The organism is Streptomyces sp. NPDC002817 (assembly GCF_053592055.1).
Map to the genome: position 1 here is coordinate 135249 of NZ_JBSFUY010000003.1, position 114392 is coordinate 249640.

Consider the following 114392-nt stretch of genomic DNA (forward strand, 5'->3'; position numbering starts at 1 on the left):
GGACCAGGCCGCCTCGGAGCGGTGGGCCCGCCCCTGCGGACCAGGCCGCCTCGGAGCGGTGGGCCCGCCCCTGCGGACCAGGCCGCCTCGGAGCGGTGGGCCCGCCCCTGCGGACCAGGCCGCCTCGGAGCGATGGGACCCGCCCCTGCCGTCGAGTTCGGCTCGGAGCGGTCGAAGCCCGCTTGCCGTGGCCAGGACCTCCCTGCCGCGGCCAAGACCCGAACCGTGCGAAGCGGCCGCCCGCTCCAGCGGGCGCGCGCCCGCGACGGAACAACCGCTCCTAGCGGACCAGCCCCAGCTCCGGGTCCTCCCGCAGCTTGCCCAGCGCCCGGGACACCGCGGACTTCACCGTGCCCACCGACACCCCGAGCACCTCGGCCGTCTGGACCTCGCTCAGATCCTCGTAGTACCTGAGGACGACCATCGCCCGCTGCCGGGCCGGCAGTTTCATGATCGCCCGCCACATCGCGTCGTGCAGCGCCTGCTGCTCGGCCGGGTCGTCCCCGCCGGGCGTCAGCTCGGGCTCCGGGATCTCGTCGGTCGCGAACTCGTCCACCTTGCGCTTGCGCCACTGCGATGTGCGCGTGTTCAGCAGCGCACGACGCACATAGCCGTCCAGCGCCCGGTGGTCCTCGATCCGCTCCCAGGCGACATACGTCTTGGTGAGCGCGGTCTGCAGCAGGTCCTCCGCGTCGCACGGGTTCGCGGTCAGCGACCGGGCGGTACGCAGCAGCACCGGCTGGCGGGCCTTCACGTACGACGAGAAGGAGGGGTACGTCGCGTACGGGCGGGTCTGCCTCGCCGGTACCGCGACGTCCGAAGCGCTGGTGCAGACGGGTGTGGTCATGGCTCCACGCTAGGAGCGAGGAGGCCATCCGCTCATCGGCCGCAGGTCCCGAAGACGAGTCCGCCTCAGGTTGTAGGGGTGGGGGTGGCTCCACCTCCTGAGGGTGGACGAGGGGGTGGGGACTACTGCGGGACGACCCCTGAGGGGTACACCCGTCCTCGCAGACGGGCCCGCCTTGCGAGGGCTCAGCCTTCCCCCGAGAGCACCAGCCCCGAGGTGGGCACCCCCGTCCCCGCCGTCACCAGGACCCGGCCCGCGCCGGATATCCGGTTCACCGCCGTCCCCCGGATCTGACGCACTCCCTCCGCGATCCCGTTCATCCCGTGCAGATACGCCTCCCCCAGCTGTCCTCCGTGAGTGTTCAGCGGCAATCGCTCCCCGGCCACGAAGTCCGCAGCCTCCCCCTTCCCGCAGAACCCGAACTCCTCCAACTGCATCAGCACGAACGGCGTGAAGTGGTCGTACAGGATCCCCACGTCGATGTCGGCCGGCGTGAGCCCCGAGGTGCGCCACAACTGCCGGGCCACGACCCCCATCTCCGGCAGGCCCGTCAGGTCGTCGCGGTAGAAGCTGGTCATCTGCTCCTGGGCCCGGCCCGCTCCCTGGGCTGCCGCGGCCACGACCGCCGGCGCGTTCGGCAGATCACGTGCCCGCTCCAGGGACGTGACGACGAGGGCCTGGGCGCCGTCCGTCTCCTGGCAGCAGTCGAGGAGGCGGAGCGGCTCGACGATCCAGCGTGAGGCGGCATGGTCGGCGAGGGTGATCGGACGGTCGTGGAAGTACGCCGCCGGGTTGGTCGCCGCGTGTCTGCGGGCGGTGACGGCCACCTGCCCGAACGCCTCCGGGGTCAGACCGTAGGTGTGCAGATAGCGCTGGGCCGCCATCGCCACCCAGGACGCCGGGGTGAGCAGCCCGAACGGCAGGGACCAGCCGAGCGCGACCCCCTCCGCGGAGGGCTCGCGGTGCTGCACGCCCGAGCCGAAGCGACGCCCCGACCGTTCGTTGAAGGCGCGGTAGCAGACCACCACCTCGGCCACGCCCGTCGCCACCGCCAGCGCCGCCTGCTGGACCGTCGCACAGGCCGCTCCGCCGCCGTAGTGGACGCGGGAGAAGAAGGACAGCTCGCCCATCCCGCACGCCTGGGCCACGGTGATCTCCGGGTTGGTGTCCATCGTGAACGTCACCATCCCGTCCACGTCGGCCGGCGTCAGCCCGGCGTCGTCCAGCGCGGCCCGCACCGCCTCCACGGCGAGCTTCAGCTCGCTGCGGCCCGAGTCCTTGGAGAACTCGGTGGCGCCGATACCGACGATCGCCGACCGTCCGCCGAGGGTGTCCCGGGTACGGACGCTCATCGGGCACCTCCTGAGGCCGTCCCCGACGGCATCTCCGGCGGCGCAACCGGCGGCGCATCCGGCGGGACGGTGACGGTCACCGTCCCGGTGACATGTCTGCCGACGCTGTTCTCGCCGACCACGCGGACGGTCGCGGTGTCGCCTTCGACCTCCTCGACCGTGCCCGTCAACACCATGGTGTCTCCCGGGTAGTTGGGGGCGCCCAGACGGATGGCGACACGGCGGAGCTCGGCCGTAGGACCGAAGTGGTCCGTGATGTAGCGGCCGACCAGGCCGTTGGTCGTCAGGATGTTCATGAAGATGTCGGGGGAGCCCTTCTGCCGGGCCAACTCCGCGTCGTGGTGGACGTCCTGGTAGTCGCGGGAGGCGACGGCGCCTGCGACGATCAGCGTGCGGGTGACCGGGATCTCCAGCGCGGGGAGCTGCTCACCGACGTACATGGGACCCCTCCTCGTGCGACCCCTTCCCGTACAAGCCTTCCTCGGCCCGGAAGACCGGGAGCACCAACTCCTCGTCGCACTCCCTGAATTCGAGCCGCACGGGCATGCCGATCCGCACCTTGTCGTACGGCACCCCGGTCACGTTGCTGATCATTCGCACGCCTTCCGTGAGCTCTATCAGGCCGACCGCGTACGGAGGGTCGAAGGCCGGGAAGGGCGGGTGGTGCATGACGACGTACGAATGGACCGTGCCGCTACCGCTCGCCTCGACGGTGTCCCACTCCGGGTGGCCGCAGGTGTTGCAGCCGGGCAGCCAGGGGTGGCGCAGGGTGCCGCAGGCGGTGCAGCGCTGGATGAGGAGGCGGTGTTCTCGGACGCCTTCCCAGAAGCCGACGTTGTCGCGGTTGATGACGGGGCGGGGGCGGTGGGGTGCCTTGTCCGGCTGCCGCTGTCGCGCGGACGCGGGGGCGTATTTGAGGATGCGGAAGCGGTGGGTGCCGGCGAGGTCGGGGCCGACGCGGATGTCCATACGGGTCGTGACGAAGTGACCCGTGCCGAGCTTCGTCGTCTTGCGGGACGACACCGACTCGATCACCGCGTCGAAGGTGATCTCGTCGCCGGGGCGCAGGGGGCGGATGTACTCCTGCTCGCAATCGGTGGCGACGACCGAGGTGCAGCCCGCCTCGTCGAGGAGGGTCAGCAGTTCGTCGTAGGCCGACGCGCGGCCCGTATGGCCGGAGAGGCCGCCCATCGTCCACGCCTGGAGCATGGTGGGCGGGGCGATGGCGTCCGGGCCGCAGTAGGCCGGGTTGGTGTCGCCCATGGCCTCGCACCAGTGCCTGATCATGGGCGCGTTGACGGGGTCCTTGCCGGTGCCGGAGACTGCGGCGGGCCGGCCCTCGTACGCCTTCAGTCGCTGCTCCAGTTCGTCGGCCATGGCCTCCCCCTCGTCCTCGTGGTCCCGTTCGTCCCGCCCGTTTCGTATCGACACTTCTGGTACACCGCTGCCGCCGCCGGGGTTCCCACGACCTCGCCGAAGATTTCTGACTGTCCGTCAGATGGCGTGCACTGTCAAGGCGGATGGTCATCGGCCCGGCCGGAGCCGACAGGACCGGCCGGAGCCGACAGGACCGGCCGGAGCCGACAGGACCGGCCGGAGTCGACGGACCCGCCCCCGACGCCCGTGGCCGTGCGCACAAACACCTGCGCGGCGATGCCGAAGCACCGCCGCGCAGACGTGTCGCACCCCACGAAGCACACCCGGTCGGAGACCGGGGCCGCCGCCGGAGCGGCGGCCCCTCAGCTCACCACCACAGCGGGGTGAAGTTGATGGACGTGTTGTCGTTCCCCTGATTGATGGCCGTGAACGCGGAGCCGTTGACCTGCGCGGTGTTGCTCTGGTTCGAGGCACCGGAGCCCACCGCGTTCTGCTGCGTGGTGGACGAGTTGCCGTTGTTGGTGCCACCGACACCGCTGCCGACGATGCTCGCGACACCCGCGTTCGATCCGTCGTCCGCGAAGCCACCGTTGTCCGCCGTCGCGACGCCGGTGAAGAGCGCGGCGGCGAGCGGAAGGGCGGAGACGGCGGCGATGACGCGGGCGGTACGGATGCTTGCCATGTTCTTCCTCCAGAATCCGGCTTCATAGCCGGAAGTACGTCAAGTAAGGCTGTTTCCCGGGCAGTTGGCCGACCGCCTCGGAGTCGATCACGACGTCGCGAGATCAGAGTTGCCCACCGAATCCCCGGCGAACCAGCCCGGAAGCGACCATTCCCCCTGAAGCGTGAGGACAAGTCGATAAACCCTTTTCGCGACCTTGAGCATCAGGTCAGGGTGATGCGGGCAGACCATCCCCAAGCGCCGCAAGAGGTGAAGCGTTCCGGCGCTTTTCCGGCCAACCCGCCCCGCTCGGCGAGTCGCCCTGGAATACGCTTCCCTTTCTCGAACAGGTGTACGAAAATAGAGTCATGGCCACCACAGACCGGCAGGCCACGACGCTGGCCCTCGCCCACGCCCTGTCAGCCGCCGAACGCGGCCTGGCCGTCATCCCCCTGTCCCGCACGAAGCTCCCGGCCCTGCGCTCCCCGCACCGCGACGACCCCGAGGCCCCGCCCTGCCACGGCGAGTGCGGCCGCTTCGGCCACGGGGTCTACGACGCCGCCACCGACCCGAACCGCATCCGCGAACTGTTCGCCGCGGCCCCCTGGGCGACGGGCTACGGCATCGCCTGCGGCCTCCCGCCCCACCACCTGATCGGCATCGACCTCGACACGAAATCGGACACGGACTCCTCGGCGGCCCTGCGCGAGCTGGCCCTGCGCCACCTGTTCACGATCCCCGCCACGGTCGTCGTCCTGACCCCCAGCGGCGGTCGCCACCTCTGGCTGAGCGGCCCAGCGGACGTCGTCGTCCCCAACTCGGCCGGCCGCCTGGCCCCCGGCATCGACATCCGTGGCGCCGGCGGCTATCTCGTCGGCCCCGGCTCCCGCACCGACCACGGCGTCTACGCGACGGCCCCCGGTACGGCCCATCTGGCCCCCGCCGCCTGTCCGCCCGCCCTGCTCCGCCTCCTGCTGCCCCCGCCCCGCACCCACCACCCCACACCCCCGTCGGCCGGCGACCACGGTCAGGGCCTGGTCCAGTTCGTCCTCGCCGCGCACGAGGGACAGCGCAACACCCGCCTGTTCTGGGCGGCCTGCCGCGCCTACGAGAACGGCATCGGCCCCGCCCTCGTCGACCCCCTGGTCGACGCGGCCCTCAACACCGGCCTGACCGAGCGCGAGGCCCGCGCGACGATCGCGTCGGCGGCACGGATGACGGGGCACCGGCCTTAAGGCATGTACGCACCGGCGTCGGCCATGAAATTCACGGGAGCTCGATGCACCACCGCCCTAGAGTGCCGACCATGACACTGGCCCGCCTCGTCCTGACCTCCGGCCGCAGCGTCGACCTCTCCGAGCTGTGGCTCTCCTCGACGTACGGCGGAATGCTGGAGGGCTATCCCTGCAAGCCGGTCAACGAGATGAAGATCAAAGGCCTGTTGCGATCGGCGGAGCGGGAGTCCCCGCGGACGCCGGTCCATCTGGTCCCGCCCTCGCGGGAGTACCCGGACCAGTACGCGGGCGCGTTCGGCCCGGTGGAGGTGCTCCCCTCGGTGGCGTGCGTGGGCCGCTTCCGCTCCGACGCCATGGATCCGGCCCACGATCCGGTCCTGTACCGGTCAGGCCTTACGGTCATCTGGTTCCAGCCCACGACCCGGGTGCCGTCGGGCTGCGACGCGGAGGCGGGGCTGCGGGACGTGGCGTGGGACGAACTGGCCCGGGACCACGAGCTGTAGCCGAACCCGCGCGGGACTATGCGCCGGCGGGGACGACCCGGAAGCGCTCGGCGACGACCAGAGTGTCGTCATCGACGACGAACTCCGGGTCCTTGAGGAGCTCCCGCAGCTGATCGCCGTTCCAGAACTTCTCATGCCCGGCCCGCCATTGGGCGACGGACTCGTCCCCCTCACCCTCGTCCAGCACATGCTGCAGATCCACCTCGCCGAGCGGCAGCACCCGTACGTCCGTGATCTCCACGACGGCGATCCGCCGCTCCGCGGAATCGAGCAACGCAAACCGCTCCCCGACCTGCGGCAGCGCCTCGCCCTCGGCCTCGTACTCCCTCAAGAGCCCCGTCGTCGACGTCTTCGCACCGGAGAGGACGGCCGCCACGAGCCTGTCGCGCAGGGGGCCGGGGAAGGCGAGTTCGAACGGCGGCAGGTCGTCCATGGCAACGGGCATGGGGCGAGCGTATGTGACAGCCCTCGCGACCGGAGCAGGATGAAGCCGGTCCGGGAGGCGCGACTGCGGAAGGGGTGCAGCCGACTCGGCTGCACCCCTTCTGGCTCGGCTCTACGCCGTCCCTGGCGGAAGCGGTGGGATTTGAACCCACGGTGACATCGCTGCCACGACGGTTTTCAAGACCGTTCCCTTAGGCCGCTCGGGCACGCTTCCCCGCGCCGCAGGTGAGCGGCGGCGCGGGGACCAGAGTAACCGGTGGGCACGCGCGCGCGTGGGTCAGCTGTCGCCCTCCCGGGAACCCAAGGTGAGATCCACGGTGTTGGTCTTGCCGTCGCGTTCGTAGGTGATCTTGACCTTGTCGCCCGGCTGGTGGGTCCAGATCTCGCCGATGAGGGTGGGGCCGGAGTCGATGACCCGGTCGTCGAGCTTGGTGATGACGTCACCGGGCTTGAGGCCCGCCTTGGCCGCCGGGCCGCCGGCCTCGACCGCGTCGGAGCCGCTGGCGCCCTGCTCGGTGATCTTCGCGCCGCCCGTGGAGTCCTCCAGGGAGACCGAGGCGCCGATCTTGGCGTACACCGGCTTGCCGGTCTTGATCAGCTGCTGGGCGACGTACTTGGCCTGGTTGATCGGGATGGCGAAGCCGAGACCGATCGAGCCGGACTGGCTGGTGCCGCCCAGGCCGCCGTTGCTGCTGGACTGGATCGCGGAATTGATGCCGATCACATTGCCCTGGGCGTCCAGGAGGGGGCCGCCCGAGTTGCCCGGGTTGATCGAGGCGTCCGTCTGCAGGGCGCTCATGTAGGACGCGTTCGAACCGCTGCCGTCGCTCGACGCGACCGGGCGGTTCTTCGCGCTGATGATGCCCGTCGTGACCGTGTTGGAGAGGCCGAAGGGGGCGCCGATGGCGATCGTCGAATCGCCCACCGCCACCTTGTCCGAGTCGCCCAGCGTCAACGGCTTCAAGTCGCTCGGCGCGTTCTTGAGCTTGATCACCGCCACGTCGTAGCCCTGTGCGTGACCCACCACCTCGGCGTCGTACTTCTTGCCGCTCGGGAAGGTCGCGGTCAGCTTGCCGCCGTCCACCGCATCCGCCACCACGTGGTTGTTGGTGACGATGTGGCCTTCGGTGTCGAAGACGAAACCGGTGCCGGTGCCGCCCTCGCCGCTGCTGGACTCGGCCTGGATGGTGACCGTGCTCGGCAGCGCCGTGGCGGCCACACCCGCGACCGTGCCGGCGTCGCGCTTGACGGAGCCGCCGCTGTCGGAGGCCGAGACGGTGGTCGACGAGGTGTTGTCGTCGTTCTTGGCCAGGGTGTAGCCGAGGCCGCCGCCCAGGCCGCCCGCGACCAGCGCGGCGATCAGGACCGCCGCCATCAGGCCGCCGCGGCCGCGGCCGGACTTCGGCGCGGGCTGCTGGTAGGTGGCGCCCCAGCCATCGGCCCCGGCACCGCCAGAGCCGCTGTCGGCGTACGTCGGGATGGCCGGGGGCGGGGGCGGCCAGGAGCCGTCCGGTGCCTGGCCCGGGGCAGTGCCGCCCTGCGGACCGCCCGCGCTCACCGAGGCGTACGCCGGTGCCTGGCCCGCGTGGACCAGTTCCTGCTCCGGTGCGCCGGGGGCGTGCGGGGGCGTCGTGGGGAGCGGGGTCGTCGGGGCGCCGCTGTCGGGCGCGGTCGCCTGCGGGGAGGCTGCGGGGGAATCCACCGGCACGGGAGGTGCGGACGGGGCCGGGGGTACCGCAGTGCCCTCGTTCTCGGTGCTCACAGCTTTTCTCCTCGATCCACGGCTGTTGTCCTAAGGTCGCACTCGGTCACGCTCGTTCACGCTTGCCGACGGTCCGGCGCGATGCAGCTGTGCATGTGCTTTTGTATGCCGTCAGCTTTTCCCACAGGCCGTCAGAGCACCATAAGCGGTGGCTGTGGGTCCGCGACTTTTCTTTATATGGGACCTGTCCGGCGAACCGGACGCATCTCGGCGCCCTCCTCGTGCGACGCGTACCCCGGTGCGATGGCACCATGACGCGGTGACCCACGCACGGCAGCAAAGCATTCAGGTCGTCGCCCACCGTGGAGCCTCCGAAGAGGCCCCGGAGCACACTCTGGCCGCGTACAAGAAGGCGATCGAGGACGGTGCCGACGCCCTCGAGTGCGATGTGCGCCTGACCGCCGACGGCCATCTCGTCTGCGTCCACGACCGACGCGTCAACCGTACGTCCAACGGGCGCGGGGCGGTCTCCGCCCTGGAGCTGGCCGACCTGGCCGCCCTGGACTTCGGCTCCTGGCGGAACCGGGACGAGGAGCCCGACTGGGAGCACCGCCCGGAGGACCGTGAGGACACCTCCGTACTGACGCTGGAGCGGCTCCTCGAGCTGGTCGCGGACTCGGGGCGGCGGGTCGAGCTGGCCATCGAGACCAAGCACCCCACCCGCTGGGCCGGGCAGGTGGAGGAGCGGCTTCTCGTCCTGCTGAAACGGTTCGGGCTGGACGCGCCCGCCTCGGCGGCCGACTCCCCGGTGCGGATCATGAGCTTCTCGGCCCGCTCGCTGCATCGCGTGCGTGCCGCCTCGGCGGCGCTGCCCACGGTCTATCTGATGCAGTTCGTCTCGCCCCGGCTGAGGGACGGTCGGCTTCCGGCGGGCGTCCGCGTCGCGGGGCCCTCGATCCGGATCGTGCGCAATCACCCGGCGTACATCGAGCGGCTGAAACGAGCCGGTCACCAGGTGCACGTGTGGACGGTGAACGAGCCCGAGGACGTCGATCTCTGCGTCGAGCTCGGCATCGACGCGATCATCACCAACCGACCGCGCGCAGTCCTGCGCCAGCTGGGCAGATAACCAAAACGCCGACAACTGGTAAAGACCTGTGACGACATCTTGACCCGGCACCCCTGACACCCGCATTCTCCCAACCCGGCCATAGCGTCGAAATCCGGCCAAGCGATTACAGGGTGTGCTCCGGCGCGTTCGGACCGTATTCGATCGTTACGAATGCGTCAGCAGACCTTGATTGGCCGGTTTCCGGTACAGGCCAATGGGGCATCCACACCGTGGCGTGGGGCAAAGGAGGTCTCGGGGGTGGCGTTGGTGGTGGCACAGGAGGTGCCCGCGTCGTCGAGCATGGCCGTACCCCATGGCCCTGCGGGCGTGGGGAAAGCAAGACACCGGATGCGTTCTCAGCTACGCACGGGTGGCGTGTCGGAAGCGGTCATCGACGACGCCGTACTGATTCTTTCCGAACTCTTGAGCAATGCGTGCAAGCACGGCCGGCCACTGGGCGACGCCCTGGCCGGGGACGGCGATGTCCGCGCTGCCTGGCGGGTGGACACCGGTGGCAGACTCACGGTCGAGGTGACGGACGGCGGCGGGCCCACCCGCCCTGCTCCGGCCACGCCCTCGGTCACCGCACACGGCGGCCGCGGGCTGAACATCATCACCGCACTGTCCGACGACTGGGGCGTCAGGGACGACGCCCGCGGCGAGGTCACGGTCTGGGTCGTCGTCCACGACGACGTGCACGATCCGGACGCCTGTCACCGCCGCGACGACTTCGCCGCGCGCATCACGGCCCCCTCGGTGTCGACGATCGCCGATCTGGACTTCGCGGACGCGTTCACCGACCTGGACTAGACGCTCCGCCGGGGGGCCGCGGTGGTCCGTCCTCGGCCGCGGCTCCGTCGTGGCCGGTCGCGCAGTTCACCGCACCCCTACAGGGCGCTGCCGAACCGCCGGGGTTGTCCACAGGCTCCCGTCGGTCACCCCATGAACGGCTAGGCTCCCGCCGTACGAGACCAGCCGTAACCGGGAGACCTCACGATGGCCAAGAAGCGACCCCAGACGAAGGCCAAGCGCCCGCAGATCGCCGACGGGGAGGTCCCGGTCGTCGGTGCCCGCGAGCCCTGCCCCTGCGCCAGCGGCCGCCGCTACAAGGCCTGTCACGGCCGGGCCGCCGCACACGCGGTGACCGAGCTGGTGCAGCGCCCGTTCGAAGGGCTGCCGGGCGAGGGCGACTGGGTGGCACTGCGCGAGCTGGTGCCGGCCGCCACGGTCGAGCTGACGCTGAAGGGCGGCCTCCCCGAGGGCGTCCCGTCGGTCTCGCTGGCCACGGTGCTGCCGATGGCCTGGCCGGCACTGCGCCGCGAAGACGGCTCGGTGCTGCTGGGCCTGCAGAACGACACGGCGTCCGGCGACATCAGCCGCGACCTCGCCGACACCCTCCAGCGCGCCCTCACCGCCGACCCGGGCACCCCGGTCCAGGGCCGCCGCGCCCCCGCCGACGGCCCGCGACTGCAGGATCTGCTCGACCCCGAAGGCACGTTCGAGCCAGTCGTGCACACGGGCTTCGAGTTCTGGGTGCCGGACGCGGAGAACTCCACCCCGGAGGTGGCCGCCTCCCTGGAGCGGGCCAACGCCGCGGCCATCCCGACCGCCAAGCTCCAGGGCGTGGACGCCGCCTACTGGTGCGAGACGCCGGACAAGAACCACCTGCGCTGGGTCATGCCGTATCCCGAGGAGCAGCTTCTGGACGCGCTCGCGCGGCTGCACGCGGCGGGCCGGGCCGGCCTCGGCGAGGGCACCCGGCTCGTGGGTTCCTTCCGCGCGCACGGGCTCACCGTGCCGGTCTGGGACCTGCCGAGCGGGGTCACCGCGGAGGACGTGGAGAAGCCGGCGGCCGAGTTCGCCGAGCGGCTCACCGGCGCGCTGGCCTCGGACGCTCCGCTCACCGCGGACGAGCGTCGCGCGCGTGGCGGGCTGACCAACCGACAGGTCACGCTCAGCTGACACACAGGTTCGAAACCCGGGAGCTGCTGACTGGTCGGTCAGCGGCTCCCGGGGCTTGCGGGGTGCCGGGACCCACTCACAACTCCCGTCGGGAGCAAGTGAGTCGGTGTCCGGAAAGCCGATGAATAAGCGAGATCGAATTTGCGAACAGCCGATCTCTTGTTACCGTTCCAGTAGCCCGGTTGCTGGTGCATCCCCCGTCGCCAGCAACCGGGTCTTTCTTTGCGCCGTTCCGTTTACGCAACGCTGCCGGGCGTCAACTGCCCGTGTACGCCCCGGAGTTGCTTCCGGAACGCAGCAGGAGCGGCCCCCGACCGCCGCGCCCCGCGAACTCCGCGACCGCCGTGTACGCGGCCGGTTCGCCCTGGGTACGCTCCCTGGGCGTCTCGCAGGTCCCCGGCTCGTCGCCCGCACCCACGGCGCAGTGCATCTGCACGGTGCGGCCAGCGGGGCCCATGAGGCTGAGGACGGATTCCAGCGCGCCCCCGGTGACGTTGCGGTAGTAGGTGCGCGCCCAGGTCTCCTCGCCCTGCGTCAGGACACAGGTCTGCGCCTCGATGCCCTCGGGGGAGGTGAGTTCGGGTCCGCAGCGGGCGGCGGTGGCCAGGCCCAGGCCGAGCAGCCACGGCGAGCTGGTGGGGGCGGCGACCTTGTGATCCTCGTGCGCGCCATCAGGTGCGGCGCCCTCTTCGCGTACGGCCGCCTTCTCACGTACGGCGGCCTCATCGCGTACAGCCGCCTCATCGCGTACGGCGGCGTGGCGCTCCTCGCCCACCTGTCCCGCGGACGCCACGGCCAGCGGCAGCGCGACCGCGCACACCACGACGCCCGTCAGGGCAAGCAGACGAAGGTTCATGAAAGGGACGATAACGAGCGCGCGCGGGCGGCTGGTTCCGCGCGCGCCCGACACCCTTACAACTCGGGCGCGCTCACACCCGTACGAGTGAGGGCGTCCACCACCGCGTCCACCACGGCCTCGACATCGGGCACCCACGGGGAGGCCGAGCCGGGCAGCGGAGCACGCTCCCAGTGGATGGCGCCCCGGCCCGTCTCGGACGGGGGCAGCGCGACATAGCCGCCCTCGCCGTGGAAGCGCAGGGAGCCGGGGACGAAGTCCTTGGCGTACAGCAGTTCGCCCAACTGCTCCATGGAGTACGGCTTGACAAGAATCGCCCAGCGGGTGGGCGAGGCGACCACCGGTCCGAGGCGCATGCCCTGGCGGTCGAGGGCGGCCAGCGCACGGGAGCCCGCGAGGGCCGGCAGGGACACCGCGCAGGGTGCCGTGCCGCCGGTGGCGAGGACGATCGGCGCCGCGGGCCTGTTGGTCCACCACCAGCGCACCATGCGCTCGTCGGTGGTGGCCGCGAGGAGCCCGGGGTCGAAGGGATGCGCGCCGGGGACCGTGCACTCGGGGTCGGGGCAGCTGCAGCGGGCCCGACCCTGCGGGTCCGGTGCCGCGCCCGGGAGTACGGGCCACTGCCATTCCGTCGCGAAGGTCAGGGCCGCGCTGATCAACTCAGGCCCCCCGTCGTTCCGCTTGGACAGGAGCCTGCGTGCCTTTCCGAGGATCTCGCGCATGAGCGCTCGTTCCTTTCCGTTGCACCGCTGGCAACACCGTGGGCCACATCACACCATGTGTCGATCACTGCACTGTGCGTACCTGTTGGCGCATCACACCCCTGTCCGAGACAAGGGGAACCCCTATGGGTCGAGCGTTGGCTGCGTCCGCGGCAGCCTGACCCACACTGCGTCTATCAAAAGCATGGGCGTGGCGTGGGGGTGGCGAAGTCTGGCGTTTTGCCGTCCCGCGTGTTTCTCCTCGCCTCCGCCACGGAGGATGGGGCACGGTCGTCGGTGGTTAAGACGCCCGGGTCCGTCACCAGGTTCCGGGTGGATGTCAACCACCCCTGGCTTTCTCCGAGTACGTACCCATCACGACCGCTGTGACGCTCAGTGGAGCAAGGCCAGTCGACCGCAATAGCCCGTTACCCGAGTCAGTTTTAAGCCAACTTCGCTTTTCCGCAAGAGGTACACCGGTGACCCATGGACACCAGGAATCCCGGCAGGACAATGCTGGACATCCCCTCACGAGTGCGTGTACATGTGGAGACACTGCTAGCGGCGCAGAATGACATGGGGGTTTGCGATGCTTTTGAGCAATACGCACCGGTCGGAAAGCCGGACACCATGAACGCCCCTCACCCTCCGAAAGTGGCCGGAATCGATTCAACGGTTCCCTCGCCCGCACACACTGTCGCGCCCGCGTCCGCCGTCCCGGGCACCTCTCCGGTCCCGCCACCGACCGCTCCGAACGCTCCGAGCGCCCTGCTCCAGGACCGGCTCGCGGGCTGGGTCTCCGACCTCACGACCCTGCACGAACTCACGGAACGTCTGGCCCGCACGGACACACTGCAGGAAGCCCTGACGGAACTCCTGCGCGCCGGAGCCGCCCTCGTGGGCGCCCGGCGCGGCCTCGTCGTACTGGAACCGGGCGACGGACTCGGCCCCGACACCACGATCGGCCTGGGCCTGGCCCGGGCCGATCTCGGTCACATCGAGACCGTGCCGCGCAGCGCGATGTCGTACGGCAGGATCCTCGACGGACTGCCGGGCGCCGACGGCGAGATCGCCGAGCCGGACCTCTTCGCCGAGGACGGCCTCGATCCCCGGCACCGCGAGGTGGCCGCCCGCCTCGGCTACGCGGCGTGCTACGCGCTGCCGCTCTCCTCCGACGCCGCGGGCCGCCTCGGCGCCGCCGTGTGGCTGTACGACGAACCCGCTGAACCGGACGAGCGCCGGCGCCACCTCGTCGGCCTGTACGCGCGCCACGCGACCGAGTACCTGGCACGCCTCCTCGAAGTCGAGCGCACGCGCGCGTGCATGGCGACGATGGCGGAGGAGCTGCTGCCGTCCCGGCTCCCCCGCGTCGCCGGTGTGCGCCTCGCCGTCCGGCACCGCAGCGGCCCGCGCGGCGGCGGCGACTGGTACGACGCCCTGCCGCTGCCCGACGCCGCGCTCGGTCTGGCGGTGGGCTCGGTCACCGGATCCGGTCCGAGCGCGATCGCCGCGATGGGCCGGCTGAGAGCCAGCCTGAGGGCGTACGCCGTGATGGAGGGCGAGGATCCCGTCGCCGTCCTGTCCGACCTGGAGCTGCTGCTGCGGCTCACCGAACCGGCCCGCTCCGCGACCGCCCTGTTCGCCTACTGCGAGCCCGCGCTGCGCAAGATCACGCTGGCCGGTGCCGGGCACTGCCCGCCGCTGCTGGTCGGGGAGCGGCGCACGGAGTTCGTGGAGACGTCCGTGTCGGCGCCGCTCGGGATGCTGGCCTGCTGGGAGGCGCCCAGCGTGGAGCTGGAGGCCGAGCCTGGAGAGACGGTTCTGCTGTACACCGACGGGCTGCTGCACCGGACCGGCGACCCCACCGACCGCGCCTTCGCGCGGCTGCACTCGGCGGCGGCCGGGGTGCCGAAGGCGCTGCGGCACGACCCGGACGCGATCGCCGACCACGTCCTGCGCACCGTCCTGCCGGACGGGCTCGACGCGGCGGACTCCGAGGAGGACGTCGTCCTGCTCGCCGCGCACTTCGAGTAGTGCCGCGGGTAGCTCTCGGTAACAGGTCCAACGGCCCTGGGCCCCCTTCCGCACGACCGTACGATGGACGGGGTCCAGTGCCGTATCTAGGAGGATGACCGTGGCCGACGAGCTCAACCCGGAGACCCCGGAAGAGACCGAAGAGCCGATCAAGCAGCGGAAGAACGGGCTGTACCCGGGCGTGTCCGACGAGCTGGCCGACAGCATGAAGTCCGGCTGGGCCGACACCGAGCTGCACGACCTGCGGCCGATCCCCCAGGCCGCCGAGACCGCGGCCCGCCGTGCCGCGCTGTCCGCGCGTTTCCCGGGCGAGCGTCTGGTGATCCCGGCGGGCAACCTGAAGACCCGCTCGAACGACACGGAGTACCCCTTCCGGGCCTCCGTCGAGTACGCGTACCTCACCGGCAATCAGACCGAGGACGGCGTGCTCGTCCTGGAGCCTGTGGCCGACGGGCACAAGGCCACCATCTACCTGCTGCCGCGTTCCGACCGCGAGAACGGCGAGTTCTGGCTGTCCGGACAGGGCGAGCTGTGGGTCGGCCGGCGGCACTCCCTGGCGGAGTCCGAGGCGCTGTACGGCATCGCCGCATCCGATGTGCGCGAGCTGGCGGACGCGCTGCGCGAGGCGACCGGTCCGGTGCGGGTCGTACGCGGGTTCGACGTCGGCATCGAAGCCGCGCTGACCGACAAGGTCACCGCCGAGCGCGACGAGGAGCTGCGGGTCTTCCTCTCCGAGGCACGGCTGGTCAAGGACGGGTTCGAGATCGGCGAGCTGCAGAAGGCGGTCGATTCGACCGTGCGCGGCTTCGAGGATGTCGTCCGTGTGCTCGACAAGGCCGAGGCGACCTCCGAGCGGTACATCGAGGGCACGTTCTTCCTCCGCGCGCGGGTCGAGGGCAACGACGTCGGCTACGGCTCCATCTGCGCCGCCGGTCCGCACGCCTGCACGCTGCACTGGGTGCGCAACGACGGGCCCGTGCGCTCGGGGGACCTGCTCCTCCTGGACGCCGGTGTCGAGACGCACACGCTGTACACCGCCGACGTCACGCGCACGCTGCCGATCAACGGCACGTACACCGAGATCCAGAAGCAGGTCTACGACGCCGTCTACGAGGCCCAGGAGGCCGGTATCGCGGCGGTGCAGCCCGGTGGCAAGTACCGCGACTTCCACGACGCCGCGCAGCACGTGCTGGCCGAGAAGCTCGTCGAGTGGGGTCTGGTCGAGGGCCCCGTCGAGCGGGTGCTGGAGCTCGGGCTGCAGCGGCGGTGGACACTGCACGGGACCGGGCACATGCTCGGCATGGACGTCCATGACTGTGCCGCGGCGCGGACCGAGACGTATGTCGAGGGCACGCTGGAGCCGGGGATGGTGCTGACGGTCGAGCCCGGTCTGTACTTCCAGGCGGACGATCTGACGGTGCCGGAGGAATACCGGGGCATCGGCGTCCGGATCGAGGACGACATCCTCGTGACGGAGGACGGGAACCGGAATCTGTCGGCGGGGCTTCCTCGACGGTCGGACGAGGTCGAGTCCTGGATGGCTTCGCTCAAGGGCTGACGTCTGGATTGATGGCCGGGTACCAGTGGGGTGCCCGGCCTTTCGTTGCGGTCTGCGGGGTGGTGGGGGCTTGTCTCGCCCACGCGGCGGTAGCCGCAAATCGATACGGCCCCGCGCCTCTTTGGGGGGTTGGTGTGGACCTGCATATTGAGCTGGGCTCTGCCGAGGGGCGGCGGGCTGGGCTTGAACGGGCTCTGCGGGATGCCGTGCGGGACGGGCGGCTGGCTCCCGGGGCTCGGCTGCCTGCCACGCGGCGGCTGGCCGCCGAACTCGGTGTCTCGCGCGGGACCGTGAAATCGGCATACGACCAGCTCGTCGCCGAGGGGTATCTCACTGCCCGGCAGGGTTCGGGCACCCAGGTCGCCTCCTTGCCGTCCGTGGACGAGGAGACCCCGGAAGCCGCCTCACGCACGCGTGCACCCCGTTTCGATCTGCGGCCCGGCAGTCCGGACGTCGGGGCGTTCCCGGCGGCGGCCTGGCTGCGGGCGCTGCGGCGGGCGATCGCGACGGCGCCCTCGCTGGCGTACGACTATGGCGATCCGCGCGGGCGCATCGAGCTGCGGACCGCGCTGTCCGGGTACCTGGGACGTGCGCGAGGGGTCATCGCGCCCCCTGAGCGGATCGTGATCACGTCCGGGTATGTGCAGGGGCTCGCGCTCCTCACGCGCGTGCTCGACGGCGGCGAGATCGCCATGGAGGATCCGGGGCTGCCCTTCCACCGGGAGGTCGTACGGCGGGGCGGCGGGAGCGTGGTGCCCGTGCCGGTCGACGAAAGGGGCGCCTGTGCCGACGGGTTGGGGGACTCCAGAGCCGTGGTGCTCACTCCCGCGCATCAGTATCCGACCGGGGTGACGTTGCATCCCGCGCGGCGGCGGGCGTTCAGCGACTGGGCACGCGTGCGTGGCGGGCTGCTCGTCGAGGACGACTACGACGGGGAGTTCCGCTACGACCGACAGCCCGTCGGTGCGCTGCAGGGGATGGCGCCGGGGCATGTCGTGTATCTCGGCACCGCCTCCAAGACGCTGGGGCCCGCGCTGCGGCTCGGGTGGATGGTGCTGCCGCCGCACCTGGTCGACGCGATCGCCGACGCCAAGCTGCACAGCGATCACCACACCGAGTCCATCGGGCAGTTGGCGCTCGCCGAGCTCATCGGGAGTCATGCGTACGACCGTCATGTGCGCGCCTGCCGGCTGCGGTACCGGCGGCGCCGGGACCAGCTGCTGCACCGGCTCGGGGACCGGCGGCCGGTGCGGGGGATCGCTGCCGGGCTGCACGCGCTGGTGGAGGTCGCCGACGAGAAGGAGGCCCTGGCGCGGGCGGAGGCGGCGGGTCTCGCCGTCGGGCGCCTGGGGGACCACTGGCACGCGCCGGACGCCGAGGGGCGGCCTCAGGGGCTCGTGGTGGGGTACGGGACGCCGCGGGAGCGTGTGTATCCGGAGGCGCTGGAGGCACTGGGGAAGGTGCTGGACGGATTGGGCCAGTAAAAGGGGCGACTATTGGGTCTGTAGTGGGGTCCAGTTCCCTTCTACCGTCGTAGACATGACGAACTCCCTCGTCCCGCCCGCGGGGCCGCAACGCGTCCTGGCCCTGGCCCAGTTGACCAATGCCGTCGGTGACGGCGCCTACCTCGTGACCTCCGCGTTCTACTTCACCCACGTCGTCGGGCTCTCTCCCGCGCGCGTGGGGCTCGGGCTGACCGTCGGTTGGGCGGTCGGGTCGGTGGCGGGCGTGCCGCTGGGGCGGCTCGCGGACCGGCGCGGGGCGCGCGGTACGGCGGTGCTGCTGGCGCTGGCGGCGGGGCTCGCGGTGGCGTCGTTCCTGTTCGTCGGGGGGTTCCTGCCGTTCGTCGCGATCGCGTGCGCGTACGCCGCCGCGCAGTCGGGGCTGGCCGCGGCCCGGCAGACGCTGCTGGCGGGGCTGGTGCCCGCCGGGGAGCGGACCGGGGCGCTGGCGTATCTCCAGTCGGCGTTCAACGCCGGGCTCGCGGTGGGTGCGGGGCTGGGCGGGCTGGCGATCCAGGCCGGGACGCGGGAGGCGTATCTCGCGGTGTTCGCGATGGACGCGGTGACGTTCGTGGCGTGTGCGGGGGTGCTGCTGCGGCTGCCGTCGGTGGCGCCGGTGGCTGTGCGGAAACGTCACGGCCTCGGTGTCGTACGGGATCGCCGCTATGTCGCCGTCACGGCCCTCAACACCGTCCTGTTGCTGCGGATGCCGCTGCTCAGCCTCGGGCTTCCGCTGTGGATCGCCGAGCGGACGCAGGCGCCGACATGGCTGGTGTCCGCGCTGTTCGTGCTCAACACCGGGGCCGTGATGCTCTTCCAGGTGCGGATGGCGCGCGGTGTCACGGGGATCGGGTCGGCGGTCGGCGCGGTGCGGCGGTCGGGGTGGGTCATGCTCGCGGCGTGCGCGGTGTTCGCGCTGTCGGCCGGTGCGTCGCCGTGGGTCGCCGCCGGGGTGCTGGTGGCCGGAGCGGTCCTCCAGGTCGTCGCGGAGATGGGGCAGTCGGCCGGCTCGTGGCAGCTGTCCTTCGATCTGGCCCCGGCCGACCGGGTGGGTGAGTACCAGGGGTTCTTCGGAACGGGCGTGACCGTGGCACGGACGCTGGGGCCGCTCGTGGTGACCACGCTGCTGATCGGGTGGGGGACGGCGGGCTGGCTGCTGCTGGGAGGGGTGACGCTGCTGGCGTCGTACGCCATGGGGCCGGTGGCGCGCCGGGTCACCGCCTCCCAGCCGGAGGTCAGGCGGCGACCCGTGCTCGTGAACTGACCGTCGCCGGGAGCGAGTCCAGGAACAGGGCCCCCGCGAGCAGCCCCGCGCTGCCACGGGGGCTCCACGCGCGCGCGTGGAGATCCTCGTCGAAGGCGACCAGGGCCGCGGCACCGGCCTCGGTGGACGTGCCGCCGGCCTCCAGGACGCCGCGGGCGCCGGCCTGGACGTGGCGCAGGCCGAGCGGGCCCGCGGCGTACAGGAGTTCGGTGTCCTGGAGGGTGGACATCACGGTGAGCAGGGCGTCGAGCCGGGCCTCGCCCTCCGTGGCGCCGGCCGCGCGCGCGGCGGCCAGGGCGTCCAACGCCCGCCGTACGTGCGGGAATCCGGCCCGGGCCTCGCCCCGCGCCCCGGCGGCGCCGTACTTCGCCGACACCGACGAGCCGTGTGAGGGCTTGCGCGGGGCACGCTTGTCGGTGTGCCGGGCGATGCCCTTGGCGGTCGCGGCGATGTCCGTGGCCACGGCTCGGGGGTTCAGGGCGGCCGCGGCGACCAGCAGGCCGAGGGCCCACGTGGCGCCGCGGTGGCCGCCGCCCGCGAGGCCCACCGAGTGCTCGGTGCAGCGGCCGATCGCGCCGAGTTCCGTACGGAGTCCGGGCGTGGGTTCGCCGGTGCGGCGGGCGGCGGCGGCCATCGCCGCGAGGCCGGGCACGAGTGCCTTGGCCGACCAGCGCAGGGAGCAGTGGTCCCGGCGGGTGACGCGGGCGTCGAGGTCACGCGGATCGGGCAGGCCCGGCTTGGGAGCCAGGGCCAGCTGCCTGGTCAGCGCGGTCACGGCGGCCTGCGCCAGCGCTTCGTCCTCGCGGCTGCTCATGGCCGTACCTTACGAGGAGGCCGAGGCCGACGGGGAGGCACTGTCGGTCGGGGCGTCGCTCGGCGGGGTGCCCGTCGGCGCGCCGCTCGGCGGGGTGCCGCCGCCACCGCCGCTGCCCGCGCCGGTGCTCTCGGCGTCGGGGTCGACACCAAGGGTCAGGAAGCCCTTGTAGCCCTTGGAGGGGTCCTTCTTGTGGACGGCCTTGAGGGTGAGCAGGCCGCTGGAGGCGCCGCCGCCGTCGTACACCATGTCGTTGTCGAGGGTGGTGTAGCTGCCGGAGTGCTGGGAGTAGGGCTCCAGCGTGAAGATCTCCTCGGCGACGGTGTCGTCGAAGAAGAACTGGCCGGTGTAGTTGACCTTGCCGCCCTCGTAGGTGCCGTCCTCCTTCTCACCGCCGGTGTGGACCTTGACGTGGATGTGGCAGGTGCGCGGGGTGTACCAACCGGGGAAGATCGTCTCGAACTTGACGACCCCGTTGCCGTTGGCGATCTGGTAACCGCGCAGGTAGGTCTGGTCGTTGGCGGTCGAGCCGTCCTCGCTCTCGGCAGGGGCCGAGCCGCCGGGGTTGGCGGTGGTGTAGCCGGAGTAGTAGCCCCAGGCGTCGCAGTGCCAGATCTCCACGGCCGCGCCGGGGACCGGGGTGCAGCCGTCGGTGGCGTCGACGACGGTGAGGCGCAGGGTCAGCGGGACGCCGCTCTTGCCCTCGGTGATGTCTTTTCTGACCAGGGCGCCGTCGAGGTAGTACGGCCCCTCGGTGACGCTCGTCATGAGCGTCATGCACTCGCTGCCGGTGCTGGTGGCGGACGCCGAGGCCGTCGCGTCGGCGGTGGTGGCGTCGTCGGCGAAGGCCGACTGGTAACCGGCGATGGCCAGGCCGCCCGCGGCGACCGTGCCGCCCGTCACGGCGATGGCGCGACGCCTGGTGATCGTCTTGTCCTTGTGGTTTCCCGTCATGATCAGGAAGTTATGGACGGTGTCCGTCAGGGAGGTTGGGAGACGCTGAGAGCCGCCTGTGAATGCTGAGGAAGCTGAAATTCCGCGTCTTCGCGCGTGAGGAAGTCCTCGGGACGCGGCGCTACACCGCCATGAGCGGGGCGTCCTTCTTCCACTTGAGGATCTTGTCGAAGCTGACCACCGCACCGCCGCGGCCCGGCTTGTTGCCGATGTGGACGTGGTCGGCGAGCTCCTTGATCAGGCACAGCCCGCGGCCGTTCTCGGCCTCACCGGGGGCACGCCGGACCACCGGGGCGGGGCGACCGAAGCCCGGGCCCGAGTCCGCGACCTCGATACGACACTTCTCGCCGTCCAGATAGGCGGTGACCCGGTACGCCTCCGAGGTACCGCCCTGCCCGGCGTCCCCGCCGTGCTCGACGGCGTTCGCGCAGGCCTCACTGAGGGCCACGGAGAGGTCGTAGGAGATATCGGGGTCCACGCCCGCGGTCTCCATCGTGCCGAGCAGCAGCCGTCGCGCGAGCGGAACGCTCGCGGCTTCGCGGCGCAGATGGAGTGACCACCAGATGCTCATGCTCCAGCCTCCCGGCCGCGGCTCGACATACCGTTACCTATTGCCGCCGGTGGCCGTGTGTAAGCACACAGTTGACGTGACGCCGCCCATATGGGCGATGCGTACCGGGCGGTGCATGGGGTATGTGGGGGTGGTTCGCATCAGAGGGTGATCTTCCGGTCGTACCACCCGTACGTCATCTTGTGGACCTGCCGTATGGCCGCCGTAAGGCCAGTGCGATGATGAGCCCGCCATGTCTGCCCCCCACCAGCGCACCGGAGACGGTCTCCGGGTCCCGCGGGCCGCGGTGTTCGCCGCGGTCTGCGTCGTGCTGGCCGCCGCCGGGCACACGATGGCCGCCTGCGCCGCCGTTCCGCTGTGGACGCTGGGCGCGGGATTCCTCGGGGTCCTCGCGGTCGCGGCACCGCTCGCCGGGCGGGTGCGCTCGATGGCGGGGATCGCGGCGCTGCTGGCGCTCGGACAGACCGTGCTGCACACGCTGTTCGGGCTGGGACAGCACGGTACGGCGGCCCAGTCGATGTCCTCGATGTCGTCGGACGCCACTTTGGTGGAGCAGGCCGCGCGGCTGGTCTGCGGGACCACCGCGGCGGCGATCAGCCCCACCCAGGCCGTCCGGATCCTCACCGAGGCGCGCCTCTACCAGGGCACGCACGCGCACGGCTCGGTGGACACCATGTCCACCACCAGCGCCTCCACCTCACTGATGCCCTCCCTGCCGATGCTGCTCGGACACGTCCTCGCGGCCCTCGCCGCCGGCTGGCTGCTGCGCCACGGCGACCTGGCCCTGCTGCGGCTGTCCGAACTGTCGGCGCACGGGGTCGCTCAGGGCGCCCTCGTACGCTCCCTGCGCGGTGCCCTCGCTCTGGTGCGCGCCCTGCGGGCCGGGCTGCCGGGTGCGCCGGAGGCCGGTGCGCGGCTGCCGCGCACCGATCTGCTCGCGCCCCCCGCGCCTCGTACGACCGCACTCCGGCACGCGGTGATCAGGCGCGGTCCGCCCGCCGCCGACGATCTCGTCCTCGCCGCCTGACACGACGCGAGCACCCCTTCCTGGGTTGGGGGCCGCCGTCGTGCGGCCACACGCGCGTGTACCTGTTCCGAGTGATCGGGCACCTCTGCGCGCGCGTATCCCTCTTCAACTCCGGAATCACACGCGAAGTGGAGTGCTCTCTTTCATGAAGGTTTCTCGTCTCGCCGCCGTCGGCGCCATCGCCGCCTCTGCCGTCGTCGTCCTGTCCTCCCCCGCGTTCGCGCACGTCAGCGTGCAGCCCGAGGGCACCGCCGCCAAGGGCGGTTACGCGGTCATCGACTTCAAGGTGCCCAACGAGCGCGACAACGCCTCGACGACCAAGCTCGAGGTCACCTTCCCGACCGACCACCCGCTGGCCTCCGCCATGCCCGAGCCGGTGAACGGCTGGGACATCAAGGTCACCAAGTCCAAGCTGTCCAAGCCCATCGAGCTGCACGGCAAGAAGATCTCCGAGGCCGTCTCCAAGATCACCTGGACCGCCGACGGCAAGGGCATTGAGCCGGGCTTCTTCGAAAAGTTCCCGGTCTCCGTGGGCACACTGCCCGAGGACGCCGACGAACTCGTCTTCAAGGCGATCCAGACGTACTCCAACAAGGAGGTCGTCCGCTGGATCGAGATCGAGCAGGAGGGCCAGGAGGAGCCCGAGAACCCGGCCCCGGTGCTGGCACTCACGGCCGCCTCCGAGGACGGCCACCACGGCGCGTCGGCGACCGAGAAGGCCTCCGACTCCGACGACACCGAGAACGCCGCCGCCGAGACGGCCGCCCCCGCCGACAGCAGTGACACCACCGCGCGCGTGCTCGGCGTGGTCGGCATCGCCGTCGGCGTGGTCGGGGTCGGGTACGGCGTGCTCGCCGGCCGTCGGCGCACCACCGACGCCTGAGGTCCACCCTTCCGCGCGGTGCACCGGGGTCGTACGACCTCTCCGCACGATCCCGGTGCACCCCGGGCCCTTCACATCTGGGACATTTTGATATGCGCAAGAAGACGTTCGCCGCGGCCGCCCTGCTCGCCGCCGCATCCTTGACACTGACCGCCTGCGGCAGCGGTGACGACAGCGACTCGCCCGTCTCGGTGGTCTCCGAGGAGGCGGGTTCCGACAAGGCCGCCACCGTCCTCGACAAGCCGTTCGAGAAGCCGGACCTCGTCCTCACCGACACCAGCGGCGAGAAGTACGACCTCCGCGAGCAGACCAAGGGCCGGCCGACGCTGATCTACTTCGGCTACACCCACTGCCCCGACGTCTGCCCGCTGACGATGAACAACATCGCCGTCGCCAAGAAGCAGCTGACCAAGGCGCAGCAGGACGAGCTGCGGATCGTGTTCGTCACCACCGACCCCGACCGGGACACCCCGAAGGCGCTGGGCAAGTGGCTCAAGGGCATCGACTCCCAGGTCGTCGGCCTGACCGGCGACTTCGACACCATCCAGGCCGGCGCCCGTACCCTCGGCATCTCCATCGAGCCGCCGCACAAGGACAAGAACGGCAAGATCGTCTCGACGCACGGCACGCAGGTCGTCGCGTTCTCGCCGAAGACCGACGGCGGGTACGTCCTCTACGGCGAGGACGCCACCGTCGACGACTACACCAAGGACCTCCCCAAGCTCATCAAGGGAGAGAACCCGTGAGCCGGTTCCCGCTCTTCGCGGCTGCCGCGGTCGGCACCCTGGTGCTGACCGGCTGCTCGGACTCCGGCTCCTCCGACGACGCACAGGCCGAACTGTCCGTCAGCGCCGCCTACATGCCCCAGCCGGTCTCCGACTCCATGGCGGCGGGCTTCCTCACGGTCACCAACCAGGGCGGCGCGAAGGACGACCTGACCTCGGTCACCAGCGATGTCGGCCAGGTCACCGTGCACGAGACCGTCGACTCCTCCATGGCGGAGGTCAAGAGCCTCGATGTGCCCGCACACGGACAACTCGTGTTCAAGAGCGGCGGCAACCATCTGATGTTCGAGAACCTGAAGCGGAAGCCGAAGCAGGGCGAGACGGTCTCCGTGGAACTGCACTTCGCGAAGTCCGGCCCGGTCACCGTCGAGATGCCGGTGAAGTCCGCGACGTACAGCCCCAAGACCGGGCACTGAGGGAGGGACCACCTTGACGCAGACCATCGCCCCCCGCGTCCGGATCCTGGTGCTGCTGCTTCTCGCGGCCACCGGACTGCTTCTCGCCGGTGCCGGACCGGCCTCCGCGCACGCCGCGCTGACCGGCAGCGACCCCCAGCAGGGGGTGGTGGTCGACAAGGCCCCGACCCAGGTCTCGCTCACCTTCTCCGAGAAGGTCGCGATGTCCGACGACTCCCTGCGGGTCCTCGACCCCAAGGGCAAGCGCGTCGACACCGGCAAGCCGTCCGACGTCAGCGGCACGACCTACGCCGTCCAGCTGCACAGCGGACTGCCCGACGGCACCTACACCGTCACCTACCAGGTCGTCTCCGAGGACAGCCACCCCGTCGCCGGGGCCTACACCTTCTCCGTCGGCGCCCCCTCGAAGACCACCGTCTCGGCCTCCGGCCCGACCGCCGGCGGCGGAGTCGTCGGCTGGCTCTACGGCTTCGGGCGCTACGTCTCCTACGCCGGGTTCATCGTCATGGTCGGCGGCGCCGCCTTCGTGCTGGCCTGCTGGCAGCGCGGCGCCGGCGTACGGGCCCTGCAGCGGCTCGTCGTCTCCGGGTGGCTCGCGCTCACCTCGGCCACCCTCCTGCTGCTGCTCCTGCGCGGCTCGTACACCGGCAGCGGCAAGCTCGGCGACGTCTTCGACCTGAGCCTGCTCGGACAGGTCCTGCAGACCAAGACCGGCGCGTCGATGGTCTCCCGGCTGCTGCTGCTCGCCGCGGCGGCACTGTTCATCGCCGTGCTCTTCGGGGCGTACGACAAACGCGAGGACCAGGAGAAGCGGGACCTCACCTTCGGGCTCTCCATCGGCGGCACCGTCGTGGCCGCCGGGCTCGCGGCGAGCTGGGCGATGGCCGAGCACGCCTCGACCGGGCTCCAGACCGGCATCGCGATGCCCGTCGACGTGGTGCATCTGCTGGCGGTCGCGGCCTGGCTGGGCGGGCTGACCGCGCTCCTGGTGACGCTGTACCGGGCGGACACCCCGATCGAGCGCTCCGCCGTTCGCCGCTTCTCCCGCCTCGCCTTCAGCAGCGTTGTGACCCTCGTCGCCACCGGCATCTACCAGTCGTGGCGCCAGCTCGGTTCCTGGTCGGCCTTCACCGACACGACGTACGGACAGCTGCTCCTCGTCAAGATCGGGCTCGTGACGCTGCTGGTGGGCATCGCGTGGATCTCCCGGCGGTGGACCGCGCGGCTGGGGGACAGCGCGGTGGCGCCCTCGGTGGAGGTTCCGGACCAGGAGGAGGCTCCGGAGCGGGAGAAGGAGCACGTCAGTGCCAATGCCAAGGGCGGCGGCTCCAAGCGGGCCGCCCAGCTCGCCCGGCAGCAGGCCGCCGTCGACGCGGCGCGGCAGCGGCGGCAGCGGGACGCCGACCCGGATCGGTTCGGGCTGCGCCGCTCGGTGCTCGCCGAGGCGAGCGTCGCCGTCGTCCTGCTCGCCATCACCACCGTGCTGACCCAGACCGAGCCAGGCCGCACCGAGGAGGAGGCCAAGGCGGCCACGTCGTCGTCCGCTTCCTCCTCCACCTCGTCCTCGGGCGCGCTGACGCTCGACATGCCGTTCGACACCGGCGGCGAGGACGGCAAGGGCCTCGTGCGGATCGATCTCGACCCCGCGCGCGTGGGCGCCAACGAGATGCACGTCTACGTGGAGCGGCCCAATGGGCGCGGCTTCGACGTACCCGAGGTGAAGGTCTCCTTCACCCTCGAGTCCAAGGGCATCGGACCACTGCCCGTCGTCCCCGACCACATCACCACCGGACACTGGTCGGCCAACGGCATCCAGCTCCCCATGGCGGGCGACTGGAAGATCGCGGTGACCGTGCGGACCTCCGACATCGACCAGACCACCGTCTCGAAGAACGCGCAGATCGGCTGAACCACCATGGCTGACCAGTCCATTCCGGAGGCCCGTACTCCCGACAGAGCACTTGATGACGGCACTCTTGACAACGCCGTCCTCAAGGAAGGCGTTTCGCGGCGCCGGCTGCTCGGGACCGCCGGTGCCACCGGGCTCGTGCTCGGCGCGGCCGGCGGGGCCGTCGGGTATGCCGCCCGGCCCTCCGAGGCCACGCCGCTCACCTCGGTCGGCGCCGACGAGGCGATGTTTCACGGGAAACATCAGCCCGGCATCCTCCAGGGCCTCCAGGCCCGCGGCCACCTCGTCGCCTTCGACCTGGCGGCGGGCGCCGGCCGCAAGGGCGCGGCCGCGCTGCTGCGCCGCTGGTCGGAGACGGCCCGGCGGCTGATGGCGGGCGAAGGGACGGCCTCGGACGACACGGATGTCGCGCGGGACGCCGGTCCGTCGGCGCTCACCATCACCTTCGGGTTCGGACACGGCTTCTTCGCCAGGACCGGCCTCGAGAAGCAGCGCCCGGTCGCGCTGGACCCGTTGCCCGACTTCTCCTCCGATCAGCTCGACAAGGCGCGCAGCGACGGCGACCTGTGGGTGCAGATCGGCGCCAATGACGCACTGGTCGCCTTCCATGCCCTGCGCGCGATCCAGAAGGACGCGGGGAGCGCGGCCCGCGTCCGGTGGCAGATGAACGGGTTCAACCGGTCGCCGGGTGCCACCGCCCACCCCATGACGGCCCGGAACCTCATGGGCCAGATCGACGGCACCCGCAATCCGAAGCCGAGCGAGTCCGACTTCGACCAGCGGATCTTCGTGCCGTCCTCCGGTTCGAACGACCCGTCCTGGATGGCGAACGGTTCCTACGCCGTCGTACGTCGTATCCGCATGCTCCTCGACGACTGGGAGAACCTCTCGGTCACCGAGCAGGAGAACGTCATCGGGCGCCGCAAGGCGAACGGGGCGGCGCTCTCCGGGGGCTCCGAGACGACCGAGATGGACCTGGAGAAGACGGACGCCAAGGGCGATCTGGTCGTCCCGATCAACGCCCACGCGCGCATTACCCGGCCCGACCAGAACGGCGGAGCGGCGTTGCTGCGGCGCCCGTTCTCGTACCACGACGGCATCGGCACGGACGGGGTGCCGGACGCGGGGCTGCTCTTCGTGTGCTGGCAGGCCGACCCGCTGCGCGGCTTCGTCACCGTGCAGCGCAAGCTCGATCGCGGTGACGCCTTGTCGAAGTTCATCCGGCACGAGTCGAGCGGGCTGTTCGCGGTGCCGGGCGGAGCCGCCGAAGGGGAGTACGTGGGGCAGAGGTTGCTGGAGGGGTGAGCGGGCGGGGCGGTCGTGCGGTCCGGGGAGGGTCACGCGAACGCCCGGGGTGGCTTCCGGTCACGCCGGTTCACTCAGCGGAGGGGCTGTCGTGAGACGTGTGCGCCAGGCTGCGCAAGGGCCATTAGGGTGAGGTCATGCCAGCGAGCTATGCGTATCTCGGTCCTGAAGGCACCTTCACCGAAGTCGCCCTGCGCACGCTTCCGGAGACGGCCACGCGGGAGCTGATCCCGTATGTGTCCGTGCAGTCCGCGCTGGACGCGGTGCGCGCGGGCGAGGCCGAGGCCGCGTTCGTGCCGATCGAGAACTCCGTCGAGGGCGGCATCACCACCACCCTCGACGAGCTGGTCGCCGGCGCCCCGCTGATGATCTACCGCGAGGTGTTGCTGTCGATCACCTTCGCGCTGCTGGTCAGGCCCGGCACCGAGCTTTCGGGGATCAAGACGGTCTCCGCGCACCCGGCCGCCCAGCCGCAGGTCCGCAACTGGCTGAAGAAGAACCTTCCGGACGCCCTCTGGGAGTCCGCCGCCTCCAACGCGGACGCCGCGCGCCTGGTCCAGGAGGGCCAGTACGACGCCGCCTTCGCGGGCGAGTTCGCGGCTGCCCGGTACGGCCTGGAGGCGCTGGAGACCAACATCCACGACGCGGAGAACGCCCAGACCCGGTTCGTGCTGGTCGGCAGGCCTGCCCGGCCCGCCGCGCCGACCGGTGCCGACAAGACGTCCGTGGTGCTGTGGCAGCGCGACGACCACCCCGGCGGTCTGCGCGATCTGCTGGGCGAGTTCGCCACCCGGGGCATCAACCTGACGGTGCTGCAGTCCCGGCCCACCGGTGCCGGAATCGGCAACTACTGCTTCTGCATCGACGCCGAGGGACACATCTCCGACCGCCGGGTCTCCGAGGCCCTGATGGGGCTCAAGCGGATCTGCCTCGATGTGCGGTACCTCGGCTCGTACCCCCGTGCGGACATGACCACGGCCGACGTACAGCCGCCGCTGCGCGGCACGTCGGACGAGGAGTTCGTGGCGGCGGCGGACTGGGTCGCTCGTTGCCAGGACGGGCGTTTCTAGCAAGCGTCCAGCAGGAGTACGCAGGGTTTCCAGCCGTTCCTACCTGCATATTTTCGTTATCCACAGGAGTTATCCACAGGCTGCCGTCTCGACCTGGGGACAAGTCGACACGGAAGCGCTGCCCAGTCGACAAATCGCCCTACAGCCCTCAACTTCGTCCACAGCTCCACAGGTCACCCTTCGTCCACCCGTTTCCATCGATCAATCCTTTGGGGTGACCCATTTCCACCCGAAAGTGGGCCTGAACAGGGTTTGGATCGGGAATTCTCAGCCCGTCGAGGTCGATTGGGAATGATCACTTCCGAAGTCCACAGATCTTTCGCACACCCTGTGGATAACTTTCCGGGGGTGTGGATTCCTGTGGACAGAGCAGCCTCCAAGTCCCGTCCCCCACAAGGAAATCGAGTCAACCGGCCGCCTCTCCCTTGCCTCGTTCCAGGGAGTGAGATGCCTTTTATTGACACAGTACGCAATTCCCCCATAACGGTACGTAAGACGTAGTTCGGAATAGCGAGTCGTGGGCTCTCACCAGGCACCGGTAGCCTTGGCCGCGTGATTGACCTTCGCCTGCTCCGTGAGGACCCCGACCGAGTGCGCGCGTCCCAGCGCGCCCGTGGAGAGGACGTCGCGCTCGTCGACGCCCTCCTGTCTGCCGACGAGCGGCGCAGGTCGTCCGGCGTCCGCTTCGACGAGCTGCGTTCCGAGCAGAAGAACCTCGGCAAGCTCATCCCCAAGGCCTCCGGCGACGAGAAGGCCGAGCTCCTGAAGAAGGCGGGCCAGCTGGCCGCCGACGTCAAGGCGGCCGACGCCGAGCAGCACGAGGCCGACGAGGAGACCAAGCGCCTCGCACTCCAGCTCGGCAACCTCGTCCACCCCGACGTCCCCGTCGGCGGCGAGGAGGACTTCGTCGTCCTCGAGACGCACGGCACCATCCGCGACTTCGGCGCCGAGGGCTTCGAGCCCAAGGACCACCTGGAACTCGGCGAGTCGCTGGGCGCCATCGACGTCGAGCGCGGCGCCAAGGTGTCCGGCTCGCGCTTCTACTACCTGACGGGTGTCGGCGCGCTCCTGGAGCTCGCCCTCGTCAACGCGGCGATCGCCCAGGCCACCGAGGCCGGCTTCATCCCGATGCTCACCCCCGCGCTGGTCCGCCCGCGCGCCATGGAGGGCACCGGCTTCCTCGGCCAGGCCGCGGAGAACGTGTACCACCTGGAGAAGGACGACTACTACCTGGTCGGCACCTCCGAGGTCCCGCTCGCCGCCTACCACATGGACGAGATCCTCGACGCCGACAAGCTGCCGCTGCGCTACGCCGGCTTCTCGCCGTGCTTCCGCCGCGAGGCCGGCACCTACGGCAAGGACACGCGTGGCATCTTCCGCGTGCACCAGTTCGACAAGGTCGAGATGTTCTCGTACGTCGCCCCCGAGGACGCCGAGAACGAGCACCAGCGGCTCCTGGACTGGGAGAAGCAGTGGCTGACCGGCCTCGAGCTGCCCTTCCAGGTCATCGACGTGGCCTCGGGCGACCTCGGCGCGTCGGCGTCCCGGAAGTTCGACTGCGAGGCGTGGATCCCGACCCAGGGCAAGTACCGCGAGCTGACCTCGGCCTCCAACTGCGACAGCTTCCAGGCCCGCCGGCTGTCGGTGCGCCAGCGCGACGGCAAGAAGGTGCAGCCGCTCGCGACGCTCAACGGCACGCTGTGCGCCGTACCGCGCACGATCGTGGCGCTCCTGGAGAACCACCAGCAGGCCGACGGCTCCGTGTACGTGCCGCCGGTGCTGCGTCCGTACCTGGGCGGGCGTGAGGTGCTGGAGCCCGTTGCCAAGTGAGTACGGCCGCTGAGTTTCCCTTCAAGCTGATCGCGACCGACCTCGACGGGACGCTCCTGCGCTCCGACGAGTCGGTCTCGCAGCGCACGCGTGCCGCTCTCGCGGCGGCGACCGAGGCCGGTGCGGCGCACATCGTCGTCACCGGCCGCGCGGTGCCATGGACACGGCACATCCTCGACGACCTCGGCTACGAGGGGCTCGCGGTCTGCGGGCAGGGTGGGCAGGTGTACCACGCCGGGGAGCATCGGCTGCTGACGTCGGTGACGCTCGATCGGCAGCTGGCGGGAGTCGCGCTGGCCAAGATCGAGGCGGAGGTCGGGCCGCTGTACCTCGCGGCGAGCCGGGACGGTCTCGACGGTGCGGTGCTGGTGGGGCAGGGATATGCGCTCACCGGGGACCTGCCTGCGACACCGTTCACGGATGCGGCCGATCTGTGGTCCGCGCCGCTGAACAAGATCTACATCCAGCATCCGGAGCTGTCGGACGACGAACTGGCGGAGGCGTCCCGGCGGGCCGCGGGTGGGTTCGTCAGCGTCGCGATGGCCGGTGCGGGGATCGTCGAGCTGCTGCCGTTGGGGTTGTCGAAGGCGACGGGGTTGTCACTGGCGGCCCGTCGGCTCGGTCTGAAGGCCGCGGACACGATCGCCTTCGGCGATATGCCGAATGATGTGCCGATGTTCGGGTGGGCTGCTCGGGGTGTGGCCATGGGCAACGCGCATGAGGAGCTCAAGGCGGTTGCCGACGAGGTGACCGCGTCCAACGAGGACGACGGGATCGCAGTGGTCCTGGAGCGTCTGCTGGGGTGAGGCTGCGGTGAACTGCGGGCCGTCCGTGGCTGGTCACGCAGTTCCCCGCGCCCCTGGGTGGGTCCAGTGCCGTGTGCTTCAACATGTTGCGGAGGATGCACGGATCGAACGTGCGCGGGGTTTCCCCCGACCGCGGCTTAGCAAGCCGGTGCCTTTCCACTCGGCCAATCCTCCGGGTGGGCGACCCACGCGAGAGCGACATCGCGTGCTCGAAGCGGCCGCCCCGGGCAGCTCCCGTGCGAGCGGGTTCGGCGGTGGCGTAACTACACCGGAACCCGCCGCGGACTGCCCTGACGGGAGCTGGACGTACTGTCGTGCATCGACATCGCCCAACTCCTCTCCCAGAACGTGGCGCCGGAGTCACTGTCCGGCGTGGACACAACCATCGTGCCTGTACGCCGAGTTGGACGCCACTGATTAAAACGGCCGGGTGTTCGCCTACCGCCGCCACCACTTGCGGCGCGCCTTGCTGAAGAACCAGCCCGCGGGCGGCTCGTCGGAACGCCACGGCTGCGGCTCGGGCTTCTCGCTGCGCCAGCGGGCGGCGAGCATACGGGCCCGGGCGGACGGCTCGGAGGACTCCGCCGAGCGTATGAAGTCCTCGTCCAGGACGAGCCTGTCCCAGGTGTCGTCCCCGGATCGTGCCCGCCCGTCGTAGTGCGCGTCCGCCATCCCCGTTCCTCCTCGCAGTGCATCCCCTGCTGCCCAGTCTGCCCGGGCAGGAGTGAAGTCCCCGTCAATAAGCCCGGCGTCTACTCCTCGCCCGCCAGCGTCAGCGTCCTCAGCTTCTGTCCCGCGTACCAGGTGGCGAGGACGGTCACCGCGACCAGCAGCACCGTGGCCGTCGTCAGCCCGACGTCCGAAGTCACCAGGTCCCCGCCGGCGACCTTGTGGGCCACGGCCAGCGACCACTGCTGGACGCTGAGCGTGCGCGCCCCGGCGACCAGGGAGCCGAACAGGGCCTCCCAGACAAGGGCGTAGACGAGGCCGAAGACCACCGCGTGCCGGGACACCGTGCCGAGCAGCAGGAACAGCGCGGCGTAGGCGATGGAGGAGACCAGCGCGGCCACCGTGTAGGCGACGGCGATCTGCTGGCCGTTGCCGTTGAGGATGAAGCCCGCGATCAGGGTCGGCAGCGCCGAGAACACCATGGTCACGGCGACCGCGACGATCAGCTTGGTGAAGATGATCGTCGGCCGTTTGATCGGCTTGGACAGCAGATACACCACCGAGCCGTCGTCGATCTCCGGGCCGATCGCGCCCGTGCCGGCGATGACGCCGATGATCGGCACCATCGTGGCCAGCGCGAGGCCGCCCAGGAGGTCGGCCGTGGTCTGGTCGTCGGCGCCCACCAGACCCCGCACAATCACGGAGATCAGGATCAGCAGCGCGGGCAGGGCGCCCAGGATGAGGGCCCGGCGACGGCCGAGCAGGGCCCGGTAGGTGAGTCGGGCGACTGTGGGGTCGTACATCTTGGGCCTCCTACGCCGCGACCAGATACGAGAACACGGACTCGAGGGACTCGTCGGACGGCGAGACCGTGAGCAGCCGGATGCCGTGGTCGCGGGCGACCTTGGGCAGCAGCGTGGTGAAACGGCCGAAGTCGACGGCCTGGATGCGCAACGCGCCCTCCGCCAGGTCGACTTCGATGCCGGACGTCGACGGGTCGGCGATCAGCGCGGCCGCGAGGGCGCGGTCGTCGCTGGAGCGCACCAGGTAGCGGTGCGGCCGGTCGGTCATCAGGCGGCGGATCTTGCGGAAGTCGCCGCTGGCCGCGTGGCGTCCGGCCACCACGACCTCGATGTGCCAGGCGAGTTGCTCGACCTCTTCGAGGATGTGGGAGGAGAACAGCACCGTGCGGCCCTCGTCGCCCATGCGTCGCAGCAGGTCCATGAGCTGCATGCGCTGACGCGGGTCCATGCCGTTGAAGGGCTCGTCAAGGAGGAGCAGCGACGGGTCGTGGACCAGGGCACTGGCCATCTTCACGCGCTGGCGCATGCCCTTGGAGTACGTCTGGATCTTGCGGTCCTGCGCGTACTCCATCTCGACCGTGGCCAGCGCCTTCTGGGCGGCCTTGGCTCCCAGACCGTGCAACTCGGCGTTGGCGACGACGAATTCGCGGCCGGTGAGGAAGTCGTACATCGCCTCGCGCTCGGGGACGATGCCGATGTGCTTGTAGATGTTCTCGTTGCGCCACACCTGCTGGCCGTCGAGGGTGACGGTGCCGGTGGAGGGGGCGAGGAAGCCGCCCATCATGTTGATCAGGGTGGACTTTCCTGCGCCGTTGGGGCCGAGGAGGCCGGTGACGCCGGGGCCGATCGTCATGGTGATGTCGTTGACGGCGACCACGTTGCCGAACCAGCGCGAGACGTGGTCGATGTTGAGCGTGGTCACAGTCCGACCTTTCGGTAGCGGCGCAGCAGAAGGCCGTAGCAGGCGGCGATGAGGCCGAGGACGGCCAGGACGTAGACCACGCCCTCACCGTTCGAAGGACCTGCCGCGCCGGGGAACGCCGAGCTCGCACCGAGGAACGCGGTCTGCAGTCCGTCGATGAGCGTGACCGGGGAGAACAGCCCGATCCACGGGACGGCGTCCGTGCTGCCCTGGGCGTCGGCGATGGCCTGGAGCGTGGAGACCGCGCCGTAGGAGATCGTCATGACGGCGATCACGGCCGCGATGCCGAAGCCGCGGCGCGGGGTGACCGAGGCGATGACCAGGCCGATGCCGGCGAACAGCAGCGAGAGCAGTGCCACCGAGACGAGTCCCTGCGCGAATCCCTTGGTCTGGTCGGCGAAGTCCAGCTTGGCCAGCAGCGCGCCCACGTAGAGCACGAGGAGGGGGGCGGCGGTGAGGATGAACATCGCCGAGGCCAGCGCCGCGTACTTCGCGCGGACGTAGTCGGCGGTCTCGATCGGCCGCGAGAAGTACAGCGGCACGGTCTTGAAGCGCAGGTCGCGCGAGACGGACTGGGGTGCCTGGGAGGCGATGTAGAGGCTGATGACGGCCTGCATGACGATCGCGTAGCGCGTGTAGTCGACGGGCAGGTCGTTGGCCTTGGTGGCGACCGCGACGGCGACCATGATGGCCGCGGGCACGCACATCACCACGAACAGCAGCATCGGCAGCACCTTGGACTTCACCGAACGGCCGAGGCCGTAGGAGCCGCGCAGGGACTGCGAGTAGAGGGATCGGGTGGCGTAGGAGCGGCCGAGACGGGGGCCGTCGTAGGTGCGGTAGCCGATGTTGTGGATGCGGGTCTGGTCACCCGGTGTCGACAGGGGCTGCTCAACTGCCATGGCCGACGGCCTCCTTCCGCTGCTCGCTGGTGTCCTGGTCGTCCGTGAAGACCTCGGAGATGTGATGCCGACGCTGCTCCATGCGGACCAGGCCGAGGCCGAGGTCGGCGACCGCGTCCCGGACGACGTCGTACGTCTCCTCGCCCTGTGCGGTCAGCAGCAGGATGTGGCCGGCGCCCGGCAGGGCGCTGCTCGCATCGAGGACTTCCACCCCGCGCGCGTGGAGCGCTTCTCGTACCGCGCGGGTTCCGTCGGGATGCGCGTCGGTGTCGGTGACCTCGATCGCCAGGGTGGTCGTGGTCTGGGTGAAGTCGGTGGTGGAGCTGGACCGCAGCAGCTTGCCGCCGTCCACGACGACGACGTGGTCGCAGGTACGTTCCAGTTCGCCCAGCAGGTGCGAGGTGACCAGGACCGAGATGCCGAAGTCGGTGTAGATACGCCGGATCAGGCCCAGCATGTCGTCGCGGCCCACCGGGTCGAGGCCGTTGGTCGGCTCGTCCAGGAAGACCAGCTGCGGGTCGTGGACCAGGGCCTGGGCCAGCTTCACGCGCTGCTTCATGCCGGTGGAGTAGCCGCCGATGGGGCGGTACCGCTCCTCGTACAGCCCGACGTGGCGCAGCGTGTCCGCGGTGCGTTCGCGCGCGGCGGCGGGCGGCAGGCCGGACATGCGCGCCATATGGACGACGAACTCGGTCGCCGAGACGTCGGGCGGCAGACAGTCGTGCTCCGGCATGTACCCCACGCGCTCGCGGATGGCGCCGCCCTTGGTGGCGACGTCGAGCCCGAGCACTTCGGCACGGCCCTCCGTGGCGGGGGACAGACCCAGCAGGATCTTGATCAGAGTGGACTTGCCGGCTCCGTTTGCTCCGACGAGTCCGGTCACACCGGGCCCGACGTCGACGGAGAGCCGGTCAAGCGCGGTCACCCGGGGGAACCGCTTGCTCAGGCTTTCGGTCGCGATCACAGTCACGCCATAGACGGTAGTGACGCGGACCACGCCGGTCGTCACACCGCAGAGCTGTCTTCGGGTCAGACTCCAGATGTACGGGCCCGTAGGGGATGCCATGCCTGAGAGCTACGCGAGGGCGTTCTCCACAGGCCGCGACCCGCCTATTGACGCTGCCTCTAACAACTGTCACATTCGGTGCTGTCAAGTTACGGACACGTAGCGCAGTCGACGTGGACTGGGTGGGGCGGAGTGGCATGACGACGGCAGTGACAGACGAACGTGCCGCTGAACTGCGCGGGTTCAGAAAGGTCCAGCGGCTGGCGTACGAGTGCGCCGAGGCCGTCGCGGCCCGCCTCGAGCCGGGGGTGACCGAGCGTGAAGCGGCGCAGATGCAGCGCGAGTGGCTCCGCGAGCGCGGGGTCCGGGACTGGTTCCATCTGCCCTTCGCCTGGTTCGGGGACCGCACGGCGTTCGTGAACTTCCGCGTCCCCCTTCAGTTCTTCCCCACGAACCGCAGGCTGGAGCCGGGCATGCCGTTCATCCTGGACATGGCCCCGGTCCACGAGGGCTTCACGGCGGACATCGGCTACTCGGGCTCGCTGGGCGTCAACCCGGTGCAGGACAAGCTGATGGACGACCTCCGGGCGCACCGCGAGCTGATCCTCGGCGAGGTGCGTGAGCGGCGGTCGCTGCGCGAGATCTACCAGGACGTGGACCGCCTCATGGTCCGCCAGGGCTACGCCAACCGGCACCGCGCGTATCCCTTCGGGGTGATCGCCCACAAGGTGGACCGGGTGCGGGAGCGCCGCTGGTCGCCGAAGGTCTTCGGCTTCGGCACCCAGTCCCTCAAGGGCCTGGCGGCCGACGCGCTGCACGGACATCGCGAGGGCTGGTCGCCGCTGTGGTCGCCGTACCGCTTCTCCGACCATCCGCCGCAGCCCGGCCTGTGGGCGGTCGAACCCCACCTCGGTTTCCGGGGCACGGGCGCGAAGTTCGAGGAGATCCTCGTCGTCACCGACTCCAAGGACCCCGAACAGAGCGCGTTCTGGCTCGACGACGATCTGCCGCACGTGCGGCGCTGGACGGAGGGGGAGTGAGCGGCGTGGCTCTTGAGGGTGCGCGCGAGCGCAGGGTACGGACCGGCGGCGTCGAGCTGTGTGTCGCCGAGCTGGGAGACCCGTCGTGGCCGACGGTCGTCCTGGTGCACGGCTATCCGGACAGCAAGGAGGTGTGGTCACAGCTCGCGTCGCGGCTGTCGGACCGCTTCCACGTCGTGCTCTACGACGTCCGGGGCCACGGCCGCTCGTCGGCGCCGCAGCCGCTGCGCGGCGGGTTCACCCTGGAGAAGCTGACGGACGACTTCCTGGCCGTCGTGGACGCGGTCAGCCCGGACCGGCCGGTGCACCTGGTGGGGCACGACTGGGGCTCGGTACAGGGCTGGGAGTTCACCACGGTCCGGCGCACCGAGGGCCGGATCGCCTCCTTCACCTCGATGTCCGGACCGTCCCTGGACCACCTCGGGCACTGGATCAACGGCCGGATCAAGCGCCCCACTCCGCGCCGCGTCGGCCAGCTCCTCGGCCAGGGCGCCAAGTCCTGGTACGTGTACGCGCTGCACACGCCCGTGCTGCCCGAACTCGCCTGGCGCGGCCCGCTCGCCAAAGCCTGGCCGCGCCTCCTGGAGCGCGTCGAGCGGGTCCCCGGCGACGGCTACCCGACCTCGTCGCTGCCGACGGACGCGGCACACGGGGCGTGGCTGTACCGGGACAACGTCCGTCCCCGCCTGCGCAGGCCACGCCCGGACGCCTACGCCCACGCACCCGTGCAGCTCATCACGCCCACCGGGGACGCGTTCCTGTCGGAGCGGCTCTGCGACGGACTGGAGCAGTGGGTCCCGCAGTTGACCCGGCGCACCCTCCAGGCCCGGCACTGGATACCGCGCTCGCGCCCCGACCAACTGGCCTCCTGGATCTCGGAGTTCGTCACCTCCGTGGCAGGCGGGCGCCCCGAAGCGGTGACGGCCACCGGCAAGTACGCCGACCGCTTCGGCGGGCAGCTCGTACTGGTCACGGGCGCGGGCAGCGGCATCGGGCGGGCGACCGCCTACGCGTTCGCGGAATCCGGCGCACGCGTGATCGCCGTCGACCGGGACGCGCAGAGCGCGGCCCGTACCGCCGAGATGTCCCGGCTGCTCGGTTCCCCCGAGGCCTGGGCGGAGACCGTCGACGTCTCGGACGAACAGGCCATGGAGAAGCTCGCCGCGAAGGTCGCCGCCGAGTACGGCGTGGTGGACGTCCTGGTGAACAACGCCGGGATCGGTCTGGGCGGTTCCTTCTTCGACACCAGCCCCGAGGACTGGAAGAAGGTCCTCGACGTCAACCTGTGGGGCGTCATCCACGGCTGCCGGCTGTTCGGCAGGCAGATGGCCGAGCGCGGACAGGGCGGCCACATCGTCAACACCGCGTCGGCGGCGGCCTATCAGCCCTCCAAGGCGCTGCCCGCCTACAGCACCTCCAAGGCGGCGGTGCTGATGCTCAGCGAGTGCCTGCGCGCGGAGCTGGCCGGTCAGGGGATCGGAGTGAGCGCGATCTGCCCCGGCTTCGTCAACACCAACATCACCTCGACCGCGCGCTTCGCCGGGGTGGACGCCGACGAGGAGAAGCGCCGCCAGAAGCGGTCCGCGCAGCTGTACGGACTGCGGAACTACCCGCCGGAGAAGGTCGCCGACGCGATCCTGCGAGCGGTCGTGCGCAACGAGGCGGTGGTACCGGTGACACCCGAGGCCCGCGGAGCACGTCTGCTGTCCCGGGTCGCACCGCGCGCGCTGCGGGCGATCGCACGGCTGGAGCCACCGCTGTGAGGTCCCTGGGACGGGTCTCCGGCATGGCGTCGTCCTTCGGACCTCTGCCACGCCAGACGGCATGAACGGCACCCCAGGGTGGTCGTGTGAGTGACGTACCGGCGCTCCGGATCGAGGACCTCGCCCACCTCAGCGGCGCCACCGTCCGCACCATCCGCGCCTACCAGGACCGTGGCCTGCTCCCCCGCCCCGAACGCCGCGGCCGCGCCAACCTCTACTCCGACGCCCACCTCGTCCGCCTGCGCCAGATCGCCGACCTCCTCGACCGCGGCTACACCCTGGCCTCCATCAAGGAACTCCTGGAGGCCTGGGACGCCGGTCGCGGCCTCGGCGGAGTGCTCGGACTGGTCGCCGAGGTCGACGGGCCGTGGAGCGACGAGGCGGCGGTCCGGATCTCGCGCACCGAGCTGGAGGAGCGGTTCGGCGGCACTCCCGACGACGCGGCGATCGCCGACGCCGTGGAGCTCGGCGTTCTGGAGCCGGCGCCCGGTGACGAGGACAGCTTCCTCGTGCCCAGTCCCCAAGAGCTCGCGGTGGCCGTCGAGTTGCACGCTGCCGGGGTACCGCTGTCCGCCATCTCCGGTCATCTCAGGGAGTTGAGGGGTCAGGTCGAGCACATCGCCGCCCGTTTCCTGGAGTTCACCACCGAGCACGTCTTCGCGCGCTACCTCGACGGACCCCACCGTCCGACCGACGCCGACGCGGCCGAAGCGGCCTCTCTCGTACGCCGGCTGCGTCCGCTCGCACAGCAGACGGTGGACGCGGAACTGGCCCGTGCGATGAGGCTGTTGGCGGTACGACAGCTGCGGCAGCACCTGGGCACCTGCGAGGGTCCACCGGAGCGGATCTCGTCACGCTCCGTGGCTTTGCCCGAGGAGACAATGCGGGCGGTGGAGGCGCTGGTTGGCGCGGAGGACGTGGCGGAGTTCATCGCGCTGGCGGCTGAACGGGAGGCGCGGGCAAGGGGGTTGGACGCGCTCACGTCAAAGCGACTGCCCCCAGCCGATGTTGGCGAACAGGGATGACATGACGGTGAGTTGTCCACAGAAACGCCAAGTAGCCTGTGGATAACTACACTTGGTTGTGGACCAAACCTCCGCGTCAAAACAAAATGCGTGATGCGCGTCTCTCCCGTCATGCTGAGCGGATGGACGAAAGACGCACCGTGAAGGTGTCGAAGTACCTCTCGAAACACCTGCGCCATCAACCCGAGCGCATCGGCCTCGTCCTCGACGAGGCCGGCTGGGTCGAGGTCGACGTACTGATCGCCGCTGCCGCCGCGCACGGCTTCCGGTTCACCCGCGAGGAACTGGACCATGTGGTCGCCGCCAACGACAAGAAGCGCTTCGCGATCGAAGGCGCCCGGATCCGCGCCAGCCAGGGCCACAGCATCGAGGTGGACCTCGGACTGCCCCCGGCGACCCCACCGCCGTACCTCTACCACGGCACCGTGGACCGCTACCTGGACGCGATCCGCGCCGAGGGCCTCCGGCCCATGAACCGGCACGACGTGCACCTCTCACCCGACCGCGAGACGGCGACCCGGGTCGGCGCCCGCCGCGGCCGGCCCGTCGTGCTCTCCGTGGACACGGGTGCGATGCACCGCGACGGCCACGTCTTCCACGTCAGCGCGAACGGGGTGTGGCTGACGAAGGCGGTGCCGCCGGAGTACCTGAGGTTTCCCGCGCCCCACTGACCGGCCTCCGGCATGATCAGTGGTATGGACCACTACGGAACCCGCCTCCCCACCACCGAGGCCGCCGTCGCCGCCCTGCGTGCCCTCGCCGCCGAGTACGCCCTCGAGATCGTGGTGACCCACGACATCGGCGCCGACCAGACCTCGCGCCGCAGCGCCGCGGGCGTCGGCGTCACCACCGACCCGGACGGCTCCCTGCCCCACGAGGCGTACGTCGAACTCGGTGGCCGGCCCCGGGTGGACGTACGGCTGTTCCCGGACGACGACGCGCTGATCACCGTCGACGGCGTCGAATGCCCCGACATCGCCCGCGATGACGTGCCCGCGTTCCTCCGCGCCCTCTACGACGGCCACGCCTGGGTCAAGGTGCGCCGCTTCCCGCCGGGCAACTATCTGATGGTTCCGCTGCCGGGCGACCGCGTGCACAAGGAGTTCATCCTGGTCGGGCTCAGCCCATGGCTCAGCGGCCAAGGGCGATGACTGTCGGTCACTGTTTCACGTGAAACGGGCGGGTCCGCATACGCTCGAATCATGAGTCTGCGTCTGAGCACCGTGATCCTCCCGTACCGCCGCTGGCACGAGGGGAGTCGTGAGGCATGGCAGCGCGCGGAGCAGCTCGGCTTCCACACCGCGTACACCTACGACCACCTGTCCTGGCGCAGCTTCCGGGACGGCCCGTGGTTCGGTGCCGTACCGACGCTGACCGCCGCGGCGGCCGTCACCGACCATCTGCGGCTGGGCACCCTGGTGACCTCGCCGAACTTCCGGCACCCGGTCACCCTCGCCAAGGAACTGATCTCCCTCGACGACATCTCCGGCGGCCGGGTCACCCTCGGCATCGGCGCGGGCGGCACCGGCTTCGACGCCACGGCCCTCGGCCAGGAGCCGTGGACGCCGCGCGAGCGTGCCGACCGGCTCGCGGAATTCGTCCCGCTGCTGGACCGGCTGCTGACCGAGAACTCGGTGTCGTACGAGGGCGACTTCTACTCGGCGCACGAGGCCCGCAACATCCCGGGCTGTGTGCAGCGGCCCCGGCTGCCCTTCGCGGTGGCGGCCACCGGTCCGCGTGGCCTGCGGCTCGCCGCCCGTCACGGGCAGGCGTGGGTGACCACCGGCGACCCGAAGCTGTACGAGAACGGCACTCCTGAACAGTCGATTCAAGCCATTCGCGGACAGGTCGAGAAGCTCGCCGACGCATGTGCGGAGATCGGCCGTGACGTGACCGGGCTCGACAAGATCCTGCTCACCGGATTCACCCCGGACCGCGCCCGGCCGCTGGAGTCGCTCGACGCGTTCGTCGACTTCGCCGGACGACACCGGGAGTTGGGCTTCACGGAGATCGTCGTCCACTGGCCGATCGCCGACTCGGACTTCGCCGCGGACGAGAAGGTCTTCGAGCAGATCGCCATGGAAGCACCGGCACAGCTGGGCCGAGGCGACGGAGCGTGATCGTGCCGGTGGGGGCGGTAACTACTCACATGTGCAGGCTCTCGCACGACCGTGCGGGCATATGCGGGAGAATGAGCGGGTGACCTCAGCGACTCGACAGCCCGAGACCCCGGCCTCCACCGTCCCGCCGCGTCTGATAGCCACCGACCTCGACGGCACCCTGCTGCGCGACGACAAGTCCGTCTCCCCGCGCACGGTCGCGGCCCTCGCCGCCGCCGAGGAGGCGGGCATCGAGGTCTTCTTCGTCACCGGCCGCCCCGCCCGCTGGATGGACGTCGTCAGCGACCACGTCCACGGGCACGGCCTGGCGATCTGCGGCAACGGCGCCGCGGTGGTCGACCTGCACGGCGGCCCCGGCGCCCACCGCTTCGTGAAGGTGCGGGAGCTGGCGCGGGACAACGCGCTGGACGCCGTTCGGCTGCTGCGGGACGCGGCGCCGGGCACGGTGTACGCGGTGGAGCAGACGTACGGCTTCCATCAGGAGCCGGACTATCCGAAGCTGCACATGGAGATCCCCGACGAACTCCAGCCGGCCGAGAAGCTGCTCGCGCCGGACGGTCCCGGGGCCGACGAGCCGGTCCTCAAGATCCTCGCCTTCCACCCCACGATCGACCCGGACGCCTTCCTCACCCTGGCCCGTCTCGCCATCGGCGAGCGCGCCAACGTCACCCGCTCCAGCCCCAGCGCCCTGCTGGAGATCAGCGGCCCCGGCGTCTCCAAGGCCAGCACACTCGCCCTGTGCTGCGCCGAACGCGGTATCTCCCACGAGGAGGTCGTCGCGTTCGGGGACATGCCGAACGACGTGGAGATGCTGACCTGGGCAGGACAGTCGTACGCGATGGGCAACGCCCACCCCGACGTGATCGCCGCGGCCTCGGGACGGACGGTGGCCAACAACGAGGACGGGGTGGCGGTCGTGATCGAGCAGTTGCTGGCGCGGCGCTAACCGAGGGGGACGCCGCGTGCCGCCAGCCACGGCACCGGGTCCACCGCCGAGCCCAGCTCCGGCGTGACCCGGACCTCGAAGTGCAGGTGGGGTCCGGTGGAGTTGCCGCTGGTGCCCGACTGGCCGATCCACTGCCCCGGCACCACCTGGTCCCCCTGGTCGACGGCGACGGCGGCGAGATGGGCGTACTGCGTGTAGTAGCCGCCCGCCTGCTCGATCACGATCTCGATGCCGAACGAGCCCCCGCAGGACACCTTCACCACCCGGCCCGCGCCGACCGACCGCACCGGCGTGCCGATCGGCACCGCGAAGTCCTGCCCGGTGTGCCGGTTCGCCCACCGCGAGCCGCCGCTGCCGAAGCCCGCGGACAGTGCGTACGTCTCCACCGGCCCGACCCAGCCGCCCACGACCTGCGTCGGAGGCTGGTCCAGCCGGACGGCACCCCGGCAGGCACCCGCCGCGACCGACGCGTCCGCCTGGCCCTGCAACTGCCAACGCGCTTCTTCGAGCTTCTGCTCGATGTCCGCCTTCAGACCGGCGAGTTCCACCTTCCGCTTCTCCAGCGACTGCCACGCCGCCGCGGCCTTGGCCTCGTCCTTCGCGAGCCGCTTCTCGGCACGCCGGCTCTTCTCGATGGAGTTGTTCACGGCCAGATTCGCCTGGGAGAAGACCTGCTGACCACGCATCAGCTCCTCCGGACTGCCGGCGAGGATGATCTGCGCGGTGAGCGGAATGCCACCGCCGTCGCGGTACTGGGTGCGGGCGATCCGGCCGAGGTCCTCGTGCATGACGGCGATGTCCCGCCGCTCCCGGTCGAGCAGCGCCTCGAACCGCTGCGCCTGGACGCGCTGCACCTCCGCCTCCTGCCGCCCCTTCTCGTACTGCTGTGTCGCCACGGCCGCGTCCTCGTACAACCGCGCCACCTGCGCGCTGATCCCGGGGTCACCGCCGTCGCGTCTCTTCTCCGCCGCGTCGGTGGGGCGGGCCGCGAGCACGGCGAGCGCGCACAGGACGGCCGGGACGAGCAGGGGATGGCGCCAGGGCAGTCGCATGTCAGCGATCGTGGCCCGAGCGCGGGGCAGTGGCATGTTCAGGTCGTACAGCTGGGGGAATCACAGCTCCGTTTGGCCGAGTCGTACGACCGAACAGGCGTCCTCGGAATCGCGGTTGACGGCCCGTCATGGGGGCGTTGGCTCGCGGGGTCGCTCTTCAGTCGAGCGGTGCCTCCCACTCCACCGTCGTGCCGCCGCCGTCCTTCCCGATGCCCGGCCCGTGCCGACTGTCACCGCCCAGCGACTCGGCGCGCCTCTTGAGGTTCTTCAGGCCGCTGCGCCGGCCGCCCTCGGGGATGCCGACACCGTCGTCCGCGACGGTCAGGCGTACGCCCTTCCGCCCACCCGGCAGGGTCACGGTCGTATCGACGACGACGTCGATACGACAGGCCCCGGCGTGCCGGAAGGCGTTGGACAGGGCCTCGCGCAGGGCCGCGATCAGGTTCTTGCCGGTGAGGTCGCCGACGAGGGCGTCGACCGGGCCGACGAAGCGGTGGGAGGGCTTGAAGCCGAGCGGCACGGCGGAGGTGTTGATCTCCCGCAGCACGCGTGTGCGCAGTCCCGCGGGCGTCTCGGCGGGCCCCTGTTGCAGCGCGAAGATCGCGGTGCGGATCTCCTGGATGGTGACGTCGAGCGCGTCGACGGCCTTGCCGACGCCCTCGCGCACATCGGGCACGACCGACCCGCGCTGCGCGCTCTCCAGCGTCATCCCGGTGGCGAACAGCCGCTGGATGACGAGGTCGTGCAGGTCACGGGCGATACGGTCGCGGTCCTCGTAGACCGCGAGGCGTTCCCGGTCGCGCTGCGCGTCGGCCATCATCAGCGCGAGGGCGGCCTGTGAGGCGAACTGGATCGCGAGGGTGCGTTCCGTCTCCGTGAACGGCCGCTCCCCCCGCGCGCGGGGTGTGACGAGAGCGCCCAGGACACGGCCGTCGCTGTGCAGGGGCAGCATCATGGTCGGTCCGTAGCGGCGCGCGAGCGTGGTGACCATGCGCGGGTCGGTGGCCGCGTCGTCCATGAACACGGCCTGTCCGTCGAGGAGTTCGGCGACGACCTTGCTCTCCGGCGGGACGACCGTGCCCAGGACGTTCGACGGCTGGTCCGCGGCCACCGCGGTGACCTCCAGGCCGCCCTCGTCGGCGGGCAGCAGCACGATCCCGGCCGTCGCCCCGGACAGCCGTCGGGTCTGCTCCGCGACGACCTGCAGGGCGTCGTCGACGTCCCCGCCCGACAGCAGGGCGGTGGTGACGGCGACCGACCCGTCGATCCACCGCTCGCGCTGCTTGGCGGCCTCGTACAGCCGGGCGTTGCCGATGGCGATGCCCGCCTCCGTGGCGAGCACCCGGACCATGTCGAGGTCGTAGTCGTTGAACGGCTCGTCGCCGCGCTTCTCCGTCAGATACAGGTTCCCGAAGATCTCGCCCTGGACCCGGATCGGGAGGCCGAGGAAGCTGCGCATCGAGGGGTGGTGCTCGGGGAAGCCGCAGGAGCGCGCATCTCGGGTGAGGTCCACGAGCCGGACCGGCTCCGGGTCGCGGATGAGCGCGCCGAGCAGCCCCCGTTGCCCGTCCGGCAGCCGTCCGATACCCCGGGCGGTCGCCTCGTCCACGCCGTGGAAGACGAAGTCGACCAGCCCCCGGCCGTCCTCGTCGACGACGCCGATGGCCGCGTACCGGGCCTCTGTCAGCGCGGCCGCGGTCTCGCAGATCCGATCCAGCGTGGAGTGCAGCTCAAGGCCGCTGCCGACGGACCGCATCGCCTCCAGCAACTGCGGCACCCGCGCGGCCAGCTCGGTCGAGAGAGTCGGGGGCGGGGGACCGGGGGACGGTGTGTCGGACATGAACCGAGCGTAATTAGTCCCCTTTGATAGAGAAAGTCGAGATTCCGGGCGGCGGCTCAGGCGGTGAGCGCCAGCACCTCCGACTCCGCCTCCCGCTCCACCATCCCCCGCAGCGGCCCCGCCACGGCGGCCAGCTCCGCATACGAACCCCGCTGCACCACACGTCCCTCGTCCAGCACGATCACCTCGTCCACCCCTTCCAGCCCGGCCAGCCGGTGGGTGATGAGCAGCGTCGTACGCCCCTCGGTGGCGGCCAGCAGGTCGGCGGTGAGCGCGTCGGCGGTGGGCAGGTCGAGATGTTCGGCGGGCTCGTCGAGCACGAGGACGGGGAAGTCGGCCAGCAGCGCACGGGCCAGCGCCAGCCGCTGCCGCTGCCCCCCGGAGAGCCTCGCCCCGTGCTCGCCGACCAGTGTGTCCAGCCCGTCGGGCAGACCGTCGGCCCACTCCAGCAGCCGGGCCCGCCCCAGGGCGTCGCGCAGATCGTCCTCGGCGGCGTCCTTCTTGGCGAGCAGCAGGTTCTCGCGCAGTGAACTGTCGAAGAGGTGCGCGTCCTGGGCACACAGCCCCACGAACCGCCGTACGTCGTCGCCGTCCAGCGCATACGCGTCCACGCCGCCCAGCGTGTACGAGCCGGCCTCCGCGTCCAGGAACCGCAGCAGCACCTGCGCGAGGGTCGTCTTGCCGGACCCGGACGGCCCTACGACGGCGATCCGGCGGCCTTTCGTGAGGGTCAGGTCCAGCCCGGCGAGGGCGTCCCGCTCCTGTCCGGCGTGACGGGCGGACAGCCCCTGCACGACGACCGGGAACGGCGACGCGGGTGCCTCCCGCGGCTGCTCCGGCTCCCGTACCGGCTCCGGGGCGTCCAGCACCTCGTACACGCGCTCCGCGCTCTTGCGGACCCGCTGGCGGTACTGCACGGCGAGCGGCAGCCCGAGGACGGCCTCGAAGGCGGCCAGCGGGGTCAGTACGACGACGGCCATGGTGACGCCGCTCAGCCGTCCGTCGGCGACTCCCTGGGCGCCCACGAGGGCGGTGGCCGCGACGGTCAGGCCGGAGACCAGCGCGGTGAGCCCGTCACCGAGCGCGGTGGCGGTGGCGGCGCGCGAGGCGATCCGGGCGAGCACCCCGTCGGCCTGCCGTGCCTCGGCGGTACGGGCGGGCAGGGCGCCGGCGACGGCCAGTTCGGCGGTCCCGGTGAGCAGGTCGGTCACGCGCGTCGCCAGCACTCCGCGTGCGGGGGCCAGCCGCCGCTCCGCCCTCCGGGCCACCGCACCGGTGACCGACGGCACTCCGACACCGGCCGCCAGCAGCCCGACGGCGAGCACGGCACCGGCCTCGGGCAGCAGCCAGGCGGTGAAGCCGACGGACACGGCGGACACCGTGAGAGCCGCACCGGCGGGCAACAGCCAGCGCAGCCAGTAGTCCTGCAGGGCGTCGACATCGGCGACGAGGCGCGACAGCAGATCACCGCGGCGGGTCTGACGCAGTCCGGCGGGCGCCAGCCGCTCAAGGCGCCGGTACACGGCGACCCGGGTGTCGGCGAGCATCCGCAGCACGGCGTCGTGCGACACGAGCCGCTCCGCGTACCGGAAGACCGCCCGCCCGATCCCGAACGCCCGCGTCGCGGTCACGGCCACCATCAGATACAGCACCGGCGGCTGCTGCGAGGCCCGCGAGATGAGCCACCCGGAGGTGGCCATGAGCCCCACGGCACTGCCGAGGGCGAGGCTCCCGAGGAGCAGGGCGAGCGCGAGGCTCCCGCGCCGGGGGGCGGCCATGGCACGGACCCGGGCGAGGACGCCACGGGTGTGCGCGGCCGCTTCCGGATCGGGCGCGGCCCCGTCGGAGGACGCCCCATCGGTGTCGGAGGACCGCTCTTCGCTCGCACGAGCCGCAGGCGCCTTCACCACGACCTCAGTACGACCGGGAGCAGCGACCTCATCCAGCCGCACCACCCGATCCGCCACGCCCAGAAGCGCCGGCCGATGGACGACGAGCAGCATTGTCCGCCCCACCGCCAGCCGCCGTACCGCCGCCACGACCTCCGCCTCGGTGGCCCCGTCGAGCGCCGCCGTCGGCTCGTCGAGCAGCAGCACAGGCCGGTCCGCGAGGAACGCCCGGGCCAATGCGAGCCGTTGCCGCTGCCCGGCGGACAACCCCGCCCCGTCCTCCCCGAGCACGGTGTCGGCGCCCTGCGACAGCGCGTCGACGAACTCCAGCGCGCCCGCGTCCCCGAGCGCCTGCCGTACGGCGGTGTCGTCCGCGTCGGGGCGTGCCAGCCGTACGTTCTCGGCGATCGTCCCGGCGAACAGATGCGGGCGCTGCGGCACCCACGCGATCTGCGACCGCCACTCCTCCAGATCGGCCTCGGTGAGATCGACTCCCCCGACCAGCGCCCGGCCTTCGGTGGGTGGCACGAATCCCAACAGCACGTTCAGCAGCGTCGACTTGCCCGCACCGCTCGGTCCGACGAGCGCGACAGTCTCCCCGGGCTCGACGGTGAAGGACACGTCGGAGACGACGTCTCCGGAGCGGCCGGGATAGCGGACGGTGACCTTGTCGAAGGACAGCGCACCGGTCGACACGACACGGGTTCCCGACGCCGGCACCGGCGTCTCCAGCACCTCGAAGATCTCCTCGGCCGCGGCCAGCCCCTCCGCCGCCGCGTGGTACTGCGCCCCCACCTGCCGCAGCGGCACATACGCCTCGGGCGCCAGCACCAGGATGACCAGGCCGATGTACAGGTCCATCTCGCCGTGCACGAGCCGCATGCCGATCGTCACGGCGACCAGCGCCACCGAGAGCGTCGAGAGCAGCTCCAGGGCGAAGGAGGAGATGAAGGCGATCCGCAGCGTCCGCATGGTCGCCCGCCGGTACTCGCCGGTGATGCGCCGGATCGAGTCGGCCTGCGCCTTGGCCCGTCCGAACACCTTCAGCGTCGGCAGCCCGGCGACGACGTCCAGGAAGTGCCCGGACAGCCGGGACAGCAGCTGCCACTGACGATCCATCCGGGACTGTGTGGCCCAGCCGATCAACACCATGAAGATCGGGATGAGGGGGAGGGTGCCGACGATGATGGCCGCCGAGACCCAGTCCTCGGTGACGACCCGCGCCAGCACCGCCACCGGCACGACCACCGCAAGGCCCAACTGCGGCAGATAGCGCGAGAAGTAGTCGTCGAGGGCATCGACTCCTCGTGTGGCGAGCGCGACCAGCGATCCTGTCCGCTGCCCGCTCAGCCACCCCGGCCCGAGCGCTGCGGCCCGTTCCAGCAGCCGCCCACGCAGCTCGGACTTGACCGCCGCACTCGCCCGGTGCGCGGCGAGTTCGGTGAGCCAGGAGACCAGCGCCCGTCCACCCGCGACCGCCACCAACAGCAGCAGGGGAGTGCGGAGTTCACCGACCGACAGACCGTGCTGGAAGGCGCCGACCACCACCTCGGCGATGAGCATCGCCTGGGCGACGACCAGCGCCGCCCCGACGGCACCCAGGCCCACGACCGCCGCCATGAAGAGACGGGTGGCGCGGGCGTATCGCAGCAGACGCGGATCGATCGGTTTCACGTGAAACACACCCTCTTCTCAGCGGGAAACGGTGGGGCATGTTTCACGTGAAACATGCCCCACCCGGGCACCCCGGCTCGGACTCAGTGCGCGACGTCCGCCGCGATGTGCTGCGTACCGATCCGCTTGCGGAACACCCAATAGGTCCAGCCCTGGTAGACCATCACGACCGGCGTGGCGATCACCGCGCACCAGGTCATGATCTTCAGGGTGTACGGGCTCGACGAAGCGTTGGTGACCGTGAGGCTCCAGTCCTCGTTGAGCGAGGACGGCATGACGTTCGGGAAGAGCGTCAGGAAGAGCATCGCCACAGCGGCCGCGATGGTGACGCCCGAGAAGGCGAACGACCAGCCCTCGCGCCCGGCTTGGTTCGCCACCAGGGCGGCGACCAGGGCGACCACCGCCACGACCATGGCGACCAGGCTCTTGCCGTCGCCGCTCTCGACCTGCGTCCACAGCAGGAAGACGAGCGCCGCCACGGCCGTCACGAGCCCGACCTGAAGCGCCAGCTTCCGCGCCCGCTCCCGGATCTCGCCGACCGTCTTGAGCGCGGTGAACACCGCCCCGTGGAAGGTGAACAGCGTCAGCGTCACCACCCCGCCGAGGAGCGCGTACGGGTTGAGCAGGTCCCAGACGGTGCCGACGTACTCGAAGTTCTTGTCGATCTTCACGCCGTGCACGATGTTGCCGAAGGCGACGCCCCACAGGAACGCCGGGAGCAGCGAGGTCCAGAAGATCGCGGTCTCCCAGTTGCGCTGCCAGTTCTCCTCGGGACGCTTGACCCGGTACTCGAAGGCGACACCGCGCACGATGAGGCAGACCAGGATGAGCAGCAGGGGCAGATAGAAGCCCGAGAAGAGCGTGGCGTACCACTCGGGGAAGGCGGCGAAGGTCGCGCCGCCCGCCGAGAGCAACCAGACCTCGTTGCCGTCCCACACGGGACCGATGGTGTTGATCAGCACCCGCTTCTCGGGCCGGTTCCGAGCCAGCAGTTTGGTGAGGACGCCGACCCCGAAGTCGAAGCCCTCCAGGAAGAAGTAGCCGGTCCACAGGACGGCGATGAGCACGAACCAGACGTCGTGAAGTTCCATGACTCGATCCCCCTCGGCCTAGTACGAGAAAGCCATCGGCTTGTCGGCGTCACGTGTGTCGCCGCCGATCTTCGTGGGCGGGTTGAGGTCGGCCTCGGTGAGCTCGGGCGGGCCGGCCTTGATGTACTTCGCGAGCAGCTTGACCTCGACGACGGCGAGGATGGCGTACAGCGAGGTGAAGACGATCATCGAGGTCAGGACCTCGCCCTGGGAAACACCGGGGGAGACCGCGTCGCGGGTCTGCAGGACGCCGTAGACGACCCACGGCTGACGGCCCATCTCGGTGAAGATCCAGCCCCAGGAGTTGGCGATCAGCGGGAAGCCCATGGTGAGAACGGCGATGCGCCAGTACCACTTGGTCAGCTTCGGACCGAGGTCCTTCTTGGCCCTGGGAAGCAGCACGATGTGCGGCACCTCGTCGTCGGCGACCCTCAGGGCCTGCGGCAGCAGGAACTTCTTGCGGGTCAGCCAGAGTCCGAGCAGACCGATCGCGAAGGACGTCATGCCGAAGCCGATCATCCAGCGGAAGCCCCAGTAGGCGACGGGGATGTTGGGCCGGTAGTCGCCGGGCCCGTACTTCTCCTGCTCAGCCTTGTTGACGTCGTTGATGCCGGGGACGTACGAGGTGAAGTCGTCCTTGGCCAGGAAGGACAGCAGTCCCGGGATCTCTATGGCGACCCTGTTGTGACCCTTGTCGACGTCGCCGACTGCGAAGATCGAGAAGGGGGCCGGCTTCTCGCCGTCCCACAGCGCCTCGGCGGCGGCCATCTTCATCGGCTGCTGCTCGTACATGATCTTGCCGAGAGTGTCGCCGCTGATCGCGGTGAGCATGCCGCCGATGACGACGGTGACCAGGCCGAGTCGCAACGAGGTCTTCATGTCGCTGATGTGCTTCTTGCGCAACAGGTGGAAGGCGGAGATGCCGACCATGAAGGCGCCACCGGTGAGGAACGCCGCCGAGAGGGTGTGGAAGGCCTGGGCGAGCGCGGTGTTCTGGGTCAGGACCAGCCAGAAGTCGGTGAGTTCGGCCCTGCCCTTCGCCTCGTTGATCCGGTAGCCGACCGGGTGCTGCATCCACGAGTTGGCCGCGAGGATGAAGTACGCCGACAGGATCGTGCCGATCGAGACCATCCAGATGCAGGCCAGGTGGATCTTCTTGGGCAGCTTGTCCCAGCCGAAGATCCACAGACCGATGAACGTCGACTCGAAGAAGAAGGCGATCAGTGCCTCGAAGGCGAGCGGGGCGCCGAAGACGTCACCGACGAAGCGCGAGTAGTCGGACCAGTTCATGCCGAACTGGAACTCCTGCACGATGCCGGTGACCACACCCATCGCGATGTTGATCAGGAAGAGCTTGCCCCAGAACTTCGTCGCCCTGAGGTACTTCTCCTTCTCCGTGCGCACCCAGGCGGTCTGCAGTCCGGCCGTGAGGGCGGCCAGCGAGATCGTCAGGGGCACGAAGAGGAAGTGGTAGACGGTGGTGATGCCGAACTGCCAGCGCGCCAGTGTCTCCGGCGCCAAAGCCAGGTCCACGTCGTCAGGTCTCCTTAGGTCGCCGTGGTACGGCAGTTTGCCCCTTATGTCACACACATCATTGGAGCAACCGGGACACGCTTGTGAACGCGTTCACATTCACAAGCCCAGTATGACGTACTGGTTTTCGACGAACGGCAGGGGGGTCGTGTCTCCTGCGTCACGTAAACGCACACGGCGACCACGTCAACGTCTTGTTGAAGTGGCCGCCGTGCGGCAGGTCTCCCACGGAGCCTCAGAGCTCCTTGCGGAACCCTTCCGCCACCTTCAGGAAGATGTCGTTCGCCTCGGTCTCCCCGACCGTCACCCGCACGCCCTCGCCCGGGAACGGCCGGACCACCACACCGTGCCGCTCGCACGCCGCGGCGAAGTCGACCGTGCGCTCCCCCAGCCGCAGCCACACGAAGTTCGCCTGGGTCTCGGGCACCGTCCAGCCCTGCCCCCGCAAGCCCTCGACCACCCGGTTGCGCTCACACACCAACGAGCCGACCCGGCCGAGCAGTTCGTCCTCGGCACGCAGCGAGGCGATCGCCGCGTCCTGCGCGAGCTGGCTGACACCGAAGGGCACCGCGGTCTTGCGCAGCGCCGCCGCCACCGGCTCGTGGGCGATCGCGAAGCCGACCCGGAGACCGGCGAGACCGTACGCCTTGGAGAAGGTCCGCAGGACGCAGACGTTCGGCCGGTCGCGGTACAGCTCGACGCCGTCCGGCACCTCGGCGTCCCGGATGAATTCGCGGTACGCCTCGTCCAGTACCACGAGCACATCGCCCGGCACCCGGTCGAGGAAGCGCTCCAGCTCGGCCCGCTTCACCACGGTGCCGGTCGGATTGTTGGGGTTGCAGACGAAGACGATGCGCGTCCGGTCGGTGATGGCGTCGGCCATGGCGTCCAGGTCGTGCACATCGCCCGGCGTCAGCGGGACCTTCACCGAGGTCGCTCCGCTGATCTGCGCGATGATCGGGTACGCCTCGAAGGACCGCCAGGCGTAGATGACCTCGTCGCCCGGGCCCGAGGTCGCCTGGATGAGCTGCTGGGCGACACCGACCGAGCCTGTGCCGGTGGCCAGGTGGGAGAGCGGGACACCGAAGCGCTCCGACAACTCGTTCATCAGGCCTGTACAGGCCATGTCCGGGTAGCGGTTGAAGGACGAGGCCGCGGCCGTGACGCTCTCCATCACGCCCGGCAGCGGCGGATAGGGGTTCTCGTTGGAGGACAGCTTGTAGGCGACCGGGCCGCCGGCCGCTGCGGGCTTGCCCGGCTTGTAGGTGGGGATACCTTCCAGCTCGGCGCGCAGCTTGGGGCTCGTCTCGCTCACCGCAGTCCTCCTTGTGACCACCACCGGCTTCGAATACTCCTTACCTTATGAGGATTCGGCGCCGCTGCGTACAGGTGGGACGCAAACCTCATCAGCCCCACTGGCATCAGGGGCATCACCGTACGAAGACAGACGAATCACAGGGCGCTCTCACATATATCTATGCGCCGGTGGCTCGCGCCGTGGCGCGCATCACCCGTGAAGGTGAGTTGAGACCTCTTCGAAACATCGGCGACTTGGCAGGCCCATGCGCGTCGACAAGTCACGTAGTGCCATTGGATCGTTCAACTCCCTTTCAATCAAAGGGTATTGACACGGTATGACCATGCAGAAACGTGCCTGTCAACGCGTGCATATGCGCCCGCCCTACCCCACCACCTGAGCCCTACTATCGGCTCGCCATGACAGCAGCAGGGAAGCACCAGGTGAGCCGCGCGGAAACCTCACGTCGAGGCAGCCGGCCGGGCCGTGCGGGCATCAGAGACGTTGCCGCCGCCGCCGGAGTCTCCATCACGACCGTCTCTGACGCCCTCAACGGCAAAGGGCGGCTCCCGGACGCCACCCGCCGCCATGTCCGCGAGGTCGCCGACCGGCTGGGTTATCGCCCGTCGGCGGCCGCCCGAACCCTCCGTACCGGAAAGTCGGGCCTCATCGGCCTGACCGTGACGACGTACGGGGATGAACCTTTCACCTTCACGGAGTTCGCGTACTTCGCCGAGATGGCCCGGGCCGCCACCTCGGCGGCGCTCGCCCGCGGCTACGCGCTCGTCATCCTCCCCGCGACCTCGCGCCACGACGTGTGGTCGAACGTCGCCCTGGACGGGACGGTCGTCATCGACCCGTCCGACCAGGACCCGGTGGTCAGCGAGCTCGTCCGGCAGGGTTTACCGGTCGTCTCCGACGGCCGCCCGGCCGGCTCGCTGCCGGTCACCGCGTGGGTCGACAACGACCACGAGGCCGCCGTCCTCGGCATCCTCGACCACCTGGCCGACGCCGGCGCCCGCCGCATCGGCCTGCTGACGGGGACGTCGACGGACACGTACACCCATCTGTCCACCACGGCGTATCTGCGCTGGTGCGAGCGGGTCGGCCAGGATCCGGTGTACGAGTCCTACCCGGCGCACGATCCGTGCGCCGGCGCCGTCGCCGCCGACCGGCTGCTGGCCAGGCCGGACCGCCCTGACGCGGTCTACGGGCTGTTCGACCCGAACGGCACCGACCTGCTCGCCGCCGCCCGCCGCTACGGGCTGCGGGTACCGGACGACCTGCTTCTGGTCTGCTGCAGCGAGTCCACCGTGTACGCCAGCACCGAACCGCCCATCACCACGCTCTCGCTGAAGCCGAGGCGTATCGGCACGGCCGTGGTCCAGCTCCTCATCGACGCCATCGAGGGGGTCGAATCGGACCAACCGGTCGAGCAGGTGATACCGACGGAGCTGATCGTGCGTACCTCGTCCGAGCGTCGTCCTCCCCGGACAACCGTCAGTCCGCCCCGGTCGCCCGAGGAGGAGTAGGACGAGGGCCGTCAGCAGGCGGCACAGGCCCTGCCCAATCGGGGCGAAAGCCGCGGTGAACAGGAGTCTTGCTCCGATTCACCACCCCTGGGTCATCACATGGCGCGATCCGCATTCCTATGATGGGCCCACGACACCGCGGGCCGCTGCGACCAGGCAGTCCGAAGCGGTGCAGATGCGGCGTGATGGTGGAGGGGTCTGATGACTCAGGGGGCCGGTCAGGGACCCGAGGCGGAGCGGACGGCGACGTTGCGCGACTTCCGGGTACCCGCGTACGTCCACGAGACCGGCCCGTACGGCCACAGCGCGCACCCCGGCGACGTCGTACCGGCGCACGAGGCGGACTACCCGGAGGGGTACACGCCCACCGAGCGCAACCTGCCGGTCGTCAACCGGGGTGACACGCTTCAGGTGGCCGTCGACCCCGCGGCGGTCCCGCGGACCGTCGTCGGGCCGGGCGCGCTGTTCGTCGTCGGTGACGTCCACGGCTATCTCGACGAGCTGGTGGCGGCGCTCCAGGAGAAGGGCCTCGTCGACGCCGCGGGCAACTGGTGCGCGGGCACCGCCCGGCTCTGGTTCCTCGGCGACTTCACCGACCGCGGCCCGGACGGCATCGGCGTCATCGACCTCGTGATGCGGCTGTCCGCCGAGGCCGCCGCGGCCGGCGGCTACTGCAAGGCCCTCATGGGCAACCACGAGCTGCTGCTGCTCGGCGCCAAGCGGTTCGGCGACACCCCCGTCAACTCCGGTGCGGGCACCGCCACCTTCCAGGCGGCCTGGCTGCTCAACGGCGGGCAGAAGACCGACATGGACCGTCTCCAGGACCACCACCTCCAGTGGATGGCCCGCCTCGACGCCATGGAGGAGGTCGACGGGCACCTGCTCGTCCACTCGGACACCACCGCCTACCTCGACTACGGCGACTCGATCGAGGCGGTCAACGACACCGTCCGCGAGACGATCACGCGCAACGACGCGGACGAGGTGTGGGATCTGTTCCGCAAGTTCACCAAGCGGTTCTCCTTCCGCGACGAGGGCGGCGCCGACCATGTGCGGTCCCTGCTCGACACGTACGGCGGCACGCGGATCGTTCACGGTCACAGCCCTATCCCCTACCTGCTGGGCGAGGTCGGCTCGGAGGACGGCGAGGACTCGTCGGGTCCGCTGGTCGAGGGACCGCACGTCTACGCCGAGGGGCTGGCCATCGCGATGGACGGCGGTGTGACCATGGCCGGAAAGCTGCTGGTCCAGCAACTACCGCTGGATATCTGAACGTTCACGGGGCAGACGATCCCCCATGACGGACTGAGCAAGAAACGACGCAGGCCAGGGCCCAATTTCTGGAAACCCCCTGTCACCGTGTGCCGTCACCGCTCTACCATCGGCTTATCCGTAGCAGGCTCCCCTCCGTTTCTGCCCGACGGCTCACAGTCATGCGAGCCCCAAGCCCTACGGAGCATCGGGGGATGCACATGAACAGCGTTCCGCAGCACCTGCTGATCGAGGACCGCCAGGAGTACGAGCGGATCCTCGATGAGGCGCTGCGCTCCGCCCCACACCGCCCGGAACTGGCCGCTGTGGGACAACGGCTCAATCCCGAACAGCTGCGCACCATGGCGCTCAACGCCACCGCGATCATCACGGCGGCCGCGGCGACCGAGTACCAGCACTACGTGAAGGTCCGCGAGGAACTGCGCCAACCGGCGCCGTCCACCCCGTCGTCGGTCCGTGAAACCGGCTCTGCCGAGCCGGGCTCGGGCGCGGTGGGGCTCGCCGCCACCATGGGAGAGGTCGCCGAGACCGCCGGCGCGGGCGCCATCGCCGTCGCCGCGGTCCTGACGCCTGTCCTCGCCGGAACCGCCGCGGCGATCTTCCTGCTGGTGGGGTACATCCTGAAAATGCTGGACCCCCAGCCGGCGTTCGCCCAGACCATGCTGACCACCGGTTGGGTGTTCGGCGCGGTGACCGCGCTCGCGATCCTGGTCGCCGCGGTCGGCCTCCTGCTCACCGCCCTGCGCAACCGGCCCTCGCTGGACACCGGGCCGTACGGCGAGCTGAGCGGGGAGGTGGCCCGGGCCAGGGAAGCCTGGCGCGAGGCCCTGCTGGAGCGGGGTGTCCTGCCCTTCCTGCGGGACGCGCTGGCCGACCCCGGCACAGCGGCCGCCCTGCACCGCCCCGCACCGCCCGCGCCGACCAGCCGTATGCCGAACCTCGGCTACGGCCGTCCGGGCTTCAGCAGCCCGGACGACGGCTCCTCCGGCCCCCGGCCCAGCTTCACGAGTCCGGACTACACCAGCCCGGACTTCGGCGGCCCGGAACACCAGCCGGAGTAGCCCCCGGCTTGCGCCCCTCACCGCGGGGAAACCCGCCTTCGGGGGCGCGCAAGCCGGTTGTCCGGCGCCTCACGGACGCCGGGCGGCCTGCACCCCCCGCATTCCCCGACGGGCCTCCGCTCAGTCGGCGAGCGGCAGGTACACCCGGTTCCCCGCCGCAGCGAACTCCTTCGACTTCTGGGCCATACCCTCCTCGATCTCCTCCTGGTTCCCGCCGTGCCGGCGGCGGATGTTCTGGGAGGTCTTCCTGGAGGACAGCCTCAGCCCTGAGAGGGACCGGAAGAATCAGATCAAAGGATGCCAGCCTGGCCGGCGGCAGCAATCCAGGTCGGAAACTCGGACAGGATCCGGTCGTACAGCTCCTGGTCGGGGACTGTGCTGATGTCGTCCACAGCAAAGAATCCGACGTTGTCGACGCGACGCCCTGGCAGGGTGTCGAAGCGTTCCAACACTCCGTAGTCGGACCGTCCCAGTCCCACGAACTGCCAGAAGATCGGTTCCTCAACGGCTTCCCGCAACTCTCGCTCGATCATGGCGTTGCGGTGGATGCCGCCGTCGGAGAAGAACAGCACCAGGGTAGGAACAGCAGCAGGGGTTTCCTGGACATACGTACGGACTTGGGCGATCGCCTTCTGTTCTTCGTTCTGGATACCCACCGTCCGCATGTCGACCTGACCAGGTTCCAACCCTCTGCCAGGCTTCTTACTACGCCGGAAGAGGCTGATCTGTCCCACCCGGACGTGCAGTCGCAGCCATTCGGGAAGGTCCCCGAGTCGCAGATCAGGGAGGCGTGCCGCGTGGGAAGCGAACGTCCAGGCTTGCATGTCACCGTCATCGTCCAACTGCGCGGCCACCGCTGCCATGCGCTCCACGACATCGGCGACGACACCCTTGGAATAGAGGAAAGCCATGGATCCGGAGGCGTCCAGGACCAGGATGACGCGCGCGGTGACTCCGACTGCTCCATGCTTTCTCAGACTCACCGCCACCTGTTCCTTACGCAGGGACAGACGCTTGCGCATATCGACGGGCAGTTGTTCTTCGCCCTTGCTGAGTCGCGGGCCAGCAGATGCCGGGGCCGGGACAGGCGATGCCGAAACAGGTGCCGCCGGGGACACGGACGCATCCGAGGACGCATCCTCAACGGTGATGCCGAAGTCGGTGGCCAGCCCAGCGAGCCCCGAAGCGTAACCCTGACCGACTGCGCGGAACTTCCACTGCCCTGCCCGTAGGTACAGCTCGCCGCCGATGAACGCGGTCTCCGTCTCGGCCTCCATGGGAAACCGTGCGATCTCAGTCCCGCTCACCGCGTCCAGGAGCCTCAAGGTCAGCCCAGGCACCTGCCCGAACGTTCCGCCATCGGCCGAAGCGCACAGCACAACTCGCTCGACGGCGGGGTCAAGCAAGCGCAGATTGACCTCGACTGTGTCGGTGAGGACGCCATCAGCACTCTGCTTTCCCAGGTGAGTCACAGCGTTCGACGCATGTTGCGGCTGGTTGTAGAAGACGAAGTCACCATCGTCGCGAACGCGTCCGGCACCAGTGAGCAGCAAGGCCGACCCGTCGACATCGGGCGCGTCAGGCTTTTCGTGCCAAACGAACTCGACGCGCACCGCACGATAATCGACAGGGAGGTTGGCGCCCTTGCCCAATGTTCTCGTCATGGGGGCAGTCTGCCCGCCGAAAGCGCAGGAGGGCAGACTTGCCGAGATCCCGGGGGAAGCGATGCCCCGAAGCGCCGAGGCATCGCACCCCGGTTCTCACTCCGCGAGTGGCAGGTACACCCTGTTCCCGCTGGCCGCGAACTCCTTCGACTTCTGCATCATGCCTTCGGCGACCTCCTCAGCCGTCGCCCCCGCAGCCGCCGTACCGCCGAACTGCTTTGTGATGCTCTGGCTAATCTTCATCGAGCAGAATTTCGGCCCGCACATGGAGCAGAAGTGGGCCGTCTTGGCCGGCTCGGCCGGGAGCGTCTCGTCGTGGAACGCGCGGGCCGTGTCGGGGTCGAGGGCGAGGTTGAACTGGTCCTCCCAGCGGAACTCGAAGCGGGCGTCCGACAGCGCGTCGTCCCACTCCTGAGCGCCAGGGTGTCCCTTGGCGAGGTCCGCCGCATGGGCCGCGATCTTGTAGGTGATGACGCCTGTCTTCACGTCGTCACGATTGGGCAGGCCCAAGTGCTCCTTGGGCGTGACGTAGCAGAGCATCGCCGTGCCCCACCACGCGATCATCGCGGCACCGATGCCTGAGGTGATGTGGTCGTACGCCGGGGCGACGTCCGTGGTCAGCGGGCCGAGCGTGTAGAACGGTGCCTCCTCGCAGATCTCCTGCTGAAGGTCGATGTTCTCCTTGATCTTGTGCATCGGGACGTGGCCCGGACCCTCGATCATGGTCTGTACGTTGAAACGCTTCGCGATCGTGTTGAGTTCTCCGAGCGTCCTCAACTCCGCGAACTGCGCCTCGTCGTTGGCGTCCGCGATCGAGCCCGGCCGGAGGCCGTCACCGAGCGAGTACGTGACGTCGTAGGCGGCGAGAATCTCGCAGAGTTCCTCGAAGTTCTCGTAGAGGAACGACTCCTTGTGGTGCGCGAGGCACCAGGCCGCCATGATGGAGCCGCCGCGCGAGACGATGCCCGTCTTGCGGTTGGCCGTCAGTGGTACGTACGGCAGGCGGACGCCCGCGTGGACCGTCATGTAGTCCACGCCCTGCTCGGCCTGCTCGATGACCGTGTCCTTGTAGATCTCCCAGGTCAGTTCCTCGGCCTTGCCGTCCACCTTCTCCAGTGCCTGGTAGAGCGGCACCGTGCCGATGGGGACGGGGGAGTTGCGCAGCACCCACTCGCGGGTGGTGTGGATGTTGCGGCCGGTGGACAGGTCCATGACCGTGTCGGCGCCCCAGCGGGTCGCCCAGGTCATCTTCTCGACCTCCTCCTCGATGGAGGACGTCACCGCGGAGTTGCCGATGTTGGCGTTGACCTTCACCAGGAACCGCTTGCCGATGATCATCGGCTCGATCTCCGGGTGGTTGACGTTGGCCGGGAGGACCGCGCGGCCGGCCGCGATCTCCTCGCGGACGACCTCGGGGGACACGTTCTCCCGCAGGGCCACGTACTCCATCTCCGGCGTGATCTCACCGCGGCGTGCGTACGCGAGCTGCGTGACCGCGCCACCGTCACGGCTACGGCGCGGCAGCCGGGGCCGCCCGGGGAAGACCGCGTCGAGGTTGCGGAGGTTGCCGCCCCGCGGCGAGGTGTGCTTGATGCCGTCGTCCTCGGGACGGGCGGGACGGCCCGCGTACTCCTCGGTGTCGCCGCGGGCGATGATCCAGTTCTCCCGGAGCGGGGCCAGCCCCCGTCGGACGTCGGTATCGACCAGCGGGTCGGTGTACGGACCCGATGTGTCGTACAGCGTGACCGACTGCCCGTTGGTGAGGTGCACCTGACGGACCGGCACCCGCAGATCGGGGCGGGAGCCCTCGACATACGCCTTGTGCCAGCCGATGGACTTCCCGACCTCCGCGGACTGTTCGCCCTGAATGGGCTGTTCGTCCTGGCTGAAGGCAGGCGTGCGCGCGTCCTTGATGGTCATGAGACCTACTCCCTACGCCGGCATTACCCGGTAACAGGTTCGGCGGTCGACGCAGCGGCTTCCGTCTGCCGACGTTTCGTGTGGAACGTCACTCGCTGGTGACGATGTTCCACGTGAAACATCGCTGGGACGGAGGTCAGCGCCCTCTCAGCCCGGTGCTCCGAGCTCCCGCGTGTACAAAGGTGGCCCCACGCTAGCGTCAATTCGGGCGCGGTGAACAGAGGGCCCCTGCCGTTCTTGCGATGATCGGTCGGTGACCACGACACATCAGCCCCCGTTCCCACCGCCCGAGCCTCCTCGCAGGCCCGGCTCCGGAAACGGGCCCGGCAACGGACCCGGACCCGCAGACGGGCAGGGTGCCGGGTACGGCCCGGGCCCGCGCTCCGGCGACTGGCACGAGCACGGAAACGGCACCGGTGACGGGTTCGGACAGGAGCCCGGATCGGGCGGCCGGTTCGAGCAGGGGCCCGGTTCCGCCGACGGCCACGAGCACGACGCCGGTGACGGACACGGGCATGGGCACGGCCCCGGTTCCGGTGGCGGGGGCACCGGCGGTGGCGGTGGCGGACACGGTCACAGCCACAGTCACGGCCCTGCGGCCCCCGTCTCCAAGCACCTGCGCAAGGTCATCGCCGCGATCCTCATCCCCTTCGGCGTCGCCGTGATCGTCGGGCTCGTCGTGCTGTGGCCCGGGGGCGCTCCGGGTCATGAGCGCACCGGCGTCGGCTTCGACCGGCAGACCCAGCAGGCCACGGTCACCGAGGTCGTGAGCGTGAGCTGCAAGTCGGTCAACGCCTCGGGCGAGACCCCCACCGGCGACACCTCCACCGCCGAGGGTTCCTCCGCCCAGCAGCAGGCCGACGGCGACTGCAAGAAGGCGACGATCCGCGTCGACACCGGCGACGACAAGGGCCGTACGTTCACCGAGATCGTGCAGCCGGACCAGTCGCGGCAGTTGCACCAGGGCGAGAAGGTCGTGGTCGCCTACGAGCCCTCCGCCCCCAAGGACCTGCAGTACTCGGTCACCGACGTGAACCGCAGGCTCCCCATGGCGTTGCTCGCCGGCATCTTCGCACTCGCCGTCGTGGTCGTCGGGCGGTTGCGGGGCGTCATGGCGCTGGTCGCGCTGGCCATCAGCTTCATGATCCTGAACTTCTTCATCCTGCCCGCGATCCTCCAGGGCTCGAACCCACTGGTCGTGGCCGTGGTCGGGGCGAGCGCCATCATGCTGATCGCCCTGTATCTGTGCCACGGACTGTCGGCGAGAACATCCGTCGCGGTGCTCGGCACGCTGATCTCGCTGCTGCTGATCGGCGTGCTCGGCTCGCTGTTCATCGGCTGGGCCGCGCTCACCGGCAACACGGACGACAACACCGGCCTGATCCACGGCCTGTACCCGTCGATCGACATGAGCGGTCTGCTGCTCGCCGGCGTCATCATCGGTTCGCTCGGTGTCCTCGACGATGTGACGGTCACCCAGACGTCGGCGGTCTGGGAACTGCACGAGGCCAATCCGTCGATGGGCTGGCGCGATCTGTACCGCGCGGGCATCCGTATCGGCCGCGACCACATCGCGTCCGTCGTCAACACGCTCGTCCTCGCCTACGCGGGCGCCGCCCTGCCGCTGCTGCTGCTCTTCTCCATCGCGCAGAGCAGCGTGGGGACGGTCGCCAACAGCGAGCTCGTCGCCGAGGAGATCGTGCGCACGCTGGTGGGCTCGATCGGCCTGGTCGCGTCCGTGCCGGTGACGACCGCCCTCGCGGCCCTGGTGGTGTCGGCCGACCGGCCTGCGCTCCCGGCCTCCGGGACGGCGCCGGTGGGCGGGCGGCCGGCTCCGGCGGGAGCCCAGTCGATGTCGGCGGGCACGCAGCCGACCGCGGCACGAGGCGGGCGCGGGCGACGGCGCAAGCGCTGACGCCCGCATCTGCTGTCACAGGGGCTGTACGGCGCCGTACAGCCCCTGTGACATGCCCCGGGCCCCGCTGGAGGAGAAGCGTTCCTGCACGAGCCCCACGCCCGGGCTGAAGCGTTACGCCCCCCATGGCCGTAACGCTTCAGCCCGCGCTCTGTTCCTCCGCCAGAATCCGGTCCAGGGCCTCCTCGAGGTGGGCGTCGAAGTCGGCGAGCGCCCCCTCCTGGCCCAGCGGTACCAGCTTGTCGGTGCGGTCGAGGAAGGCGATGAGCGGCGCCGCCGAGGAGCGGAACAGCGCCTGGTCGACACCGACCTGAAGGCGGATCAGAACCTCACCCAGCGTGTCCGCCTCGGCCGGCGCGATGCGCACATCCCCGTCCCCGCACGGCCGCCCCACGCCGTCGATCAGCAGCTCACGCCCGAAAGCCCAGGTCACCGGCGCGTCACCGGGCAGATGGAAGGTGAGCCGCACGGCGTAGGGATCGCTGGTCTCGTAGCGCAGCTCCACCGGGATACGGAAGGCGAGCTCCTCGGACACGAGAAAGCTCATCATGACCTCTGCCTGTACGGACTCACCCATCGTCTACCCCGTCATCTGCCGTCGACTGGCCGGGAATGATCCCTTTGACTGTGGTGGAAGTTTGCTGAACGTACACGGGAGATCACAAGGAGTGAGTTTTCAGATACTGATAGAGATCGCGAGCGACCCGAGGAGACGTCCGATCTCGCTCTGCAACTGACGGGTGGCGGCCGCCAGTCGGTCGGCCTGGTGGGCGGGGAGCGAAATGGCCATCGTCGCGGCGGTGGTGCCCATGGTGATCGGAATCGCCGCGCAGACCGTCCCCAGCGCGTACTCCTGCCGTTCGACGACCGGTTCCATCCGCCGCGTCCGGTCCAGACGCCGCAGCAGCGTGTGGCTGTCCCGCACGGTGTACGGGGTGATGGCCTGTACGGGGTAGCGGTCCAGGTGGTCGCGGCGGGCGTCCTCGTCGAGCTGGGAGAGCAGGCACTGGCCGATGGCGTGCGCGTGCGCGGTCTCGCGGAAGTCGGCCCATTCCTCGACCGCGGGGTTGCCCGGGGTGTCGGAGACGCACATGACCTCGATCTCGCCGTCCCGGTAGATCGCGTAGTACACGGGTGCGCCGATGGCGTCGCGCCAGTGGGCCAGTGTCTCGGCGATCGTGCTGCGACGTTTCTCCTGTGCTCCGCTGCTGCTCAGCCGTTCGGCCGCCTCACCGAGGAAGAACAGGCCCTTGTCCCGGCGCAGATAACCCTCGTGGACCAGGGTGCGCAGCAGGTGGTAGGCGGTGGGCAGGGCGAGGCCGGTCTCGCGGGCCAGTTGTTTGGCGGGGGCGCCGTGTTCGTGCTCGGCGACGGATTCCAGCAGGCGCATCGCACGCTGGACGGAGCCGATGAGGGTCGTGGAGTGCGGTGACTCCGGGGAGTCGGCAGGTACCGCTCTCGGTGCCGGGTTCGATGCCGGTGCCGGGGGTGTCCCCGGGCGGGACCGGCTCGTGGCTGCGGGCTGCTCCGGCGGCCGGAGCCGGGGCTCCGGCGAAGGGACCGCCGCCCGGACGGGTGCGGGGGCTGCGAGGCGTTCTGCGGGTGCGGTGTCAACCGTGGCCAAGGGTCACTCCCGAAGCGCGAGGGGGCCGCCCGTGCGGGGGGACACGGGAGGGGGTGTGCGCCGCTCGCGGGGGATCGTCCCCGCGTCGAATTCCGGACTTTAACCGTCCGCCACCGCTCGCACTCGACCTGTACCGAAACTTCCCTCGCCCGAGGGAACCGGTGATTCCTGTTACCGATCACCGGTGCCGCTCGTCGGTTGCCGCACGCGTCACCAGTCGCCGCGCGACGAGGAGCTCGACGTGAACTTCCGCACCACGTAGATCAGTCCGCCGACCAGGGCCACGAAGACCAGCAGCTTGAAGAGCAGTCCGATGACGAACCCGACGACGCTGGCTATCAGCCCGCCGAACACGACCAGGGCGATGACCGGCACCGCGATCCACTTCACCCACCAGGGCAGTCCCGCGAAAAAATCTCCCATTGCTCTCGTCCTTACCTCTCCGCCCGTCGCTCGTGCCGGGTCCGGTCGAAGACCCGGGCTCGTGATGCCGGATCCTTCTGATGTCCTGCACTCGATGCTAGGGCGGGGAGGGGCCCCGGCGGGGGCCTCGCACCCCTTGTCCTCCCCTGACTGATCCCCTAGGGAATCCCGGGGTGTCGGGTCAGCTCTCGGGCGGAGAGAACACCACGAGGACCCTCAGGTCCTCGCTGATGTGGTGGAACTTGTGGGCGACGCCGGCCGGTACGTAGACCACGCTGCCGCGCGCCACCTGGGTGGTCTCCATGCCGACGGTGATCGCGGCGCGGCCGCTCACAACGAAGTAGACCTCGTCCTGATTGTGCGGCTTCTGTGGATCCTGCTCACCGGCGTCCAGCGCGTACAGCCCGACCGACATGTGCCGCTCACGCAGAAACTGCAGGTAGGCGCCCTCGTTGGCGGCGCGTTCCGCCTCCAGTTCATCCAGCCGGAATGCCTTCATCGCCCTCGTCCACCCTCGTCACACTGCTGATCGCCGACCTCTTCTGCCACGATCAGACACATGAAGAATTTCGTAGTCAAGACGATCGCCAACGCGGGCGCCCTGGCGGTCGCCGTCTGGCTGCTGGACAAGATCACCCTGACCGGTGACAGCACGGGCAAGAAGATCGGCACCCTGATCCTCGTCGCGCTGATTTTCGGCATCGTGAACTTCCTGGTCAAGCCGGTCGTAAAGCTCTTCAGCCTCCCGCTGCTGATCCTGACCCTCGGTCTGTTCACCCTGGTCGTCAACGCGCTGATGCTGATGCTGACCTCGTGGCTGGCCGACAAGGTCGACCTGAGTTTCCACGTCGACGGCTTCTGGACCGCGGTGGTCGGCGGCCTGATCATCTCGATCGTGTCCTGGGCGCTCAACGTCGTCCTGCCCGACGGGGACTGAGCCCCTCGTGACGTACCGCGTCTGCTTCGTCTGCACCGGCAACATCTGCCGCTCGCCGATGGCCGAGTCCGTCTTCCGCGCCCACGTGGCGGAGGACGGGCTCGACGGCCGGGTCGAGGTCGACAGCGCCGGCACGGGCGGCTGGCACGAGGGCGACGGCGCCGACCCGCGCACCGTGTCGGTCCTCGAGGCGCACGGCTACGACGGCGCCCACACGGCCCGCCAGTTCCAGCCGTCGTGGTTCTCCCGCCTCGATCTCGTCATCGCCCTCGACCACGGCCATCTCAAGGCCCTGCGCCGCCTCGCGCCCACCCCGCAGGACGCGGCGAAGGTGCGGCTCCTGCGCTCCTACGACCCGTCCGCGGGCGACGACCTCGACGTACCGGACCCCTATTACGGGGGGATGGACGGCTTCGAGGAGTGCCTTGAGATGGTGGAGTCGGCGAGCGAGGGTCTGCTCGCCGCGGTACGCGAGGACGTGGAAGGACAAGTGGCATGAGCGAGTCGACCGGGAGCAACGGCGAGGGCACGCGCGCAGTACGGGCGGGACTGCCCGAGCCTGTCAGGAACGAACCCACCCTGCCGGGCCCGGCCTTCGCCGCCCACTTCCATCTGCCGGGCGAGGTGGGCGGCCCGTACACCTACGGCCGCGACGAGAACCCCACCTGGACCCTCCTGGAGCGCGCCATCGGCGAGCTGGAGGCGCCCGGGCAGGACGGCCTCCAGACGCTCGTGTTCGCCTCGGGCATGGCCGCCATCTCCTCGGTGCTCTTCTCCCAGCTGCGCGCCGGGGACACGGTCGTCCTGCCGAACGACGGCTATCAGGTGCTGCCCCTGGTGCGTGCACAGCTCGAGGCGTACGGCATCGAGGTGCGGACCGCGCCGACCGGCGGCGACGCCCAGCTGGAGGTACTGGACGGCGCGAAGATGCTGTGGATCGAGACGCCGTCGAACCCCGGGCTCGATGTGTGCGACATCCGGCGGCTCGTCGAGGCGGCACACACGCGTGGCGCCCTCGTCGCCGTCGACAACACCCTCGCGACGCCGCTCGGACAGCGCCCTCTGGAGCTCGGCGCCGACTTTTCCGTGGCCAGCGGCACCAAGCAGCTCACGGGGCACGGAGACGTCCTGCTGGGATACGTCACCGGCCGCGACGGCGAGGCGATGACCGCCGTACGGCGCTGGCGCAAGATCGTCGGAGCGATCCCGGGCCCCATGGAGGCCTGGCTCGCGCACCGCTCGATCGCCACGCTCCAACTGCGGGTCGACCGGCAGAACGCGACCGCGCTCGTGCTCGCCGAGGCCCTGAAGGGACGGCCGGACGTCACGGGGCTGCGGTATCCGGGACTGCCCGACGATCCCTCGCACAAGGTCGCCTCGCAGCAGATGCGGCGCTACGGATGCGTGGTCTCCTTCACGCTGCCTTCGCGGGAGCGTGCGGAGCGTTTCCTCGACGCGCTGCGGCTCGTGGACGACGCGACGAGCTTCGGCGGGGTGCGTTCCACGGCCGAGCGGCGTGGGCGCTGGGGCGGGGACGCCGTGCCGGACGGCTTCGTCCGCTTCTCGGTCGGCGCCGAGGATCCGGAGGATCTGGTGGCGGATGTGCTGCGTGCGCTGGACGAGGCGGCGCGCTGACACCTTCTTCTGCCCGTCCGTGGTGTCCGGCTACGCACAACGGACGGTCCGAGCCTCCCCCCTCGTGGCTCGGACCGTCCTCGGTTCTGCGCGCGAAGAACCGCGCAAGCAAGGCTAGTTGACTCTGTGTCAGTGTCCAATCACAGTAGCGACAGCGACCTATCGACATATTTATAGTTGGGCGCGGCCAAGGGGCCAGGAGCAGGCACTGAAGGGGAGGGCGCGGCATGGATCTGGCCTTGTTGCGGACCTTCGTGACCGTGCACCGGGCCGGCTCCTTCACTCGCGCCGCCGCGCTGCTCGGCCTCTCCCAACCGGCCGTGACCTCGCAGATCCGTACGCTGGAACGGCAGTTGGGCCGACCTCTGTTCCTGCGACAGGCCCGCGGAGTGACCCCGACGACCATCGGCGACGAGCTCGCCCACAAGGCCGCGCCGCATCTGGACGCCCTGGTGGAGATCACCGAGACCGGCCTCGACGACGAGTCCTCTTTACGAACCCTCCACCTCGCCGGGCCTCCCGAGTTCATCGCCGAACGGGCCCTGCCCGCGCTCACCGAGCTGACCGGCGAGGACGGCCAGGGCTTCGCGCTTCGGGCCTCCTTCGGGAACGCCGAGGAAACCCTGGAGGGACTGGCCGCCGGGCATCACGATCTGGCCATCACCACGGCCCGTCCACGCGGCTCACTCCTCACGGCGACTGCGCTCTGCGACGAAGTGCACGTCCTGGTCGCCTCTCCGCGCTGGGCGAAGCGGATCAGTACCGGCACCCTGCGCCGCAAGGGGGCGCCCGCCCTGGAGGACCTCCCGGTGGTCGAGGTGCACGAGTCGCTGCCGTTCGTCTCGCGCTACTGGGCTTCCGTCTTCGACTCCCGTCCGGCGGCCCCCGGCACCGTCATCGTCCCCGACCTGCGCGCGGCGCTCGCCTGCGCGGCGGCGGGCGCCGGGCTCGCGGTGCTGCCCAGCTATCTGTGCGCGTCAGCCCTGGAGCGCGGCGACGTCGTCGCCCTGCACCATCCGGCGGTGCCGCCGCTGCGGACGTACTTCCTGGTGGTCCGTACCGGCACCCTGGCGATGCCGCACGTCGCGCGCGCTCACGACTGGTTGCTGCAGGCGGCTACGGACTGGTGCTGACCTGCGCTTTCCCTCCGGTCACCGGGTGAGCTCGATCGATGACGGCCCGCGATGTTTCACGTGGAACCAACGGGGCCACATTTCACCCATGACCGTCCGACCCGTGGTCAAGCGCACCGCACGTGCCGTCCTCCTGCATGGCGATGACCTGATCCTGATCAAGCGCACCAAACCCGGCATGGATCCCTACTGGCTCACACCCGGTGGTGGAGTCGAACCGACCGACACGACCGTCGTCGACGCCCTGCACCGCGAGGTGTACGAGGAGCTCGGCGCCAAGATCACCGACGTGGTGCCGTGCTTCGTCGACACCGTCGAGCACATCGGTGAGGACGGCGGTGCGACCGGGGTCAAGGTCCAGCACTTCTTCGTCTGCCGTCTGGAGTCCATGGACACCTCGCTGCGGCACGGCCCCGAAATCGACGAACCCATCGGTGAGTACGAGATCGTGCGGGTGCCGTTCACCCGTGTCGGGATCGCCTCCGTCCACCTCGTCCCACTGTCCCTGCGGCACTACCTGGACGGGAACATCGAGGGCGTCCGCGCCATGCACGCCCCCGACCTGGGCTGAGTTCAGTCCCCGATGACGACGAGCTCCTCCACGGAGTCGTGACGTATGCGGTTCGACGGAATGCCGATGTCCCTCAGGGCGTCCACACCGCTGCGGATCATCCCGGGCGGGCCCGAGACGAAGGCGTCGTACTCGTTCCAGGGGCCGTACTGGCGGATGGCCTCGGGGAGTTGGACACGGGCCAGTTGGTCGATGACCGCGCGGACCGAGAGCCACGGGTGGGACTGCTGGAGCCTGAGCATGGTGTCGATGTCGTACAGGTCGTGGTCGGTGCGGGCGCCGTAGAACACCTCGACCGGCCGCCGCTCGCCGTGTTCGGCCACGTCCTCGACCAGTGCCTTGATGGGCGCTATGCCGGTACCGCCGCCCAGACAGAGCAGTCCGCTGTCGGTGGTGTGGTCCACGGTCATCGAACCGGCCGGCGGGCCGAGCCGGAGGATGTCACCGGGCCGGGCTCGGTGCACCAGGGCGTTGGAGACCCAGCCCGCCGGGACAGCTTTCACGTGGAACGACAGCAGGCCGTCGGAGCGGGGCGCCGAGGCGAAGGAGTAGTGCCGCCAGATCCGCGGCCACCACGGCGTCTCCAGGCTCGTGTACTGGCCTGCGAGAAAGGGATAGGGCTGGTCCGGGCGGACGGTGACGACCGCGACGTCCGGCGTCCTGAGGTCGTGCGACACGACCTCGGCGTACCACCAGGCCGGGGCGCGCAGTTCGTCCCTGGCCGCGGCGTCGATCATCACCTGCGAGATCGTCGTGTACGCCCGGACCCAGGCCGCCTCCAGCTCCGGGTCCCAGATGTTCTCGGCGTACTTGCTCAAGGCGCCGATGAGGCACTCGCCGACGGCCGGGTAGTGCTCGGCCCGGGTGCCGTACTTGCGGTGGCCGCGGCCCAGGTTCTGCAGGTAGTCGACGAGGACAGGAGTGTTGTCGATGTGCTCCGCCGCGGTGAGCAGCGCCTTGAGCAGCCGGTCCCGCTGGGTGTCCATCGCGGCGGGAAAGAGCGAGCGCAGGTCGGGGTGACGGACGAAGAGGAGCGCGTAGAAGTACGAGGTGACCTTGTCGGCCACGGGCGCGACCTCCGCCATGGTCCGGCGGATGAGGATCGCGTCCGGGGAAGCCTGCTGGGCCCGCGCCGGGTTGGTGCGCAGCGGGGGCACACGCTGCTCCGGGGGCGGGGGTTCCGCCGGCCCGGGGTTCGGTATCGCGTGCGAGGTGGAGGTCTCCGTCGAGTGCGCCCGCTCGGTCGAGGCAGGCGGGGCAACGGGCGGTGGCGCTGGGGCAGGTGTCGGGGCTGGGGCCGGCAGCGGGGCATCCTGTGGCGGTGGCGCCGTGTCGGCGCCCTGTGTGGCCCTGCCGACCGGGCGCAGCGCCGCCAGGCGGCTGCCCTCGGCCGTCTCCTGCTCGCTGCCCGGCTCCGGCTGCGTGTGCGGCGTGAACCAGCCGCCCCCGCCGCCGGAAGTGCCGTTGTCGGCCGACGCGGTGGTCGGAGCGTCCATGGTGTGCCTCGCCTCGAACATCTTTCGGTCGGTCTGCGCACTTCCTCGGTCGGAATGTGCCTGCTTTCCCCCGCAGACGGCTTGCTTTCCCCGTTCATGGCCATGGCCAATGCGGCCACATTCAAACCGTATTCGCGCTCCATACGGACAAGTAAGGCGAGAGTGTGACATTGGCCGCAGTGCTCTCACCGCAGCCTCCCACCGGGTGGGGACGCCCGGCCGTATAACCGAAAATGCCGGTCTTCGATCTCTCCGTCCCGCTACGCTGCCTTGCCTTGTTCACGGTCCGGGCAGGGCATGTGCAGGGTCTGCGCACCTCACGCCGGACGAGAACCGGAGTCGACCCTACCGGTCGGCGCTCCGCACACAAGTCCCCCCTTCCGCCCCGCGAATGAGGCGAGGAGCGAACCATCAATTCCTTCAATTACCGGGCGCGGCGCACCAATTCATAGGCATCCCACAGATCTCTGCCCGTGTAGGCGTGGGTCGCGAGACCGGACAGATGCCTGTCCGCATTGACCGCGACGGAGACCGGCACCGTGCTGAAGAGGTCCTTGTCCGAGGCCGAGTCCCCATAGGCGATGCAATCGGCCCGGCTCACCCCGAACTCCTCGCACAGCCGGTCGGCGATCAGGACTTTGGCCGCGGCGCTGAGCACCCCGGCCGGATCCACGGGCTCGGTGAACGGCACGGCGGGAAAGCGCGATCCGTACGCCGCGTGGGCACCCCAGATGGTGAGCCGCTCGACGAAGAAGGACGGCGAGAGTGATACGACGGCGCAGTAGTCGCCGTTCTCCCGGATCTCCTCCCAGACGTCACGGATTCGGGCCAGCCACGGAGCGCCCTCGAAAGCGGCCGTCACATGGGCCTCGGTGAGCTCTGCCCACAGTTCGCGCACCCGCGCGGCGTACTCGGGCGGCTCTATCAGCCCCGTCGAGATCGCCTGGTCGAGTGCCACGGTCTCGGCTTCGAGCCCCAGTTGCCGAGAGATCTCCACGGGCGAGGAAGTGCCGTACAGCAATGTGCCGTCGAGGTCGAAGAGATGAAGTCTGGCCATGGTTCCCGAGGCTAGCCGGGTCGGATGACGACACCTCGGTGAGGATCCCTGAAGCGCTTTGGCGAGGACAGCGCGGCGCTTGGGCGAGGACACCGTCGGCGCTTCGCAAGGCCGTCGGATGCCTGTCGTTCGCTCATGTTTCACGTGAAACACGGGCCGTCTGTCTAGGCGCTGTGCAGTCGGCTACGACATGGCCAAAACCTCGTACATCTCCGCGGAAACAAGTGGACGTCGAGGGCACCCGTCAGACAGCCTGACCTGCGTGTCGACACCTTCCCTCGCCGATCTGCCCATCCGCCGACTGACGCTGCGCGATCTCGCCGCCTGCGCCGACTTGTCCGAGGACCGGGGGTGGCCGCGCGAGGAGCACAAGTGGGGCTTCCTCCTCACCTCCGGGAAGGGATACGGCATCGACGACCCCGACGGCGGCCTCGTCAGCGCCTGCGTCGTCACCGAGTACGGCCCGCAGGACCGCCCCGATCTGGGGGCCATCGGCATGGTGCTGGTCGCCGAGCGGCATGCACGCCGAGGCATCGGCCGCCGGCTGATGCGTGACGTGATCGCGGCGATGGGCACCACCCCGCTGACCCTGCATGCGACGCCCAACGGCCGCCCGCTCTACGAGGAACTCGGCTTCAAGGTCACTGGCCGGGCGGAGATGGTGCGGGGCCACTTCACGGCCGCCGGGTACGAGCCCGCCGTCGCCACGCGCGCGGCGACCGCCGAGGACCTCACCGCCGTCCTCCGACTCGACGGGGACGTCTTCGGCACCGATCGCACGCATATCGTGACGCGGCTGCCCGCCTTCTCCGACCAGTTGCGGGTCGCCGAGGAGAACGGCCGGATCATCGGGTACGCGGGCGCGTGGCCCAACATGGACAACCATGTCGTGGGGCCGCTGATCGCCCGGGACACGGAGACGGCGAAAGCGCTCATCGCTTCGCTGGCCGCCCACACGGACCTCAAGCTGCGTACCGACATCGACGTGCGGCACGAGGAGCTGCTGACGTGGGTGAAGGAGCGCGGGCTGGCGTCCGTTGCCTTCAACTCGGTCATGAACTACGGGATTTCGAAGTTGCCCGGCGACTGGAGCCGGCGGTTCGCGCCGGTGACGGTGGCCGCGGGGTGAGGGACGGCGGCGTGGTGACGGCTTGCTGAGGGCAGCCGAAGTGGTGATGCCGGGTCCTGGTCGGGACCCGGCATCGTTCGGTGCGGCTCAAGGTGGCTCGTGCGGATCGGCTGGCCCTGTCCGGTTCAGTGGTGGACGGCCGCCCGCCGATCGGCCGGTACGGCCCCTGCCACGACCTCGCTGGGGGCGCCGGCCCGGCGCTCCAGGGCGGCCGAGAGAAGCGCGAGCCCCAGGGCGGCAGCGGCCAGGACGGCACCCACCCAGTTCGGAGCGGTGTAGCCGAGCCCGGCGCCGATGACGAGGCCGCCAAGCCAGGCGGAGAGCGCGTTGCCGAGGTTGAAGGCACCGATGTTCACCGCCGAGGCGAGTGTCGGGGCGCCGTGCGCCTGGTCGAGGACGCGCTTCTGCAGCGGCGGGACCGTGGCGAACCCCAGGGCGCCGATGAGCGCGATCGTGACGGCCGCGAGGACCTTGTGGTGCGCGGTGAGCGTGAAGAGCCCGAGAACGACGGCCAGGGCGCCCAGAGACACGTACAGCAGGGGCATCAGGGCGCGGTCCGCGTACTTGCCGCCGATGAGGTTGCCGCCGACCATGCCGAGGCCGAAGAGGACGAGCAGCCAGGTGACGGAGCCGTCGGCGAATCCGGCGACGTGGGTCATCATCGGCGCGATGTAGGTGATGGCCGCGAAGACGCCGCCGAAGCCGAGCACCGTCATCGCCATGGCGAGCAGGACCTGGGTGTTCTTGAAGGCGGCCAGTTCATGGCGCAGGTGCACGCCCTCCGGCCTGGGCATGTCGGGGACGAGCTTGGCGATACCGGCCAGGCCCAGGACGCCGAGCGCGGCGACGAGGGCGAAGGTGACGCGCCAGCCGACGGTCTGCCCCACGAGGGTGCCCAGCGGGACGCCCACCACGTTGGCGACGGTGAGGCCGGTGAACATCATCGCGATGGCTCCGGCCTTCTTGTCCGGGGCGACCAGTTCGGCCGCCACGACCGAGCCGATGCCGAAGAAGGCACCGTGGGCGAGTGAGGCAACCACCCGGCCGATCAGCATGACGCTGAAGGCGGGGGCCAGGGCGGACAGCAGGTTGCCGGCGATGAAGAGGCCCATCAGCACCATCAGCATGCGCTTGCGGGAGACCTTGGTGCCGAGCACCGTCATCAGCGGAGCACCGAACATGACGCCGAGCGCATAGCCCGTCACCAGGAAGCCGGCCGTAGGGATGGAGACCCCGAAGTCACTCGCGACCTCGGGCAGCAAGCCCATGATCACGAACTCGGTGGTTCCGATTCCGAAGGCCCCGATCGCGAGAGCCAGGAGCGCGAGAGGCATGAGGGTCTGCACCTTCCAGGTAATTGCAGGAGCGCTTTACAGTCGGAGACAATACTTGCAGGCGCCTGATACTTGCAAGCGCCGACTATTGCGGCCCTGCTCTATCCTGGTTTCAGTCGTTCCGGGACGAAGGAAGCGCCGATGACAGCGACGGACCCCGCACTCACCGCCCTCGCACAGGGCTGGTGCGCCCTCTCCCTGCTGCACGGGAGGATCGAGGCCCATATCGAGCGGGCCCTCCAGGCGAAGCACGACCTCAGCGTGCGCGAGTACTCCCTGCTCGACGTCCTCAGCCGACAGCACGACGGAGACGGCGGCCATCTACAGATGAAGCAGGTAGCCGACGCCGTCGTCCTGAGCCAGAGCGCCACCACCCGGCTGGTCACCCGCCTGGAGGACCGCCTCCTGCTCACCCGCTACCTGTGCCCCACCGACCGCCGCGGCATCTACACCAACGTCACGGAGGCAGGTCTCAAGCTCCTCGACGAAGCACGGCCGACCAATGACACCGCCCTGCGTGAGGCTCTCGACGAAGCGGCCAGGAACCCCGAACTGGCCCCGCTGGTCCGGGTCGTGGAGTCGCTGAACGTGCCCGCATAGGCTGGCCGGCATGGGAGATCTTGAAATACGCGCCGCCGTCGCCGCCGATGTCCCCGCGATCGTCGCCATGCTCGCGGACGACCCGCTGGGCGCGCAGCGCGAGTCACCGGACGACCTCGCCCCCTACCTGACCGCCCTGGAGCGACTCGTCGCCGACCCGAACCAGCACCTCGTCGTCGCCGTCCGCGAGGACCGCGTCGTCGGCACGCTCCAGCTCACGATCATTCCCGGACTCTCCCGACGCGGCTCCACCCGGTCGATCATCGAAGGCGTCCGCATCCACGCCGACGAGCGTGGCAGCGGACTGGGTACGCGGCTCATCGAATGGGCGGTCGATGAATCACGGCGCCAGAACTGCCAGTTGGTGCAGCTGACCTCCGACGCCACCCGCACCGACGCACATCGCTTCTACGAGAGGCTGGGCTTCGAGGCCTCACACGTGGGCTTCAAGCTGCCGCTCTGACGCTCGGGCGGGCACCGTTCCGACCCCTGGGGCTTGTTTCACGTGAAACAAGCCCCAACCGCTCAGCCGATACCGCGCCACCCCTCCGGGTCCACCCCACCCGGCACAGGAGAGCCCTCGTCGTACGGCTGACGCGTGAACACGAACGACCCGAGGTCCAGATGGCTCACAGCGCCGTCAGGCCGCCGTACGGCTCTCAGAAGCTCTCCGGCGAAGTAGCCCTCGAGGCCGGTCCACGTGCCTTCACCGTTCCTGCGAAAACGTGAGCGGCGACCGATGCCGCTCAGGGGGTCCAGCGAGACGCCGCCCTCGGTCGTCAGTCGCAGGGCGAACGCATGCGTCCCCCAGTACCACTGCCCCGCCAACTCCAGCACAGCCGCGTCGACTTCGGGCAGGGGCCGCCACGGCTCGGGAATCCGCGGCTCGGCCTCCGCGACGATCCGTACGAGGTCGGCGCCCACGGAACCCAGCAGTGGCCCGGAGGTGCAGTTGGTCAGCACCACCGCGGCCACGTCGTCCGCCACGCTGATGGTGAGGTTGGCCAGGAATCCCGGCAAGGACCCCGAGTGCCCGACGAGCAGTCGGCCGCCCCGGCTCTGCACCTGCATCCCCAGACCGTACGTCGCACCGTCCACGACATCCGCGGCCTCGGCCGGAGCGGCGGGTGTCCGCATCTCCCGTACCGTCTCCGCACCGAGCACCCGGTCGTCGCCCTTCGCCAGGAAGGCCGCGAACTTCGCCAGGTCGCCTGTGGTGGACCAGAGTTGGCCTGCCGGTGCCATCCGGCCCAGGTCCTCGGTGGGCTCCGGAAGCATCACATCGGCCCAGGGATGCACCGCCCAGCCACCCGCGTGCGGTGCCCGGGGCTGGGCGCTCGTGCTGTCGAGACCCAGGGGTTCGAGCACTTCGCGCCGGAGGACGTCCTCCCATGAGGCGCCGCGCAGCTCCTCGACCAGCGCGCCCAGCAGGGTGTAGCCGGGGTTCGAGTAGTGGAAGCGGCGGCCGCCCGGGTGCAGGAAGGGCTGCTCGCCGAGCACGTCGGTCAGTTCGGGACGCAGCGAGCCCGGGCTGCGCTCCCACCACGGCCCCGGCGACTCGGCCGCCAACCCGGCCGTGTGCGCGAGGAGTTCGGCGATGGTGGCCTCCCCCGCGCCGGTGCCCGGCAGATGCTTGTCCAGCGGATCGCCGAGGTCGAGCAGTCCCTCGTCGCGCAGTCGCAGCACGAGAACGGCGGTGAAGGTCTTGGTGATCGAGCCGATGCGGTACTGCACGTTCTCGTCCGGCCCGTGCCCGTCCACCGACGTCCGGGAGCCGTGCCAGACGGCCCGGCCGCCCCGCACGACCGCCGCGACCAGCGATGGCGTACGTCCTTCGGCCTGGGCAACGGCGATGCGGTGCAGCAGCGCCCGGCGCGTGCCGGGAAGCAGCTCTTCCTGAGATGTCGTCATGGGCACAGTCCACCCCGCGGAACACCGCGACGTCGAACGCTTTGGACCCGAGACGGTGCAGGTCCTCGACTCCGATGGCATGCGAGTGACCACGTGACCAGCCGTTTGGAGCCGTTCTCCAACGGATGACATAGCTCCGGATTCTCAGGGCCGTGACAGATCCTCGCGGTCGCGATGCTGTCTCAGGTTCCGGTCGACAGGCGCTCGCAGTGCGGGTGAGGTCAGTTCCAGGTCGCGGTTGTCGCGACCGTCGAGCATGTGGTCGAGCCAGCGTTCGTACCAGGCCAGGTAGTCGGTGGCCGACGAGACGCTGGGACCCCAGAAGCCGTCGGCGTTTCCGGTGACGACGCGACCGGCCAAGGGACCTGTGATTCCGAGAAGCACCAGGTCGGTGCACCCTGCCTCGATGATGTGCAGGAAAAGTCACTTCGGTGAGGCGGGCCGCCGGCGAACGCGAACCCCCGAGGGCGACCGGACTCGCCTCGGGGATCCATCGTGAACAGCCGACATGACTGCAACGGCAGCAGTCCGTAGAAAGGCGATGCTCCGCCTCCGCCCAGTGTGGTCAGGAAGCTGCGGTAAGGACCGGGCAGTTCGATGTGGTGGTCGGCCTCGAACTCGGCGACCTTCGCGTCCGGCAACGGGGATTCGAGGCGGAACCCGTGCTTCTCTTCACCGAAGGAGTGGCTTCGCAGCGCGGCATAGGGCACCTTGGCGAGCTTGCGTCGGATGCGGGCGATCCGGGAGTCCATGCGAACTCTTCTCTCAGTCCTCCCGCAAACTACCTGCTCACTGGCATGGATGTCACCGGTGTGCTCGAGTGACGGCGGTGAACAGCGATTCTCACTCCCGTGTCAGATCGGCCAGTCAGGTGACACCGTCATTGAGAAAATGACACGGGATTTGAGAACCTGCACGGGTGGCTCAGGTCTGGGCCATGTCCACGAAGCGCGAGTAGTGACCCTGGAAGGCGACCGTGATCGTCGCCGTCGGGCCGTTACGGTGCTTGCCCACGATGATGTCCGCCTCGCCGGCGCGCGGCGACTCCTTCTCGTAGGCGTCCTCGCGGTGCAGCAGGATCACCATGTCGGCGTCCTGCTCGATGGAGCCGGACTCACGCAGGTCGGACACCTGCGGCTTCTTGTCCGTGCGCTGCTCGGGGCCACGGTTGAGCTGTGAGAGCGCGATCACCGGGACCTCGAGCTCCTTGGCCAGGAGCTTGAGGTTACGAGACATGTCCGAGACCTCCTGCTGACGGCTCTCGGAGCGCTTGCCGGACTGCATCAGCTGCAGATAGTCGATGATCACGAGCTTGATGTCGTTGCGCTGCTTCAGCCGACGGCACTTCGCGCGGATCTCCATCATCGACAGGTTCGGGGAGTCGTCGATGTAGAGCGGCGCGGCCGAGACCTCGGGCATCCGACGGGCCAGCCGCGTCCAGTCCTCGTCCGTCATGGTGCCGGAACGCATGTGGTGCAGCGCCACCCGCGCCTCGGCCGACAGCAGACGCATCGCGATCTCGTTGCGCCCCATTTCCAGGGAGAAGATGACGCTCGGCAGGTTGTTCTTGATCGACGCCGCCCGCGCGAAGTCCAGCGCCAGCGTGGACTTACCCATGGCGGGACGGGCCGCGATGACGATCATCTGCCCCGGGTGCAGCCCGTTGGTGAGCGAGTCCAGGTCCGTGAACCCTGTCGGCACACCGGTCATCTCTCCCGTGCGGGAGCCGATCGCCTCGATCTCGTCGAGTGCGCCCTCCATGATGTCGCCGAGCGGCAGATAGTCCTCGCTGGTGCGCTGCTCGGTGACCGCGTAGATCTCGGCCTGGGCGCGGTTGACGATCTCGTCGACGTCGTCGTCGGCCGCGTATCCCATCTGGGTGATGCGGGTGCCGGCCTCGACCAGACGGCGCAGGACCGCGCGCTCGTGCACGATCTCCGCGTAGTACTCGGCGTTGGCCGCCGTCGGCACCGTCTGGACAAGGGTGTGCAGGTACGATGCGCCGCCGACCTTGTTGATCTCACCGCGCTTGGTCAGCTCGGCCGCGATCGTGATCGGGTCGGCCGGCTCGCCCTTGGCGTAGATGTCGAGGATCGCCTGGAAGATCGTCTCGTGCGCCGGCTTGTAGAAGTCGTGTCCTTTGATGACCTCGACGACGTCGGCGATGGCGTCCTTCGACAGGAGCATGCCGCCGAGGACGGACTGCTCGGCGTCGAGGTCCTGCGGCGGGACGCGTTCGAAGGACGTGCCCCCGCCGTCCCATTCGCCGCTCTCCCGGCCGCGGTCGTGCTGCTCGTCGCGACCCCGGCCACCTTCGCCGCGGCGGCGCGAGGCAGGCAGGCGATCACTGGGACCGCTGTCGGCCCACGGATCGTCCAAGGGCTCGGAAATGCTCACCGAGCCACCTCCTCCCGTCCGCGGAGCGGACCTCGCCGTGCTTCTCTTTTTCTACGGCACGGCACTGACAAATAAGAGGCCCAACTCCGGTTCTGGCAGCGTCGGTTTTGTGATGGTTTCCAGGCCGACAGACGGAGCGGGCGCCGGACCACGGTAGGCCCGACGGCACCGTCAGCCAATCTGGTTATCCACAGGCCATGTGGACGACGGCCCGGATGCTGTGGAGAACTCCGCAAAACCTGTGCACGACACGGTGGACAGGCCTGTGAACAAGCTCGCGCTTCTCGTTCGAGACCAGCCCTGACCTGCACTCTTCCCATCCACCGGCTGTGCAGAAGAAAAACTTCCCCAGTCGGACCAAGATCACATCGAACGACACGCGGAAGCGCGCGCGACAACACGGCAAGTAAGGGTCATTGATGCATTGCATCTCTTACCTGTGGACGATTAGATTGGTGCTCATGACACATGCTCCGGCGACCACGCGCGCTACACGGCGACAGCATGACCGAGAGATCGTCGCTCTGGCCGTCCCGGCTTTCGGGGCACTCGTCGCCGAGCCGCTCTTCGTCATGGCCGACAGCGCGATCGTGGGCCATCTCGGCACCGCGCAACTCGCGGGACTGGGGGTCGCCTCGGCCCTCCTCATGACAGGCGTCAGCATCTTCGTCTTCCTCGCCTACGCCACCACCGCGGCCGTCGCCCGACGTGTCGGCGCCGACGACCTCCCGGCCGCCATCCGCCAGGGCATGGACGGTATCTGGCTGGCACTCCTGCTCGGCGGCGCGGTCGTCGCCGTCGTCCTGCCCACCGCACCGGCACTGGTGGAACTCTTCGGCGCCTCGGACACCGCCGCCCCGTACGCGACCACTTATCTTCGGATCTCGTCCCTCGGCATCCCGGCCATGCTCGTCGTCCTCGCCTCGACCGGAGTTCTGCGCGGACTGCAGGACACGAAGACACCGCTGTACGTCGCCATCGGCGGCTTCGTCGCCAACGCCGTCCTCAACGTGGGCCTCGTCTACGGCGCCGACCTCGGCATCGCCGGCTCCGCCTGGGGCACCGTCATCGCCCAGTTCGGTATGGCCGCCGTCTACCTCGTGGTCGTCGTCCGCGGAGCCCGCGCCCACGGTGCCTCACTGCGCCCCGACGCCGCTGGTATCCGGGCTTCGGCGCAGGCCGGCGTCCCACTGCTCGTCCGCACCCTCTCGCTCCGCACGATCCTGATGATCGCCACGGCCGTGGCAGCCCGTCTCGGCGATGCCGACATCGCGGCGCACCAGATCATCCTGTCGCTATGGAGCCTGCTTGCCTTCGCCCTGGATGCCATCGCCATCGCGGGACAGGCCATCATCGGCCGCTATCTCGGTGCCGGCGACGTCCAAGGCGCCCGTGAGGCATGCCGCCGCATGGTGCAGTGGGGTATCGCGGTCGGCGTGATACTCGGTCTCGCCGTCGTGGCGGCCCGTCCGGTATTCCTTCCGCTGTTCACGAGCGACTCCGTGGTGAAGGACGTGGCACTGCCCGCTCTTCTCGTGGTGGCCCTCGCCCAGCCCATCTGCGGCATCGTCTTCGTCCTGGACGGCGTCCTGATGGGGGCGGGCGACGGACCCTACCTCGCCTGGGCCATGGTCCTGACTCTGGCGATCTTCACGCCCGTGGCCCTGCTCATACCCGCGTTCGGCGGAGGCCTCACCGCGGTCTGGGGAGCGATGACGCTGATGATGGCGGTGCGCATGCTGACTCTCTGGCTGCGGACCCGCTCGGGCCGCTGGATCGTCACCGGCGCCACGCGCTGAACCGAATCCCTCGCCGAATCGGGCGCGCCGCGCTGACTTGTTTCACGTGAAACCCTCTGTTTCACGTGAAACACACCTCGGTCCGCCCGCACGCAAGAAGGGCCGCACCCGATGGGTGCGGCCCTTCTCAGCTGCTCAAACCGAGCGCAGCGTCACGCAGCGACGACCTCGATGTTGACCTTGGCGGCCACCTCGGGGTGCAGACGCACGGACGTCTCGTGGGCGCCCAGCGTCTTGATCGGCGAACCGAGCTCGATGCGGCGCTTGTCGACCTCGGGGCCACCGGAAGCCTTGATCGCCGAGGCGATGTCGGCAGGGGTGACGGAACCGAAGAGACGACCGGCGTCGCCGGAGCGAACGGCCAGACGAACCTTGACGGCCTCGAGCTGGCCCTTGACCTGATTGGCCTGCTCGATGGTCTGGATCTCGTGGATCTTGCGAGCACGACGGATCTGCTCGACGTCCTTCTCGCCACCCTTGGTCCAGCGGATAGCGAACTTCCGCGGGATCAGGTAGTTGCGAGCGTAGCCGTCCTTGACGTCGACGACGTCGCCCGCGGCACCGAGGCCGGAGACCTCGTGGGTAAGGATGATCTTCATTGGTCGGTCACCCTTCCCTTATCGCGCGGTGGAGGTGTAGGGCAGCAGCGCCATCTCACGGCTGTTCTTGACGGCCGTGGCGACGTCACGCTGGTGCTGCGTGCAGTTGCCGGTCACGCGGCGGGCACGGATCTTGCCACGGTCGGAAATGAACTTCCGCAGCATGTTCGTGTCCTTGTAGTCCACGTACGTGACCTTGTCCTTGCAAAAAGCGCAGACCTTCTTCTTAGGCTTGCGCACAGGCGGCTTCGCCATGGTGTTTCTCCTGTGTGATCAAGAAGTGTGGGTACGACCCACCCTCGGCCCGAAGGCCTAGAAGGGGGGCTCGTCCGAGTAGCCGCCGCCCTGCTGGCCGCCGCTGGAGTTTCCACCCCAGCCGCCGCCACCGCCGCCGCCCTGGTTGCCACCGGCCGGAGCGCCGGTCGCCCACGGGTCTTCGGCAGGAGCGCCGCCGCCCTGCTGGCCGCCGCCGGAGTTTCCACCCCAGCTGCCGCCGGCCTGGCCGCCGCCGCCACCGCCGCTGTAACCACCCTGGCCACTGCGGCCGGCGCCGCCGGCAGTCTTGGTGACCTTGGCCGTGGCACTGCGCAGGCTGGCGCCGACTTCCTCGACGTCCAGCTCGTAGACCGTGCGCTTGACGCCCTCACGGTCCTCGTAGGACCGCTGCTTCAACCGGCCCTGCACGATGACGCGCATGCCTCGCTGGAGCGACTCCGCGACGTTCTCCGCCGCCTGACGCCAGACCGAGCAGGTCAGGAACAGGCTCTCGCCGTCCTTCCACTCATTGGTCTGACGGTCGAAGGTGCGGGGGGTGGACGCGACACGGAACTTCGCGACCGCCGCACCGGAGGGGGTGAAGCGCAGCTCGGGGTCGTCGACAAGATTGCCGACGACCGTGATGACGGTCTCGCCTGCCATGGGGAACCTCTCGGCGGGTTTGCTGCTCTGGCTGCTTGGTTGCTGCTACTCGAATCCCGAGATCAGCTGAGCGGGAGGCTCAGTGGGTCTCGGGGCGGAGGACCTTGGTCCGGAGGACCGACTCGTTCAGGTTCATCTGGCGGTCGAGCTCCTTGACGACCGCAGGCTCGGCCTGCAGGTCGATGACCGAGTAGATGCCCTCGGGCTTCTTCTTGATCTCGTACGAGAGCCGACGACGGCCCCAGGTGTCGACCTTCTCGACCTTTCCGTTGCCCTCACGGACGACGGAGAGGAAGTTCTCGATCAGGGGGGCGACAGCGCGCTCCTCCAGATCGGGGTCGAGGATGACCATCACCTCGTAGTGACGCATGTGGAACCCACCTCCTTTGGACTCAACGGCCACGGTCGTTCCGTGGCAGGAGGGTTGTAATGCGTACGCAAAGGTATCGGCCGCCACTGACAATCGGGGCTTCCTCGCGGTAGTCCCGGTCGTGACATGGGCAGACACCAGTGCAGACGGTACAGAGTACCCGCACCATGGCTTCCGGTTGAAATCCGGCCGCCAGGAACGACAATCTGTACACATCGGGTGTGTACGGCGCTACGATGCGCCGCCTTTCGCAGGAGGTGCCCTATGGCACAAGCATTGCGACCCAACACCGTCGGAGGCCTGTTCGCCACGGACGGCAAAGCCCACCCCCTCCAGGACACCCTGCTCGCGGTGACCCTGGTCCTGGGGCTCACGTCGTTCATCACGGCGATGTTCCACAGCCTGCACCTCATCAGCTCCTGGACCGGACTGGTGGGGATCCTCGTCGGCGCGTACGGCCAGTGGATCTCGGAGACGACCCGTGAACGCTTCGGACTGATCCTCGGTCTCGGCGCCTCGGCGATCGGCTTCTTCCTCGGCATGGCGCACGGCGGCCTCTTCGGCGGAGTCATCAGCTGACGCCTAGGGCACCGTCCCCCTAACACCACACAAAGCACCGCGGAACGCCTCGGCGGCCCACCGGCCGGGGCGCAGGTGCCGTACGCCCAGTCAGGGCGCTCGCCAGGCGCAGTAGGCTTCGGCGCGAGAGCCGGAGCCCCTGTACCCATGGGGACACACCAGCCCGAGGAGCGCCCCGAATGAGCCTGACCCTGAGGACGATCAGCCGCGAGCAGCATCTGGCATACATCCAGAGCCTGCCGTCGGCTAGCCACATGCAGGTTCCGGCCTGGGCAGATGTCAAGGCGGAGTGGCGCTCCGAGAGCCTCGGGTGGTTCGACGACAAGACCGGTGAGCTGGTCGGTGCGGGCATGGTCCTCTACCGGCAGCTCCCCAAGATCAAGCGCTACCTCGCCTATCTGCCCGAGGGCCCGGTCATCAACTGGTTCGCGCCGAATCTGGCCGACTGGCTGGAACCGATGCTCGCGCACCTCAAGCACCAGGGCGCCTTCTCGGTGAAGATGGGCCCGCCGGTGATCATCCGGCGCTGGGAGGCCACCTCCATCAAGGCCGGCATCCAGAACCCCGACGTGAAGCGGCTGCGCGACATCGAGGCCGACTTCATCGAACCGCGCGCCTTCGAGGTCGCCGACAAGCTGCGTCGTATGGGCTGGCAGCAGGGCGAGGACGGGGGCGCCGGTTTCGGCGACGTCCAGCCCCGCTACGTGTACCAGGTGCCGCTGGCGAACCGGTCCCTGGAAGAGGTCCACAAGAACTTCAACCAGCTGTGGCGCCGCAACATCAAGAAGGCCGAGAAGGCCGGTGTCGAGGTCGTCCAGGGCGGTTACCAGGACCTCGAGGAATGGCAGCGGCTCTACGAGATCACGGCCGTGCGTGACCACTTCCGGCCCCGCCCGCTGTCGTACTTCCAGCGCATGTGGACGGCCCTCAACACCGAGGACCCCAACCGCATGCGGCTGTACTTCGCCCGCCACAACGGCGTGAACCTGTCGGCGGCGACGATGCTGATCGTCGGCGGACACGTCTGGTACTCCTATGGAGCCTCCGACAACATCGGCCGTGAGGTCCGGCCCTCGAACGCGATGCAGTGGCGGATGCTGCGCGACGCCTACGCCCTCGGCGCGACCGTCTACGACCTGCGTGGCATCTCCGACTCGCTGGACGAGACCGACCACCTCTTCGGCCTGATCCAGTTCAAGGTCGGCACGGGCGGCCAGGCCGCCGAGTACCTCGGCGAGTGGGACTTCCCGCTGAACAAGCTGCTCCACAAGGCGCTCGACATCTACATGTCGCGGCGCTGAACCCCAGCTGTTTGCTTCGATAGCTTCGGCACGTTCGTTCGCTTCCATACCTCTGATACACCGCAGCCACGAGAAAGGTTCCGGGTCCGGCCATGGCGCTCACGCTCTACGTCGACACCGCGCGCTGGCGTGCGCACCACAAGCACGTGCAGGACCAGTTCCCGGGTCTCGTCCCGGTCTGCAAGGGCAACGGATACGGCTTCGGGCACGAGCGGCTGGCGGAGGAGGCCACGCGGCTGGGCTCGGACGTCCTCGCGGTCGGCACGACGTACGAGGCCGCTCGCATCAAGGACTGGTTCGGCGGCGACCTGCTGGTGCTGACGCCGTACCGGCGCGGCGAGGAGCCCGTGCCGCTGCCGGACCGGGTCATCCGTTCGGTGTCGTCGATCGACGGGGTCTACGGCCTCGTGGGCGCCCGCGTGGTCATCGAGGTGATGTCCTCGATGAAGCGTCACGGCATCAGCGAGCAGGAACTGCCGCAGCTGCACTCCGCCATAGAGAACGTCCGTCTCGAGGGCTTCGCCATCCACCTGCCGCTGGACCGTACAGACGGCTCGGACGCCGTCGAGGAGGTCATCGGCTGGATGGACCGGCTGCGCGCGGCGCGCCTGCCGCTGCACACGATGTTCGTCAGCCACCTCAAGGCCGAGGATCTCGCCCGGCTCCAGCAGCAGTTCCCGCAGACCCGCTTCCGCGCCCGCATCGGCACGCGGCTGTGGCTGGGGGACCACGAGGCCACCGAGTACCGCGGGGCGGTCCTGGACGTCACGCGCGTGGCCAAGGGCGACCGGTTCGGCTACCGACAGCAGAAGGCGGCCTCGGACGGCTTCCTGGTCGTCGTGGCGGGCGGTACGTCCCACGGGGTGGGCCTGGAGGCTCCCAAGGCGCTGCACGGCGTCATGCCGCGCGCCAAGGGCGTGGCCCGCGCCGGCCTGGCCACGGTCAACCGGAACCTTTCTCCGTTCGTCTGGGGCGGCAAGCAGCGCTGGTTCGCCGAGCCGCCGCACATGCAGGTGTCGATCCTGTTCGTCCCCTCCGACGCCCCGGAGCCGAAGGTCGGTGAGGAGCTGGTGGCCCATCTGCGGCACACCACCACGCAGTTCGACCGGATCGTCGACCGCTGAGCGTCGTACGGACGCCTGAAGCGCCGTACACAGACAGCCGAAAGGCCGTACACGGGACCTACCGTGTACGGCCTTTTGCGTGGGGCGACCACGCCTTGTTCGCTCAGAGCGAACGGTCTGGGGAAGGGGCCTGATCGCCCCACTCCACCTGCGGCGCTCCGAAGTGGGCGGCGTGGCGCGGGGGATGAGCCGCTGGGCCCAGGACGAACACGTCCTCCGCCCCGTCGAGCACGCCTCCCGAGGGGTCGTCGTCGCCGGCCCGGCGCACCACGTCCCGCTCCGGCATCCAGATGTCGCGCACGATCACGGCACACAGGTACAGCGTCCCGAGCAGGTGCAGCCCGATGGCCCAGTGATAGCCGTCCTGGGGCAGGCCCTTGTGGGCGTCCGCGCTGGTCGTGTACGCGAGGTACATCCAGATCCCCAGGAAGTACGCCACCTCGCAGGCCTGCCAGATCAGGAAGTCCCGCCACTTGGGCCGCGCCAGTACGGCGAGGGGAATCAGCCACAGGACGTACTGCGGCGAGTAGACCTTGTTGGTGAGGATGAACGCCGCGACGATCAGGAAGGCCAGCTGGGCGAAGCGCGGCCGGCGTGGGGCGGTCAGGGTGAGCGCGGCGATGCCGACGCAGGACAGCAGCACCAGCAGCGTGGCGAGTGTGTTGACCGTCTCGGTGCTCAGCGGGTCGGTCGAGTTCTGGGCCAGGATCAGCCAGAAGGACCCGAAGTCGACGCCCCGCTCCTGGCTGAACTCGTAGAACTTCGACCAGCCGTCCCAGGCGAGGAGCATCACCGGAAGGTTCACGACCAGCCAGGAGACGGCGGCGCCTCCCAATGCCTTTCCGAAGTCCCGCCACTTGCCCGCGCGCCAGCACAGCACGAACAACGGGCCCAGGAGGAAGACGGGGTAGAGCTTGGCGGCTGTGGCGAGGCCCAGCAGGACACCGAAGGCGAGAGAGCGGCCCCGCGACCACATCAGCATCGCCGCGGCCGTCAGGGCGACCGCCAGCAGGTCCCAGTTGATGGTGGCGGTCAGCGCGAAGGCGGGCGCCAGGGCGACCAGCAGACCGTCCCAGGGCCGCCGGGCGTGCGTACGGGTCACGCAGACGGCGATGACGGCGGCGCACGCCATCAACATCCCGGCGTTGACCATCCAGTACCACTGTTCCTGGTCCTGGATGCTGCCGCTGCCGGGCGTGAGCCAGGAGGCGACCTCCATGAACACACCGGTCAGCACCGGGTATTCGAGGTACTCCATGTCGCCGTTGATCTTGTCGAAGTACGGCACGAGCCCGTCGGCGAAGCCGCGCCCCGCGTAGAGGTGCGGGATGTCCGAGTAGCACGCGTGCGTGTACTGCGCGCTGGCGCCGAAGAACCAGCCGCCGTTGTAGCAGGGCGCCTTCTGGACCAGGCCGAGGGCGAACATCCCGATCGCCACGAGCGCGATGATGCGCACGGGAGTCCACCAGGACGTCCCTAGCAGCGCCCGCCGCCCGATCGGGCCACCGATCAGCTCGCTGCCGTTCGCGGCGATCTCGTCGTCCTTGGTCGGCCGTACCAGGTCCGGCTCGTGCACGCTCGCTTGCGTCGATTCTGCGCTGGGCATGGGGGACATCCTGCCGTACGTCTCTAGGAATACGCCGAGGGCCGCCGCACCTGGTGGGTGCGGCGGCCCATGTTTCACGTGAAACACCCTCGGCGGGCGATATGGCGGCTAACCGCTCGATCCTCCGAAGATGCCTCCATTGCCGTTGCCTCTGGTGCTGTCTGTCTCCGTGGCCGTCGGTGTGGAGGTCGTGCCTCCGTCCGTGCCGCCGGTGTTCGTGCCTCCGGTGTCCTCGCACTGGAAGCCGAAGCAGGTCTCCGTCGCCGAGGGCGAGGGAGCGGTGAGGGACGGGCTCGGCGTCGGGGTCGGCGTCGCGCTGACGGTCGGGGTCGGCGTCGCGGTGACGGTCGGGGTCGGGGAGGGAGCGCCCTGCTCGTCCTGGACCTCGCCGATCTTCTCGGCGTCCGGGAAACCGGGATCGTTGGCGTTCTTGAGAGCGGCCTTCATGTACTCGGTCCAGATCGACGTGGGGATGTCACCACCGTGGATGGAGTCCTCACCCGCCGTGCCGTTCATGGAGAGCAGCTTGCTGCTCTTGGGGTCCTCACGGAACATCGCGATCGATGTCGACAGCTGCTGCGTGTAGCCCACGAACCAGGCAGATTTATTCTCGTCGGTGGTGCCGGTCTTGCCGGCCGCCGTACGACCCAGAGCCTTCGCGTTCTGACCCGTGCCGTTCTCAATGACGTTCTCGAGCATGTTCGTGACGTTGTGCGCCACATTCTCGGGCATTGCCAGCGTGATCTTCGGCTTGTCGAAGCCCTGCAGGTCCTGCCCGTCCTTCTTGACTGCTGTCACGGAGTACGGATCCGCGTGCTTGCCGGATGCGGCGAACGTCGCGTAGGCGTCAGCCATACGGATGGCGCTGGGGGTCGAGGTACCGAGAGAGAAGGACGCGTTGGGGGTCTGCGGCATGCTCTCGTCCAGGATTCCGGACTTCTCCGCGACACCCCGGACCTTCATCAACCCCACGTCCATGCCTAGCTGCACGAACGGTGTGTTGACGGACTGCTCCATCGCCTTGCGCAGGGAGATGTAGCCCCAGGGATAGTCACTCTCGTTCTCCTGGTAGAAGACCGAGTTGTCCTTCTTAAGGACGTAGGTGCCGTCGTTGTTCCTGACCTTCAGATGATCGTTGCCGTTGTACTTGCTCAAGGGCGCGACACCCACGTCAGGATCCTTGTACGTGCCGTACTCCATCGCCGCGGCCATCACAAACGGCTTCCACGTCGATCCGACGGGCACACCGGAGGTGTTCGCGTTGTTGTTGAAGTGGCCGTTCTCGTACCCCGCACCGCCGTACAGGGCAACGATGGCACCGTCCTTGGGCCTGACCGACGCCGCACCGAACTGGACGTGCTTGTCCAGTTCGCGCTTCTCCGGGTCGATCTTTTCCTTCTCGATCTTCTGAACGGCCTTGGAAAGAGCGTTGACTTTGTCCTTCTCGAAGGTCGTGTAGATCTGGTAGCCGCCCTTGTCGAACTCGGTCTGTGAAATGTCCGAGTGGGCCAGCACGTACTTCTTGGCCGTGTCGACCAGGTAGCTGGTCTGGCCGGTCATGCCCTTGGTCGCCTTGAGCCCCTGGGGCATGGGGTACTTCTTGGTGGCCGTCTGGTACTCGGCGTCCGTCAGATGCTTGTCGTCGTGCATCTGCTCGAGGATCCAGCTCCAGCGGTACTTGGAGCGCTCGGTGTTCTTCGCCTTGGTCGCCGAGGGGTCGTAGCTCGTGTTGTCCACGGGGTCGTAGTACGTCGGGCCCTTGAGCAGCGCGGCAAGGAAGGCGCACTGGCTCGGCGACAGCTCTTCCGCGTCCACGCCGTAGTAGGTCTGCGCGGCGGCCTGGATGCCGTACGCGTCACGGCCGTAGTACGAGGTGTTCAGGTAGCCCTGCAGGATCTCGTCCTTGGTGAGCTTCGTGCCCACCTTTATGGAGATGAACATCTCCTTGAACTTCCGGGAGACCGTCTGCTCCTGGCTCAGGTAGGTGTTCTTCACGTACTGCTGGGTGATCGTCGAACCACCCTGCGTGTCACCGCCCCGCGCCATGTTGGCCAGAGCGCGGGCGATACCCATGGGGTCGACACCCGAGTCGGAGTAGAAGCTCTTGTTCTCGGCCGAGATCACGGCCCACTGCATGGCCTTGGGAATCTTGTCGATCGTGACGTTCTGCCGGTTCGCACCGGCTCCCGTCGCGACCATCTGGGAGCCGTCCTCCCAGTAGTAGACGTTGTTCTCCGACTTGGCCGCGGTGTTCTCGCTGGGGATGCCGACCATCGCGTATCCGATACCCGCGATCGCCACGAGACCGCCGAAGAACGCCAGGCACAGCCCGGAGACGAGCTTCCAGGACGGCATCCAGCGCTGCCAGCCGTACTTGCCGGCGCGCGGATAGTCGATGAACCGGGGCTTGCTCGAGGCGGTGGCTCGGCCCCGTCCAGGACCGCTCGGGCCGCCCGGGCCACCGCGTCGGGCGCCACGGCCGGCGGGTTCGGCCGCTCTGCGTCGGCTGCCCCCGCTTCTCTGGGCCGCGCGCCGGGCATCGGCGCGGCCGCCGAACGACCGCTCCTCGCCTCCCGACCCGTACGAGTCGGAAGGAGACTCGGTGGCGCCACGCGGTGCCGCGCGGCGGCCGGAGGACGAACCGGACTGGCCGCGTCGGGCCGCGGCACGTCCGCCTCCCTGCGGCTGCGGCGGTTTGCGACGGTGCTCGCTCATCGAACGACTACTCCTCGGGCAGGCGCACCTTTGCGCGCCTGGAAACGGCGGCTGGTTTCCGGTCCCCCCGAAGTACGGATGTGGTCGCTTTCGCATTCACCCGTACTGCACCGAGGACGACGACGCCCCCAGGCGCCACTCGGTTCCCGGTGGTGTGCATGCCGCACAGACTACGCACCGTCAAAACCCGCCTAGGCCCGAAGTTCACCCCAAATCAGGCAACTTGCCTCGGATGAATAAGTGATGTGATCCCGTTCACCATCCCCCCACTTGTCCCGTGCGGATGGCCGTTCTATCGTGCTGATGTATCGAGTCGATACATCAGAGCGGCATAAGCGAGCCAGGGACGAGGAGGCGAGAGGATGAGCCGACGCTCAGGGATCCTCGAGTTCGCCGTACTCGGCCTGCTCCGCGAGTCCCCGATGCACGGCTATGAGCTGCGCAAACGACTCAATACGTCACTGGGCGTGTTCCGTGCGTTCAGCTACGGCACGCTCTACCCCTGTCTCAAGACGCTGGTCGCCAATGGCTGGTTGATCGAAGAGCCGGGACACGCTCCTGAAGACGCTCTCGCCGCATCACTCGCGGGACGTCGCGCCAAGATCGTCTATCGGTTGACGGCGGAAGGTAAGGAGCACTTCGAGGACCTGCTCTCGCAGACCGGCCCCGACTCGTACGAGGACGAGCACTTCGCCGCGCGTTTCGCCTTCTTCGGCCAGACGTCGCGCGACGTACGCGTACGCGTGCTGGAAGGCCGCCGCAGCCGGTTGGAGGACCGGCTGGACAAGATGCGCGTCTCCTTCGCGCGCACCCGGGAGCGCCTCGACGACTACACGCTTGAGCTCCAGCGCCACGGAATGGAGTCCGTGGAGCGCGAAGTGCGCTGGCTGAACGAGCTCATCGAGAGCGAGCGGGCCGGACGGGACCTAAAGGGGTCCGCCTCCGGGGGGCCCGCTCAGCAGAACAACACATCTGGAGCGCCGGGCAACCTGCCACGGTCCGGGGACACCCCCCGGCCCGATACGCCCGACGACACCATCACGTGAGCGCCCAGTCAGGGCCTCACTCATACACACAGGGAGCAACCGGAATGGGTTCGGTCCGCGTAGCCATCGTTGGCGTGGGCAACTGCGCCGCGTCGCTGGTCCAGGGAGTCGAGTACTACAAGGACGCCGACCCGGCGACCAAGGTCCCCGGCCTCATGCACGTCCAGTTCGGCGACTACCACGTCGGTGACGTCGAGTTCGTCGCCGCCTTCGACGTCGACGCGAAGAAGGTCGGCCTCGACCTCTCGGACGCCATCGGTGCCAGCGAGAACAACACCATCAAGATCTGCGACGTCCCGAACAAGGGCGTCACGGTCCAGCGCGGCCACACCCACGACGGTCTCGGCAAGTACTACCGCGAGACCATCGAGGAGTCCGCCGAGGCCCCGGTCGACGTCGTCCAGATCCTCAAGGACAAGCAGGTCGACGTTCTCATCTGCTACCTGCCCGTCGGTTCCGAGGACGCGGCGAAGTTCTACGCCCAGTGCGCCATCGAAGCCAAGGTCGCCTTCGTCAACGCCCTTCCGGTCTTCATCGCCGGCACCAAGGAGTGGGCTGACAAGTTCACCGAGGCGGGCGTCCCGATCGTCGGCGACGACATCAAGTCGCAGGTCGGCGCCACCATCACGCACCGCGTGATGGCGAAGCTGTTCGAGGACCGCGGTGTCCGTCTCGAGCGCACCATGCAGCTCAACGTCGGCGGCAACATGGACTTCAAGAACATGCTGGAGCGCGACCGCCTCGAGTCCAAGAAGATCTCGAAGACGCAGGCCGTCACCTCGCAGATCCCCGACCGCGACCTGGGCGAGAAGAACGTCCACATCGGTCCCTCGGACTACGTGGCCTGGCTCGACGACCGCAAGTGGGCCTACGTCCGCCTCGAGGGCCGTGCCTTCGGCGACGTCCCGCTGAACCTGGAGTACAAGCTCGAGGTCTGGGACTCCCCGAACTCCGCGGGTGTCATCATCGACGCCCTGCGCGCCGCGAAGATCGCCAAGGACCGCGGCATCGGTGGCCCGATCCTGTCGGCGTCCTCGTACTTCATGAAGTCCCCGCCGGTCCAGTACTTCGACGACGAAGCCTTCGCCAACGTCGAGAAGTTCATCAAGGGTGAAGTCGAGCGCTAAAGGCGCCGAGGCTCACTGAAAATCGCTCCTGCCAGGGCTGTGTCGAGGGTCCCCGGGTTGTACCGCCCGGGGACCCTGTCCTTATGTGAGGCTGTGCGCCATGGCCGTCGTACGTGACCTGCGCGTCCTGCTGCGCTTCCAAGGCTTCAGACGCCTGCTCGCCGTACGTCTGCTCTCCCAGGGCGCCGACGGCGTCTACCAGGTCGCACTCGCCGCCTACGTCGTCTTCTCCCCGGACAAACAGACCTCGGCCACCGCCATCGCCTCCGCCATGGCCGTCCTGTTGCTCCCTTACTCCCTCGTGGGCCCCTTCGCCGGCGTCCTGCTGGACCGCTGGCGCCGCCGCCAGGTCTTCCTCTACGGCAACCTGGTGCGCGCCATGATGGCCACGGCGACCGCCGTCCTGATGGTCAGCCACGTGCCGGACTGGCTCTTCTACGTCTCCGCGTTGTGCGTCACCGCCGTCAACCGCTTCGTCCTGTCGGGCCTGTCCGCCGCCCTGCCGCGTGTGGTCGACTCCGAGCGCCTCGTCATCGCCAACTCCCTCTCCCCGACCGCCGGCACGCTCGCCGCGACGGCCGGCGGCGGTCTGGCCTTCGCCGTACGCCTGGTGTTCGCGGACTCCGATGCCGCGGTAGTGCTGCTGGGCGCCGCCCTCTACCTGTGCGCGGCGCTGGCCTCGCTGCGCATGTCACGAGGGCTTCTGGGCCCCGACCAGGAGTTGGTGCGGCCCGGCCTCTCAGCCGCCCTCTCCGGCACCGCGCACGACCTGGTGGCCGGCGTACGCCACCTCGCCTCCCCACCGCGCCGACAGGCCGCCCGGGCGCTCGCCGCGATGACGCTCATGCGGTTCTGCTACGGCGCCCTGCTGGTGATGCTGCTGATGCTCTGCCGGTACGAGTTCTCCTCGACCACCGATGACGGACTTGCCCTGCTGGGGCTGGCGTTGGGCATCTCCGGCGCCGGCTTCTTCGTGGCGGCCGTGTTGACGCCCTGGGCGGCGGGACGACTCGGCCCCGGTCACTGGATCGCCGTGTGCGCAGCGTCCGCCGCGGTCCTGGAACCGGCTCTCGGCCTCCCTTTCGCCGTCGCGCCCATGCTCGTCGCGGCGTTCGTCCTGGGCCTGACCACGCAGGGCGCGAAGATCGCGACGGACACCATCGTGCAGTCCTCGGTCGACGACGGGTTCCGGGGCCGGATCTTCTCCGTCTACGACGTGCTGTTCAACATCGCGTTCGTGGGCGCGGCCGCCGTGGCTGCCCTGATGCTGCCGCCCGACGGGCGTTCTGTGGTGCTGGTGGTCACGGTGGCCGTTATCTACGGGGCAGTTGCGGTGGCTATGGCCCGCTTTGAACGCCAGTAAGTGTCACATCAATGACACAGAGTCCCCCTGGGTTGCAGGAGTGTCAGTGGGGCCCGGTAACTTACGTGCGTCTTACTCGCTCCTTATGCGTGCCACACGCCCATGTTCTAGGGGGACCCCCAAGTGACTACTCCGCCGCCCCAGGGCCAGAACCCGTACGCCCAGGGCCAGCAGCCCCAGGCCCCGTACCCGCCGCAGGGCGGCAACCCCTTCGCCCAGGGCCAGCCGGGCGTCCCCCCGCAGGGCGGCGCGCCGTACGCGCCGGTTCCGCCGGAGCAGCCCCGCCGCAAGCTCAGCTTCAAGACGATCAAGAACATCGTCATCGTCCTGGCTGTCGCCGGTATCGCCATCGGCGGTTACATATCGAGCCGCGACGACGCCAACACGGCGTCGGTCGGCGACTGCATGCACCGCGGCAGCACCAACGACAACGACCCGGACCTCGAGGTCGTCGACTGCGCCGACTCGAAGGCCGAGTACACGGTGCTGGCCAAGATCGAGGGCACGTTCAGCGGCAGCCTCGCCGAGACGAAGTGCGCCGCAGAGGCCAAGGACTTCCAGTACGTGTACACCGAGACCGGTGACGGCAGTAACTTCCTGCTCTGCTTGAAGGACAAGTAGTAGGCCCTGAAGCACAGCAGACGTCAAGAGGGGCACTGTTTCACGTGAAACAGCGCCCCTCGGCGCATCCCGGGGTCATGTTTCACGTGAAACATGACCCCGTCTCGCTGTCTCAGCTCTGCTCGGCCCACCACTCCTTGAGCGCCTTGGCCGCAGCGTCTTCACCCATCGGCCCGTTCTCCAGGCGCAGTTCCAGCATGTGCTTGTAGGCGCGGCCCACGGCCGGGCCGGGTCCCACGCCGAGGATCTCTATGATCTGGTTGCCGTCCAGGTCCGGGCGGATCGCGTCGAGCTCCTCCTGCTCCTGGAGCTGGGTGATGCGCTCCTCCAGACCGTCGTACGCGCGGGACAGCGCGACCGCCTTGCGCTTGTTGCGCGTGGTGCAGTCGGACCGAGTGAGCTTGTGCAGGCGGTCGAGGAGAGGGCCCGCGTCACGGACGTAGCGGCGGACCGCGGAGTCCGTCCACTCGCCCATGCCGTAACCGTGGAAACGCAGGTGGAGTTCGACCAGCCGCGAGACGTCCTTCACCAACTCGTTGGAGTACTTGAGAACCGTCATCCGCTTCTTGGTCATCTTCGCGCCGACCACCTCGTGGTGGTGGAACGAGACCCGTCCGTCCTGCTCGAAGCGGCGCGTACGCGGCTTGCCGATGTCGTGCAGCAGGGCGGCCAGACGCAGGACCAGGTCGGGACCGTTCTCCTCGAGCGCGATCGCCTGCTCAAGGACGATCAGCGTGTGCTCGTAGACGTCCTTGTGCCGGTGGTGCTCGTCGCTCTCCAGACGCAGTGCCGGCAGCTCGGGCAGGACGTGGTCGGCGAGCCCGGTGTCGACCAGCAGAGTCAGCCCCTTGCGCGGGTGTGCGGAGAGGATCAGCTTGTTCAGCTCGTCCCGCACCCTCTCGGCCGAGACGATCTCGATGCGCTCCGACATCTCCTTCATCGCGGTGACGACATCGGCAGCCACCTCGAAGTCGAGCTGGGCGGCGAAGCGCGCGGCCCGCATCATCCGCAGCGGGTCGTCCGAGAAGGACGCCTCGGGAGTGCCGGGCGTACGCAGCACACGCGCCGCGAGGTCGTCGAGCCCGCCGTGCGGATCGATGAACTCCTTCTCCGGAAGCGCGACAGCCATCGCGTTCACGGTGAAGTCACGCCGGACGAGGTCCTCCTCGATGGAGTCGCCGTACGACACCTCGGGCTTGCGCGAGGTCCGGTCGTACGCCTCCGACCGGTACGTGGTGACCTCGATCTGGTAGCCGTCCTTCTGCACCCCGACCGTGCCGAAGGCGATCCCGACCTCCCACACGGAGTCCGCCCACGGGCGCACGATCTTCAGTACGTCCTCGGGGCGGGCGTCGGTCGTGAAGTCCAGGTCGTTGCCGAGCCGGCCGAGCAGCGCGTCCCGGACCGAGCCGCCGACCAGGGCGAGAGAGAACCCGGCCTCCTGGAAACGGCGGGCGAGGTCATCGGCGACAGGGGCGACCCGCAGCAGTTCACTTACCGCGCGGAGCTGCACCTGGCTCAGGGCACTGGGGGTGTCTTCGTTGGCGTTCGGCACAACAGAAGAGGGTACGTGGCCCGGGCGACACCGAGCGCCTCCATTAAATCTGCACAGCCTGGCATGTGAGGCTCACCCCTCGGACGGGCGGAATCGCTCCCCTTTATACGCACACATACGGGACGCCCCGGACCCTTCCCCCGATCTTGTGGAGCAGTCCGCGGCACTTCCCCTCAGCGCGCATCGTTACCATGCGTGGACGCACATTCCGACGACCACTGACGACGACGAGGGACGGGCGAGCGCGTGGCCGAGGCGGCAGACTTCCAGGGGATGAGTCCCTCACCTGCCCGCCGGTGGCTGCGGCGCACCGGAGCCCTGCTCGCCGGGGCGCCTCTGCTGGCCGGCTTCCTCCAGCTGCCCGCGGCCACACCCGCGGCGGCCGCGTCCGGCTCGAGCACAGTGGCCGTCGCCCTCGACACGCTCACCCCGAGCGCCCCCACGGACGGCGACACGGTCACCGTGTCCGGAACCGTGACCAACAACGGCAAGCAGGCGGTCACCGACGCCCAGGTGGACCTCCGCGTGGGACCCGCGCTCAGCACCCGCTCGGAGATCGACACCGTCGCCAAGCGCACCGACTTCCAGCCGGGGCTCGACGGTACGGTCGTCGGCGGCAAGTACGTCAAGAAGTTCACCAAGCTCGCCCCGGGCGTCGCCCAGGACTTCAGCATCTCCGTGCCGGTCGACAAGCTGGATCTCGGCTCCGACGGCGTCTACCAGCTCGGCGTCTCCCTGACCGGTGAGACGTCCGCGCAGCAGTGGCAGCAGGTGCTCGGCATCCAGCGGACGTTCCTGCCCTGGCAGCCCGAGGGCGCCGACACCAAGACGAAGACGACCGTCCTGTGGCCGCTCGTCTCCACCGTCCACATGACGGCGGAGACGGGATCCAACGAACAGCAGACGCCGGTCTTCCTCAACGACGACCTCGCCAAGGAGATCTCCCCGGGCGGCCGTCTGGAGCAGCTGCTGTCGCTGGGCAAGGAGCTGGACGTCACCTGGGTGATCGACCCGGACCTGCTGGCCTCCGTCGACGCGATGACACGTACCTACCGCGTCGAGTCGGGCAGCACCACCGTGGCGGGCACGCATCAGCGCGTCGCCATGGCATGGCTTGCCGAACTACAGGAGGCGGTGGCGGACAAGGAGGTCGTGGCCCTCCCCTTCTCCGACCCGGACCTGGCCTCCCTCGCTCACAACGGCACGACGGTCACCGGTTCGCTGAGCCACCTCAAGGAGGCCACCGACGCCGCCACCACAACGGTGAAGACGGTGCTCCACGTGACGCCGAACACCGACTTCGCCTGGCCCGTCGAAGGCGCCGTCGACCCGTCGATCGTCAAGGTCGCCACCTCCGCCGGCGCCGACAAGGTGATCGCGCGCAGCGACAGCCTCCAGGAGACCGGCGGGCTGCCGTACACGCCCTCCTCGGCCCGTCCCATCGGCGGCGGTACGACCGCGGTGGTCTCGGACGCGCGGCTGTCCACGGCCTTCGAAGGTGATCTGACGAAGGCCTCCGCCACGACGCTCGCCGTACAGAAGTTCCTCGCGTCGAGCCTGGCGCTCAACGCCCAGACGGACAAGCAGCGCAGCATCGTCGTCGCCCCGCAGCGCATGGCGACGGCGAGCCAGGCCCGGGCGATGGCCGAGGCGGTGGCGGCCCTCCAGGACGGGAACTGGTCCCAGGCCCAGGGCCTCACGTCGGCGGCGGCCGCCAAGCCGGACACGAGCGCCACCACCAAGGTGCCACCGGCGTCCGCCTACCCGTCCTCGCTGCGCAAGCAGGAGCTGCCGAAGGCGGCCTTCGAGCAGATCGCGACCACGCAGGACAAGCTCGACAGGTTCAAGGTGATCCTCACTGACGCGTCCCGGGTGGTCACCCCCTTCGGGCGGGCCATGAACCGCGAGATGTCCACGTCGTGGCGCGGCCGCGCCGCCGAGGCGAACCGCTACCGCAACGCCGTGGAGCAGTACCTCAACTCCCTGGTCTCCCAGGTCAGGCTGATCGACAAGTCCGAGACCAAGCTCTCCGGGCGCAGCGCCACGATCCCCGTGACCGTACAGAACAACCTGGTGCAGGGTGTCGAGCACCTGGTGCTGCGGCTCACCTCGACGAGCCCGACCCGCCTCAAGATCGGCGACGGCGAGTACCAGGAGCAGCGGGTCGCGGTCTCCGGCGGGCACAGCCAGTCGGTGAAGTTCACCACCTCCGCCCAGGCCAACGGCAAAACCACGGTGACCGCCCAGCTCTTCACGGAGGACGGCCAGGCGTACGGCGACCCCGTTCAGTTCGATGTGAAGGTCACCGAGTTCACGGCCACGGTGATGCTGGTCATCGGCGGCGGTTTCCTTCTGCTGGTCCTCGCCGGCTTCCGGATGTACACGCAGCGCAAGCGCGCCGCCGCCCAGGAGGCCACGGAGGACGACCCGGACGAGACCGGCGAGGCCGTGGACGGCTCGGAGAACCCCGCGGACTCCGAGGACCGTCTACAGAAGGAGTCCGGCACCCTGCGCGGGGCAGACGACCCGGAGCAGCCGAGTGACCCTGCGCCGGACACCGCAGCGGAAAGCGCCGACCCGTCCGGCACGGGTGAGAGAGTGGACCGTTGAGGATGTCGTGGCCGTCGGTGGGCCCGGGACGATGAGGTGGGGTAACCATGAACGCGCCGTACGACGGTGACCGCGGCCAGGCCGCGGGCAGCTCGGGCTATCCCGACGGCCCGCCGCCCGAGCACGGCCAGGTGCCGCCGCAGCCTCCCGCGGACATGTACCTCCAGGACGCCTACGACCAGGACCCCTACCGGGCGCAGGACCTCTCCGCCCAGGACCCGGTCGCCGAGGCGCTCTACGACCGCGCCGCGCACCCTCCGCCGCCCCCCGGTACGTATCAGCCGCAGCAGCCGCTGTACGCCCAGCCTCAGCAGTCCCCGTACGCACCGGACCCGCATGTGTGGGCCCAGACGCCGGCTCCCGAGCCGGAGGGTCCCACTCAGTACCTGCCGTACGGCGACGATCCCCGCACGACTCAGTACGTCGGCGTCGACGACCTCGTCACGCACTCCGCCGAGGAGCGCCACGAGCCGGACGCCTTCGCCCACCTCTTCCGTGACCAGCAGCAGGGTCGCGGCCAGCCGCCGTACCAGCCCCCGTCGGTCCCCGGCCCCTCACCGGCACCGGTCCCGGGCGCCGAGCCTCCCATGCCGCCCCTCGCGGACAGGACCATGAACCTGGGCACCGCCCCCGTACCGCCTCCGGCCGCGCCGGCTCCGGCGAAGAAGGGCGGCAAGGCCACGGGCCTGCTGAAGTCCAGCGCGGTGATGGCGGCGGGCACGATGGTGTCCCGGCTCACCGGGTTCGTGCGCTCCGCGATGATCGTCTCGGTACTGGGCCTCGGCCTCCTCGGCGACTCCTTCCAGGTCGCCTACCAACTGCCGACGATGATCTACATCCTGACCGTCGGCGGCGGCCTCAACTCCGTCTTCGTGCCGCAGTTGGTGCGTGCCATGAAGGACGACGAGGACGGCGGCGAGGCATACGCCAACCGGCTGCTGACACTCGTCATGGTGGTGCTCGCCGCGCTCACCGCACTTGCGATGTTCGCCGCACCGCTCCTGGTCCGCGTTCTGTCGAACCCGGTCGCGACCAACCCCGCGGCCAACGAGGTCGCCGTCACCTTCACCCGCTACTTCCTGCCGTCGATCTTCTTCATGGGCATCCACGTGGTGATGGGACAGATCCTCAACGCCCGCGGCAAGTTCGGCGCGATGATGTGGACCCCGGTCCTCAACAACATCGTCATCATCGTGACGCTCGGGACGTTCCTCTGGGTGTACGGCACCGCGGAGCGCTCCGGCATGGCGGTCACCAACATCCCGCCGGAGGGCCAGCGTCTCCTCGGCGTCGGCATCCTGCTCGGCATGGTGGTCCAGGCACTGTCGATGATCCCGTACCTGCGGGAGACCGGCTTCCGGATGCGGCTGCGCTTCGACTGGAAGGGACACGGCCTCGGCAAGGCCGCCATGCTCGCCAAGTGGACGATCCTGTTCGTCCTGGCCAACCAGGCGGGCGCCCTCGTCGTCACCCAGCTCTCCACTGCCTCCGGCATCGACTCCGGCGTGAAGGGCACGGGTTTCGCCGCCTACGCCAACGCCCAACTGATCTGGGGCCTTCCACAGGCCATCATCACCGTGTCCCTCATGGCCGCCCTGCTGCCCCGCATCTCCCGCTCGGCCGCGGAGAACGACGGCGGCGCGGTCCGCGACGACATCTCCCAAGGTCTCCGGACCACGGCCGTCGCGATCGTGCCCATCGCCTTCGGCTTCGTCGCCCTCGGCATCCCGATGTGCACCCTGATCTTCGGCGCCTCGGGCGCCGACCAGGCCACGAACATGGGCTTCATGCTGATGGCCTTCGGTCTGGGCCTGATCCCGTTCTCCGTGCAGTACGTCGTCCTGCGCGCCTTCTACGCCTACGAGGACACCCGGACCCCGTTCTACAACACGGTCATCGTGGCGGCCGTCAACGCCGCCGCTTCCGCCGTGTGTTACTTCGTGATCCCGGCCCGCTGGGCCGTGGTCGGCATGGCCGCCTCGTACGGCCTCGCCTACGCCGTCGGCGTCGGCGTCGCCTGGAACCGTCTGCGCAAGCGGCTGGGCGGGGACCTGGACGGCGCCCGCGTGATGCGGACATACGCCAGACTGTGCATCGCCTCGGTACCGGCGGCAGTCCTCAGCGGCGCGGCCTGCTATGGCATCGGCCACACCCTCGGCCAGGGCGTCATCGGCTCGTTCGCCGCCCTGATCGTCGGCGGGGCCGTGCTGCTCGGGATCTTCTTCGTGGCCGCTCGCAAGATGCGCATCGAGGAGTTGAACTCCCTGGTCGGCATGGTGCGCGGACGGCTGGGGCGCTGATAAACGGGTACGCGCACAACCATCGTCCGCCACCGTGTGTCGTGCATAGCGGCGGACTGTGGGCACAATTGGGTTCGGCGTCGGACGGCGCGCACGGAAGTCGATCGGCGCGCAATAAATGGGGAGGCAGGAACGACGGTGGCGGAACGCAGCACGGCTGCCGTCGACGTGGCAGACAACAGTGGCGACGAGCCGCTGACCGCACAGGCGGACCAGTCCACGGCCGACGGGGTGGCCCAGAACCGGGAGCGGGACACGGACAACAAAGAGGCACAGGGGAGTGGCGGGACCGAGAGTCCCGGGAAAGCCTCACCGCCCGAACTGCACAGCGGCCACAAGCTCGCCAGACGCTACCGGCTCGAGGAGTGCGTCACCCGTCTGGACGGCTTCAGCAGCTGGCGTGCGGTCGACGAGAAGCTCCGCCGCGCGGTCGGCGTCCACATCCTGCCCGCGGACCACTCACGGGCTCGTTCCGTCCTGGCCGCGGCCCGTTCGTCCGCGCTGCTCGGTGACCCTCGCTTCGTCCAGGTGCTGGACGCCGTCGAGGAGAACGATCTCGTCTACGTCGTCCACGAGTGGCTGCCCGACGCCACCGAGCTGACCACGCTTCTGGCCCCCGGGCCGCTGGAGCCGCACGACGCCTACCAGATGGTCAGCCAGATCGCCGCTGCCATGGCGGCCGCCCACCGCGAGGGCCTCGCGCATCTGCGCCTGAACCCGAACGCGGTGCTGCGCACGTCGAGCGGACAGTGGCGCATCCGCGGCCTCGCCGTCAACGCCGCGCTGCGCGGTATCACCTCCGACACCCCGCAGCGCACCGACACCGAGGCGATCGGCGCCCTGCTGTACGCGGGACTCACCCAGCGCTGGCCGTACGAGAGCGACGCCTACGGCCTGTCCGGGCTGCCCAAGGACGTCGGTCTCATCGCCCCGGACCAGGTGCGGGCCGGTGTGCACCGCGGCCTGTCCGAGCTGTCGATGCGCGCACTCGTCAACGACGGCGCGACCGCCTCCCGCCACGAGTCCGCGTGCACCACGCCCGAGGAACTCGTGAAGGCTATCGGCGAGATGCCCCGCATCCGCCCGCCGGAGCCGGCGTTCACCGCGCCGCCCGAGTACCAGCGCACGACGTACCAGCAGGGCACCTACGGCCGCCCCGCACCGCACCCGGGTGCCACCCAGGTGCTGGCGACCCCTCCGCCGCCGCTGCAGAGCCGCACCGGCAGAGCCCTCAAGTGGGCCGTGTCGGCCCTTCTGATCGCCGCGCTGGGCCTCGGCAGCTGGCAGCTCGCGGACGCCCTGATCGACCAGGGCAACAAGTCCGACGACACGAACCAGACGCAGACGACGGACGACGACGGTAGCGACAACAAGCCCGTAGCACAGCTGAAGCAGATCCCGGTCGACAGCGTGCGGGAGTTCGCCCCAAGCGGTTCCGGCATACAGGAGGATGAGGTTCAGCTCGCCGTCGACGGCCAGTCGGACACCGCCTGGATCACCCCGCAGTACAAGAGCTACCCCAACTTCGGGAACCTGCCACAGCGCAAGGAGGGAAGCGGGCTGATCCTCGACCTCGGCAGCGTGAAGAGCGTGCGGCAGATCGACATCTCGATGTACCGGAGTGGGCAGACCGCCGAAGTGCTCGCCGCCGACGCCAATACCTCAGAACCCTCTTCGCTGAGCGACTTCTCCCAGGAGCTGACCAAGCTGTCGACCGCAGGGAAAAATGTCGAGACTGAGCTGAAGAAATCAATTCGTACCCGATACGTCCTCATCCACATTACTGAACTACCGGCGGATGGGTCCGCAAGCCTATTCCGCGGCGGCATCTCAGAAATTCGAGTTCTCGGCGAAAATTAAGAGAGCCTCCCCGAAAATATGCCGGTTGAGGGACTAGGTCCTCAACCGGCAACTGGTGATCAACCGCAGTGGCCCCAGTCGGTATTATCTCCCGTGGTGCCCACCTGACCACCGAAACGCACGCATGATCCAGCGGCATACAAAGTAACCGGACCAGCATAGTAGGAGTAATAACCCGGGTCGGACTTCTTTGTACCCCCAAGCACCTCAAGCCAGGCATTCATATACAACTTGACCCCAGGGGTCCGCGATGTGGTTATGACGCAGTTATAGCCGCTGCTGCAGTAGAGGTCCGCATATCCCGTGCCAAAGGAAACCCTGCCAATTCGAGTTCCCGGGCACGCGGACGCGGCCTGCGCCGTTCCTGATCCCACAAAAAGCGCCACCCCGGCCATCGTGGCGACAGCCGTACCCATTGCGGTAGCCCGCCGACCGCTAAGTTTCTTCATCAAATTCCCCGACCCTCGCTACATACGGGAAATTCTGGGAACGATCTAGGTCCAACTGGTGTCATGTTCACCGAAATTCCAATTACGCAAGTGATGTCGATCACCACTCACTAAAGGCCACTCGGGGTCACCAAGAGGCATTTACATCTCTCCGGCTACAGGATTCAATGGACTATCCAGAGCCGAACAAGGAGGGGATGTGCAGGTCGAGCCGCCAACCGATGCACAGCTCCTCCGCCGCCACGTGGACGGCGATCCCGACGCCTTCGGTGAGCTCGTACGGCGTCACCGTGATCGCCTGTGGGCGGTGGCCCTGCGGACGCTCGGGGACCGCGAGGAGGCCGCTGACGCGGTCCAGGACGCCCTCGTCTCCGCTTACCGGGCCGCCCACACCTTCCGGGGTCAGTCAGCCGTCACGACGTGGCTGCACCGCATCACGGTGAACGCCTGTCTCGACCGCGTCCGCAAGGCGGCCTCCCGCAAGACGTCCCCGGTCGACGACACCGAGCGCCTGGAGCAGCTCCTGGAGCCGCACGAGTCGGCGTCGGCGCCCGCGGAGCGCAATGATCTGCACCGCCAGCTCCTGGAAGCCCTCGGCACTCTTCCGCCCGACCAGAGGGCGGCCCTTGTCCTGGTGGACATGCAGGGATACCCGGTGGCCGAGGCCGCCCGCATGCTCGACGTCCCGACCGGCACGGTGAAGAGCCGCTGCGCCCGCGGCAGAGCCAAACTCCTCCCCCTCCTCACTCATCTGCGGCCGGAAAACGCCGGTGACAGCAGAGAATCGAGCGGGGGACGGAACCGGGTGCAGGGGACATCCGTCCCATCCGCAGCGGAACCTCGTGACAGAGGTCCCCGCGAGACAGGTCCAGGCGATTCAGCTGCTGTGAAGGGCGGAGGTGGGCGAGCGTGACATCGACAGACACGGCCGGGCACCCGGACGTCGCGGAGATCTCCGATCTCACCGAAGGCCTTCTCCCCCCGTCCCGGACCACGGACGTACGGCGGCATCTGGACGAATGCGAGCTCTGCGCGGACGTTCACGCGTCCCTGGAGGAGATCCGGGGTCTGCTCGGTACGATGCCGGGTCCCCCGCGCATGCCCGACGACGTCGCGAGCCGTATCGACGCCGCACTGGCCGCCGAGGCTCTGCTCAACGCAACAGTCCCCGACACCGTGGATGCCCCCGCGCTCACCGAGGCGCATGTTTCACGTGAAACATCGGTGTCGGCAGACCGACCCGTCGGCCGCCCCCGTAGCTCCACTACGGGCCCGGGCCGCAAGGATCGCTCCCGTGACGGGCGCCGCAAGATCGCCGTTCTCGGCACGGTGTTCACGGTCGCTGCTCTGGGGCTCGGTTCGGTGCTGTTGTCGTCCTTCAACGACGGCAAGCCGTCCGACCCGTCCACGCAGGCCGACGTCTTCTCCGGGAAGAAGGTCGAGACCGAGGTCTTCGCGCTTCTGGCGCAGAGCTCCGGGGCAGGCTCTCGTGCCCCCCAGAGTCTCGGTGTGAACACCGTCCCCGAGAACAACCTCAAGAACAAGATCATCCCTCGGGTGCCTGCGTGCGTCCTTCAGGGCATCGGTCGCAAGGACGACGACGCACTGGCCGCCAAGAAGGGCACGTACGACGGCGTCCCGGCGTATCTCGTGGTGATGCCCGACGCGAAGGACACCAGCCGTGTCGATGCCTACGTGGTCGACGCCGCCTGCGAAACGGATTCCTCATCCTCGGCGAAGGTTCTGCTGACGGACTCCTACACGCGATCCACAGACTGACACTTCACGCGCGGTCCACGGGCTGAAGCCTCGCCTCCGGCCGACGTGGTATCCCGTACGGTGACGCCTCTCCGTGTGCCCGGACACACCGGGAATGCGCGCCCCTTAGGATCCGTTGGGTGGGGTGAGAGTTCTGAGAGGGGCTCCCACCGGCCGTACTGACGCAGTCCAGAGACGAGGAACCCAGTCGTGAGCGACGTCCGTAACGTGATCATCATCGGCTCCGGGCCTGCCGGCTACACGGCGGCGCTCTACACCGCGCGCGCGTCGCTGAAGCCGCTGGTCTTCGAGGGCGCCGTCACCGCAGGTGGTGCGCTGATGAACACCACCGAGGTGGAGAACTTCCCGGGCTTCCAGGACGGCATCATGGGCCCCGAGCTCATGGACAACATGCGCGCCCAGGCCGAACGCTTCGGCGCCGAACTCATCCCGGACGACATCGTCAACGTCGACCTGAGCGGCGAGATCAAGACCGTCACCGACACCGCCGGCACAGTCCACAAGGCGAAGGCCGTCATCGTCACCACGGGCTCGCAGCACCGCAAGCTCGGCCTGCCCAACGAGGACGCCCTTTCCGGCCGTGGCGTCTCCTGGTGTGCGACCTGTGACGGCTTCTTCTTCAAGGACCACGACATCGCCGTGATCGGCGGCGGTGACACCGCGATGGAGGAGGCCACCTTCCTCTCGCGCTTCGCCAAGTCCGTGACGATCGTCCACCGCCGGGACACCCTGCGCGCCTCCAAGGCGATGCAGGAGCGCGCCTTCGCCGACCCGAAGATCAAGTTCGTGTGGGACAGCGAGGTCGCCGAGATCCAGGGCGACCCGAAGCTGTCCGGCCTCAAGCTGCGCAACCTCAAGACGGGCGAGCTCTCGGACCTCCCGGTGACCGGCCTGTTCATCGCGATCGGCCACGACCCGCGCACCGAGCTCTTCAAGGGACAGCTGGAGCTGGACGAGGAGGGCTACCTGAAGGTGGAAGCCCCCTCCACGCGGACCAACCTGACGGGTGTCTTCGGCGCCGGCGACGTCGTCGACCACACCTACCGCCAGGCGATCACCGCGGCCGGCACCGGCTGCTCCGCCGCCCTCGACGCCGAGCGCTTCCTCGCCGCCCTCGCGGACGAGGAGCAGGCGGAGCCCGAGAAGACCGCTGTCTGACCCTCCCTTCCACCCCACCCCGCATAACCAGTTAAGGAGCCCGCCGTGGCCGGCACCCTGAAGAACGTGACCGACGATTCCTTCGAGCAGGACGTCCTCAAGAGCGACAAGCCCGTACTGGTCGACTTCTGGGCCGCCTGGTGCGGTCCGTGCCGCCAGATCGCTCCGTCCCTCGAGGCGATCGCCGCCGAGTACGGCGACAAGATCGAGATCGTCAAGCTCAACATCGACGAGAACCCGGGTACGGCCGCCAAGTACGGCGTCATGTCCATCCCGACCCTGAACGTCTACCAGGGCGGCGAGGTCGCCAAGACCATCGTCGGCGCGAAGCCGAAGGCCGCGATCGTTCGCGACCTCGAGGACTTCATCGCCGAGTGACGTTCCACGTGACAGCTGAATGATGTTTCACGTGAAACACGAATGGGCCGGCCCGTGAGGGTCGGCCCATTGTCGTTACAGCGGCCGTAGCGCCGGTTCCTTCTGCACGGCCCCCAGGAGCCGGTCCAGCGCCATCTCCACGTCTTCCTTCCAGGAGAGCGTCGTCCGCAGCTCCAGCCTCAGGCGTGGATGCATGGGGTGAGGACGGACCGTCTTGAAGCCCACTGCCAGAAGGTGGTCGGCGGGCAGAAGACAGGCCGGCTCTCGCCAGCGGGCGTCCCCGAACGCCTCGATCGCCTTGAAGCCACGCCGCAGCAGATCCTTGGCCACCGTCTGGACCATCACTCTGCCCAGTCCCTGCCCCTGATATCCGGGCATGATGAACGCCGTCATCAACTGCACGGCGTCAGGTGACACCGGGCTCGTGGGAAACGCCGTCGAGCGGGGGACATAGGCCGGAGGAGCGTAGAGCACAAAGCCCACCGGTACCTCGTCGACGTACACGACCCGGCCGCACGATCCCCAGTCCAACAGGACCGAGGAGATCCAGGCTTCCTTCTCCAGGGCGGCTGTGCCTGCCTTTACCGCGGCTTCGCCACTGACTGGGTCCAGCTCCCAGAAGACACACGAGCGACAGCGCTTGGGAACGTCCTGAAGGTTGTCCAGCGTGAGCGGTACGAGCCGACGGCCCATGAAGGCTGTTCCTCGCTTCCCTCGCCCGCGGCATCGCGGGCGGCTGTCAGAGCGCTGCGTTCCCGGATCAGGCTGCCGACGAAGCCGCCGACCGCGCCCAGCCCCAGGCCCGCGCTCACCAGTCCGGTGCGGCTCACCGTTCGCATGACACCTGCCCTCCCCTGAAGGTGCTGCCGGGTGGATGCGCCATACCCGAACGCATCGTATCCACGATGTGATTGCCTCGATACCGCCTGGAAGCAAAGAGCGGGCTGTGTCCGGTACCCACCGGACACAGCCCGCTCTTTCGACTGCCGGGCATCGCGCCCTGCCGGTCTGAGGCCCTAGTCCTCCATGTCCTCGGCGTCGCCGTCCAGAAGGCTCTTCTGGAGGACGGGTCCCTCGCCGGGGGCGAGCGTGCCGAGGATCCGCTCAAGATCTTCCATGGAGGCGAACTCGACCGTGATCTTGCCCTTCTTCTGCCCCAGGTCGACCTTCACCCGCGTCTCGAAACGGTCCGAGAGACGGCCTGCCAGGTCGGTCAGCGCCGGGGAGACCAGGGCGCCGGCTCGCGGCCCCTTGGAACGCTGAGCCGTCTGCGGCCGCGACCCCATGAGGGTCACGATCTCCTCGACGGCACGCACCGAGAGTCCCTCGGCGACGATCCGGTGAGCCAGACGGTCCTGCTCCTCCGAGTCCTCGACGGAGAGCAGGGCACGTGCGTGTCCGGCGGACAGGACCCCGGCGGCCACCCGGCGCTGGACGGACGGCGAGAGCTTCAGCAGACGCAGAGTGTTGGAGACCTGCGGGCGCGAACGGCCGATGCGGTCCGCCAGCTGGTCGTGCGTGCAGTTGAAGTCCTTCAGCAACTGGTCGTAGGCGGCGGCCTCTTCCAGCGGGTTCAGCTGAGCCCGGTGCAGGTTCTCCAGGAGCGCGTCCAGGAGAAGCTTCTCGTCGTCCGTGGCTCGCACGATCGCCGGGATCGCTTCCAGGCCCGCCTCACGGCTGGCCCGCCAGCGCCGCTCGCCCATGATGAGCTCGTAGCGCCCAGGACCGACCTGCCGTACGACGACCGGCTGGAGGAGACCGACCTCCTGGATGGAGGTGACCAGTTCCTGCAGCGCGTCCTCGTCGAAGACCTCACGCGGCTGGCGCGGGTTCGGGCTGATCGAGTCGAGCGGGAGCTCCGCGAAGTAGGCGCCCACCGGAGGCCCGGGCGTCTCCGCGTAGCCGTTGACCGACGGCTCCTCGGTTTCATGTGAAACAGGCGGCAGCATGGCCACCTTTGCCGCAGCCACTCCGCGGTCGGTCGTCAGTACCGGCACGGCTGTCGGAGACGCGGAACCGGCGCCCCCCACCGCGGCCGGAGCCGGCGTCTTCTCCGTCGGGGCAGCAGGGATCAGTGCGCCGAGCCCACGGCCCAAACCCCTCCGTCGCTCACTCACTGGATGCCCTCCACCATGCTCGGGTTGCTCTGGGTGCCGATATGGGCCTGCGTCGGGTCATAGGCGACGCCCACGCCCTTCAGTGCGATTTCTCGTGCCGCCTCAAGATAGGAGAGGGCGCCGCTCGATCCTGGATCGTAGGTCAGCACCGTCTGCCCGTAGCTCGGCGCCTCGGAGATACGGACCGAGCGGGGAATGCTCGTCCGCAGCACCTCGCCACCGAAATGGGTGCGCACCTCGTCCGCGACCTGAGACGCGAGCCGCGTCCGGCCGTCGTACATGGTGAGCAGGATCGTCGAGACATGCAGGTTGGGGTTGAGGTGCCCCCGCACCAGATCGACGTTCCGCAACAGCTGCCCCAGACCCTCCAGTGCGTAGTACTCGCACTGGATCGGAATGAGGACCTCGGCACCGGCGACCATCGCATTGACGGTCAACAGGCCGAGCGAGGGCGGGCAGTCGATGAGGATGTAGTCCAGCGGGTGCTCATACCCCTGGATCGCCCGCTGAAGCCGGCTCTCACGTGCCACCAGGGAGACCAGTTCGATCTCCGCGCCGGCAAGGTCGATCGTGGCTGGAGCGCAGAAGAGACCCTCCACGTCCGGGACCGGCTGGACGACTTCGGCCAGCGGCCTACTGTCGATCAAGACGTCATAGATCGACGGCACTTCGGCGTGGTGGTCGATACCGAGGGCCGTGGATGCGTTGCCCTGCGGGTCGAGGTCGATCACGAGGACACGGCTGCCATGCACCGCCAGCGAAGCGGCGAGGTTGACCGTTGTCGTCGTTTTGCCCACGCCACCCTTCTGGTTGGCGACCACCATGACGCGGGTCTGCTCAGGCCGAGGCAGGCCCTCACCGGCACGACCCAGAGCCTCCACCGCCAATTGGGCAGCACGACCGATGGGAGTGTCGTCCATAGGGGGCGGTGTTTCACGTGAAACATCGTCCCCCATCGACTCGGTACGGGGACCGGGGACCGGATCGGTCATCGGTCCCGCGATGTTGGCGTCGGACCGCAAGGATTCACTCTCCTCGACTTCAGGCTCGCAATGAACAGAGCCTCCCATGTCTTCGGGGTCGTGAACCAGTGAGGCCTGGCGTTCTGTGGAGAAATCCACCTCTGTGGACAACTCCGTTACCTCTCTGAGAGACCCGAGAGGCTTCCGGTCACGCGGTTCGGCCGCGGCGCGACCACGGCTGATGATGCCGTGCAGCAGTGAGCGACGTTTCACGTGAAACACGATGCACAGCAGAAGAGCCCGAAGTGTCGCGACACTCCGGCATGCGTACGTTTGACAGCTTGTGTGGAGTACGTCTCGTCGTCAGGACGGATCAGCGACGCCTACGGGTCCGTCCTGTACGAGCCGCCTTGGCCCGCTTCGCCGCGAAGCGCACACCGCCAGGGCTCTCACCGACCTCGACCCGCACCACCGTGGACAGCGGATCCACCACGCCCTCCCCGACATGCAGGACCGACGTCTCCACAGCACCCAGCTTGCTCAGCGCCGTGCCCGCCGCCTTGAGCTCCTCCTCCGCGGTGTCACCCTTGAGCGCGAGCATCTCGCCGTACGGTCGCAGCAGAGGAATGCCCCAAGCGGCCAGGCGGTCCAGCGGGGCCACGGCACGCGCCGTCACCACATGCACCGGCGGCAGCTTGCCCATGACCTCCTCGGCGCGCCCCCGGATGACCGTGACATGGTCCAGGCCCAACAGCTCCACAACCTCGGTGAGGAAGGTCGTACGGCGCAGCAAGGGCTCCAGCAGCGTGATCTTCAGGTCCTCCCGGACCAGTGCCAGAGGAATGCCGGGGAGGCCGGCGCCCGAGCCGACGTCGCAGACCGTCACGCCCTCGGGAACGACCTCCGAGAGCACCGCACAGTTCAGCAGGTGCCGCTCCCACAGCCGGGGCACCTCGCGCGGGCCGATCAGACCGCGCTGCACGCCTGCTTCAGCGAGCAGCTCCGCGTACCGGACCGCATCCGCGTAGCGATCACCAAACACCGTGCGCGCCTGCTCGGGCGCAGGGGGAAGCTCCGCTGCCTCCGTCACGGGGACCGTCCTTCCGTACCGCGATGGGCGCACGCGGCGCCGATCACCACATCCACCAGAACTATCAGGCTGACAAAGTTCGGCCCCGTCTGCGCTACAGACGGGGCCGGAGGAACGTACGGACCGATCAGGCGGGAAGCACAACGACGAAGCGCTGCGGCTCCTCGCCCTCGGACTCGCTGCGCAGACCGGCAACCTTGACGGCGTCGTGCACGACCTTGCGCTCGAACGGCGTCATCGGCTGCATCTTCACGGGCTCACCCGTGCTCTTGACCTCAGCGGCGGCCTTGGCACCCAGCTCGGAGAGCTCGGCACGCTTCTTGGCGCGGTGGCCCGCGATGTCCAGCATCAGCCGGCTGCGGTCCCCGGTCTCCCGGTGCACGGCCAGGCGCGTGAGCTCCTGGAGCGCCTCCAACACCTCGCCGTCGCGGCCGACCAGCTTGTGCAGGTCGCGGCCGCCCGAGTCGCTGATGATGGAAACAGCGGCGCGGTCGGCCTCGACGTCCATGTCGATGTCGCCGTCGAGATCGGCGATGTCGAGCAGACCCTCGAGGTAGTCCGCAGCGATCTCGCCCTCCTGCTCCAGGCGGGACAGGGTGTCTACACCCTCGGCAGCAGCGGAGGTGGTGCCTTCCGTCACGGGATGGACTCCTTCTTACTTCTTGGACGGGGACTTGGGCCGCTGCGGACCCTTGCGCTGTCCGGACTGGGCCTTGCTGCGGGTACTGCCGCCTGGCTGCTTCTTGGCCGGAGCGGCGGGCTTGGCGTCCTCGGGCTCATCGGACTTGATGAGCGACGTGGGCTCGTCGGCCGCCTTCGGAGCACCTGAAGCACCGCCGGACTGCCGCTGCGACTTGCTCTGCCGCTTCGGCTGCTGACGCTTGGGAGTACCGACGGTCGGCGTACCGTCCTCGGTCTCGGCGGCGGCCTGGGCCTCGCCCTTCACCACGGAGCCGTCCGCCTGGGCCGCGAGGCCCGTCTTGCTCAGAGCGTTGATGAACTTGCGCTCGAACTCGTTGCGGTCGCGGCCCTTGGCCACGATGGCCTTGACGATGGCCTTCTCGCCCCGGCTGCGCGTCTTGCCGTGGTGCGTGACGTGCTTGGTCAGGCGCTCCAGGTACGCGGCCTGGGCCTTGGAACCCGGGGTCGGGTTGTTGTGGATGACGTACATCTGCTGGCCCATGGTCCACACGTTGGTGGTCAGCCAGTAGACGAGGACACCGACGGGGAAGTTGATGCCGAAGACGGCGAACATGACCGGGAAGACGTACATCAGCATCTTCTGCTGCTGCATGAACGGCGTCTTCACCGTGGTGTCGACGTTCTTCGTCATCAGCTGGCGCTGCGTGTAGAACTGCGACGCCGACATCAGCACGATCATGACCGCGGTCACGATGCGGACCGTGGTCAGCGAGGCGTCGAGCGCGGCGACGTCCGAGGAGCTGTCGGTGAACTTCGCGGCCAGCGGGGCCCCGAAGATGTGCGCCTTCTGCGCGCTGTCCAGCAGGCTCTGGTTGATCGAGCCGATGGTGTCGTTGTTCGCGATGCTGTTGAGCACGTGGTACAGCGCGAAGAAGAACGGCGACTGCGCCAGGATGGGAAGACACGAGGAGAGCGGGTTGGTGCCCGTCTCCTTGTAGAGCTTCATCATCTCTTCGGACTGGCGCTGCTTGTCGTTCTTGTAACGCTCCTGGATCTTCTTCATCTCGGGCTGCAGCGTCTGCATCGCCCGGGTCGCCTTGATCTGCTTCACGAAAAGCGGGATCAGGCAGATACGGATCAGGATCACCAGGGACACGATCGACAGGCCCCAGGCCCACCCGGTGTCAGGCCCGAAAATGGCGCCGTACACCTTGTGGAACTGGACGATGACCCAGGAGACAGGTGTCGTGATGAAGCTGAAGAGGCTGGCAATCGTGTCCACTAATCATGCTCCTTGGGCATGGGACGGTGTCTCTGCGGCCGGGCTCGAAGGAGTCTGTCCTTCAATGGCCGTTTCGGCGGCGGAGGGCCCGCCCTTGCGTGCACGCCAGGCGTTACGCAGAAATTCGTGCCACCGCGGGCGCTTGCGGGGCGGCACATGGTCCACACCGCCCAGTGACCACGGATTGCACCGCAGGATGCGCCAGGCGGTGAGCGCCGTGCCCTTGATCGCACCGTGCCGGTCTATGGCCGTGTAGCCGTAGTGGGAGCACGACGGGTAGTACTTGCAGACAGGCCCCAGCAGCGGACTGATCGTCCACTGGTACAGCTTGATCAGAGCCAGCAGCGGGTACTTCATCGCGCGCCCCCTCCCAGCAACCGCTCGATGGCGGCATCCAGGTCTCGGGCCAGCTGTGCATGGTCGGCGTCACCCGCACCGGGCAGCGCTCGTACGACTACCAGGCTACCGGGGGGAAACAGCTCGACCCGGTCACGCATCAGATGCCGCAGCCTGCGCTTCACCTTGTTGCGCACCACCGCGCCGCCCACGGCCTTGCTCACGACGAAACCCGCACGCGTCGGGGGAGCGCTCTCCCCAGGCGCGTGCGGGTCCGTGGCACCGCTACGAAGATGGATGACGAGGGACGGGCGGCCTGCCCGGCGCCCCCGTCGTACCGCGGTCGCGAAGTCCTCGCGCCGCCTCAGCCGATGCTCGGTAGGCAGCACGACGTCATGACCTGATCAGGATCAGGCGGACAGGCTGGCGCGACCCTTGCCACGGCGGTTCGCGAGAATCGCGCGACCGGCACGGGTACGCATCCGCAGGCGGAAGCCGTGGGTCTTGGCGCGACGACGGTTGTTCGGCTGGAAGGTGCGCTTGCTCACTCGGGGGCTCCAGAAATCAATCGGTGGTGGCGGGTGCCGTCCTGGCTGTCACCGTGCGCCCACGAGTAGCTCTCGTTACGCCCGAGTGCACCGCTTCCCGATCACCTGACGCGATCTGTGCCCATCGGAGGCAGGCGGCAGCAGCCATCGACAACTCGACCTGGTTACGGTACGCGCGGCTACGCCATCCGGTCAAACCAGCGGTCACCAGGAGACACTATCCACAGGCTGGGGACAACAACTTGAACCGCACCCGTCGCCCTGACTACCGTGGCTGAACTCCGATTCGTTCCCATGTCTGTGCCCCACCCCCTTTGAATCCCGACTCGTCCCACCACCACACGATCGTGGGACCCCGTGAGAGAGCGTGCCCTGTGGCTGACGTACCTGCCGATCTTGCCGCAGTGTGGCCACGAGTACTCGAGCAGCTCCTCGACGGGGGCCGTGGGCAGGGGGTCGAGACGAAGGACGAGCACTGGATCCGCCGCTGCCAGCCCCTCGCACTGGTCGCCGACACCGCCCTGCTCGCCGTACCGAACGAATTCGCGAAGGGCGTACTCGAAGGCCGCCTCGCGCCGATCGTCAGCGAGACGCTGAGCCGCGAGTGCGGCCGCCCGATCCGTATCGCGATCACCGTCGACGACTCCGCCGGCGAGCCCCCGGCCCCGCCGGCCGCCCGCCCGCAGCCACGCTACGAAGAGCCCGAGCCCCCCTCCAACCAGTACGACGGCCAGACCGACAGGCAGTACGAGGGCTACGGCCGCCACCGCGCCGACGACCGCCGGCCGGGCCGCGCCGAACAGAACGACCAGCTGCCCACCGCGCGTCCCGCCTACCCGAACGAGTACCAGCGACCCGAACCCGGCGCCTGGCCACGCCCGCAGCAGGACGAGTACAGCTGGCAGCAGCCGCGCCTCGGGTTCCCCGAGCGGGACCCGTACGCGACCCCGCCGTCGCAGGAGTCGTACTCCCAGGACTCGTACTCATCGCCGTCGCAGGACTACCGCCCGCAGCCGATGGACCGCCAGCCCTACGACGGCCAGCGCCCGGACTACGACCAGCAGCGGCCCCCCTACGACGACCAGCGGCCGGACTACGACCAGCAGCGCCGCTCCTCCGAGTACGACCAGCCGGGCCCGCGCCGCGACCATCCCGAGCCGCCCTCCGGCGGCGGGCACATGCACCGCGGCGGCCCGGCGGTGTCCGCGTCCAGCGGCGCCCCCAGCCCGCTGGCCGCGAAGCCCGCACCTGCGGCAGGCCCGGGTGAGCCGACGGCGCGCCTGAACCCGAAGTACCTCTTCGACACCTTCGTCATCGGCGCCTCCAACCGCTTCGCGCACGCCGCCGCGGTGGCCGTCGCCGAGGCGCCGGCGAAGGCGTACAACCCCCTCTTCATCTACGGGGAGTCCGGGCTCGGCAAGACGCACCTGCTGCATGCGATCGGGCACTACGCCCGCAGCCTCTATCCCGGCACGCGCGTGCGCTACGTGAGCTCG

At 69.1% G+C, this 114392-nt stretch carries 104 protein-coding genes, 2 tRNA genes and 1 pseudogene (1 of these 107 only partly in view); 53 read left to right on the top strand and 54 right to left on the bottom strand.

Features of this window, described 5'->3' with window-relative positions; genetic code table 11:
* Positions 1-280: 280 nt before the first annotated feature.
* The 5 genes from ACWD3I_RS06605 to ACWD3I_RS06625 all read right to left on the bottom strand — a co-directional run bounded on the left by ACWD3I_RS06605 (position 281) and on the right by ACWD3I_RS06625 (position 4258).
* Positions 281-847 carry a SigE family RNA polymerase sigma factor gene (locus tag ACWD3I_RS06605; RefSeq protein WP_266890246.1) on the bottom strand — a complete coding sequence of 189 codons (567 nt, stop codon included), beginning with the start codon at positions 845-847 and terminating at the stop codon, positions 281-283.
* 185 nt (positions 848-1032) lie between these two features.
* Positions 1033-2199: a lipid-transfer protein gene (locus ACWD3I_RS06610; RefSeq protein WP_365394762.1), complete on the bottom strand. Its 1167-nt coding sequence runs from the start codon at positions 2197-2199 to the stop codon at positions 1033-1035.
* A complete protein-coding gene (locus ACWD3I_RS06615; RefSeq protein WP_365394761.1) occupies positions 2196-2639 on the bottom strand; it encodes a MaoC family dehydratase in 444 nt (147 codons plus the stop codon). The genes ACWD3I_RS06610 and ACWD3I_RS06615 overlap by 4 nt, the downstream gene beginning before the upstream one ends.
* Entirely contained in the window at positions 2626-3576 is a 951-nt protein-coding gene (locus ACWD3I_RS06620) for a bifunctional MaoC family dehydratase N-terminal/OB-fold nucleic acid binding domain-containing protein (RefSeq protein ID WP_365394905.1), read from the bottom strand. The genes ACWD3I_RS06615 and ACWD3I_RS06620 overlap by 14 nt, the downstream gene beginning before the upstream one ends.
* 367 nt (positions 3577-3943) lie before the next feature.
* Positions 3944-4258 (bottom strand): hypothetical protein, encoded by a 315-nt coding sequence (locus ACWD3I_RS06625; protein ID WP_109497067.1) that lies wholly within the window; start codon positions 4256-4258, stop codon positions 3944-3946.
* 347 nt (positions 4259-4605) lie between these two features.
* Between ACWD3I_RS06625 and ACWD3I_RS06630 the strand changes: the two genes are divergently transcribed.
* Both ACWD3I_RS06630 and ACWD3I_RS06635 read left to right on the top strand, forming a co-directional pair.
* Positions 4606-5472, top strand: coding sequence for a bifunctional DNA primase/polymerase (locus ACWD3I_RS06630; protein WP_365394759.1), 867 nt, complete (start codon positions 4606-4608; stop codon positions 5470-5472).
* 71 nt (positions 5473-5543) lie between these two features.
* Positions 5544-5975, top strand: a complete 432-nt coding sequence (locus ACWD3I_RS06635; protein WP_365394757.1) for a hypothetical protein — start codon at positions 5544-5546, stop codon at positions 5973-5975.
* A gap of 16 nt (positions 5976-5991) precedes the next feature.
* On the opposite strand, the gene ACWD3I_RS06640 is transcribed toward ACWD3I_RS06635, so the two are convergent.
* The 3 genes from ACWD3I_RS06640 to ACWD3I_RS06650 all read right to left on the bottom strand — a co-directional run bounded on the left by ACWD3I_RS06640 (position 5992) and on the right by ACWD3I_RS06650 (position 8181).
* On the bottom strand, positions 5992-6420 hold the full coding sequence (locus ACWD3I_RS06640; RefSeq protein WP_365394755.1) for an ASCH domain-containing protein: 429 nt from the start codon (positions 6418-6420) through the stop codon (positions 5992-5994).
* A 123-nt stretch (positions 6421-6543) separates the two neighbouring features.
* Positions 6544-6633, bottom strand: a tRNA-Ser gene (locus ACWD3I_RS06645).
* A gap of 63 nt (positions 6634-6696) precedes the next feature.
* Positions 6697-8181: a S1C family serine protease gene (locus tag ACWD3I_RS06650; protein ID WP_365394753.1), complete on the bottom strand. Its 1485-nt coding sequence runs from the start codon at positions 8179-8181 to the stop codon at positions 6697-6699.
* A 259-nt stretch (positions 8182-8440) separates the two neighbouring features.
* Between ACWD3I_RS06650 and ACWD3I_RS06655 the strand changes: the two genes are divergently transcribed.
* The 3 genes from ACWD3I_RS06655 (at position 8441) to ACWD3I_RS06665 (ending at position 11194) form a co-directional block, all read left to right on the top strand.
* Positions 8441-9250, top strand: coding sequence for a glycerophosphodiester phosphodiesterase (locus ACWD3I_RS06655; RefSeq protein WP_365394751.1), 810 nt, complete (start codon positions 8441-8443; stop codon positions 9248-9250).
* Between the two features lie 153 nt (positions 9251-9403).
* Positions 9404-10042 (top strand): ATP-binding protein, encoded by a 639-nt coding sequence (locus ACWD3I_RS06660; protein ID WP_365394749.1) that lies wholly within the window; start codon positions 9404-9406, stop codon positions 10040-10042.
* 186 nt (positions 10043-10228) lie between these two features.
* A complete protein-coding gene (locus ACWD3I_RS06665; RefSeq protein ID WP_365394747.1) occupies positions 10229-11194 on the top strand; it encodes a DUF5926 family protein in 966 nt (321 codons plus the stop codon).
* Positions 11195-11450: 256 nt separating this feature from the next.
* Here the strand turns inward: ACWD3I_RS06665 and ACWD3I_RS06670 are convergent, their stop codons facing one another.
* Both ACWD3I_RS06670 and ACWD3I_RS06675 read right to left on the bottom strand, forming a co-directional pair.
* Positions 11451-12050 (bottom strand): hypothetical protein, encoded by a 600-nt coding sequence (locus ACWD3I_RS06670; protein WP_365394745.1) that lies wholly within the window; start codon positions 12048-12050, stop codon positions 11451-11453.
* Positions 12051-12106: 56 nt separating this feature from the next.
* Entirely contained in the window at positions 12107-12772 is a 666-nt protein-coding gene (locus ACWD3I_RS06675) for a bifunctional DNA primase/polymerase (protein ID WP_365394743.1), read from the bottom strand.
* A gap of 492 nt (positions 12773-13264) precedes the next feature.
* Between ACWD3I_RS06675 and ACWD3I_RS06680 the strand changes: the two genes are divergently transcribed.
* From ACWD3I_RS06680 to ACWD3I_RS06695, 4 genes are all read left to right on the top strand, one after another.
* Positions 13265-14785 (top strand): PP2C family protein-serine/threonine phosphatase, encoded by a 1521-nt coding sequence (locus tag ACWD3I_RS06680; protein WP_365394903.1) that lies wholly within the window; start codon positions 13265-13267, stop codon positions 14783-14785.
* A gap of 94 nt (positions 14786-14879) precedes the next feature.
* Positions 14880-16343, top strand: a complete 1464-nt coding sequence (locus tag ACWD3I_RS06685) for an aminopeptidase P family protein (protein WP_365394741.1) — start codon at positions 14880-14882, stop codon at positions 16341-16343.
* 134 nt (positions 16344-16477) lie between these two features.
* Positions 16478-17827, top strand: a complete 1350-nt coding sequence (gene pdxR / locus ACWD3I_RS06690) for a MocR-like pyridoxine biosynthesis transcription factor PdxR (protein ID WP_365394739.1) — start codon at positions 16478-16480, stop codon at positions 17825-17827.
* Positions 17828-17882: 55 nt separating this feature from the next.
* Positions 17883-19109, top strand: a complete 1227-nt coding sequence (locus ACWD3I_RS06695) for an MFS transporter (protein WP_365394737.1) — start codon at positions 17883-17885, stop codon at positions 19107-19109.
* Here the strand turns inward: ACWD3I_RS06695 and ACWD3I_RS06700 are convergent.
* The 3 genes from ACWD3I_RS06700 to ACWD3I_RS06710 all read right to left on the bottom strand — a co-directional run bounded on the left by ACWD3I_RS06700 (position 19081) and on the right by ACWD3I_RS06710 (position 21448).
* Positions 19081-19923 (bottom strand): triphosphoribosyl-dephospho-CoA synthase, encoded by an 843-nt coding sequence (locus ACWD3I_RS06700; protein ID WP_365394735.1) that lies wholly within the window; start codon positions 19921-19923, stop codon positions 19081-19083. The genes ACWD3I_RS06695 and ACWD3I_RS06700 overlap by 29 nt on opposite strands.
* Positions 19924-19932: 9 nt before the next feature.
* A complete protein-coding gene (locus ACWD3I_RS06705) occupies positions 19933-20877 on the bottom strand; it encodes an intradiol ring-cleavage dioxygenase (RefSeq protein ID WP_451084041.1) in 945 nt (314 codons plus the stop codon).
* A gap of 121 nt (positions 20878-20998) precedes the next feature.
* On the bottom strand, positions 20999-21448 hold the full coding sequence (locus ACWD3I_RS06710) for an ATP-binding protein (RefSeq protein WP_365393254.1): 450 nt from the start codon (positions 21446-21448) through the stop codon (positions 20999-21001).
* A gap of 232 nt (positions 21449-21680) precedes the next feature.
* Between ACWD3I_RS06710 and ACWD3I_RS06715 the strand changes: the two genes are divergently transcribed.
* From ACWD3I_RS06715 to ACWD3I_RS06755, 9 genes are all read left to right on the top strand, one after another.
* Positions 21681-22475 carry a hypothetical protein gene (locus tag ACWD3I_RS06715; RefSeq protein WP_365393257.1) on the top strand — a complete coding sequence of 265 codons (795 nt, stop codon included), beginning with the start codon at positions 21681-21683 and terminating at the stop codon, positions 22473-22475.
* 145 nt (positions 22476-22620) lie between these two features.
* Positions 22621-23358, top strand: coding sequence for a YcnI family copper-binding membrane protein (locus ACWD3I_RS06720; RefSeq protein WP_365393260.1), 738 nt, complete (start codon positions 22621-22623; stop codon positions 23356-23358).
* Between the two features lie 92 nt (positions 23359-23450).
* Entirely contained in the window at positions 23451-24104 is a 654-nt protein-coding gene (locus ACWD3I_RS06725) for an SCO family protein (RefSeq protein WP_365393263.1), read from the top strand.
* The gene (locus tag ACWD3I_RS06730; RefSeq protein WP_365393266.1) at positions 24101-24559 is read left to right on the top strand and encodes a copper chaperone PCu(A)C; all 459 of its coding nucleotides are present in this window, start codon (positions 24101-24103) and stop codon (positions 24557-24559) included. The genes ACWD3I_RS06725 and ACWD3I_RS06730 overlap by 4 nt, the downstream gene beginning before the upstream one ends.
* A 13-nt stretch (positions 24560-24572) precedes the next feature.
* On the top strand, positions 24573-26468 hold the full coding sequence (locus ACWD3I_RS06735) for a copper resistance CopC/CopD family protein (protein WP_365393269.1): 1896 nt from the start codon (positions 24573-24575) through the stop codon (positions 26466-26468).
* Positions 26469-26474: 6 nt separating this feature from the next.
* Positions 26475-27773 carry an iron uptake transporter deferrochelatase/peroxidase subunit gene (efeB, locus tag ACWD3I_RS06740; protein WP_365393272.1) on the top strand — a complete coding sequence of 433 codons (1299 nt, stop codon included), beginning with the start codon at positions 26475-26477 and terminating at the stop codon, positions 27771-27773.
* 137 nt (positions 27774-27910) lie between these two features.
* A complete protein-coding gene (gene pheA, locus ACWD3I_RS06745; protein WP_351675209.1) occupies positions 27911-28843 on the top strand; it encodes a prephenate dehydratase in 933 nt (310 codons plus the stop codon).
* A gap of 552 nt (positions 28844-29395) precedes the next feature.
* Positions 29396-30673, top strand: coding sequence for a serine--tRNA ligase (gene serS, locus ACWD3I_RS06750; protein WP_046256448.1), 1278 nt, complete (start codon positions 29396-29398; stop codon positions 30671-30673).
* Positions 30670-31479, top strand: coding sequence for an HAD family hydrolase (locus tag ACWD3I_RS06755; RefSeq protein ID WP_365393276.1), 810 nt, complete (start codon positions 30670-30672; stop codon positions 31477-31479). The genes serS and ACWD3I_RS06755 overlap by 4 nt, the downstream gene beginning before the upstream one ends.
* An 89-nt stretch (positions 31480-31568) precedes the next feature.
* Here ACWD3I_RS06755 and ACWD3I_RS06760 read toward each other — a convergent pair.
* The 6 genes from ACWD3I_RS06760 to ACWD3I_RS06785 form a co-directional block, all read right to left on the bottom strand.
* Positions 31569-31653 (bottom strand) — tRNA-Ser (locus ACWD3I_RS06760).
* Between the two features lie 264 nt (positions 31654-31917).
* Complete coding sequence (locus ACWD3I_RS06765) at positions 31918-32151, bottom strand: SGM_3592 family protein (protein ID WP_365393279.1); 234 nt, start codon at positions 32149-32151, stop codon at positions 31918-31920.
* Between the two features lie 80 nt (positions 32152-32231).
* Positions 32232-32951 carry an ABC transporter permease gene (locus ACWD3I_RS06770; RefSeq protein ID WP_266890190.1) on the bottom strand — a complete coding sequence of 240 codons (720 nt, stop codon included), beginning with the start codon at positions 32949-32951 and terminating at the stop codon, positions 32232-32234.
* A gap of 10 nt (positions 32952-32961) precedes the next feature.
* Entirely contained in the window at positions 32962-33873 is a 912-nt protein-coding gene (locus ACWD3I_RS06775) for an ABC transporter ATP-binding protein (protein ID WP_365393282.1), read from the bottom strand.
* Positions 33870-34775: an ABC transporter permease gene (locus ACWD3I_RS06780; protein ID WP_365393285.1), complete on the bottom strand. Its 906-nt coding sequence runs from the start codon at positions 34773-34775 to the stop codon at positions 33870-33872. The genes ACWD3I_RS06775 and ACWD3I_RS06780 overlap by 4 nt, the downstream gene beginning before the upstream one ends.
* A complete protein-coding gene (locus tag ACWD3I_RS06785; RefSeq protein WP_365393705.1) occupies positions 34765-35739 on the bottom strand; it encodes an ABC transporter ATP-binding protein in 975 nt (324 codons plus the stop codon). The genes ACWD3I_RS06780 and ACWD3I_RS06785 overlap by 11 nt, the downstream gene beginning before the upstream one ends.
* A 239-nt stretch (positions 35740-35978) precedes the next feature.
* Between ACWD3I_RS06785 and ACWD3I_RS06790 the strand changes: the two genes are divergently transcribed.
* From ACWD3I_RS06790 to ACWD3I_RS06820, 7 genes are all read left to right on the top strand, one after another.
* Complete coding sequence (locus ACWD3I_RS06790) at positions 35979-36821, top strand: M24 family metallopeptidase (RefSeq protein ID WP_365393288.1); 843 nt, start codon at positions 35979-35981, stop codon at positions 36819-36821.
* Positions 36822-36826: 5 nt separating this feature from the next.
* On the top strand, positions 36827-38584 hold the full coding sequence (locus ACWD3I_RS06795; protein ID WP_365393290.1) for an SDR family oxidoreductase: 1758 nt from the start codon (positions 36827-36829) through the stop codon (positions 38582-38584).
* Between the two features lie 86 nt (positions 38585-38670).
* Positions 38671-39609, top strand: a complete 939-nt coding sequence (locus ACWD3I_RS06800; protein ID WP_365393293.1) for a MerR family transcriptional regulator — start codon at positions 38671-38673, stop codon at positions 39607-39609.
* Positions 39610-39731: 122 nt separating this feature from the next.
* Positions 39732-40280 (top strand): RNA 2'-phosphotransferase, encoded by a 549-nt coding sequence (locus ACWD3I_RS06805; protein ID WP_365393296.1) that lies wholly within the window; start codon positions 39732-39734, stop codon positions 40278-40280.
* 12 nt (positions 40281-40292) lie between these two features.
* On the top strand, positions 40293-40760 hold the full coding sequence (locus ACWD3I_RS06810; protein ID WP_451084042.1) for a hypothetical protein: 468 nt from the start codon (positions 40293-40295) through the stop codon (positions 40758-40760).
* A gap of 51 nt (positions 40761-40811) precedes the next feature.
* On the top strand, positions 40812-41729 hold the full coding sequence (locus ACWD3I_RS06815; protein WP_365393302.1) for an LLM class flavin-dependent oxidoreductase: 918 nt from the start codon (positions 40812-40814) through the stop codon (positions 41727-41729).
* 79 nt (positions 41730-41808) lie between these two features.
* On the top strand, positions 41809-42675 hold the full coding sequence (locus ACWD3I_RS06820) for a Cof-type HAD-IIB family hydrolase (RefSeq protein ID WP_365393305.1): 867 nt from the start codon (positions 41809-41811) through the stop codon (positions 42673-42675).
* Here the strand turns inward: ACWD3I_RS06820 and ACWD3I_RS06825 are convergent.
* The 6 genes from ACWD3I_RS06825 to hisC all read right to left on the bottom strand — a co-directional run bounded on the left by ACWD3I_RS06825 (position 42672) and on the right by hisC (position 53069).
* On the bottom strand, positions 42672-43727 hold the full coding sequence (locus ACWD3I_RS06825; protein WP_365393308.1) for a M23 family metallopeptidase: 1056 nt from the start codon (positions 43725-43727) through the stop codon (positions 42672-42674). The two genes, ACWD3I_RS06820 and ACWD3I_RS06825, sit on opposite strands and share 4 nt — an antisense overlap.
* A gap of 157 nt (positions 43728-43884) precedes the next feature.
* Positions 43885-45567 (bottom strand): sensor histidine kinase, encoded by a 1683-nt coding sequence (locus ACWD3I_RS06830; RefSeq protein WP_365393311.1) that lies wholly within the window; start codon positions 45565-45567, stop codon positions 43885-43887.
* Between the two features lie 56 nt (positions 45568-45623).
* Positions 45624-49130, bottom strand: coding sequence for a thiol reductant ABC exporter subunit CydD (gene cydD / locus ACWD3I_RS06835; RefSeq protein ID WP_365393314.1), 3507 nt, complete (start codon positions 49128-49130; stop codon positions 45624-45626).
* An 83-nt stretch (positions 49131-49213) separates the two neighbouring features.
* The gene (cydB, locus tag ACWD3I_RS06840; protein WP_365393317.1) at positions 49214-50221 is read right to left on the bottom strand and encodes a cytochrome d ubiquinol oxidase subunit II; all 1008 of its coding nucleotides are present in this window, start codon (positions 50219-50221) and stop codon (positions 49214-49216) included.
* Between the two features lie 18 nt (positions 50222-50239).
* Positions 50240-51754, bottom strand: a complete 1515-nt coding sequence (locus ACWD3I_RS06845) for a cytochrome ubiquinol oxidase subunit I (protein WP_365393320.1) — start codon at positions 51752-51754, stop codon at positions 50240-50242.
* A gap of 235 nt (positions 51755-51989) precedes the next feature.
* A complete protein-coding gene (hisC, locus tag ACWD3I_RS06850) occupies positions 51990-53069 on the bottom strand; it encodes a histidinol-phosphate transaminase (protein WP_365393323.1) in 1080 nt (359 codons plus the stop codon).
* A 401-nt stretch (positions 53070-53470) separates the two neighbouring features.
* Between hisC and ACWD3I_RS06855 the strand changes: the two genes are divergently transcribed.
* The 3 genes from ACWD3I_RS06855 to ACWD3I_RS06865 all read left to right on the top strand — a co-directional run bounded on the left by ACWD3I_RS06855 (position 53471) and on the right by ACWD3I_RS06865 (position 56916).
* Positions 53471-54583 (top strand): LacI family DNA-binding transcriptional regulator, encoded by a 1113-nt coding sequence (locus tag ACWD3I_RS06855; RefSeq protein WP_046256466.1) that lies wholly within the window; start codon positions 53471-53473, stop codon positions 54581-54583.
* 201 nt (positions 54584-54784) lie between these two features.
* A complete protein-coding gene (locus ACWD3I_RS06860; RefSeq protein ID WP_365393326.1) occupies positions 54785-55855 on the top strand; it encodes a metallophosphoesterase in 1071 nt (356 codons plus the stop codon).
* A gap of 194 nt (positions 55856-56049) precedes the next feature.
* Positions 56050-56916, top strand: coding sequence for a hypothetical protein (locus ACWD3I_RS06865; protein ID WP_365393329.1), 867 nt, complete (start codon positions 56050-56052; stop codon positions 56914-56916).
* A gap of 120 nt (positions 56917-57036) precedes the next feature.
* Here ACWD3I_RS06865 and ACWD3I_RS06870 read toward each other — a convergent pair.
* The 3 genes and pseudogenes from ACWD3I_RS06870 to thiC form a co-directional block, all read right to left on the bottom strand.
* Positions 57037-57168 (bottom strand): annotated as a pseudogene (locus tag ACWD3I_RS06870) (thiamine biosynthesis protein ThiC); the annotation flags it as partial.
* A 38-nt stretch (positions 57169-57206) separates the two neighbouring features.
* Entirely contained in the window at positions 57207-58580 is a 1374-nt protein-coding gene (locus ACWD3I_RS06875) for a VWA domain-containing protein (RefSeq protein WP_365393332.1), read from the bottom strand.
* A 96-nt stretch (positions 58581-58676) separates the two neighbouring features.
* Entirely contained in the window at positions 58677-60500 is a 1824-nt protein-coding gene (thiC, locus tag ACWD3I_RS06880) for a phosphomethylpyrimidine synthase ThiC (protein WP_365393335.1), read from the bottom strand.
* A gap of 253 nt (positions 60501-60753) precedes the next feature.
* On the opposite strand from thiC, the gene ACWD3I_RS06885 reads away from it, so the two are divergent.
* On the top strand, positions 60754-62415 hold the full coding sequence (locus ACWD3I_RS06885) for a YibE/F family protein (RefSeq protein WP_365393338.1): 1662 nt from the start codon (positions 60754-60756) through the stop codon (positions 62413-62415).
* A 139-nt stretch (positions 62416-62554) separates the two neighbouring features.
* Here the strand turns inward: ACWD3I_RS06885 and ACWD3I_RS06890 are convergent, their stop codons facing one another.
* From ACWD3I_RS06890 to ACWD3I_RS06905, 4 genes are all read right to left on the bottom strand, one after another.
* Positions 62555-62992, bottom strand: a complete 438-nt coding sequence (locus ACWD3I_RS06890) for an SsgA family sporulation/cell division regulator (protein ID WP_365393341.1) — start codon at positions 62990-62992, stop codon at positions 62555-62557.
* A 99-nt stretch (positions 62993-63091) separates the two neighbouring features.
* Positions 63092-63826, bottom strand: coding sequence for an IclR family transcriptional regulator (locus tag ACWD3I_RS06895; RefSeq protein ID WP_365393707.1), 735 nt, complete (start codon positions 63824-63826; stop codon positions 63092-63094).
* 423 nt (positions 63827-64249) lie between these two features.
* Positions 64250-64462 (bottom strand): DUF5326 family protein, encoded by a 213-nt coding sequence (locus tag ACWD3I_RS06900; protein WP_046256474.1) that lies wholly within the window; start codon positions 64460-64462, stop codon positions 64250-64252.
* A 181-nt stretch (positions 64463-64643) separates the two neighbouring features.
* Positions 64644-64961, bottom strand: coding sequence for a cupin domain-containing protein (locus tag ACWD3I_RS06905; protein WP_046256475.1), 318 nt, complete (start codon positions 64959-64961; stop codon positions 64644-64646).
* Between the two features lie 60 nt (positions 64962-65021).
* Here ACWD3I_RS06905 and ACWD3I_RS06910 point away from each other — a divergent pair, with 60 nt between their 5' ends.
* The 5 genes from ACWD3I_RS06910 (at position 65022) to ACWD3I_RS06930 (ending at position 68738) form a co-directional block, all read left to right on the top strand.
* Positions 65022-65399 carry a phage holin family protein gene (locus ACWD3I_RS06910; protein ID WP_365393345.1) on the top strand — a complete coding sequence of 126 codons (378 nt, stop codon included), beginning with the start codon at positions 65022-65024 and terminating at the stop codon, positions 65397-65399.
* Between the two features lie 7 nt (positions 65400-65406).
* A complete protein-coding gene (locus ACWD3I_RS06915; protein ID WP_365393348.1) occupies positions 65407-65898 on the top strand; it encodes a low molecular weight protein-tyrosine-phosphatase in 492 nt (163 codons plus the stop codon).
* Positions 65895-67034 carry a cystathionine gamma-lyase gene (locus ACWD3I_RS06920; protein ID WP_365393351.1) on the top strand — a complete coding sequence of 380 codons (1140 nt, stop codon included), beginning with the start codon at positions 65895-65897 and terminating at the stop codon, positions 67032-67034. The genes ACWD3I_RS06915 and ACWD3I_RS06920 overlap by 4 nt, the downstream gene beginning before the upstream one ends.
* A gap of 227 nt (positions 67035-67261) precedes the next feature.
* Positions 67262-68167, top strand: coding sequence for a LysR family transcriptional regulator (locus ACWD3I_RS06925; RefSeq protein WP_365393354.1), 906 nt, complete (start codon positions 67262-67264; stop codon positions 68165-68167).
* A gap of 88 nt (positions 68168-68255) precedes the next feature.
* Positions 68256-68738 (top strand): NUDIX domain-containing protein, encoded by a 483-nt coding sequence (locus tag ACWD3I_RS06930; protein ID WP_046256480.1) that lies wholly within the window; start codon positions 68256-68258, stop codon positions 68736-68738.
* A 2-nt stretch (positions 68739-68740) separates the two neighbouring features.
* On the opposite strand, the gene ACWD3I_RS06935 is transcribed toward ACWD3I_RS06930, so the two are convergent.
* Both ACWD3I_RS06935 and ACWD3I_RS06940 read right to left on the bottom strand, forming a co-directional pair.
* Entirely contained in the window at positions 68741-70255 is a 1515-nt protein-coding gene (locus ACWD3I_RS06935) for a globin domain-containing protein (RefSeq protein WP_365393357.1), read from the bottom strand.
* Between the two features lie 403 nt (positions 70256-70658).
* Positions 70659-71291, bottom strand: coding sequence for an HAD family hydrolase (locus ACWD3I_RS06940; RefSeq protein ID WP_365393360.1), 633 nt, complete (start codon positions 71289-71291; stop codon positions 70659-70661).
* A gap of 262 nt (positions 71292-71553) precedes the next feature.
* On the opposite strand from ACWD3I_RS06940, the gene ACWD3I_RS06945 reads away from it, so the two are divergent.
* Positions 71554-72420 (top strand): GNAT family N-acetyltransferase, encoded by an 867-nt coding sequence (locus ACWD3I_RS06945; protein ID WP_365393363.1) that lies wholly within the window; start codon positions 71554-71556, stop codon positions 72418-72420.
* Positions 72421-72545: 125 nt separating this feature from the next.
* Here the strand turns inward: ACWD3I_RS06945 and ACWD3I_RS06950 are convergent, their stop codons facing one another.
* Positions 72546-73754, bottom strand: coding sequence for an MFS transporter (locus ACWD3I_RS06950; protein WP_365393366.1), 1209 nt, complete (start codon positions 73752-73754; stop codon positions 72546-72548).
* A gap of 141 nt (positions 73755-73895) precedes the next feature.
* On the opposite strand from ACWD3I_RS06950, the gene ACWD3I_RS06955 reads away from it, so the two are divergent.
* Positions 73896-74354, top strand: coding sequence for a MarR family winged helix-turn-helix transcriptional regulator (locus tag ACWD3I_RS06955; RefSeq protein ID WP_266890131.1), 459 nt, complete (start codon positions 73896-73898; stop codon positions 74352-74354).
* Between the two features lie 10 nt (positions 74355-74364).
* Positions 74365-74817, top strand: coding sequence for a GNAT family N-acetyltransferase (locus ACWD3I_RS06960; RefSeq protein ID WP_365393370.1), 453 nt, complete (start codon positions 74365-74367; stop codon positions 74815-74817).
* A gap of 62 nt (positions 74818-74879) precedes the next feature.
* Here the strand turns inward: ACWD3I_RS06960 and ACWD3I_RS06965 are convergent, their stop codons facing one another.
* The 3 genes from ACWD3I_RS06965 to dnaB form a co-directional block, all read right to left on the bottom strand.
* The gene (locus tag ACWD3I_RS06965) at positions 74880-76265 is read right to left on the bottom strand and encodes a serine hydrolase domain-containing protein (protein ID WP_365393373.1); all 1386 of its coding nucleotides are present in this window, start codon (positions 76263-76265) and stop codon (positions 74880-74882) included.
* Between the two features lie 144 nt (positions 76266-76409).
* Positions 76410-76625: a hypothetical protein gene (locus tag ACWD3I_RS06970; RefSeq protein ID WP_365393376.1), complete on the bottom strand. Its 216-nt coding sequence runs from the start codon at positions 76623-76625 to the stop codon at positions 76410-76412.
* Between the two features lie 564 nt (positions 76626-77189).
* On the bottom strand, positions 77190-78662 hold the full coding sequence (dnaB, locus tag ACWD3I_RS06975; protein WP_171142166.1) for a replicative DNA helicase: 1473 nt from the start codon (positions 78660-78662) through the stop codon (positions 77190-77192).
* Between the two features lie 461 nt (positions 78663-79123).
* On the opposite strand from dnaB, the gene ACWD3I_RS06980 reads away from it, so the two are divergent.
* The gene (locus ACWD3I_RS06980) at positions 79124-80461 is read left to right on the top strand and encodes an MATE family efflux transporter (protein ID WP_365393381.1); all 1338 of its coding nucleotides are present in this window, start codon (positions 79124-79126) and stop codon (positions 80459-80461) included.
* Between the two features lie 152 nt (positions 80462-80613).
* On the opposite strand, the gene rplI is transcribed toward ACWD3I_RS06980, so the two are convergent.
* The 4 genes from rplI to rpsF form a co-directional block, all read right to left on the bottom strand.
* Complete coding sequence (gene rplI, locus ACWD3I_RS06985; RefSeq protein ID WP_046256488.1) at positions 80614-81060, bottom strand: 50S ribosomal protein L9; 447 nt, start codon at positions 81058-81060, stop codon at positions 80614-80616.
* Between the two features lie 18 nt (positions 81061-81078).
* Positions 81079-81315 carry a 30S ribosomal protein S18 gene (gene rpsR / locus ACWD3I_RS06990; RefSeq protein ID WP_003949403.1) on the bottom strand — a complete coding sequence of 79 codons (237 nt, stop codon included), beginning with the start codon at positions 81313-81315 and terminating at the stop codon, positions 81079-81081.
* Between the two features lie 57 nt (positions 81316-81372).
* A complete protein-coding gene (locus tag ACWD3I_RS06995) occupies positions 81373-81978 on the bottom strand; it encodes a single-stranded DNA-binding protein (RefSeq protein WP_365393387.1) in 606 nt (201 codons plus the stop codon).
* A 79-nt stretch (positions 81979-82057) separates the two neighbouring features.
* Positions 82058-82348, bottom strand: coding sequence for a 30S ribosomal protein S6 (gene rpsF / locus ACWD3I_RS07000; RefSeq protein ID WP_005482942.1), 291 nt, complete (start codon positions 82346-82348; stop codon positions 82058-82060).
* 264 nt (positions 82349-82612) lie between these two features.
* Between rpsF and ACWD3I_RS07005 the strand changes: the two genes are divergently transcribed.
* From ACWD3I_RS07005 to ACWD3I_RS07015, 3 genes are all read left to right on the top strand, one after another.
* Positions 82613-82927, top strand: coding sequence for a hypothetical protein (locus ACWD3I_RS07005; RefSeq protein WP_351675307.1), 315 nt, complete (start codon positions 82613-82615; stop codon positions 82925-82927).
* 179 nt (positions 82928-83106) lie between these two features.
* Positions 83107-84228: a peptidoglycan bridge formation glycyltransferase FemX gene (gene femX, locus ACWD3I_RS07010; RefSeq protein ID WP_266890118.1), complete on the top strand. Its 1122-nt coding sequence runs from the start codon at positions 83107-83109 to the stop codon at positions 84226-84228.
* A gap of 92 nt (positions 84229-84320) precedes the next feature.
* Positions 84321-85352: an alanine racemase gene (locus tag ACWD3I_RS07015; protein ID WP_365393392.1), complete on the top strand. Its 1032-nt coding sequence runs from the start codon at positions 84321-84323 to the stop codon at positions 85350-85352.
* 103 nt (positions 85353-85455) lie between these two features.
* Here the strand turns inward: ACWD3I_RS07015 and ACWD3I_RS07020 are convergent, their stop codons facing one another.
* Both ACWD3I_RS07020 and ACWD3I_RS07025 read right to left on the bottom strand, forming a co-directional pair.
* Positions 85456-86958: a glycosyltransferase family 87 protein gene (locus tag ACWD3I_RS07020; RefSeq protein WP_365393395.1), complete on the bottom strand. Its 1503-nt coding sequence runs from the start codon at positions 86956-86958 to the stop codon at positions 85456-85458.
* 108 nt (positions 86959-87066) lie between these two features.
* The gene (locus tag ACWD3I_RS07025; RefSeq protein ID WP_451084043.1) at positions 87067-89673 is read right to left on the bottom strand and encodes a transglycosylase domain-containing protein; all 2607 of its coding nucleotides are present in this window, start codon (positions 89671-89673) and stop codon (positions 87067-87069) included.
* 362 nt (positions 89674-90035) lie between these two features.
* Here ACWD3I_RS07025 and ACWD3I_RS07030 point away from each other — a divergent pair, with 362 nt between their 5' ends.
* The 4 genes from ACWD3I_RS07030 (at position 90036) to ACWD3I_RS07045 (ending at position 93830) form a co-directional block, all read left to right on the top strand.
* Positions 90036-90719 carry a PadR family transcriptional regulator gene (locus tag ACWD3I_RS07030; protein ID WP_365393398.1) on the top strand — a complete coding sequence of 228 codons (684 nt, stop codon included), beginning with the start codon at positions 90036-90038 and terminating at the stop codon, positions 90717-90719.
* A gap of 44 nt (positions 90720-90763) precedes the next feature.
* The gene (locus ACWD3I_RS07035) at positions 90764-91846 is read left to right on the top strand and encodes an inositol-3-phosphate synthase (protein ID WP_365393401.1); all 1083 of its coding nucleotides are present in this window, start codon (positions 90764-90766) and stop codon (positions 91844-91846) included.
* Between the two features lie 100 nt (positions 91847-91946).
* Positions 91947-93209 carry an MFS transporter gene (locus ACWD3I_RS07040; RefSeq protein WP_365393404.1) on the top strand — a complete coding sequence of 421 codons (1263 nt, stop codon included), beginning with the start codon at positions 91947-91949 and terminating at the stop codon, positions 93207-93209.
* Between the two features lie 123 nt (positions 93210-93332).
* Positions 93333-93830 carry an LppU/SCO3897 family protein gene (locus ACWD3I_RS07045; RefSeq protein ID WP_365393407.1) on the top strand — a complete coding sequence of 166 codons (498 nt, stop codon included), beginning with the start codon at positions 93333-93335 and terminating at the stop codon, positions 93828-93830.
* 112 nt (positions 93831-93942) lie between these two features.
* On the opposite strand, the gene ACWD3I_RS07050 is transcribed toward ACWD3I_RS07045, so the two are convergent.
* Positions 93943-95385 (bottom strand): CCA tRNA nucleotidyltransferase, encoded by a 1443-nt coding sequence (locus ACWD3I_RS07050; protein WP_365393410.1) that lies wholly within the window; start codon positions 95383-95385, stop codon positions 93943-93945.
* A gap of 246 nt (positions 95386-95631) precedes the next feature.
* Between ACWD3I_RS07050 and ACWD3I_RS07055 the strand changes: the two genes are divergently transcribed.
* The 7 genes from ACWD3I_RS07055 (at position 95632) to trxA (ending at position 105919) form a co-directional block, all read left to right on the top strand.
* Positions 95632-97995 (top strand): DUF6049 family protein, encoded by a 2364-nt coding sequence (locus ACWD3I_RS07055; protein WP_365393413.1) that lies wholly within the window; start codon positions 95632-95634, stop codon positions 97993-97995.
* 47 nt (positions 97996-98042) lie between these two features.
* The gene (gene murJ / locus ACWD3I_RS07060) at positions 98043-100295 is read left to right on the top strand and encodes a murein biosynthesis integral membrane protein MurJ (protein ID WP_365393416.1); all 2253 of its coding nucleotides are present in this window, start codon (positions 98043-98045) and stop codon (positions 100293-100295) included.
* 138 nt (positions 100296-100433) lie between these two features.
* Positions 100434-102155 (top strand): protein kinase family protein, encoded by a 1722-nt coding sequence (locus ACWD3I_RS07065; RefSeq protein WP_365393419.1) that lies wholly within the window; start codon positions 100434-100436, stop codon positions 102153-102155.
* A gap of 648 nt (positions 102156-102803) precedes the next feature.
* Complete coding sequence (gene sigM / locus ACWD3I_RS07070; RefSeq protein WP_365393422.1) at positions 102804-103517, top strand: RNA polymerase sigma factor SigM; 714 nt, start codon at positions 102804-102806, stop codon at positions 103515-103517.
* Entirely contained in the window at positions 103514-104383 is an 870-nt protein-coding gene (locus ACWD3I_RS07075) for an anti-sigma factor family protein (protein WP_365393425.1), read from the top strand. Before sigM ends, ACWD3I_RS07075 begins: the two co-directional genes overlap by 4 nt.
* A gap of 189 nt (positions 104384-104572) precedes the next feature.
* Entirely contained in the window at positions 104573-105541 is a 969-nt protein-coding gene (trxB, locus tag ACWD3I_RS07080; RefSeq protein WP_365393428.1) for a thioredoxin-disulfide reductase, read from the top strand.
* 45 nt (positions 105542-105586) lie between these two features.
* A complete protein-coding gene (gene trxA, locus ACWD3I_RS07085) occupies positions 105587-105919 on the top strand; it encodes a thioredoxin (protein WP_007383275.1) in 333 nt (110 codons plus the stop codon).
* Between the two features lie 75 nt (positions 105920-105994).
* Here trxA and ACWD3I_RS07090 read toward each other — a convergent pair whose 3' ends face one another.
* From ACWD3I_RS07090 to rpmH, 9 genes are all read right to left on the bottom strand, one after another.
* Positions 105995-106612, bottom strand: coding sequence for a GNAT family N-acetyltransferase (locus tag ACWD3I_RS07090; RefSeq protein WP_361552650.1), 618 nt, complete (start codon positions 106610-106612; stop codon positions 105995-105997).
* A 323-nt stretch (positions 106613-106935) separates the two neighbouring features.
* The gene (locus ACWD3I_RS07095; protein ID WP_365393433.1) at positions 106936-108036 is read right to left on the bottom strand and encodes a ParB/RepB/Spo0J family partition protein; all 1101 of its coding nucleotides are present in this window, start codon (positions 108034-108036) and stop codon (positions 106936-106938) included.
* On the bottom strand, positions 108033-109106 hold the full coding sequence (locus tag ACWD3I_RS07100; protein ID WP_323185213.1) for a ParA family protein: 1074 nt from the start codon (positions 109104-109106) through the stop codon (positions 108033-108035). The genes ACWD3I_RS07095 and ACWD3I_RS07100 overlap by 4 nt, the downstream gene beginning before the upstream one ends.
* Positions 109107-109371: 265 nt before the next feature.
* Positions 109372-110088, bottom strand: coding sequence for a 16S rRNA (guanine(527)-N(7))-methyltransferase RsmG (rsmG, locus tag ACWD3I_RS07105; RefSeq protein WP_046256509.1), 717 nt, complete (start codon positions 110086-110088; stop codon positions 109372-109374).
* Between the two features lie 127 nt (positions 110089-110215).
* Complete coding sequence (locus ACWD3I_RS07110) at positions 110216-110728, bottom strand: Jag family protein (protein WP_365393436.1); 513 nt, start codon at positions 110726-110728, stop codon at positions 110216-110218.
* A gap of 15 nt (positions 110729-110743) precedes the next feature.
* Complete coding sequence (gene yidC / locus ACWD3I_RS07115) at positions 110744-112012, bottom strand: membrane protein insertase YidC (RefSeq protein ID WP_365393439.1); 1269 nt, start codon at positions 112010-112012, stop codon at positions 110744-110746.
* Between the two features lie 3 nt (positions 112013-112015).
* Positions 112016-112369 carry a membrane protein insertion efficiency factor YidD gene (yidD, locus tag ACWD3I_RS07120; RefSeq protein ID WP_266890082.1) on the bottom strand — a complete coding sequence of 118 codons (354 nt, stop codon included), beginning with the start codon at positions 112367-112369 and terminating at the stop codon, positions 112016-112018.
* On the bottom strand, positions 112366-112737 hold the full coding sequence (gene rnpA / locus ACWD3I_RS07125) for a ribonuclease P protein component (RefSeq protein ID WP_095046237.1): 372 nt from the start codon (positions 112735-112737) through the stop codon (positions 112366-112368). The genes yidD and rnpA overlap by 4 nt, the downstream gene beginning before the upstream one ends.
* Before the next feature lie 21 nt (positions 112738-112758).
* Positions 112759-112896, bottom strand: a complete 138-nt coding sequence (rpmH, locus tag ACWD3I_RS07130; protein WP_006381191.1) for a 50S ribosomal protein L34 — start codon at positions 112894-112896, stop codon at positions 112759-112761.
* Positions 112897-113270: 374 nt separating this feature from the next.
* Between rpmH and dnaA the strand changes: the two genes are divergently transcribed.
* Positions 113271-114392, top strand: the 5' portion of a protein-coding gene (gene dnaA / locus ACWD3I_RS07135) for a chromosomal replication initiator protein DnaA (protein WP_365393444.1). 807 nt of this gene lie beyond the right edge of the window; 1122 of the gene's 1929 nt are visible here — the first part of the coding sequence; the start codon lies at positions 113271-113273; its stop codon lies off the right edge, out of view.

Excerpts from the sequence above, each read along its gene's own strand:
- ACWD3I_RS06605 (WP_266890246.1), bottom strand. The coding sequence starts at position 847 with ATGACCACACCCGTCTGCACCAGCGCTTCGGACGTCGCGGTACCGGCG.
- ACWD3I_RS06610 (WP_365394762.1), bottom strand. The coding sequence starts at position 2,199 with ATGAGCGTCCGTACCCGGGACACCCTCGGCGGACGGTCGGCGATCGTC.
- ACWD3I_RS06615 (WP_365394761.1), bottom strand. The coding sequence starts at position 2,639 with ATGTACGTCGGTGAGCAGCTCCCCGCGCTGGAGATCCCGGTCACCCGC.
- ACWD3I_RS06620 (WP_365394905.1), bottom strand. The coding sequence starts at position 3,576 with ATGGCCGACGAACTGGAGCAGCGACTGAAGGCGTACGAGGGCCGGCCC.
- ACWD3I_RS06625 (WP_109497067.1), bottom strand. The coding sequence starts at position 4,258 with ATGGCAAGCATCCGTACCGCCCGCGTCATCGCCGCCGTCTCCGCCCTT.
- ACWD3I_RS06630 (WP_365394759.1), top strand. The coding sequence starts at position 4,606 with ATGGCCACCACAGACCGGCAGGCCACGACGCTGGCCCTCGCCCACGCC.
- ACWD3I_RS06635 (WP_365394757.1), top strand. The coding sequence starts at position 5,544 with ATGACACTGGCCCGCCTCGTCCTGACCTCCGGCCGCAGCGTCGACCTC.
- ACWD3I_RS06640 (WP_365394755.1), bottom strand. The coding sequence starts at position 6,420 with ATGCCCGTTGCCATGGACGACCTGCCGCCGTTCGAACTCGCCTTCCCC.
- ACWD3I_RS06660 (WP_365394749.1), top strand. The coding sequence starts at position 9,404 with ATGCGTCAGCAGACCTTGATTGGCCGGTTTCCGGTACAGGCCAATGGG.
- ACWD3I_RS06665 (WP_365394747.1), top strand. The coding sequence starts at position 10,229 with ATGGCCAAGAAGCGACCCCAGACGAAGGCCAAGCGCCCGCAGATCGCC.
- ACWD3I_RS06670 (WP_365394745.1), bottom strand. The coding sequence starts at position 12,050 with ATGAACCTTCGTCTGCTTGCCCTGACGGGCGTCGTGGTGTGCGCGGTC.
- ACWD3I_RS06675 (WP_365394743.1), bottom strand. The coding sequence starts at position 12,772 with ATGCGCGAGATCCTCGGAAAGGCACGCAGGCTCCTGTCCAAGCGGAAC.
- ACWD3I_RS06680 (WP_365394903.1), top strand. The coding sequence starts at position 13,265 with ATGCTGGACATCCCCTCACGAGTGCGTGTACATGTGGAGACACTGCTA.
- ACWD3I_RS06685 (WP_365394741.1), top strand. The coding sequence starts at position 14,880 with ATGACCGTGGCCGACGAGCTCAACCCGGAGACCCCGGAAGAGACCGAA.
- ACWD3I_RS06695 (WP_365394737.1), top strand. The coding sequence starts at position 17,883 with ATGACGAACTCCCTCGTCCCGCCCGCGGGGCCGCAACGCGTCCTGGCC.
- ACWD3I_RS06700 (WP_365394735.1), bottom strand. The coding sequence starts at position 19,923 with ATGAGCAGCCGCGAGGACGAAGCGCTGGCGCAGGCCGCCGTGACCGCG.
- ACWD3I_RS06705 (WP_451084041.1), bottom strand. The coding sequence starts at position 20,877 with ATGACGGGAAACCACAAGGACAAGACGATCACCAGGCGTCGCGCCATC.
- ACWD3I_RS06710 (WP_365393254.1), bottom strand. The coding sequence starts at position 21,448 with ATGAGCATCTGGTGGTCACTCCATCTGCGCCGCGAAGCCGCGAGCGTT.
- ACWD3I_RS06715 (WP_365393257.1), top strand. The coding sequence starts at position 21,681 with ATGTCTGCCCCCCACCAGCGCACCGGAGACGGTCTCCGGGTCCCGCGG.
- ACWD3I_RS06720 (WP_365393260.1), top strand. The coding sequence starts at position 22,621 with ATGAAGGTTTCTCGTCTCGCCGCCGTCGGCGCCATCGCCGCCTCTGCC.
- ACWD3I_RS06725 (WP_365393263.1), top strand. The coding sequence starts at position 23,451 with ATGCGCAAGAAGACGTTCGCCGCGGCCGCCCTGCTCGCCGCCGCATCC.
- efeB (WP_365393272.1), top strand. The coding sequence starts at position 26,475 with ATGGCTGACCAGTCCATTCCGGAGGCCCGTACTCCCGACAGAGCACTT.
- pheA (WP_351675209.1), top strand. The coding sequence starts at position 27,911 with ATGCCAGCGAGCTATGCGTATCTCGGTCCTGAAGGCACCTTCACCGAA.
- ACWD3I_RS06765 (WP_365393279.1), bottom strand. The coding sequence starts at position 32,151 with ATGGCGGACGCGCACTACGACGGGCGGGCACGATCCGGGGACGACACC.
- ACWD3I_RS06770 (WP_266890190.1), bottom strand. The coding sequence starts at position 32,951 with ATGTACGACCCCACAGTCGCCCGACTCACCTACCGGGCCCTGCTCGGC.
- ACWD3I_RS06780 (WP_365393285.1), bottom strand. The coding sequence starts at position 34,775 with ATGGCAGTTGAGCAGCCCCTGTCGACACCGGGTGACCAGACCCGCATC.
- ACWD3I_RS06790 (WP_365393288.1), top strand. The coding sequence starts at position 35,979 with ATGACGACGGCAGTGACAGACGAACGTGCCGCTGAACTGCGCGGGTTC.
- ACWD3I_RS06805 (WP_365393296.1), top strand. The coding sequence starts at position 39,732 with ATGGACGAAAGACGCACCGTGAAGGTGTCGAAGTACCTCTCGAAACAC.
- ACWD3I_RS06810 (WP_451084042.1), top strand. The coding sequence starts at position 40,293 with ATGATCAGTGGTATGGACCACTACGGAACCCGCCTCCCCACCACCGAG.
- ACWD3I_RS06815 (WP_365393302.1), top strand. The coding sequence starts at position 40,812 with ATGAGTCTGCGTCTGAGCACCGTGATCCTCCCGTACCGCCGCTGGCAC.
- ACWD3I_RS06825 (WP_365393308.1), bottom strand. The coding sequence starts at position 43,727 with ATGCGACTGCCCTGGCGCCATCCCCTGCTCGTCCCGGCCGTCCTGTGC.
- ACWD3I_RS06830 (WP_365393311.1), bottom strand. The coding sequence starts at position 45,567 with ATGTCCGACACACCGTCCCCCGGTCCCCCGCCCCCGACTCTCTCGACC.
- cydB (WP_365393317.1), bottom strand. The coding sequence starts at position 50,221 with ATGGAACTTCACGACGTCTGGTTCGTGCTCATCGCCGTCCTGTGGACC.
- ACWD3I_RS06855 (WP_046256466.1), top strand. The coding sequence starts at position 53,471 with ATGACAGCAGCAGGGAAGCACCAGGTGAGCCGCGCGGAAACCTCACGT.
- ACWD3I_RS06860 (WP_365393326.1), top strand. The coding sequence starts at position 54,785 with ATGACTCAGGGGGCCGGTCAGGGACCCGAGGCGGAGCGGACGGCGACG.
- ACWD3I_RS06865 (WP_365393329.1), top strand. The coding sequence starts at position 56,050 with ATGCACATGAACAGCGTTCCGCAGCACCTGCTGATCGAGGACCGCCAG.
- ACWD3I_RS06875 (WP_365393332.1), bottom strand. The coding sequence starts at position 58,580 with ATGACGAGAACATTGGGCAAGGGCGCCAACCTCCCTGTCGATTATCGT.
- thiC (WP_365393335.1), bottom strand. The coding sequence starts at position 60,500 with ATGACCATCAAGGACGCGCGCACGCCTGCCTTCAGCCAGGACGAACAG.
- ACWD3I_RS06890 (WP_365393341.1), bottom strand. The coding sequence starts at position 62,992 with ATGGGTGAGTCCGTACAGGCAGAGGTCATGATGAGCTTTCTCGTGTCC.
- ACWD3I_RS06900 (WP_046256474.1), bottom strand. The coding sequence starts at position 64,462 with ATGGGAGATTTTTTCGCGGGACTGCCCTGGTGGGTGAAGTGGATCGCG.
- ACWD3I_RS06905 (WP_046256475.1), bottom strand. The coding sequence starts at position 64,961 with ATGAAGGCATTCCGGCTGGATGAACTGGAGGCGGAACGCGCCGCCAAC.
- ACWD3I_RS06910 (WP_365393345.1), top strand. The coding sequence starts at position 65,022 with ATGAAGAATTTCGTAGTCAAGACGATCGCCAACGCGGGCGCCCTGGCG.
- ACWD3I_RS06920 (WP_365393351.1), top strand. The coding sequence starts at position 65,895 with ATGAGCGAGTCGACCGGGAGCAACGGCGAGGGCACGCGCGCAGTACGG.
- ACWD3I_RS06925 (WP_365393354.1), top strand. The coding sequence starts at position 67,262 with ATGGATCTGGCCTTGTTGCGGACCTTCGTGACCGTGCACCGGGCCGGC.
- ACWD3I_RS06930 (WP_046256480.1), top strand. The coding sequence starts at position 68,256 with ATGACCGTCCGACCCGTGGTCAAGCGCACCGCACGTGCCGTCCTCCTG.
- ACWD3I_RS06935 (WP_365393357.1), bottom strand. The coding sequence starts at position 70,255 with ATGTTCGAGGCGAGGCACACCATGGACGCTCCGACCACCGCGTCGGCC.
- ACWD3I_RS06940 (WP_365393360.1), bottom strand. The coding sequence starts at position 71,291 with ATGGCCAGACTTCATCTCTTCGACCTCGACGGCACATTGCTGTACGGC.
- ACWD3I_RS06950 (WP_365393366.1), bottom strand. The coding sequence starts at position 73,754 with ATGCCTCTCGCGCTCCTGGCTCTCGCGATCGGGGCCTTCGGAATCGGA.
- ACWD3I_RS06955 (WP_266890131.1), top strand. The coding sequence starts at position 73,896 with ATGACAGCGACGGACCCCGCACTCACCGCCCTCGCACAGGGCTGGTGC.
- ACWD3I_RS06960 (WP_365393370.1), top strand. The coding sequence starts at position 74,365 with ATGGGAGATCTTGAAATACGCGCCGCCGTCGCCGCCGATGTCCCCGCG.
- ACWD3I_RS06965 (WP_365393373.1), bottom strand. The coding sequence starts at position 76,265 with ATGACGACATCTCAGGAAGAGCTGCTTCCCGGCACGCGCCGGGCGCTG.
- ACWD3I_RS06980 (WP_365393381.1), top strand. The coding sequence starts at position 79,124 with ATGACACATGCTCCGGCGACCACGCGCGCTACACGGCGACAGCATGAC.
- rplI (WP_046256488.1), bottom strand. The coding sequence starts at position 81,060 with ATGAAGATCATCCTTACCCACGAGGTCTCCGGCCTCGGTGCCGCGGGC.
- rpsR (WP_003949403.1), bottom strand. The coding sequence starts at position 81,315 with ATGGCGAAGCCGCCTGTGCGCAAGCCTAAGAAGAAGGTCTGCGCTTTT.
- ACWD3I_RS06995 (WP_365393387.1), bottom strand. The coding sequence starts at position 81,978 with ATGGCAGGCGAGACCGTCATCACGGTCGTCGGCAATCTTGTCGACGAC.
- rpsF (WP_005482942.1), bottom strand. The coding sequence starts at position 82,348 with ATGCGTCACTACGAGGTGATGGTCATCCTCGACCCCGATCTGGAGGAG.
- ACWD3I_RS07005 (WP_351675307.1), top strand. The coding sequence starts at position 82,613 with ATGGCACAAGCATTGCGACCCAACACCGTCGGAGGCCTGTTCGCCACG.
- femX (WP_266890118.1), top strand. The coding sequence starts at position 83,107 with ATGAGCCTGACCCTGAGGACGATCAGCCGCGAGCAGCATCTGGCATAC.
- ACWD3I_RS07015 (WP_365393392.1), top strand. The coding sequence starts at position 84,321 with ATGGCGCTCACGCTCTACGTCGACACCGCGCGCTGGCGTGCGCACCAC.
- ACWD3I_RS07020 (WP_365393395.1), bottom strand. The coding sequence starts at position 86,958 with ATGCCCAGCGCAGAATCGACGCAAGCGAGCGTGCACGAGCCGGACCTG.
- ACWD3I_RS07025 (WP_451084043.1), bottom strand. The coding sequence starts at position 89,673 with ATGAGCGAGCACCGTCGCAAACCGCCGCAGCCGCAGGGAGGCGGACGT.
- ACWD3I_RS07030 (WP_365393398.1), top strand. The coding sequence starts at position 90,036 with ATGAGCCGACGCTCAGGGATCCTCGAGTTCGCCGTACTCGGCCTGCTC.
- ACWD3I_RS07035 (WP_365393401.1), top strand. The coding sequence starts at position 90,764 with ATGGGTTCGGTCCGCGTAGCCATCGTTGGCGTGGGCAACTGCGCCGCG.
- ACWD3I_RS07040 (WP_365393404.1), top strand. The coding sequence starts at position 91,947 with ATGGCCGTCGTACGTGACCTGCGCGTCCTGCTGCGCTTCCAAGGCTTC.
- murJ (WP_365393416.1), top strand. The coding sequence starts at position 98,043 with ATGAACGCGCCGTACGACGGTGACCGCGGCCAGGCCGCGGGCAGCTCG.
- ACWD3I_RS07090 (WP_361552650.1), bottom strand. The coding sequence starts at position 106,612 with ATGGGCCGTCGGCTCGTACCGCTCACGCTGGACAACCTTCAGGACGTT.
- ACWD3I_RS07100 (WP_323185213.1), bottom strand. The coding sequence starts at position 109,106 with ATGGGAGGCTCTGTTCATTGCGAGCCTGAAGTCGAGGAGAGTGAATCC.
- yidD (WP_266890082.1), bottom strand. The coding sequence starts at position 112,369 with ATGAAGTACCCGCTGCTGGCTCTGATCAAGCTGTACCAGTGGACGATC.